The sequence below is a fragment of the Mycobacterium sp. genome (genome assembly GCF_032159565.1).
Lineage (GTDB): Bacteria > Actinomycetota > Actinomycetes > Mycobacteriales > Mycobacteriaceae > Mycobacterium.
The window spans coordinates 1-89,898 of record NZ_JAVHWR010000115.1 but is presented as its reverse complement, the minus strand read 5'-3'; the positions used below and the strand labels follow the sequence as shown (position 1 = coordinate 89,898).

82 protein-coding genes and 6 pseudogenes are annotated in these 89,898 nt (G+C 65.5%); 38 read left to right on the top strand and 50 right to left on the bottom strand.

Annotation, left to right across the window (positions count from 1 at the left end):
- From QOC76_RS14560 to QOC76_RS14550, 3 genes and pseudogenes are all read right to left on the bottom strand, one after another.
- Positions 1–286 (bottom strand): annotated as a pseudogene (locus QOC76_RS14560) (LuxR family transcriptional regulator); the annotation flags it as partial.
- A gap of 50 nt (positions 287–336) precedes the next feature.
- On the bottom strand, positions 337–1,374 hold the full coding sequence (locus QOC76_RS14555; RefSeq protein WP_526357543.1) for a hypothetical protein: 1,038 nt from the start codon (positions 1,372–1,374) through the stop codon (positions 337–339).
- A 616-nt stretch (positions 1,375–1,990) separates the two neighbouring features.
- Positions 1,991–2,215, bottom strand: coding sequence for a DUF3618 domain-containing protein (locus tag QOC76_RS14550; RefSeq protein WP_526357542.1), 225 nt, complete (start codon positions 2,213–2,215; stop codon positions 1,991–1,993).
- Positions 2,216–2,367: 152 nt separating this feature from the next.
- Between QOC76_RS14550 and bcp the strand changes: the two genes are divergently transcribed.
- The 4 genes and pseudogenes from bcp to QOC76_RS14530 all read left to right on the top strand — a co-directional run.
- Positions 2,368–2,841, top strand: a complete 474-nt coding sequence (gene bcp, locus QOC76_RS14545; protein WP_526357541.1) for a thioredoxin-dependent thiol peroxidase — start codon at positions 2,368–2,370, stop codon at positions 2,839–2,841.
- Between the two features lie 101 nt (positions 2,842–2,942).
- Entirely contained in the window at positions 2,943–3,338 is a 396-nt protein-coding gene (locus QOC76_RS14540) for a nuclear transport factor 2 family protein (RefSeq protein WP_526357540.1), read from the top strand.
- A 404-nt stretch (positions 3,339–3,742) separates the two neighbouring features.
- Entirely contained in the window at positions 3,743–4,117 is a 375-nt protein-coding gene (locus QOC76_RS14535; protein ID WP_526357539.1) for a nuclear transport factor 2 family protein, read from the top strand.
- 157 nt (positions 4,118–4,274) lie between these two features.
- Positions 4,275–4,388, top strand: a pseudogene (locus QOC76_RS14530) (peroxiredoxin); the annotation flags it as partial.
- 12 nt (positions 4,389–4,400) lie between these two features.
- Here QOC76_RS14530 and QOC76_RS14525 read toward each other — a convergent pair.
- From QOC76_RS14525 to QOC76_RS14510, 4 genes are all read right to left on the bottom strand, one after another.
- Positions 4,401–5,735 carry a dipeptidase gene (locus tag QOC76_RS14525; RefSeq protein WP_526357538.1) on the bottom strand — a complete coding sequence of 445 codons (1,335 nt, stop codon included), beginning with the start codon at positions 5,733–5,735 and terminating at the stop codon, positions 4,401–4,403.
- Positions 5,736–5,878: 143 nt separating this feature from the next.
- A complete protein-coding gene (gene acpS / locus QOC76_RS14520) occupies positions 5,879–6,271 on the bottom strand; it encodes a holo-ACP synthase AcpS (protein ID WP_526357537.1) in 393 nt (130 codons plus the stop codon).
- 10 nt (positions 6,272–6,281) lie between these two features.
- On the bottom strand, positions 6,282–15,569 hold the full coding sequence (locus QOC76_RS14515; RefSeq protein ID WP_526357536.1) for a fatty acid synthase subunit beta domain-containing protein: 9,288 nt from the start codon (positions 15,567–15,569) through the stop codon (positions 6,282–6,284).
- Between the two features lie 536 nt (positions 15,570–16,105).
- Complete coding sequence (locus QOC76_RS14510) at positions 16,106–16,843, bottom strand: glycoside hydrolase domain-containing protein (RefSeq protein ID WP_526357535.1); 738 nt, start codon at positions 16,841–16,843, stop codon at positions 16,106–16,108.
- Positions 16,844–16,967: 124 nt separating this feature from the next.
- On the opposite strand from QOC76_RS14510, the gene QOC76_RS14505 reads away from it, so the two are divergent.
- From QOC76_RS14505 to QOC76_RS14485, 5 genes are all read left to right on the top strand, one after another.
- Entirely contained in the window at positions 16,968–18,131 is a 1,164-nt protein-coding gene (locus QOC76_RS14505; RefSeq protein WP_526357534.1) for an alpha/beta fold hydrolase, read from the top strand.
- Between the two features lie 96 nt (positions 18,132–18,227).
- Entirely contained in the window at positions 18,228–19,352 is a 1,125-nt protein-coding gene (locus QOC76_RS14500; protein ID WP_526357533.1) for an ABC transporter ATP-binding protein, read from the top strand.
- Entirely contained in the window at positions 19,349–20,533 is a 1,185-nt protein-coding gene (locus QOC76_RS14495; RefSeq protein ID WP_526357532.1) for an ABC transporter substrate-binding protein, read from the top strand. The genes QOC76_RS14500 and QOC76_RS14495 overlap by 4 nt, the downstream gene beginning before the upstream one ends.
- Positions 20,512–21,381 (top strand): ABC transporter permease, encoded by an 870-nt coding sequence (locus QOC76_RS14490; protein WP_526357531.1) that lies wholly within the window; start codon positions 20,512–20,514, stop codon positions 21,379–21,381. Before QOC76_RS14495 ends, QOC76_RS14490 begins: the two co-directional genes overlap by 22 nt.
- On the top strand, positions 21,381–22,181 hold the full coding sequence (locus QOC76_RS14485) for an ABC transporter permease (RefSeq protein WP_526357530.1): 801 nt from the start codon (positions 21,381–21,383) through the stop codon (positions 22,179–22,181). Before QOC76_RS14490 ends, QOC76_RS14485 begins: the two co-directional genes overlap by 1 nt.
- Before the next feature lies 1 nt (position 22,182).
- Here QOC76_RS14485 and QOC76_RS14480 read toward each other — a convergent pair whose 3' ends face one another.
- Positions 22,183–22,911 carry a MerR family transcriptional regulator gene (locus QOC76_RS14480; RefSeq protein ID WP_526357529.1) on the bottom strand — a complete coding sequence of 243 codons (729 nt, stop codon included), beginning with the start codon at positions 22,909–22,911 and terminating at the stop codon, positions 22,183–22,185.
- Positions 22,912–23,236: 325 nt separating this feature from the next.
- On the opposite strand from QOC76_RS14480, the gene QOC76_RS14475 reads away from it, so the two are divergent.
- Positions 23,237–24,514, top strand: a complete 1,278-nt coding sequence (locus tag QOC76_RS14475; protein WP_526357528.1) for an MFS transporter — start codon at positions 23,237–23,239, stop codon at positions 24,512–24,514.
- Between the two features lie 5 nt (positions 24,515–24,519).
- Here QOC76_RS14475 and QOC76_RS14470 read toward each other — a convergent pair whose 3' ends face one another.
- On the bottom strand, positions 24,520–24,939 hold the full coding sequence (locus QOC76_RS14470; protein WP_526357527.1) for a ChaB family protein: 420 nt from the start codon (positions 24,937–24,939) through the stop codon (positions 24,520–24,522).
- A gap of 161 nt (positions 24,940–25,100) precedes the next feature.
- A complete protein-coding gene (locus QOC76_RS14465) occupies positions 25,101–26,387 on the bottom strand; it encodes a low temperature requirement protein A (RefSeq protein WP_526357526.1) in 1,287 nt (428 codons plus the stop codon).
- 220 nt (positions 26,388–26,607) lie between these two features.
- Between QOC76_RS14465 and QOC76_RS14460 the strand changes: the two genes are divergently transcribed.
- From QOC76_RS14460 to QOC76_RS14450, 3 genes are all read left to right on the top strand, one after another.
- Entirely contained in the window at positions 26,608–27,114 is a 507-nt protein-coding gene (locus tag QOC76_RS14460; RefSeq protein ID WP_526357525.1) for an AfsR/SARP family transcriptional regulator, read from the top strand.
- A gap of 210 nt (positions 27,115–27,324) precedes the next feature.
- Positions 27,325–27,747, top strand: a complete 423-nt coding sequence (locus QOC76_RS14455; RefSeq protein WP_526357524.1) for a PPOX class F420-dependent oxidoreductase — start codon at positions 27,325–27,327, stop codon at positions 27,745–27,747.
- A gap of 107 nt (positions 27,748–27,854) precedes the next feature.
- Positions 27,855–28,385 carry a DoxX family protein gene (locus QOC76_RS14450; protein WP_526357523.1) on the top strand — a complete coding sequence of 177 codons (531 nt, stop codon included), beginning with the start codon at positions 27,855–27,857 and terminating at the stop codon, positions 28,383–28,385.
- Here the strand turns inward: QOC76_RS14450 and QOC76_RS14445 are convergent.
- From QOC76_RS14445 to QOC76_RS14410, 8 genes are all read right to left on the bottom strand, one after another.
- On the bottom strand, positions 28,378–29,661 hold the full coding sequence (locus QOC76_RS14445; RefSeq protein WP_526357522.1) for an amidohydrolase family protein: 1,284 nt from the start codon (positions 29,659–29,661) through the stop codon (positions 28,378–28,380). The two genes, QOC76_RS14450 and QOC76_RS14445, sit on opposite strands and share 8 nt — an antisense overlap.
- Positions 29,655–30,779, bottom strand: a complete 1,125-nt coding sequence (locus QOC76_RS14440; RefSeq protein ID WP_526357521.1) for a CoA transferase — start codon at positions 30,777–30,779, stop codon at positions 29,655–29,657. Before QOC76_RS14440 ends, QOC76_RS14445 begins: the two co-directional genes overlap by 7 nt.
- Before the next feature lie 19 nt (positions 30,780–30,798).
- The gene (locus tag QOC76_RS14435; protein ID WP_526357520.1) at positions 30,799–31,749 is read right to left on the bottom strand and encodes an enoyl-CoA hydratase/isomerase family protein; all 951 of its coding nucleotides are present in this window, start codon (positions 31,747–31,749) and stop codon (positions 30,799–30,801) included.
- A gap of 14 nt (positions 31,750–31,763) precedes the next feature.
- Positions 31,764–32,414, bottom strand: coding sequence for an Rv1363c family protein (locus tag QOC76_RS14430; protein WP_526357519.1), 651 nt, complete (start codon positions 32,412–32,414; stop codon positions 31,764–31,766).
- Positions 32,411–33,343 (bottom strand): Rv1363c family protein, encoded by a 933-nt coding sequence (locus QOC76_RS14425; protein ID WP_526357518.1) that lies wholly within the window; start codon positions 33,341–33,343, stop codon positions 32,411–32,413. Before QOC76_RS14425 ends, QOC76_RS14430 begins: the two co-directional genes overlap by 4 nt.
- Positions 33,344–33,486: 143 nt before the next feature.
- The gene (locus QOC76_RS14420) at positions 33,487–34,932 is read right to left on the bottom strand and encodes a FadD3 family acyl-CoA ligase (protein WP_526357517.1); all 1,446 of its coding nucleotides are present in this window, start codon (positions 34,930–34,932) and stop codon (positions 33,487–33,489) included.
- The gene (locus QOC76_RS14415; RefSeq protein WP_526357516.1) at positions 34,929–36,119 is read right to left on the bottom strand and encodes an amidohydrolase family protein; all 1,191 of its coding nucleotides are present in this window, start codon (positions 36,117–36,119) and stop codon (positions 34,929–34,931) included. The genes QOC76_RS14420 and QOC76_RS14415 overlap by 4 nt, the downstream gene beginning before the upstream one ends.
- Positions 36,120–36,259: 140 nt before the next feature.
- The gene (locus tag QOC76_RS14410) at positions 36,260–37,789 is read right to left on the bottom strand and encodes an AMP-binding protein (RefSeq protein ID WP_526357515.1); all 1,530 of its coding nucleotides are present in this window, start codon (positions 37,787–37,789) and stop codon (positions 36,260–36,262) included.
- An 81-nt stretch (positions 37,790–37,870) separates the two neighbouring features.
- Between QOC76_RS14410 and QOC76_RS14405 the strand changes: the two genes are divergently transcribed.
- Positions 37,871–38,587: an enoyl-CoA hydratase/isomerase family protein gene (locus tag QOC76_RS14405; RefSeq protein WP_526357514.1), complete on the top strand. Its 717-nt coding sequence runs from the start codon at positions 37,871–37,873 to the stop codon at positions 38,585–38,587.
- Between the two features lie 121 nt (positions 38,588–38,708).
- On the opposite strand, the gene QOC76_RS14400 is transcribed toward QOC76_RS14405, so the two are convergent.
- Genes QOC76_RS14400 through QOC76_RS14385 form a run of 4 tightly spaced genes read right to left on the bottom strand, consistent with a single transcriptional unit; the run spans position 38,709 to position 41,470 of the window.
- The gene (locus QOC76_RS14400; protein ID WP_526357513.1) at positions 38,709–39,230 is read right to left on the bottom strand and encodes a VOC family protein; all 522 of its coding nucleotides are present in this window, start codon (positions 39,228–39,230) and stop codon (positions 38,709–38,711) included.
- The gene (locus QOC76_RS14395) at positions 39,227–40,249 is read right to left on the bottom strand and encodes a zinc-binding dehydrogenase (RefSeq protein WP_526357512.1); all 1,023 of its coding nucleotides are present in this window, start codon (positions 40,247–40,249) and stop codon (positions 39,227–39,229) included. Before QOC76_RS14395 ends, QOC76_RS14400 begins: the two co-directional genes overlap by 4 nt.
- Position 40,250: 1 nt before the next feature.
- Positions 40,251–41,054, bottom strand: a complete 804-nt coding sequence (locus QOC76_RS14390) for an SDR family NAD(P)-dependent oxidoreductase (protein WP_526357511.1) — start codon at positions 41,052–41,054, stop codon at positions 40,251–40,253.
- A complete protein-coding gene (locus QOC76_RS14385; protein WP_526357510.1) occupies positions 41,051–41,470 on the bottom strand; it encodes a nuclear transport factor 2 family protein in 420 nt (139 codons plus the stop codon). The genes QOC76_RS14390 and QOC76_RS14385 overlap by 4 nt, the downstream gene beginning before the upstream one ends.
- A gap of 56 nt (positions 41,471–41,526) precedes the next feature.
- On the opposite strand from QOC76_RS14385, the gene QOC76_RS14380 reads away from it, so the two are divergent.
- The 4 genes from QOC76_RS14380 to QOC76_RS14365 all read left to right on the top strand — a co-directional run bounded on the left by QOC76_RS14380 (position 41,527) and on the right by QOC76_RS14365 (position 44,187).
- Positions 41,527–41,976, top strand: coding sequence for a Zn-ribbon domain-containing OB-fold protein (locus QOC76_RS14380; RefSeq protein ID WP_526357509.1), 450 nt, complete (start codon positions 41,527–41,529; stop codon positions 41,974–41,976).
- A 12-nt stretch (positions 41,977–41,988) separates the two neighbouring features.
- The gene (locus QOC76_RS14375; protein ID WP_526357508.1) at positions 41,989–43,134 is read left to right on the top strand and encodes a thiolase family protein; all 1,146 of its coding nucleotides are present in this window, start codon (positions 41,989–41,991) and stop codon (positions 43,132–43,134) included.
- Positions 43,135–43,264: 130 nt separating this feature from the next.
- The gene (locus QOC76_RS14370) at positions 43,265–43,471 is read left to right on the top strand and encodes a hypothetical protein (RefSeq protein ID WP_526357507.1); all 207 of its coding nucleotides are present in this window, start codon (positions 43,265–43,267) and stop codon (positions 43,469–43,471) included.
- Between the two features lie 116 nt (positions 43,472–43,587).
- A complete protein-coding gene (locus tag QOC76_RS14365) occupies positions 43,588–44,187 on the top strand; it encodes a cytochrome c oxidase subunit 3 family protein (protein ID WP_526357506.1) in 600 nt (199 codons plus the stop codon).
- Positions 44,188–44,563: 376 nt separating this feature from the next.
- Here QOC76_RS14365 and QOC76_RS14360 read toward each other — a convergent pair whose 3' ends face one another.
- The 3 genes from QOC76_RS14360 to QOC76_RS14350 all read right to left on the bottom strand — a co-directional run bounded on the left by QOC76_RS14360 (position 44,564) and on the right by QOC76_RS14350 (position 45,965).
- Positions 44,564–45,067, bottom strand: a complete 504-nt coding sequence (locus tag QOC76_RS14360) for a universal stress protein (RefSeq protein ID WP_526357505.1) — start codon at positions 45,065–45,067, stop codon at positions 44,564–44,566.
- 76 nt (positions 45,068–45,143) lie between these two features.
- Positions 45,144–45,479 carry a DUF732 domain-containing protein gene (locus QOC76_RS14355; protein ID WP_526357504.1) on the bottom strand — a complete coding sequence of 112 codons (336 nt, stop codon included), beginning with the start codon at positions 45,477–45,479 and terminating at the stop codon, positions 45,144–45,146.
- A 159-nt stretch (positions 45,480–45,638) separates the two neighbouring features.
- The gene (locus tag QOC76_RS14350; RefSeq protein WP_526357503.1) at positions 45,639–45,965 is read right to left on the bottom strand and encodes a hypothetical protein; all 327 of its coding nucleotides are present in this window, start codon (positions 45,963–45,965) and stop codon (positions 45,639–45,641) included.
- Positions 45,966–46,157: 192 nt separating this feature from the next.
- Here QOC76_RS14350 and QOC76_RS14345 point away from each other — a divergent pair, with 192 nt between their 5' ends.
- Complete coding sequence (locus QOC76_RS14345; RefSeq protein WP_526357502.1) at positions 46,158–46,613, top strand: Rv2576c family protein; 456 nt, start codon at positions 46,158–46,160, stop codon at positions 46,611–46,613.
- Here the strand turns inward: QOC76_RS14345 and QOC76_RS14340 are convergent.
- Positions 46,571–47,227 (bottom strand): TetR family transcriptional regulator, encoded by a 657-nt coding sequence (locus tag QOC76_RS14340; protein WP_526357501.1) that lies wholly within the window; start codon positions 47,225–47,227, stop codon positions 46,571–46,573. The two genes, QOC76_RS14345 and QOC76_RS14340, sit on opposite strands and share 43 nt — an antisense overlap.
- 186 nt (positions 47,228–47,413) lie before the next feature.
- On the opposite strand from QOC76_RS14340, the gene QOC76_RS14335 reads away from it, so the two are divergent.
- The gene (locus QOC76_RS14335; RefSeq protein ID WP_526357500.1) at positions 47,414–48,694 is read left to right on the top strand and encodes a cytochrome P450; all 1,281 of its coding nucleotides are present in this window, start codon (positions 47,414–47,416) and stop codon (positions 48,692–48,694) included.
- 526 nt (positions 48,695–49,220) lie between these two features.
- On the opposite strand, the gene QOC76_RS14330 is transcribed toward QOC76_RS14335, so the two are convergent.
- Positions 49,221–49,601 (bottom strand): hypothetical protein, encoded by a 381-nt coding sequence (locus QOC76_RS14330; protein ID WP_526357499.1) that lies wholly within the window; start codon positions 49,599–49,601, stop codon positions 49,221–49,223.
- A gap of 79 nt (positions 49,602–49,680) precedes the next feature.
- On the opposite strand from QOC76_RS14330, the gene QOC76_RS14325 reads away from it, so the two are divergent.
- On the top strand, positions 49,681–50,226 hold the full coding sequence (locus tag QOC76_RS14325; protein WP_526357498.1) for an Rv2253/PknI dimerization domain-containing protein: 546 nt from the start codon (positions 49,681–49,683) through the stop codon (positions 50,224–50,226).
- 15 nt (positions 50,227–50,241) lie between these two features.
- Here the strand turns inward: QOC76_RS14325 and QOC76_RS14320 are convergent, their stop codons facing one another.
- From QOC76_RS14320 to QOC76_RS14270, 11 genes are all read right to left on the bottom strand, one after another.
- Positions 50,242–51,951 carry an MCE family protein gene (locus tag QOC76_RS14320; RefSeq protein ID WP_526357497.1) on the bottom strand — a complete coding sequence of 570 codons (1,710 nt, stop codon included), beginning with the start codon at positions 51,949–51,951 and terminating at the stop codon, positions 50,242–50,244.
- Positions 51,951–53,303, bottom strand: a complete 1,353-nt coding sequence (locus QOC76_RS14315; protein ID WP_526357545.1) for an MCE family protein — start codon at positions 53,301–53,303, stop codon at positions 51,951–51,953. Before QOC76_RS14315 ends, QOC76_RS14320 begins: the two co-directional genes overlap by 1 nt.
- On the bottom strand, positions 53,303–54,796 hold the full coding sequence (locus tag QOC76_RS14310) for an MCE family protein (protein ID WP_526357496.1): 1,494 nt from the start codon (positions 54,794–54,796) through the stop codon (positions 53,303–53,305). The genes QOC76_RS14315 and QOC76_RS14310 overlap by 1 nt, the downstream gene beginning before the upstream one ends.
- On the bottom strand, positions 54,780–55,883 hold the full coding sequence (locus QOC76_RS14305; protein ID WP_526357495.1) for an MCE family protein: 1,104 nt from the start codon (positions 55,881–55,883) through the stop codon (positions 54,780–54,782). The genes QOC76_RS14310 and QOC76_RS14305 overlap by 17 nt, the downstream gene beginning before the upstream one ends.
- A gap of 8 nt (positions 55,884–55,891) precedes the next feature.
- Positions 55,892–56,920 (bottom strand): MCE family protein, encoded by a 1,029-nt coding sequence (locus QOC76_RS14300; RefSeq protein ID WP_526357494.1) that lies wholly within the window; start codon positions 56,918–56,920, stop codon positions 55,892–55,894.
- On the bottom strand, positions 56,917–58,116 hold the full coding sequence (locus QOC76_RS14295; protein ID WP_526357493.1) for an MCE family protein: 1,200 nt from the start codon (positions 58,114–58,116) through the stop codon (positions 56,917–56,919). Before QOC76_RS14295 ends, QOC76_RS14300 begins: the two co-directional genes overlap by 4 nt.
- Positions 58,117–58,127: 11 nt before the next feature.
- Positions 58,128–58,985, bottom strand: a complete 858-nt coding sequence (locus QOC76_RS14290) for an MlaE family ABC transporter permease (protein WP_526357492.1) — start codon at positions 58,983–58,985, stop codon at positions 58,128–58,130.
- 3 nt (positions 58,986–58,988) lie between these two features.
- Complete coding sequence (locus tag QOC76_RS14285) at positions 58,989–59,798, bottom strand: MlaE family ABC transporter permease (RefSeq protein ID WP_526357491.1); 810 nt, start codon at positions 59,796–59,798, stop codon at positions 58,989–58,991.
- Positions 59,785–60,009 (bottom strand): thiolase C-terminal domain-containing protein, encoded by a 225-nt coding sequence (locus QOC76_RS14280; protein ID WP_526357490.1) that lies wholly within the window; start codon positions 60,007–60,009, stop codon positions 59,785–59,787. Before QOC76_RS14280 ends, QOC76_RS14285 begins: the two co-directional genes overlap by 14 nt.
- A 251-nt stretch (positions 60,010–60,260) precedes the next feature.
- Positions 60,261–61,472 (bottom strand): CaiB/BaiF CoA transferase family protein, encoded by a 1,212-nt coding sequence (locus tag QOC76_RS14275; RefSeq protein ID WP_526357489.1) that lies wholly within the window; start codon positions 61,470–61,472, stop codon positions 60,261–60,263.
- 61 nt (positions 61,473–61,533) lie between these two features.
- Positions 61,534–63,033 (bottom strand): aldehyde dehydrogenase family protein, encoded by a 1,500-nt coding sequence (locus QOC76_RS14270; RefSeq protein WP_526357488.1) that lies wholly within the window; start codon positions 63,031–63,033, stop codon positions 61,534–61,536.
- A gap of 243 nt (positions 63,034–63,276) precedes the next feature.
- Here QOC76_RS14270 and QOC76_RS14265 point away from each other — a divergent pair, with 243 nt between their 5' ends.
- The 5 genes from QOC76_RS14265 to QOC76_RS14245 all read left to right on the top strand — a co-directional run bounded on the left by QOC76_RS14265 (position 63,277) and on the right by QOC76_RS14245 (position 66,970).
- Positions 63,277–63,981 carry an SDR family NAD(P)-dependent oxidoreductase gene (locus QOC76_RS14265; protein WP_526357487.1) on the top strand — a complete coding sequence of 235 codons (705 nt, stop codon included), beginning with the start codon at positions 63,277–63,279 and terminating at the stop codon, positions 63,979–63,981.
- A gap of 26 nt (positions 63,982–64,007) precedes the next feature.
- Positions 64,008–64,868 carry a mycofactocin-coupled SDR family oxidoreductase gene (locus QOC76_RS14260; protein WP_526357486.1) on the top strand — a complete coding sequence of 287 codons (861 nt, stop codon included), beginning with the start codon at positions 64,008–64,010 and terminating at the stop codon, positions 64,866–64,868.
- 11 nt (positions 64,869–64,879) lie between these two features.
- The gene (locus tag QOC76_RS14255; RefSeq protein ID WP_526357485.1) at positions 64,880–65,074 is read left to right on the top strand and encodes a ferredoxin; all 195 of its coding nucleotides are present in this window, start codon (positions 64,880–64,882) and stop codon (positions 65,072–65,074) included.
- A 26-nt stretch (positions 65,075–65,100) separates the two neighbouring features.
- Positions 65,101–66,465 carry a cytochrome P450 gene (locus tag QOC76_RS14250; protein ID WP_526357484.1) on the top strand — a complete coding sequence of 455 codons (1,365 nt, stop codon included), beginning with the start codon at positions 65,101–65,103 and terminating at the stop codon, positions 66,463–66,465.
- A gap of 67 nt (positions 66,466–66,532) precedes the next feature.
- The gene (locus QOC76_RS14245) at positions 66,533–66,970 is read left to right on the top strand and encodes a hypothetical protein (RefSeq protein WP_526357483.1); all 438 of its coding nucleotides are present in this window, start codon (positions 66,533–66,535) and stop codon (positions 66,968–66,970) included.
- 78 nt (positions 66,971–67,048) lie between these two features.
- Here the strand turns inward: QOC76_RS14245 and QOC76_RS14240 are convergent, their stop codons facing one another.
- Positions 67,049–68,455 carry an amidase gene (locus QOC76_RS14240; protein ID WP_526357482.1) on the bottom strand — a complete coding sequence of 469 codons (1,407 nt, stop codon included), beginning with the start codon at positions 68,453–68,455 and terminating at the stop codon, positions 67,049–67,051.
- Between the two features lie 72 nt (positions 68,456–68,527).
- Between QOC76_RS14240 and QOC76_RS14235 the strand changes: the two genes are divergently transcribed.
- The 4 genes and pseudogenes from QOC76_RS14235 to QOC76_RS14220 all read left to right on the top strand — a co-directional run.
- Complete coding sequence (locus QOC76_RS14235) at positions 68,528–69,748, top strand: cytochrome P450 (protein ID WP_526357481.1); 1,221 nt, start codon at positions 68,528–68,530, stop codon at positions 69,746–69,748.
- A 14-nt stretch (positions 69,749–69,762) separates the two neighbouring features.
- Positions 69,763–69,858: pseudogene (locus QOC76_RS14230) on the top strand (SDR family oxidoreductase); the annotation flags it as partial.
- 21 nt (positions 69,859–69,879) lie between these two features.
- Complete coding sequence (locus QOC76_RS14225; RefSeq protein ID WP_526357480.1) at positions 69,880–70,851, top strand: enoyl-CoA hydratase/isomerase family protein; 972 nt, start codon at positions 69,880–69,882, stop codon at positions 70,849–70,851.
- Positions 70,852–70,863: 12 nt separating this feature from the next.
- Positions 70,864–71,904: pseudogene (locus QOC76_RS14220) on the top strand (CoA transferase); the annotation flags it as partial.
- Between the two features lie 587 nt (positions 71,905–72,491).
- Here the strand turns inward: QOC76_RS14220 and QOC76_RS14215 are convergent.
- The 10 genes and pseudogenes from QOC76_RS14215 to QOC76_RS14170 form a co-directional block, all read right to left on the bottom strand.
- Positions 72,492–72,668, bottom strand: coding sequence for a hypothetical protein (locus QOC76_RS14215; protein ID WP_526357479.1), 177 nt, complete (start codon positions 72,666–72,668; stop codon positions 72,492–72,494).
- A complete protein-coding gene (locus tag QOC76_RS14210) occupies positions 72,658–73,875 on the bottom strand; it encodes a M24 family metallopeptidase (protein ID WP_526357478.1) in 1,218 nt (405 codons plus the stop codon). Before QOC76_RS14210 ends, QOC76_RS14215 begins: the two co-directional genes overlap by 11 nt.
- Positions 73,876–73,972: 97 nt before the next feature.
- Positions 73,973–75,176: pseudogene (locus QOC76_RS14205) on the bottom strand (cytochrome P450).
- Positions 75,169–75,915: a TetR/AcrR family transcriptional regulator gene (locus tag QOC76_RS14200; protein WP_526357477.1), complete on the bottom strand. Its 747-nt coding sequence runs from the start codon at positions 75,913–75,915 to the stop codon at positions 75,169–75,171. Before QOC76_RS14200 ends, QOC76_RS14205 begins: the two are co-directional and overlap by 8 nt.
- Before the next feature lie 29 nt (positions 75,916–75,944).
- Positions 75,945–76,727 (bottom strand): SDR family NAD(P)-dependent oxidoreductase, encoded by a 783-nt coding sequence (locus tag QOC76_RS14195; RefSeq protein WP_526357544.1) that lies wholly within the window; start codon positions 76,725–76,727, stop codon positions 75,945–75,947.
- A 14-nt stretch (positions 76,728–76,741) separates the two neighbouring features.
- Complete coding sequence (locus QOC76_RS14190) at positions 76,742–78,040, bottom strand: acyl-CoA dehydrogenase family protein (protein WP_526357476.1); 1,299 nt, start codon at positions 78,038–78,040, stop codon at positions 76,742–76,744.
- Positions 78,041–78,061: 21 nt separating this feature from the next.
- Positions 78,062–79,201, bottom strand: coding sequence for a CaiB/BaiF CoA transferase family protein (locus QOC76_RS14185; protein ID WP_526357475.1), 1,140 nt, complete (start codon positions 79,199–79,201; stop codon positions 78,062–78,064).
- A complete protein-coding gene (locus tag QOC76_RS14180; protein WP_526357474.1) occupies positions 79,201–79,968 on the bottom strand; it encodes an enoyl-CoA hydratase/isomerase family protein in 768 nt (255 codons plus the stop codon). The genes QOC76_RS14185 and QOC76_RS14180 overlap by 1 nt, the downstream gene beginning before the upstream one ends.
- A gap of 5 nt (positions 79,969–79,973) precedes the next feature.
- Entirely contained in the window at positions 79,974–81,149 is a 1,176-nt protein-coding gene (locus QOC76_RS14175) for an acyl-CoA dehydrogenase family protein (RefSeq protein ID WP_526357473.1), read from the bottom strand.
- Positions 81,133–82,131 carry an acyl-CoA dehydrogenase family protein gene (locus QOC76_RS14170; RefSeq protein WP_526357472.1) on the bottom strand — a complete coding sequence of 333 codons (999 nt, stop codon included), beginning with the start codon at positions 82,129–82,131 and terminating at the stop codon, positions 81,133–81,135. The genes QOC76_RS14175 and QOC76_RS14170 overlap by 17 nt, the downstream gene beginning before the upstream one ends.
- A gap of 242 nt (positions 82,132–82,373) precedes the next feature.
- On the opposite strand from QOC76_RS14170, the gene QOC76_RS14165 reads away from it, so the two are divergent.
- Genes QOC76_RS14165 through QOC76_RS14150 form a run of 4 tightly spaced genes read left to right on the top strand, consistent with a single transcriptional unit; the run spans position 82,374 to position 85,952 of the window.
- Complete coding sequence (locus QOC76_RS14165; RefSeq protein WP_526357471.1) at positions 82,374–83,474, top strand: amidohydrolase family protein; 1,101 nt, start codon at positions 82,374–82,376, stop codon at positions 83,472–83,474.
- Positions 83,475–83,505: 31 nt separating this feature from the next.
- Positions 83,506–84,648, top strand: coding sequence for an amidohydrolase family protein (locus QOC76_RS14160; protein WP_526357470.1), 1,143 nt, complete (start codon positions 83,506–83,508; stop codon positions 84,646–84,648).
- Between the two features lie 3 nt (positions 84,649–84,651).
- Positions 84,652–85,044, top strand: coding sequence for a Rieske (2Fe-2S) protein (locus tag QOC76_RS14155; protein WP_526357469.1), 393 nt, complete (start codon positions 84,652–84,654; stop codon positions 85,042–85,044).
- Positions 85,041–85,952, top strand: coding sequence for an alpha/beta fold hydrolase (locus QOC76_RS14150; RefSeq protein ID WP_526357468.1), 912 nt, complete (start codon positions 85,041–85,043; stop codon positions 85,950–85,952). Before QOC76_RS14155 ends, QOC76_RS14150 begins: the two co-directional genes overlap by 4 nt.
- 5 nt (positions 85,953–85,957) lie before the next feature.
- Here the strand turns inward: QOC76_RS14150 and QOC76_RS14145 are convergent, their stop codons facing one another.
- Positions 85,958–86,431: a hypothetical protein gene (locus tag QOC76_RS14145; protein ID WP_526357467.1), complete on the bottom strand. Its 474-nt coding sequence runs from the start codon at positions 86,429–86,431 to the stop codon at positions 85,958–85,960.
- A gap of 33 nt (positions 86,432–86,464) precedes the next feature.
- Between QOC76_RS14145 and QOC76_RS14140 the strand changes: the two genes are divergently transcribed.
- The 4 genes and pseudogenes from QOC76_RS14140 to QOC76_RS14125 all read left to right on the top strand — a co-directional run.
- Positions 86,465–87,754, top strand: coding sequence for an NADH-ubiquinone oxidoreductase-F iron-sulfur binding region domain-containing protein (locus QOC76_RS14140; protein WP_526357466.1), 1,290 nt, complete (start codon positions 86,465–86,467; stop codon positions 87,752–87,754).
- Positions 87,751–87,993, top strand: a complete 243-nt coding sequence (locus QOC76_RS14135; RefSeq protein ID WP_526357465.1) for a ferredoxin — start codon at positions 87,751–87,753, stop codon at positions 87,991–87,993. The genes QOC76_RS14140 and QOC76_RS14135 overlap by 4 nt, the downstream gene beginning before the upstream one ends.
- Before the next feature lies 1 nt (position 87,994).
- Positions 87,995–89,659: a thiolase C-terminal domain-containing protein gene (locus QOC76_RS14130; protein WP_526357464.1), complete on the top strand. Its 1,665-nt coding sequence runs from the start codon at positions 87,995–87,997 to the stop codon at positions 89,657–89,659.
- A 44-nt stretch (positions 89,660–89,703) separates the two neighbouring features.
- Positions 89,704–89,898, top strand: a pseudogene (locus QOC76_RS14125) (alpha/beta hydrolase); the annotation flags it as partial.

Sequence of the window (89,898 nt, the reverse complement as noted above, 5' to 3'; positions counted from 1 at the left end):
CCACCCGCTGAGGTTGGGGCAATTGCGCCTTGATGGCCGGGTCGACGCCGTTCAGCATGTCGGCCAAGGAGGCGTAGGCGAGCACCGATTCCGCGGCGACCGGCCGCGCGGCCATCACGTGAAAGCCGTCGGCGTGGGCGCGTTCAATCGCCTCGAGCCAGAGCGTGGTCTTGCCGATGCCGGGTTCGCCTTCCATCACCAACGCCGAGGGCGCAGCAACAACCGAGGTTAGGAAGTCGGCAATCTCCGAGGCCTGCGGCTCACGGCTGACTACCCGTGCTGTCATGGATTCATGCTGACAGGCGGCAACCCTCGGGTCTATGCCTCAGCTACCTACTATGGAGATTCGTCGCCGCTGACGCCGGTGTTGTTCCCGTTGTCGTCGCCACGGCCGGTGAGCCTTTTGACAGCGTCGCGGAGGCCCTCGCGGATCCCGTGCAACCCGTTGCGGACGCCGTCACGCAGGGTGGTCAGGCCCGCACCACCGCCGCGTTCGTCGGCGGAGTTCGCGCCGGACAGCCGGGGACGATGCGCATTGCCATCGGACCGATGCTTGCCGTCTGCATCAGCCATCACGTCCGTGTTGGTGCCCTCGTCGGCGTCTGTAACAACATCCGGATCGTCGACAGGGTGCCTGTCCTCGACGACCGGAGGGCGCGCGCCCGCGGCGAGGTCCAGCGTCACGACGCGCTCGGACTCGCCACGCAGCGAGTCGGTCGTCGACATGTCGGCTTGTGAGGTGGCGACCGCACGAAGGAACTGGCCGATTCCGAAACCCCCAGAGAGCACGCGGTCTCTGATCAGCGCCGGAGCAGCGACGATGGCATTCAGGACTCGACCCGGTTCGCCGGAGTCCAGTGCCGCGGTTAAGTCGGACCGGAACTGTGCGACCGGGATCGTCGCCGAGTTGACCGCCTGCACGACCGCGTAGATGCTCGCTCTGAGCAGTTGACCGACCGCCAGATCGATGCGGCCCGCCGCTTGGTCGACGAGCGCCGCCTCCAGGGCGTCAGACGCTCTGGCCCGCATGTTTGCGAGCAGCAGTACCGGCGGGTCGTCGATGTCGCGCCTGAGCGAGTTGCCAAGGCTTGGGAAATTACCCGCCGGATCCCCGAAAACACTGTCGAGCGCCAGTTCGAGACTCAAGTCAGTCGGCGCCGGTCTGGCCAGCGCCGAACCCAGCAGGGCCTCCAGGTTCTCGAGGAGGTGTTCGACCGCGTCTCTGTAGGCGTCGAAGGACTTTGCCGTGTGACGGACTTCCGGATTGACGATCTTGATGTCGGGCGGAGTGGCGATAACGGGAGTGACGGCAAGGGCACTGGCTCCGATCACGGCAACACCGGCCATCACGTAGGGATGAAGAGCCTTGCGCATCGCAGGTCCCCTTCAACCGTTGTGACCACGACGACCCCAAAGCTACCTGGGAATCGGCTGGCAAACTTCCAAATAAGGGATCCGCCGCTGTTAGCCATAACGCGGCACGTTCGGCGCCATGCAGCGGGAGACACTTTGCCACCTACGACATTGCCATTGACCGATGGTTGCCGAGCTTTGCGGTCCAACGACCTGCCCGAAAAAAGGGACATAACCGTAAATATGTGCTACCCATCACTGAGGCCAAGCTACGGTATCCAGATCGCGAACTGCCACTAGGTAACGGGCGCGTATCAGCTATCCGACATTCACCACGTCAAGCTGCGTAAAAGGACTGCCCTGTGTTAGGCTCCCGTTAGCTGGAGGTCGCGGCGAGTACCGTGGCTAACGGCTTGAGCGGAGGAAGGGAGGCTTAGCTGATGCTAGCGTTCGACGCGAAGCGCACACCAGATTCGTCATCCCGCCCTGCCGAAAATCTCGTTGCTGCGCAGGTCACCGAGGTGCACGAGCCCGCAGTCGTACACAACTGCAGCCGGCTTGGCCGCAGTGCGAATCCGCCGGGATTCTCGTTCTCCGACTGGCTAAACGATCGGCGTAGTCGCTGAGAGCGACCTGATCAACGCCTGAGCCTGCGTACGAAAAGCGCCACCAGCACGACACCCAACCCCGCCAGCGACATCGCCACGGCCGGTTTTTTGACGAACCTGACCACACCCGACTTCACGTCGTCGGCGATTCTGCGCGGATTGGCCCGTTCTGCGAGCGTATCGACGGTGATGGCCAACTGGTCACGAGCCTGATCGATGTCCTGCTTGATGGTGTCGGGATCTCGATCTGGCACTGTCGTCCTCCATCGTCGGCGTGTGCGGGAGCAGTTGTGCTCCTCGCGTCCGCGCGGTGGCCCTGTACGCCTCGCGTCCGCACCGCCTTGCCGAACTACCCTAGATCAGCCGGCGCTAACCCCGACGCACCGGTGGAGAGAAGGAATCACCGGTGGCACAGACCCCACGCCTGGAGGCGGGCGACAAAGCCCCCGCGTTCAGCCTGCCCGACGCCGACGGCAACACGGTGTCGCTGGCCGACTATCGCGGCCGCAAAGTCATCGTCTACTTCTATCCGGCGGCGTCGACGCCCGGATGTACCAAGGAGGCGTGCGACTTCCGCGACAACCTGGGCGAACTGAACGAAGCCGGCCTCGACGTCGTCGGCATCTCCCCCGACAAGCCGGAGAAGCTGGCCAAGTTCCGCGACAACGAGAAGCTCACCTTCCCGCTGTTGTCCGACCCGGACCGCAAGGTGCTGACGGAGTGGGGCGCCTTCGGCGAGAAGACGATGTACGGCAAGACCGTGCAGGGCGTCATCCGGTCCACGTTCGTCATCGACGAGAAGGGCAAGATCGACGTCGCGCAGTACAACATCAAGGCCACGGGCCACGTGGCCAAGCTGCGTCGCGATCTATCGGTCTAGCCGCCGCGCCGGCCGCCGAGCCGATTCGACGCCGAAGCGGAATGAAATAGGACCGCAGTCCGTTTAGCATCTCCGAAGGCGTCGGACAGGCTGACACCTCGATGAAGGACGACGCGAATATGACTGCGACTGAGCGAATTACTGAACTTCTCTATCGAAACCTTCAGGAGGTCTTCGGGGAGGGCGATCCAGCCCGCCGGCACGCCGCCATCGAAGACTTCTACACAGACGACTGCGCGCTCTACGTCCCGGACGGCATCCTCGTTGGACACGACGCACTGGACAAGTTCGCGGGAGAACTACGTGCGACTCACCTCAATTTTGTCTACACGCCCCATGGAGAGCCGCAGGCTCTACACAACGCGGGAATACTGGCATGGGGGTCGGGCCCGAAAGGTGAGCCACCTGAATACACCGGGCTCGACGTTGTCGTCGTTCGCGAGAGCAAGATCGCTTCACTGCACGTCTTCCTCAATCCGAAGTTGTCGTCCGCCTAGTACAGCGTCATGGCGACGGGACACGTCGCGAAGCTGCGCGAGTTGTAGATCTAGCAGCAGAGTGGGTGCGCACGTACGAGCGCGCTGGTAACACTCTGTGTCCGTTCATCATTGGCGCAACACGCCTTTGCCGATGCTCACAATTGGCGTTGGAACGCGCTGGGTAAGCACTGGTTCGTACTGCGCTGCCATTACCTCCGCCGCCGGTCCGCTCACTGTCGAGGTCGTTCAGCGCGGCGTACACCGCCGGCGTCAACCACAACCGCGGGCGCGTAGCGGCCATCCACGACGCCCCGTTCCCTACGGGGCCGTTCATGCCGCGGTAGAGCCAGTAGGCGACGAAGTTGTTGTGTTCGTGATCGGGATGTGGATTAACAAGCCGCGCTGGCGCGTTCCGCATAAGCATGATGCACTCACCCGACGAAGTAGTCACCAGATTCTGTGCGCTGTGGTCCAAGCCAGATCCCGACGAAATCAGCAGCTGCTTCAGCGAAGACGCGGTGTACCGCAATATCCCACCGACGCCCCCGATTGAGGGCCGAGAAGCCATCAGAGCGTTCATTGCCGAGTTCTTGGCGAGGCTCGACGGCATTGACTTCATCGTGCATCGGCAGATCAGCGAGCACGGTGTCGTGATGCATGAACGTACCGATGTGCTGCGCCGAAAGGACGGTGCCAAGCTATCGGTGCCAATCATGGGTGTCTTCGACATCGCCGACGGTAAGATCGCAACATGGCGGGACTACTTCGAAACGGCCATCACTAGCACCTTCATCTAATGCCTGATGTTCGTCACGCCTTCTCCTACCAAAGCTTGAGACACCCCGTTCGCCGGCGGTCGATCGCCAGCTTGTTCCCCTCGAGTCCTTGGATTGCCGCAGGTAAATGCTGTTGTTGTTGCTGCTGGCATATGTACATGTTGATCAACACCACACCGGCGTCATCCGGTCCACGTTCGTCATCGACGAGAAGGGCAAGATCGACGTCGCGCAGTACAACATCAAGGCCACTGGGCACGTGGCCAAGCTGCGTCGCGATCTATCAGTCTGATCTCTCTGCTCCTCACGTCCGCGACGCCAGGTTCGCGAGCAGCAGCGCTTCGGCCGTCGCGGCACGCTCCAGTACCCCGAGGTGCAGGCTCTCGTTGATGCTATGCGCTTGTGTCCCAGGGTCTTCCACACCGGTGACCAGGATTTTCGCCGACGGGAACGCATCGGCGAACTCGGCGATGAACGGGATCGACCCGCCCATGCCCATGTCCACCGGCTCGGCGCCCCAGGCCTGCCGGAACGCATCGCGCGCCGCCTCGTAGACGGGCCCGCTCGCGTCGATCGCGTACGGCTGCCCGAGGTCGCCGGGGGTGACGGTGAGCTGCGCGCCCCACTGCACGTGTTTGTTCAGGTGACGGGTCAACGCCTCGAGATGGGCACGCGCGTCGCCGCCCGGCGCTACCCGCATGCTGACCTTCGCCCGCGCCCGCGGAATGAGCGTGTTCGACGACGACGCGATCGGCGTGGTGTCGATTCCGATGACCGTGATCGCCGGTTTGGCCCAAAGCCGTTGCGGCACCGACCCGGAGCCGATCTCAGCGACACCCGTCAGCATTCCCGATTCTTCGCGAACCCGGTCCTTCGGAAAGTCCACATCTGCCGCGGTCGCCTCGTGCAGACCCTCTACGGCGACATTGCCGTCGTCGTCGTGCAGCGACGCCAGCAACCGCACCAGCACGCTCAGCGCGTCGGGCACCACACCGCCCCACAGGCCCGAGTGCAGACCGTGGTCGAGCGTGGCCACCTCCACCACGCAGTCGGCCAGACCGCGCAGCGACACCGTCAACGCCGGAACGTCGGTGCTCCAGTTGTCGGAGTCGGCGATGACGATGACGTCGGCGGCCAGCGTGTCCTTGTGCGCGGCCAGCAGCCGGCCCAGCGACGGCGAGCCGGTCTCCTCCTCGCCTTCGACGAACACCGTCACACCGACCGGCGGCTGACCACCGTGCGCCCGGAATGCGGCGAGATGCGTTGCGATGCCGGCCTTGTCGTCGGCACTGCCGCGGCCGTAGAGGCGCCCGTCACGCTCGGTCGGCTCGAAGGGCGGCGACGCCCATTGAGCGTGGTCGCCCTCGGGCTGCACATCGTGATGTGCGTACAGCAGCACTGTCGGCGCGCCCGAAGGCGCAGGGTGTCGCGCGATGACGGCTGGTGCGCCACCCTGGCTGACGATCTGCACCTCATCGAACCCGGCTTCCGACAACAGCTTTGCCACCGCCTCGGCGCTGCGCTGCACCTCGGCTCGCCGCGCCGGGTCGGCGCCCACCGACTGGATACGCACAAGGTCTTCGAGGTTACGTCGCACCGACGGCAGCACGTCACGTACCCGTTCCACAAGATCGCTCATGGTTTCGAGGCTAGCCGGTCAGGTCTGCACCGCGAGCGTGCAGAGAATGCCAGAAAAGCGCGGCGTGTCGTGTACAAACACGCGCGCTCGCGGGGCGAGGTGCCCAGCTCACGGGGCGAGGTGCCCCAGCTCGCGGGGCGAGGTTAACGCTCCTCGAGGACGGCGACGGCCGCCGCGGTATCGGCTTCGTGGGTCAGCGAGAGGTGAATCGTCACATCCTTCAAATGCTCGGCGATCGCACCGGTCAGCCGCACCCGCGGCCTACCCCACATGTCGGTGATGACCTCGATGTCGCGATGGATCCCCTCAGGGAGCACCGGCCGCCTGGAGAACCGGGACCCCGACCACGCCTTGATCACCGCCTCCTTGGCCGCCCAGCGGGCCGCCAAGTGCCGCGCCGCCGACGAACTCTTGTCCGCGGCGTCGCGGCGCTCACCGGGTGTGAACGTCTCGGCGAATACCGTGCCCGGCCGGTCGACCTGTTCTGCGAACTCGGTGATCGAAACCAGGTCGATGCCCACGCCGACGATGCTCACGGTGCGAAGGTTAACGCACGTAGACGCCGTCCTCGCCCAGCCTTGATGCCGGATTCAGCAGCATCTCCGCCTCTGCGCGGTTCTCCGGCGCCTCGTCGTCGAGTCGACGGTTGCTCGCAGGCCGCTCGTACATCGGCTTGCCACCGGCGATCGCCGACGCCAGCCGTCGCTGCCCCGCGAACACCCGCGCGTTGGCCTGCTCCTGGTAGGTCGCCCGCTGCTCGGGATCGAGCGCCGCAACGAAGGCCTGCGGATGCACCAGCGCGATGACGCCCGACACGTGACCGAAGCCAAGGCTGGTGATCAGGCCCGCCTTCAGCGGGAACTTCTCCCCCAGCCGCAGCGTCTCGCGCACCCACACGAAGTGCTCGGAGCCGGCCAGCTCGTCGTCGACGCAGTCCAGGCTGCGGTTCGGCGGGATGACCCCGTCGCGCAGCATCTGGCACATGCCCATCATTTGGAACACCGCCGCGCCGCCCTTGGCGTGACCGGTCAGGCTCTTCTGCGACACCACGAACATCGGCGCACCGTCCGAGCGGCCCATCGAGTCGGCCAGCCGCTCGTGCAGCTCCGTCTCGTTCGGGTCGTTGGCGAGCGTCGAGGTGTCGTGCTTGGACACCACCGCGATGTCGTCGGCGCCGACGCCGAGCTTGGCAAGCGACCGGGACAGCAGCGAATCCTTCCCGCCCCGGCCCGCACCCAGAGCGCCGAGCCCGGGAGCCGGAATGGAGGTGTGCACACCGTCGGCGAACGACTGCGCGTAGCCCACCACGGCCAGCACCGGCAGACCCATCTTCAGCGCCAGGTCACCACGCGCGAGCAAGATCGTGCCGCCGCCCTGCGACTCCAAAAAGCCCAGCCGGCGACGGTCGTTGGCGCGGGAGAACTTCGAGTCGCTGATGCCCCTGGCGCGCATCGTCTCGGTGTCGGCGGTGGCCGCCATGTCACCGAATCCCATGATCGCTTCGAGCGTCAGGTCGTCGAAGCCGCCTGCGACCACGAGCTCGGCCTTGCCCAGTTTGATCTTGTCGACGCCCTCTTCCACCGAGACCGCCGCCGTCGCGCAGGCGCCGACCGGATGGATCATCGAGCCGTAGCTGCCGACGTAGGACTGGATCACGTGTGCGGCAACGACGTTCGGCAGGACCTCCTGCAGGATGTCGTTCGGCTTGTTCCGACCCAGCAGGTTGCCGTGGTACATGGTCTGCATCGACGTCATACCGCCCATGCCGGTGCCCTGCGTGCTGGCCACCATCGTGGGGTGCACCCAGCGCATCAGCTCGGTTGGGTTGAATCCCGCGCCGAGGAACGCATCGACGGTCGCGACGATGTTCCACACCGCCACTCGGTCCAGCGACGTGTTCATGTCAGCGCTGATGCCGTACACCGTCGGGTCGAAGCCGGTCGGGATCTGACCGCCGACGGTCCGCGACAGCTTCGTCTTGCGCGGAACCCGAATCTCGGTGCCCGCCTTGCGGGTGACCTGCCAGTCGCTGCTGTCCGGTACCGGCACCGCAACGGTGTGCTCCGGGTCGAACTGCACGAACGCGCGGGCGTCGGCCTCCGAAGACACCACGAAGGTGAAGTCCTTGTCGAGGAACACCGACACCAGAAGCGGTGACGCGTGGTCGGGGTCGATCGCCCCGTCGTCGACGAACTCGCGGATACCGGTCCGCTCCACGACGGCGTCGTGATAGCGCTCGACCAATTCGGATTCGTCGACCAGGTCGCCGGATTCGGTGTCATACCAACCAGGCTTCGGGTCGTCCTCCCACGCGATCAGGCCGGTGGTCCAGGCCAGCTCGAGCACTCCGGCGGCCGACAGTTCATTGTCGACCTCCATCTCGAAGCGGGTCCGCGATGAGCCGTACGGTCCCAGCTCGGCGCCACCGACGATCACCACCATGTCGGCAGGGTCGATGTCGAGGTCGTCCCACGCAGGCGCGGGCACGGCCGCGAAGCCACGCGGCGGCGACGGCAGCGCGGGAATCGTGCCGTCCTCGGATTCGGAGGAAGCGGCGGCCTCGTCCTTTTGACCCATCTCCTCACGGGCCTTGGCGGCCAGTTCGGACATGTCGATGTCGATATCGCCGAGCCCACCGGTCAGGTCGACCTTCAGCGGCGCCTGCGCGGCGGCCACCTTCGACTCGATGTTGCACAGCGCGAGCAGCATGGCAGCCATCTGCTCGGTCGAGTAGGTGGTGACACCCGCCTCCTCGACGGCACTGACGATCGCGTCGTTGGCGCCCATCAAGCCGGTGCCTCGGGTCCAGCCAATCAGTGCGTGCGCCAGGCTGACCCGCTGCGCCCACGACGACTCGGCGTTCCACCGTGTGACGACCGCATCGAGCGCGGACTTCGATTCGCCGTAGGCGCCGTCGCCGCCGAACATGCCGCGGTTCGGCGAACCGGGCAGCACCACATGCAGCCGCGACGCGATGTCGCGCTCGGAGCCGATGTGTGACAGGCCGCCGATCAACCGCTGCACCGCCCACAGCAGCACCTTCATCTCCATCTCGGAGCGAGAGCCGGCCTCGGACAGATCGCCCGCCACCCGCGGTGCCGCGAACGGGAACAGCAGGGTCGGCGTCTGTGCATCCTTGACGTGAACGGACTTCGGCCCAAGGCTTTCGGACTGCTCGTTGCCGACCCATGCCACCAGCGCGTCGATGTCGGAGTAGGACGCCATGTTGGCAGGCACCACCCACAGCGCCGCATTGAACCGGGCGTTGTCGCGGTACAGATTGCGGTAGAACTCGAGCCGGTTGTCGTCGAGTTTGGACGTGGTCGCGATGACGGTCGCGCCGCCGTCGAGCAGTCCGGCCGCCACCGAAGCGGCGATCGACCCCTTCGAAGCACCTGTCACGACAGCGATTTCGCCGCTGTAGCGACCCTTGCCCGGGTTTTCCGCACCTGCTGCGGCGCGGCCGAACAACGACGCGTGGATGTTGCGTCCGGCAGCCAGAGACCTGCCCTGCCACCACGAGGCCTGCTTGCCCACGACGTGGCCGGCGCCCTCGAAGCGCTGCGAGAGCTTCTGCCAGTTGGCGTCGACCTCGCCTTCGTCCATCAGCCAGAGCTTGACCAGGTCTTCGCGCGCGCTTGCCCACCGATCGTCGAACAGCACCGCCTTGCGGCCGTCGAACACCGGCGCCACCAAACGTGGCCAGTCCGAACCGAGTTCGGCGGTGACCAGATCAATCAACTCGGCGTCGCTCGTCGCCTCGGGAGTGGTGACCGCGTTGTCCAGCCCAAGCTGGTTCAACATCAGGCGGGCGGCCGAAGCCAGCACGCCGTCACGACCGGTGACCTGCTCGGCGAACTCGTTGAGCGCCGTCGAGTCCACGACACCGCCGCCGGCACCGCCACCCGCTGAGGGCAGCGCCACCGCGACACCGCGTCGGGCCGCCACCGACTGCACGGCGGCATCGACGACCTTGTCGACGGTCGCCGCGTCGGCCAGTGCGCCGTCGTGCAACCCGCCGAGGCCGCCACCGCGGACGCTGGAACCCTCGCGGGTGCCCAGCGCGACCTCCGCCGTGACGTGCTTGACCCAGCCGTCGCCGAGCATCCAGGTCTTCTTGACCCGCTCGGCGATCGCGGCTGGCCGCTTGCCGGACGGGCCGAGCACTGTGCGCAGCTGGTCGTTGATCGCGTCGGAAAGCACAGGACCGTAAGGCTTGTAGGTCCGGGCGAGCTTCGTCACCTGGCCTTTGAGCCCGGCCAGATCGGCTTCGGCGGCACCGTCGATGGCGCCGAGGTCGAGCTCCGAGCCGAGATCGACCAACAGCTGGTTACGTCGAGACGACGCACCGTCGGTGATCGACTCGATGGAGTCCAGCGCCTCGATCTGATCGATGCGCATCTTCGCCGACAGCGCGATCAGCGCCATCGTCGCATCCGACGCGTCGAACGCGATGTCGTCGGGTTGCGGAGCGCCGGCGGCCGCGACATTGGGGCTGGGAGCGCCGGCGGGCGCGGTTGCCGCAGCCGGTGCCGCTGCCTCGACGGGTTCGGGCGCCGCCTCCTGCGCGTGCGCCGGCTCGTCGTCGACGTCCTCGTCGTGATCGGGCGCGGGATCGGTGTCGGTCGCGAACAACACCGCGGCGTCGCGCTCGGAATTGAGCACTTCCGTTGTGCTGTGCGAGTACTCGGGCAGCTTGAGCGTGTTGGTGGCCAGGCCGGCAACGGTCGGCGCGGACTTCACGCCGATCTCGACGAACCGCTCGACCCCGAGACCGCCTGCCGCCTCCTCGATGAAGAGCAGGTCCTGCGTCTCGATCCAGCGCACCGGGCTGGCGAACTGCCATGCCAGCAATTCGATGACGACCTTGCGGCACAGTTCGCTCGGCTTCTCGTTACGCCACGTGTCGTAGTCGGCGAGGATCTCGTCGAGCGGCTCGGCGGGCACGAGATCGCGGATCTCCTGGATGAAGTCGCGGTCCAGCGTGAACGGCCGGGGCACCAGGTTCGGGATGTACTTGCCGATCAGCAGCTCAGGATCAGCGTCGCGCGGCATGACCCGCTCCAGCGACCGGCGGAAGTCGGCGACGCCGACCCGCAGCACGGAGGAGTGGAAAGGCACGTCGATGCCCGGCACCAGGATGAAGGACCGCTTGCCGCCGCTGATCTCGCGGCGTTTCTCGACCTCTTCCTCCAGCACCTCGAGACCGTGCACCGTTCCTGCGATCGCATACTGCGAACCACGCAGGTTGAAGTTCACGATCTGCAGGAATTCACCTGTGCGCTCGGAGATTTCGGCGACGAAGTCGACGATGTCGGAGTCGTCGAGGTCGATCTGCGACGGCCGGATCGCGGCCAGCCGGTAGTTGGACCGGCCGAACTCGTCGCGCGGGACGATGTCGTGCATCTTCGAGCCGCGGTGGAACACCACCTCGAGCAGCGCCTCGAGTTCGTACACGCCGCTGACGCAGGCCAGCGCGGTGTACTCGCCGACCGAGTGGCCGCAGGCGACGGCGCCCTCGACGAAGGCCCCCTGTTCACGCATCTCGGCGACCTGCGCGGCCGCCACAGTCGCCATCGCGACCTGGGTGAACTGCGTCAGATACAGCACGCCCTCGGGGTGCTGATAGTGCACACCGCTGGCGATCAGGCTCGTCGGGTTGTCGCGCACCACGTGCAGCACCGAGAAGCCCAGCGTTTCGCGGGTGAACTTGTCAGCGGAGTCCCACACCTTGCGGGCCGCCTTGGACCGGGCGCGCACCTCCATGCCCATGCCCTTGTGCTGGATGCCCTGGCCCGGGAACGCGTACACCGTCAAAGGAGCTGCCAGCTGTGCAGTCGCCGACATCACCAGATTGGACCCGACGCGCGCGGCGATCTCGACAATCTCTGCACCACGGTCGATTCCGACGCGATCGACCCGGATGTCGACCTCGTCGCCGGGCAGCACCATGCCGAGGAAGCGGGCGGTCCAACCGATCAGACGAGCAGGCGGGATGGCCCTGCCGTCGGTGGCCGTGACCACCTGCTGGGCGGCGGCGGACAGCCACATGCCGTGCACGATGGGCGATTCAAGCCCGGCCAGCAGCGCGGCGGCACGGTCGGTGTGGATCGGATTGTGGTCACCGGAGACCACCGCGAACGCGCTCATGTCCCCCGGTGCGGTGACGGTGACGTCGCGGCGACGGCGCCGTGGCGTGTCGGTCGCGTTGTCGGTCATCGCGCCGCCGGCGCGCGGCGGATCGGTGAGCTCGACGGCACCCGTGCGGCCGCGGATCGCGAACCGCTCCTCGAGCCTCGCCAGCTCGGTACCCTCTGCGTCCATGATCGTGGCCTGCACCGGGACCACGCGACCGACCTCGGTGTCGGTGGCGGTGAAAGCCGTTGCGGTGATGGTCAATCGAGCCGGAGTTTTCGGCAACTCGGCCAACAGGTGCGCGGCGTGATCAAGGTGCACCAGGCTCAGCAGACCCTCGACCAGCGGGAAGCCCTCGTGGGTGACGGCGGAACCGATGACCGAGAACACCGCGGGCCAGCAGAGGCCCACGAGCGCGTCGGGTACCACCGTGAGGCCGGGCGCCAGAGGCGCACCGAACGTCGCGGTCACGCCGGTGTGGTCCGCGACCTTCTCCGGATCCCAGTCGACGGTTACTGACGTTGTGTTGTCGACCACCGTCGGCAGCGCGTCGGGGCCGTCGGCGCCGGCGGCGATCGCCAGCACGGAACGCATCGCGTTCGACGCGTCGTCGACGGTGACCACCGGCATGCCGCCATCCACCGTGCAGGTCGGCAATGTGAACCGAATCTTGATCCAGGTACCGGAGAGCGGAACGCTCAGCGTGACGGCCTCGTCGTCGGAAAGCTCCAGTCGCGCGCCCGTCGACGGGTGTGTGGCACTGCGGTTTTGGTTGACCTGCCACTTCCCCGGCCCGCCGATGCGGTGCACCGGGTTGATGGAGGTGCGGCCCGCCCAAAGCACATCGGGCGCGTCGAGCACGACGGCCAGCGGGCCCGTGACATCACCGCGCGCCTGACGGCGGGTGACGAGGGAGACGGGCTCGGCGGATCCTGAATCGCTCCTCGCGTGCGCAGCCGATGCGAGCACGTCGTCGATCGACGCCTGCTCGAACCGGTCCAGCAGGTCACCGACCGGCTCGTCCAACTTGGTGATGCCCGCGACGGCCTGCGTGCCGGGAATGATGCAGACCTGGTCGGCGTCGTAGCGGGCGTCGTGGGCCTGCCACAGCGAGTCGCTGCGCCACCAGCGCCGCACGTCTTTGTCGATGACGGGCACGAAGTTGACCGGCTTGCCAAGCGTCTTGCACAGCTGAACGAAGAACGGCACGTCGGCCGGGTGCAGCTTGATGGTGTCGGCGTCCGGGTAGCGGCCCAGCAGCGCGGTGATCGCCTGGTCCGGCTTCTCCAGCAGCGCTTCGCCATTGAACAGCGTGTCGATCGGCCCGAAGTCCTTCGGATGCAGCCGGGCCTCGGCGCGCTTGAGCATCTCGGCGAACCGGTCGCGCCAGGTGTCGGCGAGCCACGGGCTGCCGGGCGCTGCGGTGTCGGCGGTGCTGTCGCCGTCGCCGATGGCCAGCTCGACATAGCGTTGCAGCCAGCCGAGGTAGGTCATCTCGCCGATGTCGCCGAAGTACGGCTTGCAGGTGTTGGCCATCGCGGCGATGATCTCGTCGCGGCGCGCGGCCACCGCATCGGCGTCCCCGGCCACCTCGTCGAGCAGCCGTCCGCAACGCGATGCGGTGTTGTCGATCTCATGGATGTCGGCGCCGAGCTGGCTGCGGCTGGAAGCCATGCCGCCCTGAGCTTTTCCGGCACTGATCCAGTGGTCGGTGCCGCCGGTCTCGACCAGCATCCGCTTGACCGACGGTGACGTGGTGGCCTCCAGCGTCGCCATCGCGGCGGTGCCGACGAGGATGCCGTCGACGGGCATCAATGGGAAGCCGTACGCCTGGGCCCAACGGCCGGAGAGGTATTCGGCCGACCGCTCCGGGGTGCCGATGCCGCCGCCGACGCACACGGTGATGTTCGACCGCGACCGCAGTTCGGAGTAGGTGGCCAACAGGAGGTCGTCGAGGTCCTCCCAGGAGTGGTGGCCGCCTGCGCGGCCGCCCTCGATGTGCATGATGACAGGCTTGGTCGGCGCTTCGGCGGCGATCCGGATGACTGACCGGATCTGTTCGACGGTGCCCGGCTTGAACACGACGTGGCTGATGCCGACTTCGTTCAGCTCGTCGATGAGCGCCACGGCCTCTTCGAGCTCGGGGATGCCGGCGCTGACGACGACGCCGTCGATCGGGGCGCCCGACTGGCGCGCCTTCTGCACCAGCCGCTTGCCGCCGACTTGGAGCTTCCACAGGTACGGGTCGAGGAACAGCGAGTTGAACTGGACGGCGCGGCCCGGCTCCAGCAGCTCTGTGAGTTCGGCGATGCGGTTGTCGAAGATCTCCTCGGTGACCTGCCCGCCGCCTGCGAGCTCGGACCAGTGCCCGGCGTTCGCCGCGGCCGCGACGATCTTGGCGTCGACGGTGGTCGGGGTCATGCCCGCCAGCAGGATCGGCGACCTGCCGGTCAGCCGGGTGAACTTGGTCGACAGCTTCACCGAACCGTCGGGAAGCCGCACGAGGGTCGGGGCGTAGCTGGACCAGGGCTTGGCCACCTCGGGTACCGCACCGACGGTGAACAGGTTGCGCTGGCCGCCGCGGGTGGCGGCAGGCACGATGCCCACGCCGAGGCCGCGGATGACCGGCGCCGTCAGCCGGGTCAGGATGTCGCCGGGGCCGAGGTCGAGGATCCAGCGGGCGCCCGCCTCGTGCAGCTCGTTGATCTCGTTGACCCAGTCGACAGGGCGCACCAGGATGGCCTCGGCCATCCCGCGGGCGAGCTCGACGTCCAGGCCGACGGCGTGTGCCCAGTTACCGACCATGTCGATGGCGTCCGATAGCCGCGGGGTGTGGAAGCCGACCTCGACCTGGACCGGGTCGAACATGGGGCTGAACACAGCGCCGCCGCGGATCTTGTTCTTACGCTCGGCTTCTTCCTTCTCCGCGATCTGCTTGCAGTAGAGCTCGAACCGCGACAACTGCTCGGGCGTCCCGGTGATGACGACGGAGCGCCTGCCGTTGCGAATCGACAGCACCGGCGGCAGCACGGTCCGGACGTCTTGTACAAACTCCTCGAGAAGCTCGGCGATGCGCTCGGGGTCGGCGTTGGTCACCGACACCATCGGCGGGCGGTCCCCGAGCACGGAGATGCCGCGGCGGCGGGCCACCAGCGTGCCCGCGGTACCGATCAGCTGCGCCATCGCCAGCAGCTCCACATCCTTTGCGCCCTTGGCCGCGAGCGCCTCGACCGCCAGCACGCCCTGTGAGTGGCCTGCAACGGCCACGGGCGGTGTTGCGGTCAGGTCCATGCCCTGGCGGCTCAGCGCGCGCACAGCGGCGATCTGGGTCAGCAACACGCCGGGCACCGAGACAGCGGCCGACGTCAAGTGCTTGGCGCTGGGCACGGTTTCCTCGGCCGCCAGCGAGCGGACCCACTGCATCGGGTTGAAGCCGATCGGCCGGACGACGATCAGCTCACGTGCGACGGGCTGCAGCAGGAGCTCGGCCTCCCCGACCAGCGTCGCCAGGTCGGCCTCGATACCGGCCGAGGACACCAGTTCCTCCAGCGTCTCCAGCCAGGCGCTGCCCTGGCCTCCGAACGCCACGGCAAAGGGCTCGCCCGCCGTCAGACGATCGACGAGGGCGTGGCTGGACTGAGGCGCGCCGGAATCATCGTCGCGGCCGGTGGATACCCTGTCATGTTCATTGATCGTCACGTTTCGTAATCTCCTCAGTGCTGCTTCTCGCACGTCTCACGCCGTACTTCGTCGTCTCTGGGCTGTCGTTGTCTGCGTGTGTGGACCGGCTCCCCCAGCGGGGTCACACCCGATTCGTCGTCGAATCCCCACGGCTTCGGACACATCCCGCCGAGCGGGCGGTCCGACGGCCCCTTGTGGACCGTCCCTCGGACACTCCAGCCGTACTAAGAGTGTCATAAGAGCAACCATGATCTTTCCGCCCTAAATGGTTACTGGCGAGTTCTACGCTCGGGTAACCACGAGTTGGGTAACACCGGCTTCAGAACCGGCTGAAGCCTTCCAAGACAAACGTCCTGCATGTAAGTGGTTACGGTCGAGTAGGCACAACGGCGCAGATCAAAGCATGACTGTGACCAAATCGTTATGTAAAAATTTTGCCTCGCCGTTGGCGGCGGGTTAGCCACTTCGGAAGCGACAACTCAACGAGATTTGTCTTGTCGCGCGCGCCAGCCACCTTGCAAAGTTTGCTGGCGTTTATTACTGATCGGTAAGGTTTAGTCCCATTGGCCGAACCGCGGCTTGAGCACGTGGTTGAGATCCACGCCGACGCCGCCGACGTTCTGCTTGTCGATCTCGACCTGATGCAGGTGGGCGGCGGGGTGCACGAAGCCCTTCGGGGAACCCCAGTTGTGCTGCCAGAACCAGGAGCCGAGGCCGTCTTGGAGGGCCCAGTCGATGGTTTTGGAGTTGGCGTAGACGCCCACCCGCTGATGGCCGAGCACCGTTTCCCAGGCCTTCAAATACGGCGCGACTTGCTGCTTGTACTGCTCATATGAGGGGTCGTCGTCGATCGACGCATAGATCGGTGCGCCGTACGAACCGCCAGCCGCGACGTGTAACTGCCATCCGCGCTTGGCGTGCTGAACGCCTGCGTTCTGGCCGCCGAGCCAGTCGGCCGTGTCCTGCTTGCCGTACTGGTAGCAGGACACGATCTTCAGGCCGTTCTGGTAGAGGTCGCGGGCTTCCGGCAGCTCGATCGGCTTGCCCAGCATCCAGGCGCCGCCGGGCCTGCGGTCGGAGACATAGCGGATAGCTCCGTGTGCGCCTGCGGCGCGAATATCGGCTGCCCTGATAACGCCTGCCGCATAGTCCAGCAGGATTCCCAGCGGCTCGGCGTTGGCCGGCGGTACGTGCATCAACGACGACACGGCTAGGACCGCCGGAGCCGCGGCCGCGTACTTCAGCAGGTCCCGCCGGGACACCGACCGCGGGACCGAATTGTGCGCCGACACGTGCCACAGGATATGTCAATAACCTCATAATTCACTCCAACGCCACTGGTCACGGGTGCATCAAAATTCCCAGAATTACCACGCGGCTGCCCGCGAACGGCAGACGCTAGCGGATGATCGCGGGGTGACCGCACCGCTGACCCTCGAGCCGTTCCGGATTGCAATACCCGACGCCGACCTGGCCGACCTCGAGACCCGGCTGGCCGCGACGCGCTGGCCCGAGCAGTTGCCGGGCACACCGTGGCAGCGAGGCGTGCCCGTCGATTACCTGAGGCGGCTGGCCGGCTACTGGGCCGACGGCTTCGACTGGCGCGCCCAGGAGGCCGAGCTGAACTCCTACCCGCAGTTCCGCACCCGGATCGACGGCCAGACGTTGCATTTCCTGCACATCGGTTCGCCCGAACCGAGCGCGCGACCGCTGATCCTGCTGCACGGCTGGCCCGGCTCGGTAGTGGAGTTCCTCGACATCATCGGCCCGCTGAGCAATCCGCGCGCCCACGGCCTCGACCCCGCGCAGGCGTTCCACCTCGTCATCCCGTCGCTCGTCGGCTTCGGCTTCTCGACCCCGCTGTCGGGGGCCGGCTGGACCGCGACCCGCATCGCGCAGGCCTGCACCGAGCTGATGGCGGGGCTGGGCTACTCGCGCTACGGCGTGCAGGGCGGCGACTACGGCTCGTTCATCGGGCCCGTCATGGGCAGCCTCGCCCCGGACCGAGTGTTCGGTGTGCACGTCAATGCGACCGCATTCGGATTCATGCCCGGAAAAGACCTGACCGAGGAGGACTTCGCGGCGCTGACCGACCTTGAACGCGACAAGCTGGCGCTGGGGAGGGCATGGGCCGCGGAGAAGACCGGCTACTTCAAAGTCCAGGGCACCCGGCCGCAGACGCTGACCTACGCGCTGACGGATTCGCCCGTCGGACAGCTTGCCTGGATCGTCGAGAAGTTCAAGGAATGGACTAACGCCGAGAAGGAGCTGCCCGAGGACTCGGTGCCGCGCGATCGTCTGCTGGCCAACGTTTCGGTGTACTGGTTCACCGGCACTGCGGGGTCGTCGGCCAACCTCTACTACGAGACCACCCACAACCGGGCAATGTCGGAGCCGTCGGGCGTGCCCACCGGCGTCGCCGTGTTCGCAGAGGATGCGGCCATCCGCCGATACGGCGAGAAATGGCACAACATCACCCACTGGAGCGACTTCGACACCGGCGGACACTTCGCCGCGATGGAGACCCCTGAGTTGCTTGTCAACGACATCCGGGCGTTCTTTTCGACGGTCACTCAATAAGCGGATTCGGCGCGGAAACGTGCGCTGAGCGCCGGTGAGCGCGCCGAAATCGCTGATGACGCTGCGGGTACACCGCGGAATTCGTAGGATCTGCCAATGCCCTCGGGGATGGCCGGCGCCCAGCAGCGCTTGGATTCCGCTGCCGTTGACGATCCTCAGATCGAGTTGATCGGCGTCCGCAAGGAATTCAGCGACACCGCGCATGCGAGGAGCAAAATCGGCCGGGGCCACAAGGTGGTCGCCGTGGAGGGCGCTGACCTCGCTGTCGGCGACGGCGAGCTGTTCGCGATCCTCGGCCCGTCCGGGTCCGGGAAGACCACCGTGCTGCGCATGGTGGCCGGTTTCGAACAGCCGACGGCGGGCACGATCCGCCTCGGCGGCGCCGACGTCACCGCGCTGCCCGCGCGGCGCCGCGACGTCAATACCGTCTTCCAGGAATACGCCCTGTTCCCCCACATGACCGTCGCCCAGAACGTGGAGTACGGGCTGAAGGTCAAGGGCGTGCCGGGCGACAAACGCCGCAAACGGACCTCCGACGCACTCGACATGGTCCGGTTGAGCGGCGAAGCGTCACGAAAGCCCGCGCAGCTGTCGGGCGGTCAGCGTCAGCGGGTCGCGCTGGCGCGCGCGCTCGTCGGGCGTCCCCGGGTGCTGCTCCTCGACGAACCCCTCGGCGCACTGGATCTCAAGCTCCGCGAACAGATGCAGATCGAGTTGAAGGAGATCCAGCGCGAGGTCGGCATCACTTTCGTCATCGTCACCCACGATCAGGACGAGGCGCTGACCCTCTGTGACCGGCTCGCGGTGTTCAACAACGGCCGCATCGAGCAGATCGGCGAGGCGCGCGACGTCTACGAGAACCCTGCCAACCGGTTCGTCGCCGACTTCGTCGGAACCTCCAACCTGCTCGACGGATCCGCCGCCGAAGCTCTTGTCGGCCGGCCGGGCGCCTACGTGATTCGACCGGAACGCATCGCGGTGTTCGCACGCGGAACCGATTCGGTGTCCGGCGTTCGGGCGGTGGACGCGACGGTGCTGGAGGTCATCTACGCCGGACCCACCACGAAGATCGCCGCGGCCACCGAACAGGGCGTCACGTTGACCGCGACCGTCCTCACGGCCAGCACCTGGCTACCCCCAGATTTACAGCACGGCACGCGAGTCACCTTGGCGTGGCCCGAAAAAGCCCTTCATCAACTGTCGAACGAGGAGTCGCCATGAAAGCAGTTCGGATCGGTCTCGTCCTCGGCGCCTGCGCCGCCCTGATCGTCGCCTGCTCTGGTTCCGAGGAGTCCGGCGGAACGGGCGAGTCCCCGCCGAAGTTGGAACCGCTGAGCTCGGTCGGCAACGGCGAAGGCCAGCTGAACATCATCGCGTGGGCGGGCTACGCCGAAGACGGCTCCAACGACAAGACCGTCGACTGGGTGACCCCATTCGAGAAGGAGACCGGCTGTCAGGTGAACGTCAAGCTGGGCAACACATCTGACGAGATGGTCCAGCTGATGCGCACCGGTCAGTACGATGGGGTGTCGGCATCCGGTGACGCGACGTTGCGGCTGATCTACGCAGGCGACGTCGCACCGGTGAACACGGACCTGGTGCCGAACTACGCGACGATCTCCGACTTCCTCAAGGACAAGTCGTGGAACTCCGTCGATGGCCAGATGTACGGCGTGCCCCACGGCTGGGGCGCCAACCTGTTGATGTACAACCTCGACGTCGTGCGTGATGCACCGAACTCATGGAGCGCCGTGTTCGACGGCGCCGACAAGTACAAGGGCAAGGTGACCGCCTACGACTCCCCCATCTACATCGCCGACGCCGCGCTGTATCTGATGAAGTCCAAACCGGATCTGGGCATCAAGGACCCGTATTCGCTGACTTCTGAACAACTCGATGCGGCAACCGATCTCCTCAAGAAGCAGCGGGAGAACGTCAGCGAGTACTGGTCGGACTACACCAAGGAGGTGCAGGCCTTCGAATCCGGCACATCGGTGATCGGCACGACGTGGCAGGTGATCGCGAACTTGATCGGTGCCGACAACAAGGTTCAGGTGAACACCGTGCTGCCGAAGGAGGGTGCCACGGGATGGTCTGACACGTGGATGATCTCGTCAAAGGCCGCGCATCCGAATTGCATGTACAAGTGGATGAACTGGATCACGTCCCCGGAGGTCAACGCGCAGGTGGCCGAATACTTCGGTGAGGCGCCGGCACAGACGAAGGCGTGTGAGCACACCAGCGAGAAGGACTTCTGCGACATCTTCCACGCGACCGACTCCGACTACGCCGCCCAGATCCATTACTGGACGACGCCACAAAAGCAGTGTGTCGACGGCAGCGGCGACAACTGCACGACCTACGACGAGTGGGTCACCAAGTGGCAGCAGATCAAGGGGTAGTACAGGCCGCCCCGATCTCGGCGCCACTACGACGCCGGATCGGGTTGGCCTTCCTTTTGATCCCGCCGCTGGCCTGGCTGGTGCTGGCGTATCTGGGATCGCTTGCGGTGCTTCTGGTTTCGGCATTCTGGGGCACCAACAGCTTTACCGGCGCGGTGGTTCACAAATTCACCACCCACAACATCGTGCAGGCGTTCAGCGACACGGTGTTCCGGGTCACCACGCTGCGCACGATCGGAGTGGCCCTGTTGGTCACCGCGATCTGCATCGTGCTCGCAGTGCCATTGGCGTTGTACATGGCCAAGGTGGCCTCCCCCCGGATGCGGCTACTGCTGGTGATTGCCGTGACGACACCGCTGTGGGCGAGCTATCTGGTCAAGGCGTACGCGTGGCGGATGCTGCTCTCGCCGGAGGGCCCGCTGGCCTGGGCGGGCGGCTACACACCGGGCTACGGACTGACAGCGACCGTGATCACGCTGGCCTACCTGTGGTTGCCGTACATGATCATTCCCGTGTTCGCGGCGTTCGACCGGGTGCCCGACTCGCTGATCGACGCCAGCTCCGACCTCGGCGCCTCCGACCTCTCCACGCTGCGGATGGTGGTGGCACCGTTGGTCTTTCCCGGCATCGCGGCAGGTTCGATCTTCACTTTTTCGCTGTCACTCGGCGACTACATCGCGGTGACCATCGTGGGCGGTAAGACCCAGCTGCTCGGAAACCTCATCTACGGCCAGCTGGTGACCGCGAACAATCAGCCACTGGCCGCCGCGCTGTCGATCATTCCGCTGGCGGCGATCGTCCTGTACCTGTTGGCGATGCGCCGCACCGGCGCGCTGGAGAACGTCTGATGCTCTCGAGCGGCGCGCGGCGTGCGGCCGGAGCCTGGACCGTGCTCATCGCGCTGTTCCTGTATGTGCCGTTGGCGCTCGTGCTGGTCAACGCATTCAACTCGTCGCGGACGTTCGCCTTCCCGCCGACCGGCTTCACCACGCGATGGTGGGTCACCGCATGGAACAGCGTGGGAATGTGGAAGTCGCTGGCCAACTCCGTGGTGGTCGGCCTGGGGGCGATGGCGATCGCGTTGGTGCTCGGCACCATGGCCGCATTCGCGGTGCAGCGGTACCGGTTCTTCGGCCGCGAGGTCGTCAGTTTCCTTGTGGTGCTTCCGATCACGCTGCCGGGCATCGTCACCGGAATCGCACTCAACGCGACGTTCACCTCGGCGCTCGGTATGACGCTGGGCTTGGCGACGGTGATCGTCGGGCACGCCACGTTCTGCATCGTCATCGTCTTCAACAACACGCAGGCACGCCTGCGCAGGCTCGGCGCCAGCCTGGAGGAGGCCTCCGCCGACCTGGGCGCGTCGCCCTGGCAGACGTTCCGCTACGTGACCTTCCCGATGATGCGCGGCGCCCTCGTCGCCGGCGCGATTCTGGCGTTCGCGCTCAGCTTCGACGAGGTCGTGGTGACGACGTTCACCGCGGGGCCGACGGTGCAGACACTGCCGATCTGGATCTTCGGAAACCTGTTCCGGCCCAACCAGGCGCCGGTCATCAACGTCGTCGCCGCGGCGCTGACGCTGGTGGCGATCATCCCGGTATGGCTGGCCCAGCGATTCGGCGGTGACCCCGCAACGACGCGCCTGTGAGCTAATAGGCCGTGGGCTTCCACCAAACGACGGTACCGGCGGCGTAGTCCGAGACGGCGGACACCATATGCCCTTGCAGTCCGTTGTCGAGCTGGTGTGCGACAGCGGCGATGCCGAGCTCACGGTAGTCCTGGATGAGCGTTGTCACGTCGTCCATCTCGCCCGGCGTGGGCACGTATCCGGCCCCGTAGCGAGTGGCGACGGACTCGTCCAGCACGGCGACCAGCGCGGCCGCCAGCTGGTCGAATGTGCCGCTGGTCGAATCGACGACCCGCAGGATCATTTGCACATACGAGAGCTGATCGGTCGAACGGGTGACGATGTCGGCCATCTGCGGATCCACGAGGGCAATCGAATTCTCGATGAGCTCGGCAAGCCCGCACTCCATCAGCCTTCGGGCCTCGTCACAGCCGGGATCGAGGTCGAGCGCGGCGGCGGTGCGCGTCTCGTGGGCCGTGCTTCCGAGGATCGCCTGCTGGACGCCCAAGATGGCCGCCAGGTCGTGGCCCTCCCGCATGCGAGCGAAGAACTCGGCGATGTGGGAGGAGTTGAAGCCCTTGCGCAGAAGCTGGTTAATGGTTCTCAGCTGCGACAGGTGGTAGTCGTCGTAGAACGCCGAGCGACCCTGCCGACGTGGAGGGTCGAGCAGGCCGCGCTCCCGGTACGCGCGGATGTTGCGTGAGCTAACCCCCGACATCCGGGCGAGGTCGTCGAGTCGGTACTCAGCCAACCCAACGCACCAAACGCCGACGGGGGCGGCCACCTCGCATGCAGACACTGTAATACCGAAATCGCGTTTTCGAGCGAAGTCGTGATCGTTTCAATCAGAAATTCACAATTAGGTTAGCCACGCCGTTCATCTGCCTGTTTGGCCCATTCGTGATTCACATCACCACACAAATATGCGATTACAGCCAACTTCGCGGGCTGGACGTCAGGTATTCCCCCGCGGCGGGTGAGTGATCTCACCGGTAATGAATTGGCGTGGCGGCGGCCCACTGCGGGACCATGGACAAGCCGGTCATTAAGACAAAATCAGCTATGAGAGGTTCCGCGTGCGTCCCTGGATTGTTTGGGCCACCGGACTCTTGGCATACATCGTCGCCGTGCTCGACCGCACCACGCTCGGAGTATCGGGCCTGGAGGCCGCCGACAGGTTCACCGCCAGCCCCGGCGTGCTCTCGTCGTTCGTCGTCCTGCAGATCGTCGTCTACGCGGGCGCACAGGTCCCAGCAGGCCTGCTACTGGACAGGTTCGGCTCCAAGGCCCTGATCCTGTCCGGCGCGACGCTGATGGCGGCAGGCCAGTTGACGCTGGCGTTCACCGAGTCGCTGCCCGCGGCGATCGCAGCCCGCGCGGTGGTCGGGCTCGGCGACGCCGTCACATTCATCTCGGTGTTGAGGCTGGTGCCCCATTGGTTCGAGCCGAGGCAAGTTCCGCTGGTGACGCAGCTGACCGGCATCTGCGGCCAACTCGGCCAGGTGCTGTCGGCCGTCCCGTTCCTGGCGCTGCTCGCGGGAGAGGGCTGGACGACGGCCTACGTATCGGTAGTCGCGCTCGGCGTGGTGTCGATCGCGCTGACGCTGGCTCTGGTCAAGAACACCCCGAACGGTGAAGTGGCAGACCCGCCGTCGAGTTCCGTTCGCGAGGTGTGGGCGAGCGTGAAGACCGTCTGGCTGAGGCCCGGCACCCGACTGGGCTTCTTCACACACATGGGGACCCAGTTCTCGGTGACCGCCTTCGCGTTGATGTGGGGCGTGCCCTACCTGACCGTCGGGCAGGGTTTGTCGATCCACGCCGCGGGGACGCTGCTGAGCCTGTCGGTCGTCGCGGCGATCGTCGCGGGCATTCTGATCGGCATCTTCACCGGGCGCCGTCCGCATCGGCGGTCACGTCTGGTGCTGGCCATCATGGCGAGCAACGCCGCGATATGGACGGTCGTGTTGGCGCTGCCGACCGCAGCACCACTGTGGCTGCTGGCGCTGCTTGTCATCGTCATCTCGGTGGGCGGTCCGGGTTCGATGGTCGGCTTCGACTTCGCCCGCACGTTCAATCCCAGCGCCACCCTCGGCACCGCCCAGGGCATGGTCAACATGGGCGGCTTCCTGGCCTCGCTGCTGGTGATGCAGACGATGGGCCTGGTGATCGGCGCGGTCGGCGGCTACTCGTTCGAGTCGTTCCGGCTCGCGTGGACCGTTCAATACGCGATCTGGGCGCTGGCGACCATCGGCATCCTCGTCACCCGCAAGAAGGCCCGCAGACTGATGCGACAGCAGCCGGATCTGTTGGAGAGCTTCGACACTCACGCAGCAGAACCGGCGCCTGCGCGCTGATCCCGCTACCGGTTGCGGCTGCTGACCCGCCGGTTGGCCTTCTTGATCGCCTCGACCAATTGGCCCTTTGTCATGCTGGAACGACCCGGGATGTCCAGCCGCCGTGCGACATCCATCAGATGGGTCTTCGACGCGTTGGCGTCCACGCCTTCCGCCGAGGATCCCTTCGCGTTCGGGCCGCCGCTGCGGGCGCGCGCGTCGGACGGACCCTTCTGCTTCTTCGGCTCCCAGTGGTCGCCCACCTTCTCGAAGCTGTGCTTCAGAGCGCTGTAGGCCACCCGGTGCGCACGCTCACCCTCGCCGTACTCCTCGGCGGCCGCATCGTGCGCCTTCGCGAATGTCCGCTGCGCCTTCGCGGACGACTTCTGCAGCGTGCTCGGCAACTCGTTCTTCTTGGCGGTGCCGCGTGATGTCGTCTTCGGCATAGCCTGCTCCTTCGTCGAACTACGAGTGAGAGAGCCGCCGAAGTCGCATCGTTGATGATTGCCTGCCCCTGAAGAACGGCGGCCGCTTCTTGACCAGACCCCTCGGCTGCTCGCCATCGCGAGACTGTGGTGCCGCTCACACCACGATGCGACCTCGACGACTACGCAGAGGGCTTACCCGAGGGGCCATTCGCTAAACGCTCTGCGATGGCCGCCTCGGCGTGCCGGTAGCCCAGCAGTTCGTAGCCGACGACGGTCACCGCGGGCGCGAGCATAACGATCAACAGTGCGTTGGCCATCGACATGCCCCTGCCGACGAGGACGACGGCCGCGATCAGCACCACGACGGTCAGCACGACGAGCAACAGATGGAACGCGTCGCGCGCCCGCACCAACCACAGGTAGAGCAGATAGACCGCGGCGATGTAGACCGCCACGGGTATCGCCACCGACAGCACAGTGCCCACCGCGCCGAGCTTCGAATGGTGCTCCACGTAGTAGGCGGCGGCGTGCAACCCGGCGCCGGTGCCGACAATCGCCCCGAACACCACGAGATGCAGGTATCCGAACCGGAAGGACAGTTCGCGTCGGGCATGCAGCAGTTGCGACTGCGGCACGATGAAGTACACCCACCACATGCCGAACGTCAGACCGGTACCCGCAACCGCGACCAGGACAGCCGCCATACTCCAGCCCTGCGCCGAGACAACCGCCGACAACGATGCAACGGTGCCTACCACGCCCTCGCCGAGCGCGATGATAGTGAGCAGCGAATAACGTTCGGCGATGTGATGGGCGTGCCACGGGGTGCCGCCCATCCGCCGCTCGGCAAGCCACGGCCCGAACATCTCGAAAGTCACCAACACGGCCGACCACGCGAACGTCGCGACGACCGACGTGCTGACCACGATCATGACGATCCAGCCGATCTGCGCGACGGTGACGACGGTGGCATAGGTAAGGCACGCCGCACGTCGCTGTGGATCCTGTTTGGCGGCGCGTAACCACTGGGTCACCAACGCGATCCGCATCACGACATAGCCGGCCACCATCACCCGGTTGTCGACGTGCTCGCCCTCGGCGACGGTGGCGTACATGGCGGGGATACCGAGCGCGAGGATGATGACGCCGACCATCTGCAGCATCGTGGTCAGGCGGTAGATCCAGTCGTCGGTGTCGTAGGCCGACGCGAACCAGCTGAAATTGATCCACGCCCAGCAGATGGCGAAGGTCGCGAATGCGAACCCGGCCAGCCCCGCGCCCACGTGGTCCTCGGCGAGCGCATGCGCGAACTCCGAGGCCGAGATGCCGAAGCCGATCACGAACGTAAGGTCGAACAGCAACTCCAGCGGCGTGGCGACCCGGTGCGTCTCTTCGGGGTCGCGGCCGGACATCTTGCGGATGCGGTGCACCTCGACCCTTCCGGGATGTGACTCGACTCCACTCATGACCTGCAGAGTTTGCCCAGCCGGCGCGGCACTGTCCAGGCACTCGCCCGCCGCCGACAACGACGCGTTGCCTGCCGGCACGGACCTACGGCCGCCGAGATTCGGTGTGCCGCTCTTCAGCGAGCGCCGCAGAAAGAGGTAGTCGACTACTCATGCCGTCGCGGCCGGCGCTTTGCATCATCGACCTCAGAGGGTCGGATGAGATGGAAGGCAGGCCGCGATGTCGGAACAATTCACGATCACGCTGCTGGGTGATTTCGAGGTCTATCGCGACGGACAGCTGCTCGACCTGCCGCCGTCGTGCCAGCGACTGATTGCGCTCGCCGTTCTGAAACGCCGGGCGGTGCCCCGCAGTTGGCTGTGCCGGACGCTGTGGCCGACCACGCGGCCCGATCGCGCGACGGCCAGGCTGCGCACCACGTTGTGGCGGCTGCGTCCCATGGGCGCCGAAGCCCTGCTGACCATCACACCGCAATCGATCGGCATCTCACCCGACGTGTTGGTGGATTGGTATGACTCGGTGGATCTGATCGGCGAACTGCTGGGTCATTGCGGACCCTCGCGGCCGGACAGGGACCTCGCCGCCGAGCTGCTGCCCCTGCTGCGAGGGGGTGCCCTGCTGGACGGGTGGACCGACGACTGGAACGCATACGCCCGCGACACGTATCGCGAGCTGAGGCTCGATGCCCTCGAAACACTTATGGGGGCACGCGCGCAGAACGGGTAGCGCACTACTCGTGCGTGTCGCTGTGAACAATTCCTACGCTTACATCGTCAAATAGATACACACAGATGGGAATGAAGAAGGCCATGACCGCTCTACTCGTGATCAGCCTGAGCCTCGCGGCGACGCTCGTCGCGGGCGGCGTGCACGAGTTGCAGTTGCGGCTCGAGCGCTGGGACTACGAGCGGCACGCAGAGGATTAGCCTCGGCTGAGTGGACGAACTCACCGACGAGGTCGTCGCTTTCATCTCCGAGGGCACCCGGCCCGGAAAGCTCGGTTACACCGCATCCGACAGCCGCCCGCTGGTTGCGCCCGTCTGGTTTGTCGTTGACAACGGCGAGCTGGCCTTCAACACCGGCAAGAACACCGCCAAAGGCCGTGCACGGGCTCGTGACCCGCGGGCGGTGATCTGCGTGGACGACGACCGGCCGCAGTATTCGTTCGTGCAGGTGCAGGGCATCGTGTCGGTGAGTGAGGACCCGCAGCTTCTGGTCGACATCGCCACCCGCACCGGCGCTCGCTACATGGGGGCCGACCTGGCCGAGGAGTACGGCCGACGCAACAGCGTGCCGGGCGAACTGGCCGTCCGGTTGCGGCCCACGAAGGTGCTCAAGGCGTTCGGCCTGGCCGAATAACCCGTTGCGTCACGGCAGCTGGCCAGCGCAGGCCCGGCGATGCCAAAACCAGAAATCAAGACCGTGGCTGACGCCATGAACCACCCGATGAACTAGGTTCTGAAGTTATGGACGGCTACGCCTACGACACCGCGTTGTTGATACTGCGGCTGTGCCTCGGTCTCACCATGGCGGCACACGGCTACAACAAGTTCTTCGGCGGCGGCGGGATACCCGGCACCGCGGGCTGGTTCGAGAGCATCGGGATGAAGCCCGGCATGCTGCACGCCAGGATCGCAGCGACCACCGAGTTGACGGCGGGCCTCGGCCTGGCCGTCGGACTGCTCACCCCGGTTCCGGCAGCGGGTTTCGTCGCCCTGATGCTGGTGGCGGCGTGGACCGTGCACCGCCTCAACGGCTTCTTCATCGTCAAGGAGGGCTGGGAGTACAACCTCATCCTTGCGGTCAGCGCCGTCGCTCTCGGCGGCCTGGGCGCAGGCCGGTTCAGCCTCGATTACGCGCTGTTCTCGGGCACAAGCTTCTACGACCTACTGCACGGCTGGTGGGGGATGCTCATCGCGGCCGGGCTCGGGCTCGCCGGTGGCATCGGCCAACTAGTGCTGTTCTACCGGCCGCCGCAATCGGCGGACGCTAACTGACCCGTCCGCCCACCACGGTCGTGGCGACCATGTCCGACGCCAGCGTCTGCACTACCGCGGTCGGTGTCAGCACCATCAGGTCGCCTGCCTGACCGACCTCGACTGTGCGGGGCACCGACGGACGGTCCGGGTGGCCGAGGAACAAGCTCAGTGCCTCGTCAGCCGTAATGCGTTCGATGGGACCGAGGACGTCTCCGGCCGCGGTGGTGCGATGAACGGCCGCGCGCATCGCTGCCCACGGATCCATGCCGCCGAACGGCGCGTCAGTGCTCGCGGCGAGCGGGATTTCGGCCCGCATCAGCGACGCCACGCGCCACAACTGCGGGTGTTCGCCGACGGGCACGTCGCGAAGGTAGTGCTCGCCGCGTTCGGCGACGAAGTTGGGCTGGGTGACAACGGTGACCCCGACCTCGACCAGGTCGGCGAGCATCTCGTCGGGCACGACGGCGGCGTGCTCGATGCGGTCGAGGCGATGGCCGCCCGCCGACCGCAATGCGGCGAGCGCGACGACCAGTTGGGCGTGGGTCACGCAGTGCAGCGCGACCGGGATGTCGTCGTCGTGATGATCGCTCACCCAGCCGATGAGTTCGTCGACGTCGAGCCGGTCGTCGTGCAGGATCCGCTTGCCCGGCGCAAGGAAGTGCAGCCGCTGCGGAATTTCACCGCGCCGATGTGCCACCGATAACGTCGCCACGTCCTCGGCGGTGAGATCCGGGGTGGCATCAGTGATTCCGGTGACGCCGTATCCGGCGAGGCGGTGGGTGATGTCGGCGAGTGCGGTCACCCGACGCGGCAAGGCGTGCGCCCAGTCATCGGAGCTGCGCAGCCGGCCGTCCGGATGATCGGCGAGGCCGACGCGGGACAGCGCGGCCGAGTTCAGGATCCACATGGCACCGCTGCGGTGCTGGACCCGTACCGGTGTGTCGGCGACGAGCGCGTCGAGCTGGTCGCGGTCGAGTTCACCTGCGACCGACGCGTGGTAGCCGACCGCCCGGATCCAGCCGTCCGGTCCCGGTTCGGCCGTTCTCAACGCCTGCGCCAGTCGCGCTTTCGTCCGGACCTGCGGCGGCCCGACGCTCAGCGAGTCGAGCGCGGCGGCCATCGCCCGCAGGTGCAGATGATGGTCGTGCAGTCCGGGCAGTACCGCGCCGGCGTCGGCATCAACCACCTGTTCGGCGCCGACGGGGTCGAGCCGGTCGCCGATTTCGGCAATGCGCTCGTCGACCCGCAGGTCGGCGACGCGACCATCGGGCAATCTGCCGCGGCGAATCAGCATGGGCCAAGCCGGGTTTCGATCAGTTCGCGCACGCGCTGGTTATCCGCGCCCAGCCGAGCCGCGGGTTTCGACGGCGGCGCGGGGACCCGCGGCGGTTCGACGGTTCTCGGACTGACGATCGGCGGTGACGTGGCATAGACGGCGGCCACCTCCGCGAGGGCCGTCTCGACGGTTTCGCCGCCGCCGCGTGCAAGCGAATCGAGCACTGCCTGCGTGGCCGCCAAACCGGTCAGCGGGTCAGCGATCGCGTCGCCGACGAACACCACGCCCGCGCCGACCAGACCGCCCGCGACGGCGGCGTCGTCACCGAAAGCCGCCCTGTCGGCGCACTCGCCCTCGGTGCCATAACCGGTGACGCGCAACCAGACTCGGCCGGCCCGACCCGGCACTTGCTCGGGCCCCAGGCCGCGGCGGGTCAGCGCCGAGGGCCGCGACCCCTCGATCACGACATCGGCGGCCTCGAGAAGCGGACGCAATCCGTCGTCACGAAGATCGACAGCGTAGGACAACTTCGAGGCGTTCATCCAGTCGAAGAATCTCTGGTCCCCCCCGCGGGTGCCGTCGGGCCTGTTGCGGCTCTCCACCTTCACGACGATGGCCCCGGCGCCGGCGAGCAGATGTCCGCACAGCGGTCCCGCCCACATCGACGACAGGTCGGCGACCAGCAGGTCGGACAGTCTCCGTTGGGCCCGATGCCCGTTGGGCACTGATCGCGGTGCTGCGGGCAGGGTTTCACCGAGCACCGCGGCAGGTAGGTCGAGCATTCGCGCCCGTGCGACGAATTCGTCCGCGCCGCGTCCGGCGGCCGCCGCCCGCAACGCCGCCCACGGATCGGTTGGCTGTTCGGCGAGCTCGAGAAGCGCCGGAACCGCCTCGACGTCGTCAATGCGCGACAGCGTGAGTGCGCACCACCCGTCCCTGGTGGACAGCAGCCGCGTCGCGCCGCCCGCCGAAACCCGCCCGGCGGGCGCCAGCCCGAGCAATCCGGCACGGCCGGTGAGGATCTCGTCGGCGTCGACGTCCACGGCGCCACCGAGGTGGGCTGCACTGCGCTCGATGCCGTCGGCCGTCTGCCGCGCCGAAGCGAGCACGGCATCGGGAATGCCCAACGAACCCACCGACACATTGTGCATGGGACTACGACGCCTCGATCGCGTTCACCAGACCCCAGCGGAGTGCGGTGTCCGCATCGATCGTGCGCCCCGACAACACCAGATAGGCCGTGCGCCAACGGCCGATCCGTCGCGTCACGCTGACCGTGCCGCCGGCGCCCGGGATCAGGCCGAGGCTCAGTTCGGGTAGGCCGAGCACCGAATCACCGTGCGCGCCAACCCATCCGCAGAACGCGGCCATCTCCAACCCGCTGCCGAGTACTTGGCCGTGCACGTGCGCTCGGCAGCGCTCCCCCAGCCGGGCGGTGAGCTCGTCGAGCACCAGCGCGGGGCTGTGCCGCACCCGTGCGATGTGCGCGCTCGCCGGGTCGGCGAAGGAACCGAATTCGGCGAGGTCGCCTCCGCTGCAGAAGGACCGGCCGTTGCCGGACAGGACCACCTCGGCGATCGACGGGTCGTGGCGGGCGACGTCGAGGGCCTCCAGGAGCGCGGCCCTGGCGTCGTTGGAGAACGCGTTGTGGCGCGACGGCCGGTTGAACCGGATGTGCAGTGTGTCGCCGTCACGGTCGGCCACCACCGGATCCGGAAGGACCGGCGCGGCGGCGGCACCCCGGTGCTCCAACCACGCGGCGAACTCGCCGCCGGATTGCAGCGTCGAGTAGGCGAGCGACTCCGTGATCACCCCGGCCGGCGCGGGACCCTGTGCATGAGCCGAGCGAAGCACGTCGGCGCAGATCGTGGCCGCCTGTGGCCACGTCTCGAAGCGGGTGCTCAGCTCGGCGAGCGCGGCCGCCGTCGACTCGACGGTGACGACCCGGCGGTCGGCGACAGCGTCCTCGCTCAGGGTGAGGGTGGCGCGCCCGAGCCAGTCTTGTGCGGGCGGTGATGCGATGTCGTCGGCGGACCCGACCGCCACAAGCACACCGGTCCGGGCCGGCGAATCGGTCGGCGGGTCGCCGAGGTCAACGACGAGCACGGCCCCGCACGGCGCTACACCGGGTCGAACGATGAGATCAGCCAGGCATCGCTGATCTTCTTCAAGCCCACCTTGACCGCGCTCGCGGCGAACGCACCGTCGGGATTCTCCTTGCTGGTGGTGACCTGGTTGATGAACACGAGAATCACCGCGGAGTCCGGATGCATGTCGGAAACGGCAGCCCGCACGACCGTCGCAGAGGTCTTCACCGACTTCTGCTTCGCCGCCGGAGTGACGACCTGCTCCGTGAACTGCGTGTAGTACGACAGGAAGTCACCGGTCAGGTGGGACTTGGCTGTCGCGAAGTCTGTGTCCAACTTGTCCGGTGAATACGACAGCAGCGAAACCGTGCCGTTCTTCGCCGCGTCCAGCGCGACGGCCGACGCGGCCGCGTTCGTCTCTTCGTCAGGCCGGTACTGCTTGAAATACAGCCACGCCGCGAGGCCTGCAGAGGCCACGAGCGCGACCGCCAACAGCACTACACCGAGCCGGGCCCACCCCACCCGTACCGACCGACGCACAATGCCGTCTCGCGACTCCGACTTCGTATCCGTTTCCTGTTCGGCGGCCACGTCGTCGTGAGCGATGACCTCGTCGACGGATCCTTCTGTGCCGTTCTCGGCCTCGTCGACATCTGTCACACTCGCTGTTTCGTCTGCGGTCACGGTACGAACTCCACCTTCGACATCTTCAGCTGGTCGCCGTCACGCTTCAGGTCGACCGACAACCGCCATGACCGCGGCTCCTGTTTGGCCCCGGCCGCGTTGGTGACGCGCGAACTGGCGGACACGAGAACGACGGCCGAATCGTCGCTCATCGATTCGACCGCGGTGGCGTTGACATTGACCACGGTGACCACCTTCGACTCCTGCGCCACCTTGATGAAGTCGTCCGCTTGGTTCTTGAAGTCGTCTCTGAACGCACCTGTCGAGTTGTCGATGATGCGCTGGACGTCCTCCTTGGCCTTGTTGAAGTCCAGCGACATCAGTGTCACGACGCTCTGCCCAGCTGCTGCGGCGTACTGCGCGCGGCGCTGCTGATCGGCCACCTGGTGGCGGTGGTCCAGGATCATGAGCACGCTCAAAGTGATCAATGCGGCGGTACAGGCGACAGCGATAGCGGCCGCAAGGGTCTTCAGGATGCGACCGGCTCGCCAGCGACGTCGCTTGCTGGCGGGCTCTGCTTCCGCGGGCTCCTCTGCGATGTCTTTCTTGATGGCTTCGGTGTCCGATTTGGCAGCATGAACCGGACTCGCCTGGGCCGGTGCGGCCACGACGTCAGACGTTTCGGTATCGCCTTGGGGCGCGTCTGGCGATGCCACCTCCGGCGCATCGGCGTTCGTTTCGACCTCGGCGGCTGCTTCGACGTCGGCGGACGCTTCTCCTTCTGCGTCTTGGGCCTGCCGCCGCAGCCGGATCGCGCGAGCTCTGGCGCGCGCGGCAGTGGCAAGCGCCTCGGCCTCGGCCGCCTCTGCTTCTGCTTCCTCCGCGAGTGCCAGTGCTTCGGCCGCATCAGCCGGCTTCCCAGGACCCTCCGGCGGTCCATCGACGCGATCAGCGTCGATGACCGGCGCGCGGCGCCTGAAAGACTGCACAGCGACCTCCTTGTTCTGCGAGTGCTCTACTCAATGAGAATGGCATTATTCATTTTTGAGTATTGCCGCGACGATACAGCATGCCCAGATCGGAGCCGGGCCGCCTTTCCTGCGGAAATGCTATTTCCCAGCTGTGCGAGCGCTCAGCGCAATCTGTCTTTCATCACTTTGCCTGTCGCGCCTAGCGGCAGTTTGTCCAGCAACTCTACGTACCGCGGGACCTTGAAACCAGCCATCCGATCCCGGCTCCAGGCGATCAGCTGGTCGCCGCTGACGGCCGTCTCGCCGTCTCTTACGACAACGAACGCCTTGCCGACCTGGCCGAGGCGGTCGTCGGGCACGCCGATCACCGCCGCCTGTGCGACCGCCGGGTGCTCGAGCAGGAAGCCCTCGATCTCGGCGGGGTAGGCGTTGAAGCCCCCGACGATGAACATGTCCTTCTTGCGGCCCACGATCAGCAGCCGGCCGTCGTCGTTGAACCTGCCCAGGTCGCCGGTGTGCAACCAGCCGTCGTCGTCGATCGCTTCGCCGGTCGCGACCGGGTCGTCGAAGTAGCCCTGCATGACGCTGTAGCCGCGGACCAGCACCTCGCCGTCGTCGGCGATGCGCACCTCGACCCCGTCGCACGGCACGCCCGCGGTGGTGGCGATGTCGCTGAACGAGTCCCCCGGCCGCGACAGCGTCACCGTGCCCGCCTCGGTCAGGCCGTAGCCGGTCGCCAGCGTCTGGAACGGCAGCTCCTCGTGCACCCGACGGATCAGCTCGACGGGGATGTCCGCCGAGCCGGTAACCCCGGCGCGCAGCGTTTTCAGCTTGCTCTTGTCCTCGACCGCCAGCAGCGAGTGATACAGCGTCGGAGGCCCGGGCAACATGGTGATCCGTTCGGCCTCGATCAGTTCCACCACTCGGTGGACGTCGAACACCGGCACCGGCACCATCGTCGCGCCGCGGGTGAACGACGCGATCAACCCCGCCTTGAACCCGAAGGTGTGGAAGTACGGGTTGACCATCAGATACCGGTCGCCCTCGCGCAGATCGGCCAGCTCACACCATTCCGCGTACAGCCGAAGGTTCTGCGAGTGGTTCATCATCACGCCCTTGGGCCTGCCTGTGGTGCCCGAGGTGTAGATGATGTCGGAGATGTCGGTGCCGTTCACGTCGCGGGCGAACGGCGAACCGCTGGAGAGGAAGTCGGACTTCAGGTCGATCACGGGCACGCCCGCAGGCGCGGTGTAGTCATAGCCGAGGAAGCCCTGCTGGATCAGCACCGCCTTGGCGCCGCTTCTGCCGATGATGTCGGCGGCTTCCTCTGCCTTGAAGCGGGTGTTGACCGGAACGAGCACACCGCCTGCGGTGAGCAGACCGAACGCGGCGATCATCCACTCCGCGGAGTTCGGCGCCCAGACCGCGACCCGCTCGCCCTTCTCGATCCCGAGGTCGTTGAAGGCGCCTGCCGCACAACGGATTCGGTGGACCACCTCGGCGAAGGACAAGCGCAACAAACCGTCGACGACCGCCTCCGCGTCGCCGAAACGGTCCGCCGCGCTCAGGACCATCTCGGGGATGGTCTGCCAGGAGGGTTGTGTCACACCGTGACGAGACGACCCAGGTTGCCGCCCATGATCTTCGCCTGGTCCTCGACGGCGAGATGTTCGAGCGCGGTCACATAGTGGGTCGGCTCCGCCAGTCCCTCCGGGTGCGGCCAGTCGGAGCCGTAGAGCACCTGCTCCACCCCGATCAGGTTGATGAGGTCGTCGATGCCCTCCTCGTAAAAGGGACTGACGTAGATGCGGTTCTTGATCTCCTCGATCGGGTTACCGAGGAACGCCTCCGGCGCCTTCTTGTAGACCTCGGCCATGGAGTCCAGCAGCGGGAACATCCACTTCGAGCCGGCTTCCACGATGCCCACCTTCAGTTCGGGGAACCGGAACAGCGCGCCGTGAATCACCCACGAGGCCACCGCGTCCTGGATCGGACGCCACTCGTTGAGGATCGACATGGCATTGGTCTGAAACGGCAGCATTTCCTGGGCGGCACCGTCCCACTCGGAGGTGTAGCGGGAATAACCGCTGTCACTGGAATGCATGCCGACGAACACGTCGTACTCGACGCACTTCTGCCAGAACGGATCGAACTCCGGCAGCGCGAACGAGCGCGGGCCGCGGAATCCGGGCACCGGCGCCGGGCGGACAAGGATCGCGCGGGCGCCGCGCTTGACGCACCACTCCAACTCCTCGATGGCCTTCTCGACGATGGGGAGGGTGATCACCGGCGTGGTGAAGATGCGGTTCTGGTAGTTGAAGCCCCAGACCTCGTCGAGCCACTGGTTCAGCGAATGGATGAGGACGTGGATGGCGACCGGGTCATCGGAGAGTCGCTCCTCGATCAGGCTGGCCAGCGTCGGGAACATCAACGAGCGCTCGATGCCCAACTCGTTCATCTTCTCGAGTCGCGGACCGGGCTCGAAGAAGGCCGGGATGGCCCTCATCGGCTCGCCGAACAGTTCGCGCTTGGTCTTCCCGTCGGGGTTGCCGAACTTGAAGTACTCCTCCCAGGCGCCCGGCTTGGCGACCACCGAGAAGGTCGGGTTCGGGATGTAATTGCTGATCACACCGCGCAGCGCGATCTTCGTGCGGCCGTTGACCTCGACGTACTGCACGACGTCCTTGTACTCCTTCGGCAGGTACTTGGTCATCGCCTCCGGTGGCTCGTAGAGGTGATTGTCAGCGTCGAACAGCGGAAACGGGATGTCGACCCGATGCGAAAGTTGCCCCATGAAACACTCCTTATCCTCCTAGGAGAATCCTATTCTCATCAACTGTTCAACGCAATGCGCTCCCTGACTCAGGCTGACAGGTTCTGGCGAACTCAGGCCGACAGGTTCTGGCGAACTCAGGCCGACAGGTTCTGGCGAACTCAGGCCGACAGGTTCTGGCGAACCACGAACTTCTGGACCTTGCCGCTCGCCGTGCGCGGATAGTCGTCGACTTCACGCAACTCTTCCGGCCATTTCTGTTTGGCAACCCCCGCCCGACCGAAGTGCTCGTGCACTTCGGCCATCGTCGGCATGGCGTGGCCCGGCTTGACCCGCAGCACGGCGGCCGCGTGCTCGCCTAGCCTGGCATCGGGCGCGGACACCACGACGGCCTCGGCGACGGCGGGCATCGTCAGCAGCAGTTCCTCGACCTCGAGCGCGCTGATGTTCTCGCCGCCGCGAATGATGACGTCGGCCTTGCGGTCGGTGATGGTCAGATAGCCGTCGTCGTCAAGCACGCCGACATCGCCTGTGCGATACCAGCCGTCGGCGTCGAAGGCTCGTTCGGTCAACGCGTCGTCGGTATAGCCGAGGCACAGATCGGGCCCGCGACTGTAGATCTCACCGTCGGGTCCGAGCCGGATCTCCACACCGGGCCGCGCATTGCCGTCGGTGTAGAGCCGTTTGTCCTCTGGCGCATCGCGACTCGATCCCGTGATCGACGGATGCTCGGAACTGCCGTAGGACCGGAAGACGAAGATGCCCATATCGGCCAGCCTGCGGGTGACCGCCGAGGGCACCGTAGACCCGCCGAAGCCAACGGTTTTGAAGTGTGCCATGTGTGCGGGTGTGCAGTCGGGATGGTCCATCAGACTGGTGACGAAGTACGGCGGGCCGCCGCCGATCGACAGGCCGTGGCTTTCGATGAGCCGCAGGACGTTGCCCGGATCCCACACGTCGGCAAGGTCGATCGGCGCACCCTCGAGCACCGGGATCAGAAATGCGCCCAGCATGCCGATGAAGTGTCCGACAGGCGTTGCGGTGAGCTGTCTGCCGCGGTCGGGCGGATAGTTCGCATGCAGCTGGCGGGTTTCGAAGCCGAGCGTCTGGTGGCTGTGGACGACACCCTTGGGGTCGCTCGTCGTGCCCGAGGTGAAGGCGATCAACGCCGGGCTTGCCGGATCCGCCGCGACGGTGCCCACCAGCGGATCATCGGCCAGCAGCTCGTCGAAGGTGCTTCCCACCAACCCGACGATGGGTACGTCCGCGCAGAGGTCCGGCTGGTACGTCATCCGGCCGAACTCCTGGGCCGTGATGAACACCTTGGGCCGCGCGGCTTTCATGATGTGGCTCAGTTCTTTTCGGCCGTAGAAGTGCACGATCGGCACCACGACCGCACCGAGGAGTGTCGATGCCCAGAACGAGGCCGCCGCCTCCATCCAGTTCGGCAGCTGCAGCGCCACCACATCCCCGGGCCCGACGCCTCGTTCACGCAGACCTTCGGCCAGCCGGCGGGCCTGCAACTCCACGTCGGCAAACGTGCCCTCGAAAGGACGAACGGCCGAGTGCACACAGAAGGCGGTATCCGGATTGGCGGCCAGTCCGTCGGCGACGAGATCACCGAGGGTTTCGGGCCGCCACCAACCCTCTTCCTCGTAGCGTTTTGTCAGCTCTGACGGGATTTTTCGCATGGCGCGCGCAGGCACCTCCCTTCGGTCGTGATGCTATTCTCCGATACAGAGAATGCCAATACCGCAGACGGAGAACGCTCGATGGTCGACCTGGAGTTGGATGACGGTCTGGCGGTCATCACCATCGACCGCCCGCACGCCCGCAACGCCATCTCGCTGGAGACGATGGATCAGTTCGACAAGGCGCTCGACGGGGCCGAGGGTGCGGCCGCACTCGTCGTCACCGGGACCGGCGATCGCGCCTTCGTATCGGGAGGCGATCTCAAGGAGCTCAGCGCGCTGCGGACGGAGCGCGAGGCCGGTGCGATGGCATGGCGGATGCGGTCGATCTGCGATCGCATCGCCGGCTTTGCCGGCCCGACCATCGCGGCGCTGAACGGGCACGCGCTCGGCGGCGGCGCCGAGGTAGCGGTGGCGGCCGACATCCGGCTGGCCGCCGACGACATCAAGATCGGGTTCAACCAGGTGGCGCTGGAGATCATGCCTGCGTGGGGCGGCGCCGAGCGGCTCGTCGAATTGGTGGGCTTCAGCAAGGCCCTGCTCTTGGCGGGCACGGGGATGATCCTGACCGCGCAGGAGGCTCAGAGCAGCGGCCTGGTCGACCATTTGGTCCCACGCGAGGCATTCGACGCGGAATGGCGGAGGATCGCCAAGGCGTTGGCGCATAAACCCGCAGGCGAGATCAAGCGCGTGATGCGCGGCGTCACCACCACCGAGGCGGTCACCGCCTTCGCGCGGCTGTGGGTCTCCGACGAACACTGGGCGGCCGCGGACAAGGTGATGAAGCGCGACCGATGAAGCGCGACAATTGACCAAGCGCGGCAAGTGATTTCGCGTGTCACCTTCCACCGCGAGCGTGCGTGTTTGCACACGACACACCGGCAAAAAGTGTACAGCCGCGCACGCTCGCGGTGCTGAACTAGACGCCGAGCACCCTTATCGGGTCGCGGCCGTCCCACTCCGCGGCGGCGTCATGCATGAACATCGCATTGGCCGCGGTCGCGTCGGTGAGTTCGGAGATCTCGATGACGGCGGCGGGCGCATTCGGTGGCTCGACGTAGGCGAACCGGACGCCGTATCCCTCGCCGCCGGACCACACCACCGGCCAGCCGGCCTTCTCGACCGCACGCATGGTGTCGGTGAAATCACTTGTCCAGTAGGCCAACTGGTGAAGACCGGGGCCGTGCGCGGTGAGGAACTCCGTGAAGATGCTGGGTGTGTCGTCCTGCTGATGAATCAACTCGATCTGCAGTTCACCGGTGTTGGACCACGCGATCGACAACGTGGTATGACACGGATCGCCGCGGTACAGCGCCTCCATGGGCAGCGCGCGCATCACGAACCACGGGCCGACGCCGAGTTCGAGCCAGCCCGCCATCGCCTGGTCGAGATCGTCGACGACGTAACCGATCTGGCGCACCGGCCCGGGCAGCACGGTCATGATGCGGTCGGGTGGACGACGACGCGCGGCGGCCCCTGTCCTTTGCGCACTTGGTCGATGGCGTCAGGCACTTCGTCGAGTCCGATGATCTTGCCGATGCTGGGCGACGGGTCCAGTCGGCCGCCGACGACCGCGTCCAGCGTGCCGTACCAGTCCTGCGGAAGCGGTCCGCCGCCGAACTGGATCGTCATGCCCTTGTGCGTGGCAGCCGTGCAGTCGATCGTCCCCGCGTCGTACCACCCGCCCGCGACATACACGCGCGCCATGAATTCGCACGAGTCGACGATACTCTGCAACAGGCCGTTGCGGCCGACACATTCGAAGATGACCTGTGTGGTCTGAAAGTTGTTGGCCCGAAACGTCTCTCGCCAGACGTCATACGGGTCGCTCGACGACGGGTTGACAAGTACGTCGGCGCCGAAGGTCTTGGCGTACGCAAGCCGGTCGTCGCTGTAGTCCGCCACCACGATCGGGCCTACGCCACGCTCGGCCAGCGCGGCCACCGTCGACAAGCCGATCGCGCCCGCGCCGATGACCAAAGGTAGTTCACCGGGTTTGATACCAGAGCAGCGGACGTAGAACTCCCCCACCGCGAATGCATCCACCACCGCGACAGAGTCGTTCGCGACGCCGTCGGGCACCGTCCGTGCCATCACCTCCGAAACCAGCATCAGCTCACCGAACGCGCCTGGCGCATCGGGATTGTGGCCGATCACGAGGGGCTCTTGGCCGTGGCGGATCATGATCGGCAGGCTGGTCACGCGGGCGCCGACGGGGAAGGCGCCCGAGGAGTCGGGTCCGTGGCCGACCACCTCGCCGATGAACTCGTGGCCCATGACGGTGTCCCGGTCGGAATCCCACACGAACCGGTCGGCCGAGTTCGGATGATCCAAATAGTGCACATCCGAAGCGCAGATTGCCGCGCTCAGCGGTTTGATGAGCAGTTCGCCGGGGCCGGGCACCGGGTCTGCCGTCTCGCGGACCTCGAGCCTCCCGTCGCGTAGCACCACCGCACGCATCTCAGATCTCCCTCTTACTCGCGAAATCGACTGAGGCTGCACTCATCATCTCGACGAGCATGCGACGATCGACCGTCCATATCTGTGATGCCACCGCCCGGTTGTTCTCGCCGACGACGTGGACGGGCCCGTTGCCGATGTTCTCCGCGATCTCGCGCGCGACGTCCTCCGACAGCATCTGCATCGCAGGGTCGTACCGGACACCCATCCGCTGCAGCGCCGGCGTGTATGTCGCGCCGAGGGGTGTGCAGCACACGTCGACGCCGAACTCACGCAGCTCGGCCCAGAGCCCTTCGGCGAAATTGTGCTGGAACGCCTTCACCGCCGAGTAGACCGCGAGAGTGGCCGAGCCCGCGATACACGCGAGCGACGCGACCAGCACAATGCCGCCTCGCCCGCGATCGCGCATAGCCGGCGCGAATTGGTCCACCAACGCGACGGGCCCGATGCAGTCGAGCTTGATCTGCTTGAGCGCATGGTCGAAGCCGGTTTCCAAGAATGTCGTTGTTCGGTCGGAGGCGCCTGCGTTGTAGACGACAAGCCCGACGTCGAGCATGTCGGTCGCCTCGGCCAGCTTCGCCGCGACCTCCGAATCAGTCAGGTCCTGTACAACAGCTTTGACCCCGACACCATGGCGTTCGCGCACGCCGTCGGCGACCTCTTCCAGCAGTTCCTGATTTCGTGCGATCAGCACGAGGTTGAGTCCGCGCTCGGCCAATTGGTCGGCCAGGCTTGCGCCGACTCCCTCAGACGCGCCTGCGATGACGGCCCACGGACCGTATCGCTGCGCAAACTCGCCGATCATCGCGAGCCGCCGCCTCCTGTCAGTATTCGCGGGGTGTGAGCCGTCCTGCGACGAATCCGCCATCCGTCGGGCCCGCGCACAAGTTCGTCGTCGTAACGGCCGATGGCCTCTACCCATGGGCCGTTGTCCTCGGGCGTCACCATCAGAACGGCGTGCACGTAGGTCCGCGCCGTCGCCGTATCGCCGTCGGTGTCTATGACGAAATTCGACAGCCGGTGATACGTCGGCCCCATCGGGTCGTGGATCTGCGCGAACAGATCGGTCAACGCGTCGGGATCCGTGAACGTCCCGAGCTCGCCGTAGTCGAGGTTGACCTCGTCGGCCCAGCATGTGCGGAACAGCGGCCAGTTCTTGGAGTCGATTCCCGTGGCGTAGCGAATCAGCACCTCGGTGATTTGCGCCTTGTCGGCATTCACGCGGGAAAGGTTAGCCGATCGCCACCTGATGGACCGCGTGTTCTCGCTAGACGAGAATGCCATTTCCGATTACTGTCAATCGGGTGTCGACACAGCAGAAGGCGCTCGCGCCCGAGATCTCTACCTGGCCCGACGAGAACCCCCAGCTGATCGGTAGCCGCTGCGGCGCATGCGGCGCCACCACGTTCCCCGTCCAGCAGCGCTGCCCCAAGTGCAGCGGTGGCGACATGTCCGACGTCAGGCTGCCCCGCCGCGGAACGCTGGTCGCGTGGACGACGCAGGGCTTTCCGCCCGGCGCGCCGTACAAGGGCCCGACGGGCAAGGACTTCGTCCCGTTCGGCGTCGGGCTCGTGCAACTCGACGACGTCATCCGCGTCGAGGGCCGGCTCACCGAGAACGATCCAGAGAAGCTGCAGTTCGGCATGGACGTCGAGCTGACGATGATTCCCTTCGCCACCGATGCCGAGGGCAACGAGCTCATCACCTTCGCGTTCCAGCCGGTCTAGAGAGGACGAGCCATGACAAACGACGTCGCCATCATCGGCGTGGGGCTTCATCCCTTCGGCCGGTTCGACAAGACCGCGATGGAGATGGGCGCCGACGCGATTCAGTTCGCACTCGACGACGCCGGTGTCGACTGGAAGGACATTCAGTTCGGCTTCGGCGGCAGCCATGAAGTGTCGAACCCCGACGCGGTGACCCGACTCGTCGGCCTCACCGGGATCACGTTCACCAACGTGTTCAACGCCTGCGCGACCGCGGCGTCGGCCATCCAGCAGACCGCCGACACGATCCGGCTCGGCAAGTACGACATCGGCATCGCCATCGGTTTGGACAAGCATCCGCGCGGAGCGTTCACCGACGACCCGGCCAAGCTGGCCCTCCCACAGTGGTATGCCGAGAACGGCCAGTTCGTCACCACGAAGTTCTTCGGCATGAAGGCCAACCACTACCTCCACAAGCACGGCATCTCGCAGGAGACGCTGGCCAAGGTCGCGGCAAAGAACTTCCGCAACGGTGAGAAGAACCCGAACGCGTTCCGCCGCAAGCCGATTTCCGAAGAGGAGATCCTCAACTCGGCCGTGCTGAACTATCCGCTCACGCAGTACATGTTCTGCGCACCCGACGAGGGCGCGGCTGCGGTGATCATGTGCCGCGGCGACATCGCGCACCGCTTCACCAAGAAGCCGGTGTACGTCAAGGCCACCGAGATCCGGACGCGCACCTTCGGTGCCTATGAGGTGCATGCGACCTTCGCGCCGCTCGACGAGGACCCATCACCGACCGTCTACGCCGCGAAGGCCGCGTACGAGGCGGCGGGCATCGGTCCCGACGACGTCGACGTGGCGCAGCTGCAGGACACCGACGCGGGCGCCGAGGTCATCCACATGGCCGAGACCGGGCTGTGCGCCGACGGCGAGCAGGAGAAGCTGCTGGCCGACGGCGCCACCGAGATCGGTGGCTCGATGCCCGTCAACACCGACGGCGGCCTGATCGCCAACGGCGAGCCGATCGGCGCGTCCGGGCTGCGGCAGGTGCACGAGCTGGTGCGCCAGTTGCGTGGCGAGGCGGGCGACCGCCAGGTGCCCGGCGAACCGAAGGTGGGCCTGGCGCAGGTCTACGGCGCGCCCGGTACGGCGTCGGCGACGATCCTCTCGGTGTAGCCGCGGGAACCATCGGCCCTGGTCCGTCAGCTCCTCGCGTCCGCTATGCCAACCGTCGCCGAGACCGTCAACCGCTACGCGGAGCTGCTCGCGAGGGGTGGCGCCGATGAACTGGCTTCCCTCTACACTGATGGCCCTGCTCTACGACCTCGGGCTGCTGTCCTACGTCGGATCGCTCGGCTGCTTCACCACCGCGTGGATCGCGTTCGCGACTGCAATCCTCTACGACAAGAATCAGATCTTCCCGAAATGGTTCGCCTACGTGACCGTATGGCAGATCGTCACCGAGGTGATAGCCGTACCGGTGTTCATCTCCAAGGCAGGCCCGTTCGCGTGAAACGGATCGATCGCCTTCTGGGAGGGCACCGTAATCTTCGGCATCTGGATCTCGTGTTTGATCGTGCTGCTGAAGAAGGCGAACGAGCTACAACCGTCTGACGAGGCGCCGCTGCCATGACCGACACCGACCAGGGGACCACGACCACTGTCACGCAGTCCGGTCGCACCGCACACCTGCCGGGCGACGGCGCCATGTGGGTGATGGTGCTCGGCGACTTGGTGTTCTTCGGCGCCTACTTCATCATCTTCATGGTCCATCGCGCGATGGTCCCGGAAGAGTTCCTGCAAAGCCAGCAACACCTGAATCTCACCGTCGGCGTGGTGAACACCCTTGTGTTGCTCACCAGTTCGTGGTTCGTCGCGCGCAGCGTGATCAGGGCGCGATCGGGTGACCACGACGGCGCTCTGCGGTTGACCTACCTGGGCGGCGCATGCGGGGTGCTGTTCATCGTGATCAAGGCCTACGAGTGGTCGGCGAAGATCGCGCAGGGCCACACCATGCCCAGCGACCAGTTCTTCATGTTCTATTACATGCTGACCGGCGTGCACCTGTTCCACGTCGGTCTCGGTCTGCTCATTCTGGGAATCGTGGCGCGCGAGCTGGGTGACTCGCGCAAGAGGCGTACGTCCATGGTCGAATCCGGGGCCACCTACTGGCACATGGTCGACCTGCTCTGGATAGTCATCTTCGGCCTGCTGTACGTGATGAGGTGAACGAGTGACCGCGGCCGTGAACGCCGACAGTCGGGCGGCCAGGACCACCACGTACGCGTGGCTCGTCCTCTCGGCCGTCACCGTGGTCTCCTGGTGGCTGGCGCCGGGCCACACCGGCGGACACGCGGTGGCAAATGCCTCCATCACCGTCGCTGTCGCACTGCTCGGAATTGTCAAGGGTCGCATCATTACCGCTACTTCATGGAAGTGCGCACCGCCCCGCGATGGCTCAAAATCACCACCGACGCCTGGCTCATCGCGTTGTGGGCGACGATCCTGGCGATTTATCTCTACTGAGCAACACTCCGTCGGGAACGAGACATGACCTGCCGGTTATGTTGTGCAGAGGCCGGTTCAAGCGCTAGCTGCGGCTATTTCAGTCGCTGGTATGGATGATCAGCACGTGGGTCTTGGCCCTGCGCAAGACGTCGCCGGGCACCGAGCCAAGCCACTTGTCGGTGCGTGTGCCCAGTCCCACGTTGCCAACCACCAACAAATCGGCCTTGACCTCCTCGGCGAGGCGGGACAGCGCCTGTGCCGGACCACCCAGACGACCCACCTGAATCGGTCGCGTCTCGATATTCATCGCCCCAGCCACCCTGGCCCGGTCGCGAGCGTCCCGAAGGATCCCATATATGGGGGACATCCCGTGCATCTTGAAGTCCCCCTCGCCCCCGAGGGTGACCTCGGCGCGCCCATCAATCACACGATCCGGCCGGGCCGGTCTTCCCCAGCCTCCCTTGTCCACATTCGGCAAGTGCGCCATCGCGATGATCAACTTCGCGTTAAGTGCCGCGGCAAACGCAGCTGCGTGGTCCACCGCACGCAACGACGTGTCCGAGCCATCTGTGCCGACCACCAGGGTCTGATAGGCGCTCATTTCCCCTCCAGGATAAAGCCCGACGGCAGCCCAACCTCCCAAAAAAGGCGAATAGGAGCCGTACCAAAACCTTTAGTCAGCTCATGAACTGGTTGGCGTACCCGGGGCAGTAGGCCTGGACCGCGTCGGCCATGAAAATCGCGGCCTGACGTGGACTGAATGCAGAGTGGTCAAGTAATAGCTCGTGAACGTTCGCCGGCGACTTGCCGGAGGCAAATGCCTCGCAGACCGTCCTGGCCCGTGGAATATCCTGTTCCGGTTGTGAAAAATTGACCGCGTCGGCGAAGAGCTTCTTCAGAAACGCGTCGTCGGTGGCGTCGGCGTCGGCGATGCCGGGGGTGACCAGACCGAGCGCGGCCACCGCTATCGCCGCGCCGAAAAGCTTGGGGACGTCGTGGCGGGCGAACATCATGATGACCACTCCTAAGTCGAACCGCAACGCGACAACTCTAGCCTCACGCTCAGCAATCGTGTTCCCTCTGCCATGAATTGCGAAACGGAGTTGTGGCCGCGCCGGTCCCCCTCCCGCTGCCAACGATATGGGGCCGCAATCCGGCCGCGCGCAGTCGAGCTAGGGGGTACCGATTGCGTTGATGCAGCTGATTACATCCTGCACGCCTATGGAGGGGTATCCCTGCGCGATGAAGTCGGTCAGCTTCTGTATGGCATCGGCGTTCTTGCCTTCCGCCAGCATCAGGGAGATGTCGTCGAGCTTTGCGACGCTGCCACTTTGGTCCTTCGTCTGGGCGGACTGGCGCTGGGCTTCCACCGTGCCGTTCCGAAGATGGGCTACCAGCATCCGGCACTCTACGACGGTCGTCGCCGAAGCGGTGCCAGCCAGGACCCCGTTCATGAACATCAACCCTACAAAGATCAGGACCAACCGGGTCAGGTTCATGGGACCCCCTCTGCGTAGTGATGCTGACCGCCTCGCCAGGCAGGCAAACGGCAGCCACCCACTGGCGGCTGATACCCCGCGCGGTCTTATGACAAACCCAGTGTCGGGTACCGGCCGGAGAATCCAGAACTCGTACCAATCAGATCGCCGATTCCGGACCGGCTGTGGAAACAACGTTTTAGGATCTCGGAAATGAGGTTTCCGGCTGATCGCCTGCGGGCCAAGCCGTCGTTGGGCGTGCTGTCGGCAACGGCGTTGACGGCGGCTTGTCTCTGCTTCGGCACCGCAACCGCGGCCGCGGACGACCCGCCGCCTCCGCAAATGCATCAAATCCATTACACGGTTTGGGCCGAACAGCCGTTCACCGCTGAGATCTACTATCGAGACACCGACCCGCCGAACTGGGCCGAGTACAGCCACAACCCCTATCTGTTCAGCCCGAACATCGAAGTCCCCGTCGGACCGGACCAGCAATGGAACCTCGACGTCGGTTTGGCCGACCCAGATCAGTGGGCGATGGTTGTCGCGGGCACCGGCGGCGAGTCACCGAAGAAACCCAACATCCACTGTGCGCTTGCCGTCGACGGCGTGGTAGTGAAGACCAATCAGGGACCGAAGGGTGCGCTCTGTTCGATTCGATCCTGGTGATCGCTCCCCGGCGCCGCGTCGCCTGCGGTCACAGGCTCCCCTTCTAATCGACGCAGCCATTGCTCGCAATACTTGAACGTCTCGGCGTGACCGGTGGACATGCCGAGAGCCCGCTCCATCACCAGCGCCTGCGACACGCTCGTCGCGAACACCGTCCATACCACCGGCGGTACCTCAGCGACGTCCACGTTGTAGCGCCGTAGCGCAGCGGCGATCGCTTTGTTCTGCTCCTGCCGGAACCGTTCGGCGTAAAAGACGATTTCGGCCCTAAGCGCCTTGCGATGATTCGCCAGCCCCATGAACTCCATCGTCAGCCGGGTGGCCTCAGGCTGCGTGCTGAACCTCCACAGGGCCCACAGCGGCTGAGGCGACGCCAGTGCCGTCGCCAGCACCCCGAGGCCCTCCTCCGCTCTGCGGCGGAACACCTCGAGGAAGAGGTCTTCCATGGTCCTGAAGTAGTAATGCACGAGTTGCGGCTTGAGTCCGGCGGCATCCGCGACACGGCGAGACGTGACGGCGGCGTAACCCTCCTGCAGGAGCAGTTCCTCGGCAGCATCCAGCAGCACGCCGCGATTCTTCGCGTCCGGTGCCCCAATTCTTCGGTCCGACGCCATGTCACCCCGAATCTTTCTCCCAGATGGTCGCCACTGGAGACGTTAGACGCCATTCCGGGTGTCATCTTGACCATGACTCTACCGCCATGCTAGGCAAGTGCTCAGCATATTTGTGCCGTGCACGTTCAGCGCGGCGCAACGTCCAGCCAGTGGAGCTGTCACGGGTTCCGGGAGGAAGCGCTTTTCATGACCACCGATTACGACTCCGTCGACTACTTCACCGATCCGTCGCTCGTGCCCGACCCACATCCCTATTTCGACCATCTACGGACCAAGGACGCATCCTGCTGCCCGATCAACAACGGGGTGCTCGCCGTCACCGGCTGGGAGGCCGCCAACGCCGTCTACAAGGACACCGAGAACTACTCGTCCTGCGTCGCGGTCGCGGGCCCGTTCACCCCGATCCCGTTCGTGCCCGAGGGCGACGACATCTGTGCGCAGCTAGAGAAGCATCGCGCCGAGATCCCCATGTACGAGCACATGGTGACGATGGACCCCCCGTACCACACCGATGCGCGGTCGCTGCTGAGCCGGTTGTTGACGCCCAAGCGGCTGAAGGAGAACGAGGACTTCATGTGGCGTCTGGCCGACCGCCACATCGACGAGTTCATCACCGACGGCAAGTGTGAGTTCCTGGCGGCCTACGCCAGGCCGTTCTCACTGCTGGTGGTGGCCGATCTGCTCGGCGTCCCCGAAGAGGACCACGAGGAGTTTCGCGAAGCATTCGGCGCCCAGCGCCCCGGCAGCAACATCGGAGGCCTCGACCACGAGCCGATTGCGGCCAACCCCTTGGAGTGGGCCGACGAGAAGTTCAGTCACTACATCGAGGATCGCAGGCAGAACCCGCGCGACGACGTGCTGACCGGGCTGGCCACTGCGCTCTACCCCGACGGCTCGACACCCGAAGTCGTCGACGTCGTGCGCACCGCCACGTTCCTGTTCGGGGCCGGCCAGGAGACCACCGCCAAGCTGCTCAGTGCGGCGCTGCGGGTGCTCGGTGACCGACCCGAGATCCAGCAGCAGCTGCGCGAGGACCGCAGCCTCATTCCGGTGTTCATCGAGGAGTGCCTGCGGATGGACAGCCCGGTGAAGAGCGTGTTCCGGATGGCCCGCAAGTCAACGACTTTGGGCGAAACCGCCGTCCCGGCGGGTACCACGGTGATGGTCAGCCCCGGCGCCGCGAACCGCGATCCGAAGCGGTTCGAGCACCCGCACGAGTTCCAGCTTGACCGAAAAAACGTCCGCGAGCACATCGCGTTCAGCCGCGGTATCCACTCTTGCCCCGGCGCGCCGCTCGCCCGCGTGGAGGGCCGGGTCAGCATTGAGCGGATTCTCGACCGGCTGAGCGACATCACGATCGACGACGAGAAGCACGGGCCCGCCGACTCCCGCGCATACAACTACGAACCAACGTTCATCCTGCGCGGCCTCACCGAAATCAACATCAGCTTCACACCCGCCGGGTAGCCGTGACAGGCGCGCAACATCGTCCGGTCCGTCGACCGAGAACACTGCTCGCAGCTGTGAAGACAACGCTAGGCTGGACTGGCTGGCGGGCTCGGCCTGATCGTCGAAGGAGGCAGAGGTGCGCAAGTTCATCGCGGCGCCGGTCGTTGCTTGTGGATTACTCTCAGCGACAATACCTTTCGCCGGTGACGCATCGGCGTTTTGTGACTCGGCAGACTGTGTCCCGAACGTTGCCCGCAATGTCGCCGAGGGTGCACCCTGCGCACCCGGTCCTTCTTACGTCTTTGGCCTGGATTCCGACCGGAACACCCTCATCTGCGCCGCGCAGGGCATGTGGGTTCGGGTCGGCCCATTGATCGGCACGCGCGAGTTGGCGCTGCCCTGCGAAAGGCCGGGCGATAGCGCGCAGCAACCCGACACCACTAATGACTTACAGGCGCATACCCCCGGCGTCCCGCTGAAGTGTGCGGAGATCAACGGGGCCGTACGGTGGATACATTTCTAACACCCCCGGCCGGCGGGCGATCTAGGTGTCCCCGCGCGCCCAGAGGCTGGCGCCGTTATTGGCCACGCACGTCAAGAACAGCCCGTCGGGCGCCTGGGCCACTTCACCGTCCTGGGCGGGGCACGGTGCGCTTTCGTTCCTGATTCCATGCATCTCGGGCGAGCGGAACCACCGCGGTTCGTATCTCCTGGGTGAGCCGCAGAACACCAGCCGTCCCCACGAAGTCACACCGAACGCGTAGTAAGTGGGGTTGTCGCAGTACGAGCCGAGCACGACATTGGGTCTGATGCCCGGTGTGCACGATGGGTAGTCGCACTCGGGCGGCTCGGCGGCCGCCGGCGGCGCGCCGGGCAACAGACCGGTGGTGAGCAAGGTAGCGAGCACCGCGAAGACTGATCGCACAGCAACATTTTCCCATAGGCGGGAACGAAGCTCTCGCTATTGGAGAAGATAGCTCCAGACCGCGTTAGGCTACTGGGTTATGCGCGCAATGGGTGTGGCTGCGGGCGCGGCCGCGACGGCGATCGCCGTGATCGGAAGTCTAGTTACAGCTGCGTCCGGGCAGGCCACGGACTACGGAGTTGCGCTCAATGGCTCCTATCGGGCCTTCTCGAACGGCGAATGGGCGCAAACCAGCGCGGGCCCGAACGGCGCGGGTGGAGCCATGGTCTACATAGACCAGCCGTCGAAGATGGAGACCTGGACTGTGACGTCGGACTGCATCAGTCCGATCGAATGCACCGGCGAGGTCAGAAGCGACGCAGGTTGGACCGGTGCGCTGAAGTTCAACGGCGATTCCTGGAGGATCGACCGCGACATCCCCAACTGGCAGCCGTGCCCCGACGGCACCGCAGCCCCCGGTCATCAGAACTTCGCTTTGTGGGGGTTCGACCCGACCACGACTGAGAAGAACAAAAACCGGGACCTGATCGTGGGCTGGGAAAGGACGATGGCCCCGAGCGGCGCATGCGGTTACAACAAGCCGGTCGTCACCCAGTTGCCGGTGCGACTGGAACAGATTTCTTAGCCGCCGCCGGGCCTATCAGATCGGCAGCATGTCCTTCCACGACCTGAGTTGCGTCCCAGCAACCGGAGTCGACACCTGCTGAAGCTGCCCATCGGGGCTCATATAACGTCCCGTATGCGGGTCGTAGCTCGTGATCGCAACTGACGGACCACCAGAACCGTTGCCGTTGAACGCACTTGGCGCCGCGGGTAACGCGCCGTCTGACGGTGCCACCTCGACGGGCCCAGGCGGCGGACCCTGCGGCGCAGGCGGTACCTCTCCAGCTGCCGGCGCGAGCGGAGCCTCGACGGGCGGTATCGGCACCCCATTGAGGGAATTGCCCGGCGGCGCAGGCGCCGATGGTGCGGGCGGTAGCGGAGCGGTGAGTGGATTGGGTGCGATCGGTGGCGTTCCGGCCGGGACGGCACCCGGCGGCAGGGGCGTACCCTCTATCGGCGCGTAGATTCGATCGTTGAAGTCAACGCGGTCATCGATCGGGACCCCCTGTGCAACCAGATTCGGGTCGAACGGGTAGGGCCCGAGCGTGTGTTGGCGAATTGCGGTTGGTACAAAACCCTTTGGGTCGTTGCAGAGTTCGACCGTGGGAGCGCGCTTTCCAGGGTGCCCCATGCACGGATAGTTGCGAGCGCCGCGCACCGAGATCGGCGAATCTTGCGGCAGTTTGCAGTACAGCCCGTCCGGTGTGTCGATCGTGGTGGTGTCGGCGGGGTTGCGCCACTGCGACGGAGGTAGGAAGCCGACCGTACACGCGTTCGGATCGGCGATAGTGAATGAGAAATCACTTAGGGGCAGACCCATGGGGTTGTTCTTTGGAAGCCCAAATGACTGCTGAGCCCCGATGACCCCAGGCAGAAGCACCAGGAGTTGTTCGAGCGACGGGTTGTACGTCACGAGGATTTGACCCAAGGTAGTGAGGTTCGCCAACAAGATCGGCAGCGTGGGCTTAACTTGAGTGAGAAGCTGTGACACTTCCTGCGCGAAGCCGGGTCCGCGCTGAAGGATCGCCCGCACTTTCGGATCGTCTTGCGCGACCTGCTCGGTGACTCCGGCCAAACTACGCGCCCACGTCCGGATCGCGTCCGTGGTATCGGCCTGCGAATCCAAAAGTGGCCCACTGTCATCGATCAGCGCTCGGCTCTGGTCAGATACATCGTTGAGGTGATTGGTGATGTTGGCGGACGAGTCGAGAAGAGATTGGAAGTCGTCGCCGGCGCCGTTCAAGCCCTTGAACGACTCATCAAGCAAATCACTCAGCCTGTTCCCGGGAATGCTGTCCACAAGCTTGCTGACTTGATCCAGCATCGGGCCCACCTGCTGCGGAATTGTGGTGTCCGCCATGGCGATCACCGAGCCATTCCGTAAGTACGGCCCGGAATCGGTGCGCGGACGTAAATCAACGTACTGCTCACCGACAGCCGAGACGCTGCGAACGTCGGCCTGCAGATCCGCGGGAATCTTCGGCGAGGAGCCCAGCGTCAGCTTCGCTTCCGCGCCCTTCTCGGTGAGCTTCACATCCCTCACCTCGCCGACCTGAACGCCCCGATAAGTCACGTTGGAAAAGCGATACAGACCACCGGCCGCCGGCAGTTCCAATGTCACTTGAATGTGACCGATACCGAGCAAGGCCGGGAGCTGCATATAGGTGAAGATCATCACCGTCACACCCACGATCGACGCGATGGTGAAGATAATCAACTGGTTTCGGACAAAGCGGGTCAGGACCATCAGCCGCCGCCTCCCGGTGTCGGCGGGACCGCCGGCGGTGCCGGCAATGCGCCTGGGTTGGACGGCGCGGACGGTGTCGGCCCCTCGGGAACATATGGCCCCGCGAAGAGTTGCGAGGAAGTGGTCACCGGGGCCATGGTCGCCGGTGGCACCACTGGGACCACCGGCTCGGTCACTGGCGGCATCTGCCCGCTAGGCGCGGCTTGGGGCGGAGGTGACGCCCCATCTGCCGCCTCCGGCGGTGGCGGCGCGACACCCACACCGAGCGGGTTGTACGAGTAGTTCAGATAGAACGGGTCTCCCGGCGCAGGAATGAATTTAGCGTCCTGGTCGCCCCACCGGGTGCCGAGGAACAGCGTCCGCTTCAGTCGCGGATAGGTGATGTCGAAAACGGCGAACAGGTTGATGTTGTCGCCCCGTGCGACTCGGTCGGCGAAGGTCGGGCCGTACGGGAACGCGGTGGCAAAGCGGAGCCCAATCGTCAGATCGGGTCCGACGTCGGCGAGCGCCTTGATCGTCGGCTCGAGGTTCTTGAGGTTGGTCACCAAATCGTCACCGGCGTCATTGACCAGACGGCTGGCGGTATCGCTCAACTGCCCCAGCTTCTCCAGTGCGGTCGTCAGCCGGGGCCGTTCCCTGACCAGCACATCCAAGGCTGGTGGAATGTCCGTGAGCGCGCGGTCGATCACATCGCGTTGCTCTGCGAATGTCCCGGCGACTCGCCTCAGTTGCTGAATAGTGGCGATGATGTTGTCTCGCTGCTGGTCAAGAACGCCGACGACGTTGTCGAGGTGGGTGAGCAGCTCGCGGATCTGCGGTTCACGTCCGGACAAAGCGGCATTGGTGTTGTGGATGATGTCACCGATCTGCCCCAGACCGCCTCCGTTGGCGATCACCGACAGCGACGACAGCGTCTGCTCCGTGGTCGGATAGGTCGAAGACCGGTTCAGGCCAATGGTGGCACCGGGCTGCAATCTGCCGCTTGGCTGTTGGCCGAGCGGCGGGTTGAGCGCCAGGTGCATCGAGCCCAGCAGGCTGGTCTGCCCGACCGTGGCCACCGCATTGGCGGGCACCACCACGTCCGGCTTGACCGAGATCTCGACGTCGGCGTGCCATTGGTCGACCTTCATCTTGCCGACGCTGCCGACGACGACGTCGTTGATCATGACCGGCGAATTCGACTCCATAGTGGAGACATTCGGGATTTCGACGTGGTACTTGACGGCGTCGGGTCCCCGTCCGACGGCTCCGGGTAGCGGCAAGGAATTCACGCCTTGGAAGCCACAACCAGTCGCCGTCAACACAGCACACGATCCCACGATGACCACGTTCTTCACACGACTCCGGTGCATCATGACGGCGGCACCCCTTCGGCTGGCAGCAGGGGCGCGTTGGGCGATACCGGAGCCGGTGACGCGGCCGGTGCCGGAGTCGACGGAAGCAACATGCTGTCAACGGTCGACGGCGGCCCGGGAAGCACAGTGGGCGGACCCGGAATCGGCGCGCCCGGGAACAACGCCGGCGACGGAGTGGCGGGTACTTCCCCACCCGGCGAATACAACCCCGGCGGGGCGGGCGGCTGTCCCCAGCCGGGCGGCGGTGGGATATCGCCGGCGCCGGTATAGGCGGACACTGTGGGCGGCGCTTCGGGCGGGTCACCTGGCCCCGCGCCTCCCGGCGCCAGCTTGGGGTCGGTGTAGATGATGTTTTCCGGTTTCGGCGCAGGCCGCAGGTACAGGTTGATCGGCAGCGGCAGGTTGTTGAAATTGAGCAATCGCAAAGCGGGACCGAGGTATTGAGAGCAGAGTTTCGCCGTTTCGGGAGCGGTGGTGTTCTCGATGGCGCCGATCAGGCCGCAAAAGAAGTAGACCGGATTCGAGAAGTTTGACAGCGAGAATGCTCCGCTCACTCCGCCGGAAGGCGGGTAGTAGATGTTCTGGTAGTTGGCGACCGCGTTCGGCGTGATGTGAAGGATGTTTTCGACAGCCGAGCGGTTGTTGACCAGGATCTGGGTGACCTCGGCAAGGCTACTGACCTGCTCGGATACTTGGTTGCGACTGCCGGCGACGAAGCGCTGCACCTCGCCGAGCGCAACCGACAAGTCCGACAACGCCGCGTCCAGATCGGACCTGCTGTCGTTCACGACGCTCGTCAAACTGGCCAGGCGATTCTCGAACATGACGATCTGTTCTTTGCTGTCGCGAAGCGCGGTCACGAAGATCTGTAGGTTCTTGATGATGTCGACGACGTTGCCGCTGCCTTCGGCGAAAATCCGCGCCGCTCCGGACAGTTGAGCGAGCGTCTGCCGTAGCTTGTCGCCGTTGCCGTCCAATGCGTTCGCTGCGCTGTCGATGAACCTCGAGATCGAGGTGCCCGACACTCCGGTCTTCGGGCCCAACTCCGTCGCCAGGCGCATCAGTTGAGCCTTTACCTCATCCCACTCGACCGGGACCGCGGTTCGGTTGACGGGAATCACCGCCCCGTCGTGCATGGTCGGTCCGCCACCCTTCCGGTAGGCCGGCGTGAGCTCAACGTAACGCGCCGCAACCAGATTCTGCGCCACGATAACGGCCTTGGCGCCTTCCGGAATGGGCACGTCGTGATCGACCTTCAAGGTCAACTTCGTCTGCGTGCCTTCGGGTTGGATGGAGTCGATCTTGCCGACCTTGACACCCGACACGCGCACTTCATCGCCTGGGTAGATCGCCGTGGCGGTCGGGAAGTACGCACTGATGGTGTGCGGCCCGAAGACAACCTGACGCACCAGGATGACGACTCCGGCCACGAGTGCAACGGCCAGCAGCACGGCGGTGACCACCGCGACGCGCTTACGGGTTGCCATCATTGGGCAGATCTCCTGGTTGCGGGATGCCGTTGACCGGGAACGGCAGTTCGGCGCGTGGCCCGGCGTTGTCCGGCGGCTGGCCTGCACCCACACCCCGTCGGAACCCGAAGACGTAGTCCAGGAACGGCTGCAGGATCTGAGCCGGGGAAATGTTGGGTATCAACGCGTTGTAGTAGGCGCCGTTCGACACGATTTCGCCCTGTGTGAGCTCGTATTTGGCCAGGCCGGGGATGGCCTTGGAAATATTGTCCCGGTTCTTTATGAGCATCGCGTTGACGCGATTCAGCCTTTCCAGCGTCGGTGCCAGTTTTTGCTCGTTGTCGGCGACCACGCCGGTCAGCTCCCGCGACACCGCCGAGGTGTTGGCGAGCAGGCTGACGATGGCCTGTCGACGTTCGTTGAGCACCGCGAGCAGATCGTTGGCGTTGAGGATCAGCGTGTTGACCTGGTGGCTGCGTTCGGACAGGATGCCGGTGACATCGCCGGCGGTTTTCAGTAGCTCGGCCAGACTCTCGTTTCGATCGTTGAGCGATCTGGACAGTCGCGACAGGCCGTCGAATGTCGGGCCCAACTGTGGCGCGACCTGGTCGAGCGTGGTCGCCAGCGTGTCCAGCGACTGGTTGAGCGTGTCGGTATTGGTTGCAGCGGTATTCGCGGTGAGTTCACTGACCGCGTCTGTCAAGGAGTACGGCGAGGATGTGCGCGTCACCGGAATGACCTGACGGTGGTCCAGCGTGCCATTTCCGGAGGAATCCAGGGCCAGCACACGCTCGCCGAGCAGTGTCCCGGTGCGGATGTGCGCGGTGGTTTCCGAGCCGAGGGCGGCCTTCCCGGCGATGGTGAAAGTGACCAGCGCGTCGCCGTTGTCGAGTTTGATCGATGAAACCGAGCCGACCTTGATACCCGACACCGTGACGTCATTGCCCACTGCGAGCCCGCCCGCCTCGGTGAACAGCGCCTGATACTTGATAGCGGTCGCGTATTCCAGCAATCGTTCCGGTTGAAGGCCCACGATGATTACAAGGATCATCAGGACGACGCCAATGATGCCCGCCTGAACGAGCTGGGATCCGCGGTATCTATCCATTAGTGCCATTAGTTTTCCGCGCACCTCCCTGTCTCTTGTTTGATCCAGGGGAAGACCACGGTGCGGCCCTCGAGATCGCTGGCTCGGAAGGTGATCCCGCAGATGTAGTAGGGGAAGAACCCCCCGTAGGAACCGACCCGCGCAAGTTTGCGGTAGAGCTCGGGCAGCTGCTGCAGCGTGGCGTCGAAATAATCCTTGTGCGCGCCGTCCACCAGTGGGGCCAGCCTGCTCAACTGGTCGACCGTGCCGGCCAGCGGCGGCCGCGCCCGGCCGAGCAAATCGGCCAGCGAGGCGGTTCCGTTGTCGAGACTCGTGATCGCCTCACCGATGGGATCGCGATCGGTCGACAAGCCACTGACCAGTCGCTCGAGCCGGTCGATCGCACCAGAGAATTGGTCGCCGTCCTTTGACAGCGTATCCAGCAGTGTTCGCAAGTCGTCGATCATCTGCTCAATGACCTGGCTGTTGTCCGCCAACGAGTTTGAGAAGGACGATGTCTTCGAGAACAGCGATTCGAGGGTCCCCCCTTGGCCCTGCAGGATTTGAACCAGCGACGAGGTGAGTGCGTTCACATCTTGCGGATTCAGGCCTTGGATAACGGGTTTCAGGCCGCCGAGCAGCAGATCGAGGTCCAAAGCGGGTGCCGTACGATCCACAGGTATCTGGGAGCCGACCGCTAGTATCTTCGTCGATCCAGGGCTGTCGGCGAGTTCGAGAAAGCGATCACCGGTCAGGTTGAGATAGCGAATTTGCGCCTTGGTTCCGGTGGTCAGCACGATGTCGCGATCGGCATCGAACTTGACGAGCACCTTGCGGTCCGGCTGCAGCGACACCCCCTTGACGGTGCCAACCCGGATTCCCGCGATCCGCACGGTGTCCCCGTTTTTGAGGCGCGACGCGTCGGCGAAGACCGCAGAGTATTCATTCGTCGAACCGGTTCTCATCTGGCTGAAGACCAAGAACAGGAAGGCTGTCAGTATCGTCATCACGAGCGCGAAAGCCGTGAACTTGATGAGCGTGCCCGTCGGGCGTGTCATCCAGGCATTCCGATCTGTGCGGAGTTGCGCGGCGGTCCGGGAATCGGCCCGAACAACCAATCCTTGAGACCGGCGGAGTTCAGCAGGATGCCCTGATTCCCGTATTGATACGGGTTCGCGCCAACATCGGCGACGATGGCAGGCACTCGGAACTCGGGCGGAACATTGGGCAGACCCAGTTCCTTGCAGTATGGCCGGCCCTTGGCGGCTACCTTCGGCAGGTCCTGCGGATACCGATAGCGTTCGGTGCCGAGCGTCAGGCCGGCAGACACCACCACGGCGCTGTTGTTACCTGGAAGTGGTGGCGAATTCGCCATCACGGCAAGTCCGGCAATTGAGCAATTCACCGATTCGTGATAACGGTTGAGCAGTTCCGTGGTTGGCACGAGCAGGTGCAGCACATCGGCCAGCGCTGGTTCGTTGCCGCCGATCACCTCGTTTCCGATGTCGGCCAGACCAATGGAGCTGACCAAGAATTGATCAAGCTCTTGTTGCTGGTCGACGATGGTATGGCTGATCTGTGTGGTGTTGCCGGCGGTCCTGACGAGGTCGGGCGCCGCGTCCGCGTACGCGCTCAACGTCGGAACCGCGGCTTCGAGGTCACGGCTGAGATTCGGCAGGCTCGGTTCGATTTTGGCCAGGAATGCGTTGAAGTCGGTCAGCGTCTTGCCGAACTTCTCGCCTCGGCCGTTGAACGCCGTCGCGATCGCTCCGAGTGTCTGATTGAGCTTGGCGGGGTCGATCTTGTCCAGCACCTGCACCAACTGCTGGAAGACGGTGTTGATCTCGACCATGACGTGCTGGCTTTGAATCACCTGACCGGGTCGGAGCTTCTGCGGCGAAGGGTCCTGCGGCGGAACCATGTTGACGAACTTGGCGCCGAACACCGTCGATGATTCGATGTCAACGTTGACGTTCGAGGGAATGAGGTGCAGCTGTGACGGATCCATCGCCAGCTGCAGCGCCGCCGTGCCGTCGGACCGGTCCTCGATCGACTCGACTTTGCCGACCTCAACGCCACGCATCTTGACCTTGGCGTCGTTGTTCATCACCAGGCCGGCGCGATCCGAAATGACCGTCACTGGTTCGGTTTTGGTGAAGCTGCCCCGGAACAAGCCGATGGCCAAGGCGATGATCAAGCAGACGGCGACGATCATCGCCAAGCCCGTCAGCGGGCGTACCGCACTACTTTTCATCGGCGCGCCACCTATCCCGACAGGTTGAAGTTGCCGTTGGAACCATAGACGGACAGGGACACCAGAAGGGTGACCGAGACGACCACGATCAGGGAGGTGCGCACCGCGTTGCCCACGGCGACCCCGACACCGGAGGGCCCGCCGGAGGCGAAATACCCGAAATAAGTGTGTACGAGCAAGATCGTGACCGCCATCAGAATCGCCTGCAGGAACGACCACAATAAATCGATCGGGTTGAGGAAAGTGTTGAAATAGTGGTCATACAGCCCACCCGACTGCCCGAACAACACCACCGTCGTGAACTGGGAAGCCAGAAACGACAGGACCACCGCGATCGAGTACAGCGGGGTAATCGCGATCATCCCCGCGACGATCCGGGTGGAGACCAGGTATTCGATCGGACGGATCGCCATGGCCGCGAGCGCGTCGATCTCCTCGTTGATGCGCATCGCGCCTAGCTGGGCCGTCACACCGGCGCCGAAGGTGGCCGCCAACCCGATGCCCGCCACCACTGGGGCAGAGATGCGCACGTTTATGAAGGCCGCCAAGAACCCGGTCAGCGCTTCGATCCCGATGTTGCCGAGGGAGCTGTACCCCTGAACCGCGAGTGTTCCACCGGCGGCCAGGGTGAGGAAGCCGACGATGACCACGGTGCCGCCGATCATCGCCAAGGTTCCTGCCCCCATGGAGATTTCGGCGATCAGCCGGACGATCTCGCGGCGGAAATGAACGGTCGCATGCGGCACCCCGCCCAGGGCGCGAAAGTAGAACAACATGTGGTCGCCGAGGCGGCTCAACTGGTCGATCGGCCACTGAAGACCCCGCGTCAGCCGCGGAAAGCGACTGCGCAGTACCGTTTGTGTTCCCATCGGTCAGCGCTGGCTCATCTGGATACCGATGGCGGTCACGACCACGTTGATCGCAAACAGCGCCATGAATGCATACACCACGGTCTCGTTGACGGCGTTGCCCACTGCCTTCGCGCCACCACCAGTGATGTTGAGCCCGCGGTAGCAGGCCACCAACCCGGCGATCAACCCGAACAGCAACGCCTTCACGCACGAGATGATCACCTCTGGGACCCCGGTCAACAGGGTGATGCCCGCCGCGAACGCGCCCGGATTGACATGCTGTATGAAGATGGAAAACGTGTAGCCGCCCAGTATCCCGATGATCACCACCAGGCTGTTGAGCAGTAGGGCCACCACACCCGAGGCCAGCATCCGAGGGGTCACCAGGCGTTGCACCGGATCTATGCCCAGCACTTCCATGGCGTCGATCTCTTCGCGAATCGTGCGCGAACCCAGATCCGCACACATAGCCGTGGCGCCCGCGCCCGCCACGATCAAGACCGTCACCAGCGGACCGACTTGGGTCACGGCGCCGAACGCCGCACCGGCACCGCTCAAGTCCGCGGCGCCCAATTCGCGAAGCAGGATGTTGAGCGTGAACGACACCAGCACGGTGAACGGGATCGCCACCAACACCGTTGGCGCCAGCGATACCTTCACGACGAACCAACACTGCTCCAGAAACTCACGCCATTGAAACGGCCGCCGGAAGACGTTCCGCACCGCGTCCTTCGACATCGCAAACAATCCGCCGACGGCCTCCATCGGCTTGGAACCGCGTCCGAGCGAGATGCCTGTCGACCACCGTTCGGGTCCACTACCGCGCGCCATTGGCCGGTCCTTCCAGGATGATGGCCGCCGAAACTGCCGTCGGACCGTCGATGTCTCGGGTCAATGTGACCCGCGCGCCGTCCACCTGCTTGACCGCCTCCCCTCGGAGTTGCGCGAATAGCTCCACGCCCTGTTCGACGCTCGTCGCCCCCGGAGGATGGCCCTTGCGTCCGCTGGGGTTCACAGGCAGCGCACCCCCGACACTTGTCACCTCAGCCTCGACAAGCTCGTAGCCCCCAACCGCTCGGCAAAGCCAACACCTTCATAACCGACTTCATCAATTCCCGTGAAGGAAACGTCAATTTCAGCGATGTCGACGTAGGCGGTGGCGTGCGACGCGGTGTGCTTCGACAGCACGAATGCTGGCGCCCTCGTCGTCGCCGGCCACCTTGTGTTGAGATGGTCCGCAACACCGCAGGTCAGTGCCGATAGAGCAAGGTAGGGCATGTGATCCTCTGCGATCTAGGTGACGGCGCCGGCCGTCTTGAGCTCGATGATGCGGTCCCAATCCAACCCCAGTTCAAGCAAGATTTCGTCAGTCTGCTCTGCAAAAGCCGGTGCGGGTCCCGATTCGGGAGGACTGACGTCAAACTGCACCGGATTCGCCACCAATTCGAGTTCGCCCGCTTGTACGAGGTACTCGTTGGCCCGGATCTGGCTGTCCTCGACGGCCTGGAGGGTGTCCTGCACCGGTGCCCACGGTCCGAGCAGCGTCGCGAACCGCTCGCTCCATTCAGTCAGCGGGCGTTTGGACATCGCCTCGGTGAGGATCTCCGTTGCCGCTGCGGTGTTCTCGGCGATCGACTCGACGGTCGCGAACCGCGGATCGTCGGCGAGGTCGTCGAGTTCCATGTGCTTGCACACGTCGGCCCAGAACTTGGTGGGCTGCATCATGACGAAGGAAATGTAGCGGTCGTCGGACGTCGCGTAAAGGCCCACCAGCGGGTTGATCGGCGACCCGTGTACACCTGGCGGAAAGGCCTCCATCCGCTGACCGAGGTGCTTGGTCAGCGCCACGGTGTGCCCCATCGACCAGAACCCGCTACCCAGCAGCGAGACATCCACGATCGACGGCTCGCCGGTGCGTTCGCGCTTCACCAGTGCGGCCGCGATGCCGCCCGCGAGGTTGGTGCCGCTGATGGTGTCGCCGTAGGCCGGTCCCGGCGGCCCGATCATCCCCGGCATACCCGGCGGGGTGATGGTGGCCGCGGTGCCCGCGCGGCACCAGAAAGCGGTCATGTCGTAGCCGCCCTTGACCGACTCCTCGCCGCGAGGACCCAGTGCGCTGCCCCGTGCATAGATGATCTTTGGATTGACGGCTCGGATGTCGTCGACGTCGATGCCGAACTTCGTGCGGTGTCCGGGCAGGAAGCTGGTCAGGAAGACGTCACTGCGCCGGGCCAGCTCGTAGAGCACTTCCCTGCCTTCGGGCACCGACATGTCCAGACCGATGCTGCGCTTGTTGCGGTTGGCGTGCTCGATGTTTGGGTTGGGGTCGCCTTCGACGCGCAACAGGCCGGTCTGCCGCAGCCCGCGCTGCGGGTCGCCGGTGATCGCGTGCTCGACCTTGATGACGTCGGCCCCCCATTCGGTGAGCACCGCACCCGCCGACGGGACGAAGCCGTACATGGCGACCTCGAGAACGCGGATGCCCTCCAGCGGCCGAGAACTCATGCCTCGACTCCCACTCGCCCCGGTCCTCGCCCGTTCCTCGCGCGCGCTCGTCTTCGGGGGCTCATGAGACGACCGTCGCGATCGTCTTGCGCTCCAGGAACTCTTCGAGCCCCGCGGCGCCCATCTCCCTGCCGATGCCGGACTGTTTATAGCCGCCGAACGGACTGTCGGGCGCGAAGAACATGCCGCCGTTGATCGAGAGGGTGCCGGTGCGGATGCGGCGCGCCACCGCGAGGGCGCGGTCCTCGCTGCCGAACACGGCGCCGGACAGGCCGTAGATGGAGTTGTTGGCGATCCGGACCGCGTCGTCGTCGTCCTCGTAGCGAATCACGGCGAGCACCGGCCCGAACACCTCGTGCTGGGCGATCTCGCTGTCCGGATCGACATCGGTGAGCAGTGTCGGCGTATAGAAGAAGCCCGGACTCACCTTCTCTCCGCCGGTCACCAACGTCGCGCCCGCCTCGACGGCGCGCTTGACCATGCCGTCGACCTTGTCGCGCTGCTTCTCACTGATCAGCGGACCCGTGTAGGTGCCCTCCTCGGCGGGATTGCCGTACCGCACGACCCCGAAGTTGTTCTTCAACTTCTCGACGATCTCGTCGTGGTGCTTGCTCGGTACCAAGATCCGTGTCGTGATCGCACAGCCCTGACCGGAGTGGCTGGCGGTGGCGAACGCCGTGAACAGCGCGGCCATGTCGAAGTCACCGTCGTCGAGCACGATCGCCGCCGACTTCCCGCCGAGTTCGAGGAAGACGCGTTTACACGTTTCACTGGCGGCGGCCATGATCGCCCGACCGGTCGGGGTCGATCCGGTGAAGGTGATCATGTCGACGTCCGGACTCGTCGTCAGGGCGACACCGACTTGCGGGTCGGTACCGGAGAGGACGTTGACGACACCGGCCGGGATATCGGTGTGCTCGGCGATCAGCTCACCGAGCGCCAGCGTGATCAACGGTGTGTCCGGTGCGCCCTTCAGCACGACGGTGCATCCGGCCGCCAGCGCGGGCGCGAGCTTGGCGAGTGCAAGCTGCGTCGGATAGTTGTACGCGATGATCGCCGCAACCACCCCGGCAGCTTCCTTCTCCACCCAGCGGTGGTGCAGCATGCCGTGGCTCTCGCTGTTACCGAGATTCTCGGTCAACGGGTACGTCTTCAGCAGGTCGGCGTAATAGCGCACGATCGCGATCGGCGCGTCGAGTTGGGGGCCCGCGCACATCGCGGGCGTCGCACCGACCTCGGCGATGGTCAGCTCGGCGAGCTCTTCACGATGGTCGACCAGTACCTGGTGAAGCTGATCGAGGCAGCGGATCCGCAGCTCGGTGTTGGTGGACCAGTCGGTGGTGTCGAACGCCCGCCGTGCCGCTGCGACCGCGGCCTCGGCATCGGCCACCGTCGCGTCCGGGGCATAACCGACCACCTCTTCTGTGGCGGGGTTGATAGAAGGGAACGTCCGGGGTGTGTCGACCAGCTGGCCGTCGATCAGCATCCGCCGGTCGGCGGCCCGTTCCGATGGGTCTGCAGTGGTGCTCGGCCCACCCGAGATCGTCGACGCTTCAGTCATCCACCCTCCTCCGCAAAGTTTCAGTGTGATGGAAACTTCATTCTCATCCTCGGCGAATCATACATTCGCGCGATGAGAACTCAAGAAAATGAAGATGGCCTAGTCAACTGGCCTGATAACGGCCTTCGCAGAAGAACGAATGCGACAATTAAGGCCGATTTGTCTTGCGATGCTGCACAATGCGAGAGTACGGTTCTCATAATCGGAAGGAAGATTCTTGATGTCTGAGACCGGCGCGCTGCCGTGAAGACCGCCGTTGTCACCGGAGGCGGATCCGGCATCGGTCAGGCCGTCGCCAATCGGCTGCGCTCCGACGGGTATCACGTCGCCACCCTCGACCTCGTCGCCTCCGATGAGAAGTTCGCGCATACCGCCGACGTCACCGACCGCGCAGCTGTCGAGGCCGCGCTGACCGCCGTCCGCGAGCAGCTCGGTCCGGTCACCATCCTGGTCAACGCCGCCGGGATGGAACGTTTCAAGCGGTTCGCCGACCTCACGTTCGACGACTTCCATCACGTCGTCGACGTGAACCTCAACGGCGTTTTCCACTGCGTGCAGGCGGTCTTACCGGACATGATCGACGCCGGCTGGGGACGCATCGTCAACATCTCCTCGTCCAGCGCGCAATCGGGGCAGCCGTACATGTCGGCGTATGTGGCGGCCAAGTCCGCGGTGAACGGCCTGACCAAGTCCCTGGCCCTCGAATACGGGCCGATGGGGGTCACCGTCAACGCGGTGCCGCCGGGCTTCATCGACACCCCGATGCTGCGCAAGTCGGAGGAACGCGGGCTGCTCGGCGGAACGGTCGAAGAGCATATCGACCGGACACCGGTGCGCCGGGTCGGCAAGCCCGAAGACATCGCCGCCGCATGTGCGTTTCTGATCTCCGAGGAGGCCGGCTACATCACCGGCCAGATCCTCGGGGTCAACGGCGGCAGAAACACCTAGAGAAGAACACCGAAAGGACATCGGAAGTGGGACGCGTTCAAGGGAAAGTCGCCTTTGTCACCGGAGCCGCGCGCGGGCAGGGCCGCAGCCACGCGGTTCGGCTGGCCGAGGAGGGCGCCGACATCATTGCCGTCGACCGGTGTGAGGACTTCGCAACGATCGGCTACCCGATGGCGACACCGGAAGACCTCGAGGAGACCGCGCAGTTCGTCGAGAAGACGGGGCAGCGCATCGTCACCGCGAAGGTTGACGTGAGCGACGTCGTCTCACTGGGGTCGATTCTCGACGACGGCGTCGCCGAACTGGGCCAGCTCGACATCGTCGTCACCGCGGCCGGTATCGCCGGCATGAAGGGCTCGGCCGATATGGCGGCCTGGATCGACGTGATGAACACCAACCTGATCGGCACCATCAACGCCATCCAGGTCGCGCTGCCACACCTCGGCGAGGGCGCCTCGATCGTCGCGACCGGCTCCACCGCCGCGCTGATGGACGTCGCCAAGAACGACAATCCCGGTACCGACCCGGGCGGCGCCGCATACCTGCATTCGAAGCGGCTGCTGTCGCAGTACGTCCACAACCTTGCGGCCGAACTCGCACCCCGGGGCATCCGGGCCAACGTCGTACATCCGACGAACACCAACACGGCCATGCTGCAGAGCAAGCCGATGTACCGGTCTTTCCGCCCCGACCTGGAGAACCCGACGCAGGCCGACGCCGAGCCGGTGTTCTACGTACAGCAGGCCATGAAAGTCCCCTGGGTCGAGCCCGAGGACATCAGCAATATGGTCCTCTTCCTCGCCTCGGACGAGGCCCGCTACATCACCGGCACGCAGCAGCGTGTCGACGCTGGCGGCTATCTGAAGTGGTACGACTACCACGTTTGAGGGAGGTCATCATGAAGGTTTTCGTCGACTCGCAGCGCTGCCAGGGCCACACGCTGTGCGCGATGATCGCGCCGGAATCGTTTCAGCTCAGCGACATTGACGGCACCTCGTCGCCGTTCAACGAAGTCGTCCCGCCCGACCAGGAAGACCTGGTGCGCGAAGCTGTGCACTCGTGCCCCGAGCAAGCCATCTCGGTTGAAGAGTAAGACCCGAAAAACACTAGGGAGACACCGTGACCGTCGACGACATCAGCGCCGCCGACAGCGATCGCAAGAAGATCAAGTACCACTTCGACCGGCACACGCCCGAATACCGGCTGCAGTTCGAGAAGATCACCGAGGACATGCAGGCCAAATGTCCGGTGGCGTGGTCGGACACATACGACGGGCACTGGGTCGCCGCGGGCAGCAAGGAAGTCTTCGAGCTGGCCCGGTGCCCCGCAGTGTCCAACCACCACGACATCACGGGTGAAACGCCCTATAAGGGCATCACGATCCCCAAGGCCAGTCGCGCCACCGCCGTTCGCGGCGGCATCCTCGAGATGGACGAACCCGAGCACAGCATCTACCGCGGGGCGATGAACCCTTATCTGTCGCCTGCGGCCATCAAGCGCTGGGAACCGTTCGTCGACGAGATCACCAGGGCCGCCCTTGACGAGCACATCGAATTCGGGCGGATTGACTTCGTCGACCACCTGGCCAACGTCGTGCCCGCGGTGCTCACGCTGGCGATGATGGGCATCAAGCTGGACAAGTGGAACGTCTACAGCGACCCCACCCACGCGTCGGTGTACACCCCGGAGCATTCCCCCGACCGGGAGAAAATCAACGCCCAGCACCGCGAAATGGGCATCGACATCATCAACAACATGATGGAGATCCGCGAGAACCCGCGGCCCGGCCTGGTGAATGCGTTGCTGCAGTTGCGGATCGACGGTGAGCCTGCGCCCGACATGGAGATCCTGGGTAACCTGGGTCTGATCATCGGCGGTGGCTTCGACACCACTACCGCGCTCACCGCGCACGCGCTGGAGTGGCTCGGGGAGCATCCTTCGGAGCGTGAGCGTCTGAGCCGCGAGCGGGACACGCTGGTGCACCCGGCCACCGAGGAGTTCCTGCGCTACTTCACCCCCGCACCCGGCGACGGACGCACCTTCTCTGAGGACACCGAGTTCGAAGGCACCCGCTTCAAACAATTTGAGCGGCTGTGGATCTCGTGGGCGATGGCGAACCGCGACCCGTCGGTGTTCCATGACCCCAACCAAATCATCATGGACCGGAAGGGCAACCGGCACTTCAGCTTCGGCATCGGCGTGCACCGATGTGTCGGATCCAACGTGGCCCGCACGGTGTTCAAGTCGATGCTCACCGCCGTGCTGGACCGGATGCCGGACTACGTCTGCGACCCCGGAGGCACAGTGCACTACGAAACGATCGGTGTCATCCAGGGCATGCAACACCTGCCCGCCACCTTCACGCCCGGTAAGCGGCTGGGCCCCGGACTGGACGAGACGCTGGAGAAACTGCAGCGGATCTGCGACGAACAGAAGCTCGCCCGGCCGATCACCGAGCGCAAGGAAGCCGCGGTAATCGACTGATACCAAATAAAATGTGTGGCGACGTGATTTGATAGGCAGCCGTCGGGATGAGATGGATGGAGGGGCCATGAAGTCTGTCATGGTCATGAGTTTCGTCGCGGCCCTATCCGCGGTCGCGTCGCTGCTTGCCCCGCCAGCGCAGGCCATGATGCAGCCTGGGAATTACGATGTGCTGACGAACAGGTACACGCAAGCTTCGTGGGTATGGTTCGTGTCGAATTGTCAGCCGACGGCCCCGGATTGCGTGGACGTCAGCGCGATACCGAGATTGAAGTTCTATGCCTACTACGACGGCGACGCCCACCTTGTCGACGGCCGCTACACGTTGACCGTGGACGTCAACGATGGCTTGCGCTGCCTGCCTGGTTACAGCATGCCCACCCGCGACACCTACACCTGGGACCCTGTCACGCTGGCCGGGGAGATCAACTCGACCTACGACGTCGGCTGCTTCGGCGGGCCGCCGGGAACCCAGTTCTGGACCTTCGCACTGCAGCGCTTGTAACTCCCGCGTGCAAGGGGGAGTTTGCGCACGCTCGCTAGTAACCCGGTGGCGGGGTGAACCCGCCGAGCAGGTCTTCGATCAGACGTCCGACGGCCAGCGTAGTGCGGTCCTCGAGATAGGGCCCGACGATCTGGACGCCGACCGGCAGGCCCGACGGGGTGCGGCCGACGGGACGACGGTCGCGGGCAGATGAGTCAACGTTGCCAACGCCACCCACGCCATCAGATCCGTGTAGGGCCGCACGACGCCGTCGACCTGGATCACCCGTTCGGGGAACGGCTCGCTGTGGTCGTGCGGGATGGCGGGCACCATCGACACCGGCATCAGCAGCACATCTACCTCGCGGAAGAAGTCCGCCATCAATGCACGCAACTGCTCGCGTCGCTCGCCGGCGAACACCCAGTCTCGGTAGCGCTGCGTGGCGAAGCGGGCGGTGCGGGCCAGCGGGCGGTCATCGTCGTCAGCGAGAGACTCGGCGAGGCCGACCATGTTGTCGAATGACCGCTTGCCCATGGTGGACAGCAGGATCGGGTACAGGAACTGCTGATACAGCCGGACCACATCGGGCAGCACAACCTCGGGTCTGGCGTCGACCATGTGCGCGCCGGAGTTCCGGAGCGCATCGGCGGCCGCCTGCAGCACCGCCTCCACCTCGGCTTCGACGGGATAGGCCGGGTCGTCTAGCCAGAGCGCGAACCGCACGTCGCCCAGAGTCGTCGCCCGCGGAGCAGGCAACTCGAGCCGCCACCCCACCGCGGCCTGCCCGGCCGGCCCCGCGAGCACCCCGAGCGCCAGCTCGAGATCGGCGACGTCACGCGCCAGCGGCCCGACGACGGAGAGATCGGTGCTCGACAAGGTGCCGGGAGCGGGCGGCAGGTGACCCGCCTGCGAGACGATCCCCCACGTCGACTTGTGGCCGCATACCCCGCACCAGTTGGCCGGGAAGCGGATCGAGCCGCCGATGTCGCTGCCCAGCTCGAGGGCCGTCATACCCGTCGCGACCGCGGCCGCGGCACCCCCCGACGACCCGCCGGTGGATCGCGTCGTGTGCCAGGGGTTGTTGCTGGTGCCGAAGATCGCGTTGTAGGTCTGCCAGTCGCCCGCCAGCGCCGGGGTGTTGGTCTTGCCGAAGATCACCGCGCCCGCACCGCGCAGCCGCTGGACGGCCTCCGCGTCGTGCTCCGGCACGTGGTCCCATGCGGGCAGGCCGCATGTGGTCCGCACCCCGGCGGTCAGGTAGGTGTCCTTAACGGTCATCGGCACGCCGTGCAGCGGCCCGACCTCGTCACCGCGAGCCAGCGACGCATCCGCTGCGTCGGCCGCCGCCAGCGCGCCGTCCGGGTCGAGCGTGACGACGGCCGTCAGCGGTGCGTTGAATGCTTCGACGCGGCTCAGATAGTGTTCCAGCAACTCGCGACTGGAGAGTTCGCGGCGACGAAGGGCCGCTGCCAGCGCATGTGCAGGCTGTAAAGCGATGTCGGACATGCAAAACGACCTTTCTTTTAAGCAAAGAGTACAAACAGCCCGAATACGTTCGGGCGCTGAAAGACTTGCTTCGTGGCACCGCGCACGCGAGGAGCGCAACCAATCTCGAGGACCGACATCGACGTCTACTACGACCCGTATGACGTCGAGCTCAACGCCGACCCCTATCCGATGTTTCGCCGGATCCGCGAAGAGGCACCGCTCTACTTCAACGACCGCCACGGCTTCTACGCGCTGAACCGCTACGACGCATACCACGACCACGAGACATTCAGTTCAGCTCGTGGTGCGGTGCTGGAGATCATCCAGTCCGGCATGGACATCCCTTCGGGCACCCTCATCTTCGAGGATCCGCCGATCCACAACATCCACCGCAAGCTGCTGTCGCGAATCTTCACGCCGCGTAAGGTTGCCGCCCTGGAACCGAAGATCCGCGAGTTCACCGCGAGCTGCCTCGATCCGTTGATCGGCACCGGCCGCTTCGACTTCGTCTCAGACCTCGGCGCGCAGATGCCGATGAAGGTCATCGGGATGCTGCTCGGCATCCCCGAGGCGGATCAGCAGCATGTCGTCGACCACGGCGACTCGACGCTGCGCACCGAGCGGGGCGGCAAGATGACGGAGAACCCCGACGGCGTGATCGCCACCGGCGAGGTGTTCGCGTCCTACATCGACTGGCGCGCCGAGCATCCGTCCGACGACATCATGACCGAGTTGCTGACCGCCGAGTTCGCCGACGAAACCGGCGCCACCCGGCGATTGAGCCGCGACGAACTGCTGCTCTACCTGCAGGTGATCGCGACCGCGGGCAGCGAGACGACGACGAGGCTGCTCGGTTGGGCAGGCAAGGTGCTTGCCGAGCACCCCGATCAGCGTCGCGATCTGGTGGCCAACAGGACGCTGCTGCCCCTCGCGATCGAGGAACTGCTCCGCTTCGAACCGCCCGCCCCGCATGTCAGCCGCTACGTGACGCGCGACGTGGAGTACTACGACCAGGCGGTGTGCGCGGGCAGCGCGCTGATGCTGATCGTTGGCGCCGCCAACAGGGATCCGCGCCGGTTCGGGGAGGACAGCGAGCAGTTCAACATCCACCGCGAACCGCTCCAGCACCTCGCCTTCGGTGTCGGCACCCACTTCTGTCTCGGCAACGCGTTGGCCCGCCTCGAGGGGCGCATCGCGCTCGACGAGATCCTCGACCGCTTCCCGGAATGGCAGGTCGATCTGACCGATGCCCAACTCAGCCCGACGTCGACCGTCCGTGGCTGGGAGTCGATGCCTGCCGTGCTGCCATGACGGGGCGCGTCGAGGGCATCAGCAACGCCGTATTGTTTCTCGCCTCTGACGAATCACGTTACGTCACAGGCGTTCAGCTGCCCGTGGACGCGGGCTGTCTACTCAAGTAGGACGAGATAGAGGAGTTGCGCATGCCCGAATACGACTACGAAGAGATGAAGAAGGAAGCCGAACAGTACATCAAGTTCGAGAAGGACAAGAAGAACCGCATCGCCTACATCACGTTCGACCGGCCGGACGCACAGAACGCGACGTCACTCGGCATGCGGCAGAACTACGCCGACCTGATTCACAAATGCAACGTGGACGACGACGTCAAGGTCGTCGTGATCCGCGGTGAGGGCGACGACTTCGGCAGCGGCGGCGACCTCCCCGAACAGCGCGGCATGATCGAGAACCCCGGCATGCCGCTGCTGCACGAGTTGGCGATCAACGACGACGAGGTCACCTACCCTCCCGGCGACTCCTACCGCTACCTGTCCACGGTCACCGACTTCTACGCCAAGGCCAAGGCCGGTAACCGGCCGCTGCAGGAGCTGCGCAAGGTCAGCATCATCGAGGCCAAGGGTTACTGCTACGGCTGGCACTTCTACCAGGCCGGCGATGCCGACCTGGTGATCTCGTCGGACGACGCGCTGTTCGGCCACCCGGCGTTCCGGTACGTCGGCTGGGGTCCGCGGCTGTGGTGGTGGGCCGAAACGATGGGTCTTCGCAAGTTCTCCGAAATGCTGTTCACCGGAAGGCCGTTCAGCGCCAAGGAAATGTACGATTGCGGATTCGTCAACAGCGTGGTGCCCCGCGATCAGCTCGAGAAGGAAACCGAGAAGTACGCACTGGCCTGCTCGCGGTCGCGACCCACCGACACGGTCGCGGTGCAGAAGACGTTTCTGGAGCTCTACAAGCAGCACAAGGGTGAGTACTTCGGCAGCCTGCTCACCGGCATGGTCGAGGGCATGTTGCCGATGATCAGAAACGACGTGCAGAACACAGTCGACCTCACCGCGGGCACCTTCGAGAAGGGCCTGAACAACGTGGTGAAGGACAACGACATGAACTTCCCGCCCGAGTGGCGGCTGAGCCGCTCGGGTCGCGCCAAGCCCTGAGGCGGCACCGCCATGTCGGCACTGAACGGCATCCGGATCGTCGAACTGGCAGAGACGGTGGCCGGGGAGTACTGCGGCAAGCTGCTCGCCGACTTCGGCGCCGATGTCGTCAAGGTCGAGAAGCCCGGGTGGGGCAGCTCCACCAGGGCCATGACGCCGGGCAGCCTGTTCGCGTACCTGAACACGAACAAGAAGTCCGTCGTCGTCCTCGACGACCCGACACTCGACGGCATCATCGACTCGGCACATGCGGTCATCGGCGACCATACGTCGCTGTCCGAGCTGGCAGGTCAGCATCCCGACGTGGTCGTCTGTTCCGTCACCCCGTTCGGCCATGACGCGCCGGCCGAGATGCAAAACGCCAAGAGCATCAACGCGTTCCACGCCAGCGGCTGGGGCTTCCACACGCCCAGCCACGCTGACCCGACGATGCCTCCCCTGAAGGGGCCTGGCCGATTCCTGACCGATTACGAAGCCGGCCTCGACGCGGCACTCTGCGTTGCGTCGTGTTTGTTCGCGCAACTGCACCACGGCCGCGGCGAATTCGTCGACGTCTCCGCGCACGCGGTGCTGGTGTCCCGGGCCGGCTGCATACTCGGCCGGTTCATCGCCGGTGAGATCGCGCCCGAGGGCACCCGCGACGACTACGACCAGCAGGGGCCGGCGTCGTTCTTCGCCTGCAGCGACGGGCACGTCTACCTCTACATGACCAACGGGCACCACTGGGTTGCGCTCAAGGAGCTGATGGACAGACCGTCGTGGCTGGACGAGTTCGACGACGACTGGCTCGAGTTCTCCGTGACGCCCGAGAAGGTAGCGAGGTTTCACCGTGGGTTCGCCCCGTGGATTCGGGACAAGGAGAAGAACGCCGTCGCCGAAAAGGCTCAGCGGCTCGGCGTGCCGCTCGTCCCCGTCTACGCCGTCGACGAGCTGTCATCGTTGCAGCAATACCGCCATCGCCGGTTCTTCCGCGACGTCTCGCATCCGGTGCTCGGCTCGGCGGCCTATCCGACGGTGCCCTACCTGTTGAGTGAATCACCCGCTGAGATCGTCTGCTGCCTGATGCCCGACAACGTTCGATCACCGGAGTTCCTTGACCGCCTCGCCGTCGAGGCGCCGCAGGTGCTGCAAGGAGAATCCGCGATCTGGAGCCATCTCACCGATGCGAAGGATTACCTCGCCCTCTCCCGCTGGAACGCGAACGTCGACAACGCGTGGTTCTGGACAGAAGACGGCCTGCTGCGTTGCGGCCTGATGGACTGGGGCTGCGTCACCCTGTTGAACCTTGCGATGGCGATCTGGGGTGCCATGTCGGGTGCAGAGACTGAGCTGTGGGACAACCACTTCGACGAGTTTCTGGCGTTGTTCTGCGACGAGGTGCACTCATCAGGTGGGCCGAAGTTGGATCCCGCTCAACTGGAAAGACAGGTGCTGCTGTACGCCGCGCTGATGGGCATCACCTGGCTGTTCAACGTGCCCGCGCTGATCCGTGCGAAAGTACCGGACGACGGTGCCGACACGCAGCGCACTCATCCGGCCATCAAGGACGACGAAGGCGTGCGTGCGCCGCTGCAAATGCTCACCAATGTGCTGAACCTCTGGGAGTCAAGGGATCTCAGTAAGGCATTGAGCGAGCTCACCTAATCGCGGGCCGGCCGATGAGCGCGCGCCTGTTCCCGCAAGTCGTGGGCGTAGTAGACGAAGCCATTGATGTCGCGTTGCGGGATGTTGAAGCCGAACCAGCCGCTCTCGTTCCAGTCATCGTCGTCGCCCGCCGGATGGAAGACCTCGTCGGCCGCGCCGCCCTCAGGCGCCATAGGGCGCGTACGGGTAGTCGGTGATGCGGTACCAGCCCTCGTCGGTGGTCACGACGATCTCCTCGCTGCGATACCCGCCTGTGCCGTCCCGCCAGACCATCGGCTCCAGCACCAGTGCCATACCGACCGGGAAGACGAAGTTGTCGTCGAACTCCTCACCGAGATCGGTTCCGATGAACGGCGCTTCGGCGGGATAGGTGCCGATGCCGTGCCCCAGATAGAAGTGCGGCAGCCACGGCTTGGATCCGCCGTTCGCCGCGATCGCCGCACGGGCCAGATCGCCTGACGTCGCCCCAGCCTTGGTGACGGCAAGCACCGCGTCCAGGATCGTTCGCCACTGCGCGAACTGGTACTGCTGCTGCGCCGACGGGCCGTCGCCGACCAGCCACGTCCTGCCGAAATCCGAACAGTAGCCGGCATATGAGATGCTCACGTCGGTCCACAGCACATCACCGCCGTTGAGTTCCCGTTCGGTCGTCAGCAGTGGCAGCGCGAGGTCACCGTGAATCGTCCACACACCAGTTGCCCGCGAGCTCGGCATCACTTGCCAGATCGGATCGAGCATGTTGGCCGTCGCACCGAGCTCGAAGGCCTGTCGCGCGAAGGCCGCAGACAGGTCGATCTGTCGCACGCCCGGCACGAGTTGCTTCTGGATGCCGACCATGGCCGATTCGGTGATTCGACATGCCTTGCGAATGCATGACACCTCGTCCTGCGTCTTGACCAGCTGGGCCGCGGCGACGACGAGGGTCGCGTCGGACGGAGGGCCGCCGGGAAACAGCCGGTCCGCGTCACGTCGCATCGCTCCGGACAGCTCGTCGACGGCCACGTTGGCGCCCTGCGGGATCAGCTCGGCGGTGATACGCGCGAATTGCTGGACGCCTTCGTCGAATTCGAGATAGACCGGGCCGTGCAGATGATCGGTCGGGACCTGGAACTCGGACGCCGCGCCCTCACGCATGGGCATGAACAGGTGCGGGTGTTCATCGCTTGCCAGAACGAGCGCAACCGGACGCTCCACATGACCAAGGCCCGCGTCGAGCATCGGCCAACTCGCACCCGTCGCGTACGTCACGTGCCCGTTCAACAACAACATCAGGGCGTCGACGCCCTGGTCGGTCATCGCCGCGCGGAGGCGGACACCGATATCGCGATACATGCGCGCGCGGTCGGGCGTCTCGGGAATCGTCTCGACTGTCGTTGTCATGACAGGCCGAGAAAGTCGTGATGTTGGCGCTGGCGATCTTCGCGGCGTTCTCGGATCCGACCGGAGAGGTCCGGAACTGTGAGGTTCGGGCCGCCGTTCACCAGGTGACCGGCAACTCGTAGAGGCCGTATGCGAGTGCGTCGTGTTTGAATGGCAGCTCGTCGATCGGCACGGCCAGCCGAAGCGTGGGAACGCGCCGCAGCAGCGTCGGCAGCACGATCTGCAACTCCATGCGAGCCAGCTGCTGACCGACGCACTGATGACGCCCGTAGCCGAACCCGACATGCGGGCCGTCGTCGCGGCTCAGATCGAGACGGTCAGGTTCGGGGAACTGACGCGCATCCCAATTTGCCGGTGCCACATCAAGAATTATGCCGTCGCCCGCCCGGATCACTTCACCGCCGACCTCGATGTCCTCGTCGGCGATGCGCCGCTGGCCGGTCTGGATGATGCTGCAGTAACGCATCAGTTCCTCGACCGCGGCGGCGATCACCTTCGGGTCGTCGGCGTCGCGCAGCAGCGCCATCTGGGCGGGGTGCTCGAGCAGCGCCACGATGCTGACGCCGATCTGGCCTGCGGTCGTCTCGTGTCCGGCGATCAGCACACCGGTCGCCAGCTGAGCCGCCTCCCGCACGCTGATTTCCTCGGCCTTCACCCGCTCGGCGAGATCGGACACCAGGTCCTCGCTCGGGTCGTCGATCTTCGTGCGGACGAGGTTGGCCAGGTACTTGGCGAGGGCGCCCGCGCCCTGGGCCGATTCCTCCGCGGTGGCGTACCGGCTCATGCCCTTGTTGGCCTGCTCCTGGAAAAACTCGGCGTCGTAAGGGACACCGAGCATTTCGCTGATCACCAGCGACGGAATCGCCAGCGCCAGGCTTTCGACGAGATCGACGGGTTTCGGTCCGGACAGGATCTCGTCGATGTGCTGGTCGGTGATCCGCTGCACGGCGGGCCGCAGCGCCTCGACACGTTTGTACGTGAACGGACGCGACAGCATCCGGCGGAACCGGGTGTGCTCCTCGGCGTCTTGCGGTGAACACCGACCGCGGCCGCTTGTCCACCGTCGCCAGCATTCCCTCGTTCCAGTGCGGGTATCCGGGTTTGCGGTCGTCGACGCTCGCGCACCCATCGGCGAAGAGCGACCGGATCGCCTCGTAGCCGGTGATGAGCCACGGCGTGCTGCCGTCCCAGATGCGCACGCGGAAAAGCTGTTCGGTGGCGCTGCGCTCGAGCACCTGCGGCGGCGGAGCGAAGGGGCAGCCGGCCGCGCGCGGCGTCGGGAAGTCGAGGATCTCAGACATTGCGCACCACGTCGGCGGGGCCGGCAAGGCGGAGCACGTCGGCGGGGCCGACAAGGCGGACCACGTCGGCGGGGCCGACAAGGCGGACCTGCGCCTGCCAGAGGCCGACGATCGCGTCGATGAGACCTTCGGCCGCGACGGGCCAGCTCGACCTGGCTGCCGGCCCGTGTTCGGCCAGTTCGCCTTCGTGTTCGGCACAGGTATGCATCAACAGGTTGCGCGCCATCACGATTCGTTCGATGCGCACGCGTTTCGGTAGGTCGGGCAGGCAGTCGTTGATGCCGTTGATCGCAGCGACGAGCTCGGGTGATGTCAGCGCGTCCTTGGTGACGACCTGGCGGTAGGACGGATCGGCCATCGCCTGCGCCGCGAACCGCGCGTACCAGCTCGGGCTGCCGAGGGCCGTCAGGTGATCGGTAAGCGGCAGGACGAGCGTGCCCACCCAGTCGCGCAGCTCGGTCGAACCCGTGACGTCGGCCAACATCCTGCCGCGCAACTCCTCGATCGGTGCGCGATGCTTGCTTTCGATGGCCCTCAACAGGTCCGTCCGGGTGCCGAAGTGGTAGCACGCCGCGGCGTTGTTGCCCTGGTTGGCGGCCTCGCTGATCTGCCGGTTCGACACGGCGTACATCCCGCGTTCGGCGAACAACCGCTCCGCCGCGAGTAGCAGCGCCTCCCTGGTCGCGGTCGAACGGTCGCTGCTCAAGACTCTGGCTGCCGTCACCGCCTCAGTAGACATCTCGGCACGGTTTAAATCAAGCGGTTTATTTAAGTGGATGACCATCCGACTTCGCGCAGAAACTCCTGCGTGTGGGCGATGCGGCCGGTCAGCGTCGTCGGGTTGCCGGTGCACAGCAGGAACGCGGTCTCGGTGATGAGTTCGATGCCCTCGGTGTCGGTCTTGGCCAGATCCAGCGCGCCCGCCCCTTCCGTGGCGACCGGATTCGTCGGCGCCGCGGCGTTGACGGCGATCCCGTCGCCGTACAACTCGGCGGCGAGGCTCTTCGTCAGCCGGTTGAGCGCGGCCTTGACCGTGCCGTAGACGCCGAAGCCCGCGACGCGGTCGAATTCGGAGAACGGCGGGCCGTCGGGTAGGTCGCCCCCGACCGATGTCACGTTGAGCACCCACCCGCGGCCACGCTCACGCATGGCCGGGATCGCCAGCTGCGTCAGGTGCAACGGTGCCAGCACGTGCATCTCCATCATCAGCCTCACCCGCCGCTCCGGGAACTCGTCGAGGGGCCGCAGAAAGGTGACGGCGGCGTTGTTGACGAGGATGTCGGGCGCGCCGACGCGTTCGACGACCTCGCCGAACAGGCGCTCGCGGTCCTCGGCCTTCGACAGGTCGGCCTGGATGGCGACCCCCGATCCGCCCGCCGCCTCGATCTCGTCGAGCGTCTGGCGAAGCGAGCCTTTGGATTTCGGGTCTGGCTCCATGGTTCGTGCGGTCAGCGCCACGGTGGCGCCCTCGGCGGCCAGCCGCTGCGCGATCGCCTTGCCCAGGCCTCGGCTGGTGCCGGTGACCAGGGCCACCTTGCCGTCACACGGCATCGGACGTCCGCGGCTCACGTGCGTGGAACCCCGGCCAGCTTGTCGGCGAACTTCTTTTCGGCAGCCTCCCGCAGCCGCAACAGGTGCTCGGAGGGAAAGACGTCAGGAGCGGGCTTGTAGTCCTTGAGCAGCAGCCGCGCCAGCGTCACCTTGTGCACTTCGGTCGGCCCGTCGGCGAGCCCGAGCACGAACGACTCCACCAGGTACTGCACGAACGGCATCTCATGGGTGGTGCCCAGCGAGCCGTGCAACTGCAGCGCCCTGGCCGACACGTCGTGCAGCACCTTCTGCATCATCGCCTTGACCGCCGAGATGTCGGCTCTCACCGCCTTGTAGTCGTTGTGCTGGTCGATCTTCCACGCGGTTTGCAGGGTCAGCAGCCGGAACGCCTCGATCTCCATCCAAGAGTCGGCGACCATTTCCTGCACGAGCTGCTTGTTGGACAGCAGGTCGCCCTGGGTGTATCGCGACACGGCGCGCTCGCAGATCATGTCGAAGATGCGTCGGACCAGCCCGACCGTGCGCATGGCGTGGTGAATGCGTCCGCCGCCGAGTCGTGTCTGGGCGACGACGAACGCGCCGCCGCGCGGTCCGAGCATGTGATCGTTGCGGACGCGGACGTTCTCGTATCGCACGTAACCTTCCCGGCCGCCGCCACCGAACGGCTGATAGCCGAGGCCGACGTCGCGCAGCACGTTGATGCCCGACGTGTCGCCGGGGACGACGAACATCGAATAGCGTTCGTAGGGTGGCGCATCCGGATCGGTCAACGCCATCACGATGATGAAGGATGCCATCGACGCGAATGACGAGAACCACTTCTCGCCGTTGATCACCCAGTGATCGCCGTCCTGCACAGCGGTGGTGGTGAACACCTTCGGATCGGCGCCGCCCTGTGGTTCAGTCATCGAGAAGCAAGACACGATGCGGTTGTCCAGCAGCGGCTCCAGGTAGCGCTGCTTCAGCTCGGGTGTCCCGTAGTGCGCGAGAATCTCGCTGTTGCCGGAATCGGGTGCCTGCGAGCCGAATACGATCGGTGCGCACTCGGAGCGGCCGAGTATCTCGTTGAGCAGCGCCAGCTTGACCTGACCGAAACCGGGCCCGCCGAGATGCGGGCCGAGGTGCGTGGCCCACAGCCCACGGCCCTTGACGATCTGCTGCAGCGGCGGGATGAGCGCTTGGCGCACCGGGTCGTTGAGGTCGTGTGACTCCTTGACGACCAGGTCGATCGGCTCGCACTCCGAGCGCACGAACTGCTCGACCCAGGTCAGCTGCTCCGCCCATTCCGGGTCGGTCGAGAAGTCCCACGCCATCGCTCGTCCTTCCTTCGAAGTTCAGTCGCTGCTCTGTCGCGCGACACCTGATGCGAGAAGTTCCGCGATCGCCTTGTCGTCCATCCCCAGCCCGCCCAGCACGTCGCGGGTATGGTCGCCGGGCAGCGACGGGCCGGTCGGTGTCGGAGGCGAAGTCCGCGAGAACCGCGGCGCCGGTGCCGGTTGCACCACGCCGTCGATTTCGACGAAGGTGCCACGGGCCACGTTGTGCGGATGCCGCGGTGCTTCGGCGAGGCTGAGCACGGGTGTGGCACAGCATCCCGGAGAACTGAGCAGTTCTTCCCACTCCGTGCGCGACTTCTCGCGAAACCGCGCCGCCAGCACCGCCCGGTGACCTTCCCATGCCGTCGGATCGTTCGCGTCCTGCGGGATGTCGACGCCGAGGCGCTGACACAACTCGGCGTAGAACTGGGGCTCCATGGCCCCGACCGCGACATGCCTCTCGTCAGCGGTTGCGTAGACACCGTAGTAGTGCGCCGCACCATCCAGTACGTTGTCGTACCGCTGATCCCGCCATGTGCCCGCCGCCACCATGCCGTAGTACGGGGCCATCAGCGTGGCAGCGCCGTCGACCATCGCAACGTCGACGACCTGGCCCTCCTGCGAAGCCCGTGCCTCCAGGATGGCGCTGAGCAACCCGACGGCCAGCAGCATGCCACCGCCGCCGTAATCGCCGACCAGGTTCAGCGGCGGCACCGGCGCGAAGGCGGTGCCGATCCCGTGCAGCGCGCCTGCGAGCGCGATGTAGTTGATGTCGTGGCCGGCGCGCTCAGCGTACGGCCCGTCCTGTCCGTAACCGGTCATCCGGGCGTACACCAGCCGCGGGTTGCGCTCGTGCAGATCGTCGGGCCCGATGCCGCGCCGCTCAGCCACACCGGGTCGGAACACCTCGACGAACGCGTCGGCGTTCTCGACCAGCTTCAACAGGATCGCCCGGCCCGCAGCGTCTTTGACGTCCAGCGCGATGGAACGCTGGCTGCGCCGGACGGTGTAGTCGATGGGCAGCGGACCGTCGACCGCACGCGGAATGTCGACACGCACGACGTCCGCGCCGAGGTCACCGAGCAACATGCCGCAGAACGGGCCCGGTCCGAGACCGCCCATCGTCACGATCCGGACGCCGTGCAGCGGTCCGCTCACTACGACCACTTCTGCCGTCGGGCAGCCGCGTCGTCGGTGGCGTGGCTCAGCACTTGATTGCGGTTCTCCAGTTCCACGGCCGCATCGAGTCCCGAGGCGTCGGTGTTGACCTGTAGCGCACGCTTGGTCAGTTGCACTCCCAGCGGCGACAATTCGGCGATCGCGGCCGCAATCTCGGCGGCGCGGTCGGCCAGCCGGTCCGGTTCTACCAGCTCGCTCACCAGCCCGCGGCGGTCGGCTTCGTCTGCTGTCACGGTGCGACCGGTCAGCATCCAGTCGGCGGCCACGCTGGTTCCGACGATCCTCGGAAGGTGGTAACTCATTCCCATCTCGGCGCCGGACAGCCCGAGAAGAATCGCGGCATTGCCGAATGTTGCCGCGCCGGAGCAGATCCGGATGTCGGCGGCCAGGCACAGCGCGAGCCCGCCGCCGACGCACGGACCGTTGACCGCGGCGATGACGGGTTGCGGCAGATCCCGGATCGCCTGCGGCAGCGCCGCCATCGACTCCTGGAATCGCAGCCGGTCGATCGCGGGATCGTCTGGCGTGGGCACATCGGGCCCGAAATCGCGCATGTCGATGCCCGAACAGAAGCCGCGACCGGCGCCGGTCATGACGACGGCGTTGACGTCGTCGCCCACCGCCTCAAGCGTCTCGATGAGTTCGCGCCGCATCACTGCGTTGATCGCGTTCAGCCGCTTGGGCCGGTTCAGCGTCACGACAAGCACGCCCGCGTGCGGCCGTTCGACGAGCAGCGTCTCGGTCACCGAACTCAGCGCCGCGGCAAGCCGAGCACCTGCGTGGCGATGATGTTGCGCTGGATCTCGGACGTGCCGCCCGCGATCGTCCCGCCGAAGCTGCGTGCGTAGCGCTCGAACCAGCTGGCGAAGTAGTGGTCGAGGTTCATGTGCTCGTAGGGGCCCGTCGTCGCCGGATGAATGAGCCCGTCGGACCCCGCGGCAGTCAGCGCGTTCTCGAGCGCCTGCCGCTCCGCCTCGGACCCGAAGAGCTTGAGCACCGAGACCGAGGCGGTGTCCATCTCGCCGCGGGCGGCCTTGGCCAGCGCCGCTGATCCCATCGCCCGCAAGGCCAGGTAGTCCATGATCGTGGTGGCGTACTGGTCGCGCTGTACCTCGCCGCGCGGCCGGAAGTCGGCGATCATGTTGTCGATCCGGTCGGCGAAGCCCAGCCACATCATCGTGCGCTCGTGTCCGAGTGAGCCGTTGGCCACACCCCACCCTCCGTTGAGTGGTCCGACGAGGTTCTCGGCGGGAACCCTGGCGTCGGTGAAGAACACCTCGTTGAAGTCCAGGTTGTCTTCAGCGCACATATCGGCGAACGGGCGGCAGACCACCCCCGGCGTGTCGGTAGGGATGATCAAGGCACTGATCCCCTTGTGCTTGGGAGCATCCGGGTCGGTGCGCACGAACGCGAGCAGGAAGTCGGCGTCATGGGCGCCGGAGGTCCACACCTTCTGGCCATTGACGACGAAGTGCTCGCCGTCGGCCACGGCGCGGGTGCGCAGCGACGCCAGATCGGAGCCCGCACTGGGCTCGCTCATCCCCAGCGACGCGGTGAGCTCACCCCTGAGCACGGGTACCGCCCAGCGGTGCTTCTGCTCGTCGGATCCGAACGAGATCAGCGATGCGGCAATGATATTGACGCCCTGGGGATTCATGCTGTGGTAGATGCGGCGGCGGCACAGCTCGTCGAGATGGACGAACGACTGCAGCACCGTCGCGTTGCGGCCACCGAACTCCGGCGGCTGGGCGGGCAGCAACCAGCCGTTGTCGAACAGCAGCCGCTGCCAGTCGCGCGACCACTGCGGCATGTGCGACACCGACCGCGGCCGCTCCAGCGTCTCGGCCTCCGACGGGAGATGCTCGTCGAGGAACGCCGAGAACTCGGCGCGGAAGTCCTCGACGTCGGAATCAAAAGTCAGCTGCATCGAACTCCTCCGCGATCACCGCGCGATGTTCGGCCGCACCGCCGAGCAGCAACTCGCCCGCCTTGGCCCGCTTCAGGGCGAACTGAAGGTCGTTTTCCCACGTGAATCCCATGGCGCCGAACAGCTGAAGGCCGTGCCGGAACACGATGGCCTGGCACTCCCCCGCCGCGGCCTTGGCCATGGCAGCCGCGAGACGACGGCGCGGATCGTCGGCCGAGATGGTCAGCGCCGCGAAGTACGACAGTGCGCGGGCGCGCTCGGTGGCCACATGCATGTCGACGGCCTTGTGCTGCACGGCCTGGAAGGAGCCGATCGCGACGCCGAACTGCTGGCGCTGCTTCACGTGCTCAAGCGCGAGGTCGATGATGCGCTGGCAAGCGCCGACCGTGGTGATGGCGATCCCGGTGAGCGCCAGATGGCGAGCCTTCTCCGGATCGGTGTGCAGCCGTTCGGTGTCGGCCAGCCGGACGCCCGCCAAGGACACGTCGGCGATGTGGAGCACCGGATCGAAGACCTTGCTGCGCCGGACCGTCGCCTTGTCGGCGTCGACGAGGAAGACACCGCCGTCGGTGACCACGGCGAGCCGTTGCGCCCGGTCGGCGTCGAGCACGTGGCGTGCCGTTCCGTCGAGCACCCAGCCATCGGCATCGCGGTAGGCGTTGATGCCGTCGTAGATCGCCGCACCGGCCTGCTGGGGGTCGAAGCGGTCGCCGACCAGCGGCGCGAACTGGGTCAATGTCGCCAAGAACGGCGTCGGATCGGTGGCGCGGCCGAGCTCTTCGAGCACGATTGCCAGCTCGACGGCATTCTCCGGATCGGTCAGCTCGGTCCAGCCCGCGTCGATGTAGGCCTGCCACAGCGGCGCCGGGTCCACGCCGTTCTCCGCGACCTCACGGACCAGGGACGGCGGGCACTGCTTCCCCACCGCGTCGCGGACGGTGTCCTGCCACAGCCGCTGATCTGCATCGAACTCGAGTAGCATCCGGCGCCTCCTGGTGCGATTGCCCGTCGCGGACGAGAATAACATTCTCCTTAGATGCCGTAACTGTTCTCGATTAGCGACTACCACGTTTCGCTCCAGGGCTGCCGTGCACGTCACCAGCGCGCACCCTGACCTGCGGAGAAGTAAGCGTTACGCTTGAGAACCCAATTCTTGCCATTGAAGAACTTGGCTTTACACTGGCTGTATGTCCGGTCCCGACCGGCAGACATCGGAGGCCATCAGTGATCCAACATCCTGACGGGGCTGCGTCGGATAAGACGCCCGTCATCGACGCCAGCGTGCACATCTTCGCCCAGTCGAACAAGGACCTCCGCAAGAACTTCATGGCCGAGCCGTACCGCAGCCGTGGCTTCCCCGACTACGAGATGGACTGGTACGGCGCACCCGGCGGCGAGTACGCAAAGGGCACCGAGGGCCCAGACGGCCAGTACCCCGGTTCGGACCCGGAGGTCGTCGGACGGCACCTGTTCGACGACCGCGGTGTCGACGTCGCGATCCTGCACCCCATGACGCGCGGCATCATGCCGGACCGGCACCTCGGAACGGCCATCGCCGCGGGCCACAACGAAATGCTGGTGACGCGCTGGCTCGACGAGGGCTCCTACCGCGACCGGTTCCGCGGCACCATCAGGGTCAATCCGGACGACATCGCCGGAGCGCTGCGCGAGATCGACACGTACAAGGACCACCCCCGGGTAGTGCAGATCGGCGTCCCCCTGCAATCGCGTGAGGTCTACGGGAAGCCGCAGTACTGGCCGTTGTGGGAGGCGGCGGTCGACGCCGGCTTGCCGGTTGCCGTGCACATCGAGGTGGGCGCGGGAATTCAGTTCGCGCCGACGCCGTCGGGCGTCACGAGAACCTACGAGCAGTACGTCAGCTTCATGGCGCTGAACTACCTGTACCACCTGATGAACATGATCGCCGAGGGGGTATTCGAAAGGATGCCCGATCTGAAGTTCGTCTGGGCGGACGGCGCCGCCGACCTGTTGACACCCTTCATCTGGCGGATGGACTGCTTCGGACGCCCGCACCTCGAACAGACGCCGTGGGCCCCGAAGATGCCGAGCGACTACCTGCCCGGCCATGTCTTCTTCATCCAGGGCGCCGTGGACGGCCCCGGCGACGTCGACTTCGCCGGCGAGTGGTCGGCCTTCACCGGCAAGGACGACATGGTGATGTACGGGTCCAGCTACCCGCACTGGCAGGCCAACGAGCTGACGGTGCCGAGCGCGTATACGGCCGAACAGCGCGACAAGCTGTGCTGGCGCAACGCCGCAGAGCTGTACGGGATAGACGTCGGTGCCGGTGTCGGCGCAGAGTGATAGCTACAGGCTTCGATAGAGGGAGACCACGATGACGGTCACAACCACAGAGCGCAGGCCCGCGGCCGAGCGCATTGCCGTTCGGTGCGTCGATTCCGACGTCCATCCGGTGCCCCGAAGCGGCGAGCTGACGCAGTACATTCCCGAACCGTGGCGCAGTAAGTACTTTCTGACCCGCAAGATCGGCGAGCAGATCTACTACGACGCTCCGGACTACGCCCATGCCTACGCGATGCGCGCCGACACCTTTCCCCCCGACGGCCAGTTTCCCGGCAGCAGTCCGGATCTGGCGTTCAAGCAACTGATCATGGAGGCAGGCGCCGACATCGCGATCCTGGAGCCTGCCGCCTATCCGGCCCGCTTCCGCGAGCCGAACCACGCGATGAGTTGCGCGCTCAACGACTGGCAGGCCAACCACTGGCTGGACAGCCACAACAACTGGCACGAGCGGTGGCGCGGCTCCATCTGCGCGGCGGTCGAGGAGCCCGACGCCGCGGCGCGTGAGATCGAACGCTGGGCCGGGCATCCCTACATGGGCCAGATTCTGATCAAGGCCGAGCCGCGTCCGTCGTGGGGCGACCCCAAGTACGACCCGATCTGGGCTGCCGCGACCAAGCACGACATCACGGTCAGCTGCCACCTGTCCCGCGGCCACCACGAGGAGCTGCCGATTCCACCGGTCGGCTTCCCCAGCTACAACCACGATTTCATGGTCACCTATTCGCTGCTGGCGGCCAATCAGGTGATGAGCCTGATCTTCGACGGGGTCTTCGACCGGTTCCCCACGCTGCGAATCGTGTTCGTGGAGCACGCCTTCACCTGGATCCTGCCGCTGATGTGGCGGATGGACGCCATCTACGAAGCCCGCAAGTCCTGGGTCGAGATCAAGCGCAAACCGTCGGAGTACGTCAAGGACCACATCAAGTTCACGACGCAGCCGCTGGACTACCCCGAGAACAAGACGGAGTTGACGCGGGCGCTCGAGTGGATGGAATGCGAGAAGATCCTGCTGTTCTCGTCGGACTACCCGCACTGGACCTTCGACGACCCGCGCTGGCTGGTGAAGCACCTGCCCGAGCACGCCCGTGAGGCCGTGATGTTCCGCAACGGCATTGCGACGTACCACCTTCCGGAGACGGTCCCGGCCCTCGAGGGCCAAGTGCGGGTGTTCTGACTAGTGCAAGAGGAAACGAAACCGCCCCGGCTGGCGCAGGGGCGTGAGCACGTCGTAGCCACCGTCGACGAGATTCCGCCGGGCAAGCACAAGTTGGTGCCGATCGGCCGCCACGGCGTCGGTGTGTACAACGTCAACGGCACGTTCTACGCGATCGCGAACTACTGTCCGCACGAAGGCGGCCCGCTGTGCTCAGGACGGGCACGTGGCCGAACCGTCGTCGACGAGAAGGTGCCAGGTGATGCCGTCATGGTCCGCGATCTCGAATTCATCTACTGCCCGTGGCATCAATGGGGATTCGAGCTCGCCACCGGTACGACGGCGGTCAAGCCGGAGTGGAGCATCCGCACTTACCCGGTGCGGGTCGTCGGCAACGACGTGCTGGTGATGGCGTGACTACGACCACACAGTCAGCCGGCCCGGCGCTCAAGCGGGGCGAGAAGGTCTTCGAGGTCAACGGCGGCAACGTCGTCTACGAAGCCCTGGGCAAGGAAGGCGAATTCATCGCGCTGACGCCCGGCGGCAGATACAGCAAGGACATCGAAGGCCTGCGGCCGTTGGCCAAGAAGCTGGTCGAGGGCGGCTACCGGGTGCTGCTCTGGGACCGGCCGAACTGCGGGAAGTCCGACGTCCAGTTCTACGGGCAGAGCGAATCACACATGCGTGCAGAGACGTTGCACGCGCTGATCACCGGCCTCGACATCGGCCCGTGCCTCATCGCGGGCGGTTCCGGCGGTGCCCGCGATTCGATGCTGACGACGATGCTGTATCCCGAGATCGTGCGAAAGCTGGTGGTGTGGAACATCGTCGGCGGCGTCTACGGCTCGTTCGCGCTGGGCGCTTACTACGTGATGCCCACCATCCACGCGGCCCGCGCGCTCGGCATGGAAGGTCTGCTGCGCCTGCCCGAGTGGAAGGAACTGATCGCGGAGAATCCGCGCAACAGGGACCGGATACTGGCGCAGGACAGCGATGAATTCCTCAAGGTCATGCTGCGCTGGCTCAACGCCTACGTCCCGAAGCCCGGTCAAACCATCCCCGGTGTGCCCGACGAGATGTTCGACGACATCAAGGTACCCACGTTGATCATCCGCGGCGGCGAGAACGACTGGGACCACCCCAAGCGGACGTCGCTGGAAGTGAGTTGCCTGATCAAGGGCGCGAAACTGATCGACCCGCCGTGGCCCGAGGATGCCTGGGAGCGGGCCAGCGAGGCCCGCGCTCAGGGGAAAGTCAAGCGTTTCAACATGTTCGACACCTGGGTGCAGGCGGCGCCGGCAATCCTGAAGTTCCTGGACAAGTGATGCCGCTACGCCGTTCGAATGTGCACTTCGCAGTTGAGGGAAGCCTCGAGCGCGGTGTGTATTCGGCTTTCCGGCACGCGGTCGAGGTCGGCATTGCGCAGTGTGACATGGACGATGTCCAGGCCGTCGTCTCCCCGTGTGCGGCTGATCTCGCCGGCCAGGCCGAAGCCGGCGAGCACGCCGTGAGCGTCGTCGTCGGTACCCCGGCTCACGTAGGTCACCACACCGGCAGCGGGCTCGGTAGAAAACGCGCTCGCGCACAAGGCAACCGCGTCCTGCTTCAGCTTCTCGGCGTCGCCGCCCATCATCAGCATCTGCACTTCCCGGCGGGCCGCAGGCATCGAGGCGATGTCGTTGTCGAGCAGCTCGATACCCGCGGCGCCGAGGAGAGCGCGGAGGGCCGTCATGCCCTCCGTTAGTTGTTCCGGCGCGAGGCGGCCCGTGGGGTCCACCTGGACACGCACCACCGCGGTCCTCATGTCCGCAACCCTATCCGCGGTCAGGAGGATGCCATGACAGCGACAACCGATCTCGCCGTCACGGTGTGGCCGGGCCTCGAGCCACGGCTGTTGCGACAGGGCGGCGAGGATTACGCCGAATACCGTGACTCGGGCGGTTACCGGCCGCTCGACGATCCGGACGGCCTGCTGAGTCAAATCGATCTGTCCGGCATTCTCGGCCGCGGCGGTGCGGCCTTCCCGCTGGCGGTCAAGCTGAAGACGGTCCGCGCCAACGGCGTCGAGGCCGGCGGAGCGGTGGTGGTCGCCAACGGTGAGGAGGGTGAACCCGCGTCGATCAAGGATCGGTGGCTGCTGCGGCACCGCCCGCACCTGGTGCTCGACGGGCTACGGCTGGCGGCGACGATGGTGTCCGCTGAGCGCGCCCACCTCTATGTCTCCGACCGATGCGCCGCGGAATCGGTGCAGTCCGCGCTCGCCGAGATCGATCAGGACGTGCTCGGGGGTCTGTCCATCTCGATGTTCACCGTGGACCCCGGCTACGTCGCAGGCGAGGAGACGGCCGCCGTGCGCGCACTCAACGGCGGGCCGGCCAAGCCGACCGACAAGCCGCCGCGCCCGTTCGAAGAAGGCGTCGGCCACCTTCCGACGATGGTAAGCAATGTCGAGACGCTCGCACTCGTCCCGTTCATCGCCCGGCACGGTGCCGAGGCATTCCGCGCGCAGGGGACGTCGGCGTCACCGGGAACTTTCCTTGCGACGATCAGCGGTGCGGGCAGGCCGGCTGCGTTGTACGAGCTTCCGCACGGTTTGGCGTTCACCGACCTGCTCGAATTCCATGGCGTGCCGTCAGATCAGGTGCACGGCGTTCTGATGGGCGGCTACTTCGCCGGGCTGCTGAACCGCGATGTCCTCGACATCACGCTCGACCACGAATCATTGCGTCGCCTCGACAGCGGAATGGGCTGCGGCGCGATCACCGTCCTCACCGAGGACTGCCCGGTCGCGGTGGCGGCGTCGGTGATGGCGTACTTCGACCGGGAGAACGCGGGCCAGTGCGGATCGTGTTTCAACGGCACCGCCGCGATGTCGGCAGTGACCGAAGCGCTGCGCGACGGGGTGGCGTCGAACGAGGATCTGGCGCGGTTGGAGCGATGGTCGGTGGTACTGCGCGGCCGTGGCGCCTGCGCGACACTCGATGCCGCGACGAACGTGGCGTCCAGCCTGCTGTCGGCGTTCCCGCAAGTGGTCGACCGCCATCTGAACAACGACTGCGATTCATGCCGCACAGGCGCGTTCAAGGCACTGCGGCCCTACGAGATCGAGGCGGTGATGCCGACATGAGGATTCGTCTCGACCGGACCATGTGCGACGGTTTCGGCCAGTGCGCCAAGCATGCACCGGAATACTTTTCCCTGGACGACTGGGGATACGCCTCACTCGAAGGCAACGGCACCATTCCGCAGGCCGATCGCGACGCGGTGATGCGCGCCCTGCTGGACTGCCCGGTGCACGCCATCATCGAGATGACCGAAGCCCGCGAGCAGTCATCCGGGACTGCCGCACGGGACGCGAGGAGCTGAGGTGGACGTTCCCGGTCGCCCGCTGCCAGAAGTCAACGCACAGAACGAGTTCTTCTGGACCGCAGGCGCCGACGGTGTGCTGCGCATTCAGGAGTGCAGGGACTGCAGTGCGCTGATTCATCCGCCCCGGCCGGTGTGCCGATATTGCCGAGGCCGCAACATGGGCGTGCGCGACGTGTCCGGCGAAGCCACCCTCTCGGCTTTCACCGTCAACCATCGTTTCGGTTTTCCCGATCTGCCACCGCCGTATGTGGTGGCACAGGTCGCGATCGTCGAGGACCCGCGGGTTCGGTTGACCACCAACGTCGTTGACTGCGAACCCGATGAGCTCGAGATCGGTCAGATGCTCGAGGTTCAGTTCGACAAGGCCGAGGACAAGCTCGGCACCGTGTGGTTGCCGGTGTTCAAGCCGACCGTCGAGAAGAAGACCGGGCCGCAGGCCGGCGACGAGATCGCACCGCAGGACTTCGGCAAGCACGTCTCGCCGATGCTCACCAAGGAGAAGTTCGAGGACGCGGCGGCGATCACCGGGATCGGCATGTCGAAGATCGGCAGGCGCCAGATGGTGCCGCCGCTGTCGTTGACCGTCGACGCCTGCCAGCAGGCGGTGGCCGACGCGGGTCTGACGTTCGACGACATCGACGGGCTCTCAACGTATCCGGGCCTTGACATCGCGGGCATGGGCGAAGGTGGGGTCAGCGCGCTGGAGGGTGCGCTGGGTCTGCGTCCGGTGTGGATCAACGGCGGGATGGACACCTTTGGTCCCGGCGGATCGCTGATCGCGGCGGTGATGGCCATCGCCACCGGCATGGCCCGCCACGTGCTGTGCTTCCGCACGCTGTGGGAAGCCACCTTCCAGCAGTTGTTGAAGGAAGGCAAGACATCGCCGCCGGGGGGTGCCCGCACCTCGAGTTGGCAGATGCCCTTCGGCGCGACGTCGGCCGCGCACACACTCGCGTTGAATGCGCAACGCCACTTCCAGCGGTATGGCACAACAAGGGAGACACTGGGCTATATCGCGTTGAATCAGAGGGCGAATGCGGCGCTGAACCCGACGGCGATCTACCGGGACCCGATGACCATGGACGACTACCTCAATGCCCGGATGATCACCACCCCGTTCGGGCTCTATGACTGCGACGTGCCGTGCGACGGCGCCATCGCGGTGGTGGTCTCTGCAGTCGACGTCGCCAGGGACATGCCCCGCAAGCCCGTGCTGTTCGAGGCGGTCGGCACCCAGATCGTCGAGCGCATCGACTGGGACCAGACCACACTGACGCACGAACCTCAGGTACTGGGGCAGTCCGCACACATGTGGACGCGAACGTCGTTGCGGCCCAAGGACGTCGATGTCGCCGAGCTTTACGACGGTTTTACGTTCAACTGCCTGTCGTGGCTGGAGGGGCTCGGCTTCTGCGGGATCGGCGAGGCGAAGGACTTCATCGACGGCGGTAAGGCCATCGCCCGTGACGGTGTCATCCCGCTGAACACCCACGGTGGTCAGCTGTCGCACGGGCGCACCCACGGCATGGGACTGATCCACGAAGCCGTCGTCCAGCTGCGGGGCGAGGCAGGCGAGCGGCAGGTGAAGGACGCCCGCGTCGGGGTGGTCAGCAGCGGCGGTCTCACGCCGAGCGGGGCGATCCTGCTGCGGACGGACCAGTGAGCCTGCATCCACGTCCACGCGTCGTCCTGGTGGACGGTGTGCCGATGTCGGCGTTGATCGCGTCGGTGCCGGAACCGAAGGCTGTGATCGTCGCGATCCACGGGGGCGCCACGTCGGCGGCGTACTTCGACTGCCCGGGACGTCCCGAGTTGTCCCTGTTGCGATCGGCGGCCGCGAACGGCTACACGGCGATCGCTTTGGATCGTCCCGGCTACGGCGCGTCGGCGTTCTACCACGAC

Bases quoted from the DNA above. Each gene is read 5' to 3' on its own strand.
- QOC76_RS14405 (WP_526357514.1), top strand. From the start codon at position 37,871: ATGGTCGACCTGGAGTTGGATGACGGTCTGGCGGTCATCACCATCGAC.
- QOC76_RS14360 (WP_526357505.1), bottom strand. From the start codon at position 45,067: ATGAGCGCCTATCAGACCCTGGTGGTCGGCACAGATGGCTCGGACACG.
- QOC76_RS14460 (WP_526357525.1), top strand. From the start codon at position 26,608: ATGTCGGAACAATTCACGATCACGCTGCTGGGTGATTTCGAGGTCTAT.
- QOC76_RS14525 (WP_526357538.1), bottom strand. From the start codon at position 5,735: ATGAGCGATCTTGTGGAACGGGTACGTGACGTGCTGCCGTCGGTGCGA.
- QOC76_RS14495 (WP_526357532.1), top strand. From the start codon at position 19,349: ATGAAAGCAGTTCGGATCGGTCTCGTCCTCGGCGCCTGCGCCGCCCTG.
- QOC76_RS14320 (WP_526357497.1), bottom strand. From the start codon at position 51,951: ATGGTCCTGACCCGCTTTGTCCGAAACCAGTTGATTATCTTCACCATC.
- QOC76_RS14335 (WP_526357500.1), top strand. From the start codon at position 47,414: ATGACCACCGATTACGACTCCGTCGACTACTTCACCGATCCGTCGCTC.
- QOC76_RS14170 (WP_526357472.1), bottom strand. From the start codon at position 82,131: ATGCTACTCGAGTTCGATGCAGATCAGCGGCTGTGGCAGGACACCGTC.
- QOC76_RS14380 (WP_526357509.1), top strand. From the start codon at position 41,527: ATGCCATTTCCGATTACTGTCAATCGGGTGTCGACACAGCAGAAGGCG.
- QOC76_RS14175 (WP_526357473.1), bottom strand. From the start codon at position 81,149: ATGCAGCTGACTTTTGATTCCGACGTCGAGGACTTCCGCGCCGAGTTC.
- QOC76_RS14450 (WP_526357523.1), top strand. From the start codon at position 27,855: ATGGACGGCTACGCCTACGACACCGCGTTGTTGATACTGCGGCTGTGC.
- QOC76_RS14395 (WP_526357512.1), bottom strand. From the start codon at position 40,249: ATGCGTGCGGTGGTGCTACGCGACGGGAGGCTCGAGGTCCGCGAGACG.
- QOC76_RS14215 (WP_526357479.1), bottom strand. From the start codon at position 72,668: ATGGCGCCTGAGGGCGGCGCGGCCGACGAGGTCTTCCATCCGGCGGGC.
- QOC76_RS14415 (WP_526357516.1), bottom strand. From the start codon at position 36,119: ATGGGGCAACTTTCGCATCGGGTCGACATCCCGTTTCCGCTGTTCGAC.
- QOC76_RS14285 (WP_526357491.1), bottom strand. From the start codon at position 59,798: ATGGCGCGCGGTAGTGGACCCGAACGGTGGTCGACAGGCATCTCGCTC.
- QOC76_RS14225 (WP_526357480.1), top strand. From the start codon at position 69,880: ATGCCCGAATACGACTACGAAGAGATGAAGAAGGAAGCCGAACAGTAC.
- QOC76_RS14390 (WP_526357511.1), bottom strand. From the start codon at position 41,054: ATGATCGGCGAGTTTGCGCAGCGATACGGTCCGTGGGCCGTCATCGCA.
- QOC76_RS14410 (WP_526357515.1), bottom strand. From the start codon at position 37,789: ATGCGAAAAATCCCGTCAGAGCTGACAAAACGCTACGAGGAAGAGGGT.
- QOC76_RS14245 (WP_526357483.1), top strand. From the start codon at position 66,533: ATGAAGTCTGTCATGGTCATGAGTTTCGTCGCGGCCCTATCCGCGGTC.
- QOC76_RS14255 (WP_526357485.1), top strand. From the start codon at position 64,880: ATGAAGGTTTTCGTCGACTCGCAGCGCTGCCAGGGCCACACGCTGTGC.
- QOC76_RS14300 (WP_526357494.1), bottom strand. From the start codon at position 56,920: ATGACACGCCCGACGGGCACGCTCATCAAGTTCACGGCTTTCGCGCTC.
- QOC76_RS14135 (WP_526357465.1), top strand. From the start codon at position 87,751: ATGAGGATTCGTCTCGACCGGACCATGTGCGACGGTTTCGGCCAGTGC.
- QOC76_RS14535 (WP_526357539.1), top strand. From the start codon at position 3,743: ATGATGCACTCACCCGACGAAGTAGTCACCAGATTCTGTGCGCTGTGG.
- QOC76_RS14370 (WP_526357507.1), top strand. From the start codon at position 43,265: ATGGCCCTGCTCTACGACCTCGGGCTGCTGTCCTACGTCGGATCGCTC.
- QOC76_RS14240 (WP_526357482.1), bottom strand. From the start codon at position 68,455: ATGTCCGACATCGCTTTACAGCCTGCACATGCGCTGGCAGCGGCCCTT.
- QOC76_RS14200 (WP_526357477.1), bottom strand. From the start codon at position 75,915: ATGTCTACTGAGGCGGTGACGGCAGCCAGAGTCTTGAGCAGCGACCGT.
- QOC76_RS14365 (WP_526357506.1), top strand. From the start codon at position 43,588: ATGACCGACACCGACCAGGGGACCACGACCACTGTCACGCAGTCCGGT.
- QOC76_RS14500 (WP_526357533.1), top strand. From the start codon at position 18,228: ATGCCCTCGGGGATGGCCGGCGCCCAGCAGCGCTTGGATTCCGCTGCC.
- QOC76_RS14345 (WP_526357502.1), top strand. From the start codon at position 46,158: ATGAGGTTTCCGGCTGATCGCCTGCGGGCCAAGCCGTCGTTGGGCGTG.
- QOC76_RS14555 (WP_526357543.1), bottom strand. From the start codon at position 1,374: ATGCGCAAGGCTCTTCATCCCTACGTGATGGCCGGTGTTGCCGTGATC.
- QOC76_RS14375 (WP_526357508.1), top strand. From the start codon at position 41,989: ATGACAAACGACGTCGCCATCATCGGCGTGGGGCTTCATCCCTTCGGC.
- QOC76_RS14350 (WP_526357503.1), bottom strand. From the start codon at position 45,965: ATGAACCTGACCCGGTTGGTCCTGATCTTTGTAGGGTTGATGTTCATG.
- QOC76_RS14270 (WP_526357488.1), bottom strand. From the start codon at position 63,033: ATGACTGAAGCGTCGACGATCTCGGGTGGGCCGAGCACCACTGCAGAC.
- QOC76_RS14325 (WP_526357498.1), top strand. From the start codon at position 49,681: ATGCGCGCAATGGGTGTGGCTGCGGGCGCGGCCGCGACGGCGATCGCC.
- QOC76_RS14295 (WP_526357493.1), bottom strand. From the start codon at position 58,116: ATGAAAAGTAGTGCGGTACGCCCGCTGACGGGCTTGGCGATGATCGTC.
- QOC76_RS14485 (WP_526357530.1), top strand. From the start codon at position 21,381: ATGCTCTCGAGCGGCGCGCGGCGTGCGGCCGGAGCCTGGACCGTGCTC.
- QOC76_RS14340 (WP_526357501.1), bottom strand. From the start codon at position 47,227: ATGGCGTCGGACCGAAGAATTGGGGCACCGGACGCGAAGAATCGCGGC.
- QOC76_RS14540 (WP_526357540.1), top strand. From the start codon at position 2,943: ATGAAGGACGACGCGAATATGACTGCGACTGAGCGAATTACTGAACTT.
- QOC76_RS14145 (WP_526357467.1), bottom strand. From the start codon at position 86,431: ATGAGGACCGCGGTGGTGCGTGTCCAGGTGGACCCCACGGGCCGCCTC.
- QOC76_RS14470 (WP_526357527.1), bottom strand. From the start codon at position 24,939: ATGCCGAAGACGACATCACGCGGCACCGCCAAGAAGAACGAGTTGCCG.
- QOC76_RS14290 (WP_526357492.1), bottom strand. From the start codon at position 58,985: ATGGGAACACAAACGGTACTGCGCAGTCGCTTTCCGCGGCTGACGCGG.
- QOC76_RS14210 (WP_526357478.1), bottom strand. From the start codon at position 73,875: ATGACAACGACAGTCGAGACGATTCCCGAGACGCCCGACCGCGCGCGC.
- QOC76_RS14190 (WP_526357476.1), bottom strand. From the start codon at position 78,040: ATGGCGTGGGACTTCTCGACCGACCCGGAATGGGCGGAGCAGCTGACC.
- QOC76_RS14160 (WP_526357470.1), top strand. From the start codon at position 83,506: ATGACGGTCACAACCACAGAGCGCAGGCCCGCGGCCGAGCGCATTGCC.
- QOC76_RS14275 (WP_526357489.1), bottom strand. From the start codon at position 61,472: ATGAGTTCTCGGCCGCTGGAGGGCATCCGCGTTCTCGAGGTCGCCATG.
- QOC76_RS14355 (WP_526357504.1), bottom strand. From the start codon at position 45,479: ATGATGTTCGCCCGCCACGACGTCCCCAAGCTTTTCGGCGCGGCGATA.
- QOC76_RS14400 (WP_526357513.1), bottom strand. From the start codon at position 39,230: ATGACCGTGCTGCCCGGGCCGGTGCGCCAGATCGGTTACGTCGTCGAC.
- QOC76_RS14315 (WP_526357545.1), bottom strand. From the start codon at position 53,303: ATGCACCGGAGTCGTGTGAAGAACGTGGTCATCGTGGGATCGTGTGCT.
- QOC76_RS14310 (WP_526357496.1), bottom strand. From the start codon at position 54,796: ATGATGGCAACCCGTAAGCGCGTCGCGGTGGTCACCGCCGTGCTGCTG.
- QOC76_RS14445 (WP_526357522.1), bottom strand. From the start codon at position 29,661: ATGCTGATTCGCCGCGGCAGATTGCCCGATGGTCGCGTCGCCGACCTG.
- QOC76_RS14305 (WP_526357495.1), bottom strand. From the start codon at position 55,883: ATGGATAGATACCGCGGATCCCAGCTCGTTCAGGCGGGCATCATTGGC.
- QOC76_RS14465 (WP_526357526.1), bottom strand. From the start codon at position 26,387: ATGAGTGGAGTCGAGTCACATCCCGGAAGGGTCGAGGTGCACCGCATC.
- QOC76_RS14195 (WP_526357544.1), bottom strand. From the start codon at position 76,727: ATGCCGTGTGACGGCAAGGTGGCCCTGGTCACCGGCACCAGCCGAGGC.
- QOC76_RS14140 (WP_526357466.1), top strand. From the start codon at position 86,465: ATGACAGCGACAACCGATCTCGCCGTCACGGTGTGGCCGGGCCTCGAG.